The organism is Oscillatoria sp. FACHB-1406 (assembly GCF_014698145.1).
Lineage (GTDB): Bacteria > Cyanobacteriota > Cyanobacteriia > Cyanobacteriales > Spirulinaceae > FACHB-1406.
Map to the genome: position 1 here is coordinate 57,155 of NZ_JACJSM010000007.1, position 115,343 is coordinate 172,497.

The following is a 115,343-nucleotide window of genomic DNA, read 5'->3' on the forward strand; positions in this document are numbered from 1 at the left end:
CGCTCGTCCTTGCTGGCGCGAATCCGCAGGCAGCCCTACGCGCGTCGATCCTTTGCTGTTGGATTTCGACTTTACCGGAACCTGCGAGCGCGGAATTGACGGTAACTACTACTCGATTCGCATCGGGAACGAAGACTATGGCGGGCGCTACCTCCTCAGCATCGTTCCGCGCGACAACGACTTGGTACTGATGGGGACTTCCCTCACCGAACCCAACCTTCCGCCCATCGAAATCGGACGCACCAACGGGATTGCCGACGGTTACTTAAAAATCAACCTCAACCCCGGTTGGCGCTTCACCAAACGCACCTATCAGGGCAAAGTTCTCAGCCATATCTACTTTACCGGCGATCCGACCGCGATCGCACAACAGCCGCCCAGCGCGCCCCTACCCCGTCCTCCCGTTTCTACTCCCTCCTCCCCACCGCGTCTCCCCCTTCCCCCTCCCGCTTCTTCCACCGCGCCCCTACCGGGCGTTACCCTTCCCCCTCCCCTGCGAGAAGTCATTTTCACCAAACCTTGATAAACTGTTTCCTCTGTCGCGCCTTCACAGATTTGCTATGTTGATTGGTTAAAGCAGTAAGGAACGAGCAGAGTTGTGAGTGCGAAGCGTCTACCGGAAACAACAGCCTATGTAAGAATCGTGCGTCAGTCTTGGCAGCAGGGCAAGATTGAAGGCGAAGTGAGAGCAGCCTCTTACGAGTGGCAGTTTCAATGGAGTTTTCGCAAGGGAGAACTCCGAGTGCAGCCATCTTTGGGACGTGCGTTGATTTCGGAACCGTTGAGCCGTTTTTTGGAACGGTGGGACTATCAACTCGAGGCGGGGGGCGATTACGAGTTTACCTTGCGGGCGGAACTTTAAGATGCTCGCGATCGCGCCCAATGCGAGTCAAATTCAAGCAGAGGTGAAACAGACAATGATAGCAATTCCGGCTGGATTCAACCCCCAAGATTACCTCGCGCTCGAACGCCAGCAGACCATGCGGCACGAGTATCGTTATGGTTTAGTTTATGCAATGGCAGGGGGCAGCGACGACCACAATGAAATTACTCTCAATCTTATTGAATGCTTGCGCCCGACTGCGCGCGATCGCAACTGTCAATTATTTGCCAGCGATGTAAAAGTCAGTCATGCCGATCGCTTTTTTTACTATCCTGATGTTTTTATAACCTGTGCCGTACAGGATCGCGACGATCGCTACATCAAACGCCATCCCAAACTCATTGCTGAAGTTCTCTCGCCTTCCACTGAAAAATTCGATCGCGCCCAAAAATTTGAGGATTACCAACAGTTGGTCTCTTTAGAAGAATATCTTTTAATTTCGACCGATGAAATCCGTGTCGAATTGCGTCAGCGACAGTCAGATGGAACTTGGAAAACCACAATTTATAGAAGCGGCGATCGCGTTTTTTTAGCGAGCATTCAGCTAGAAGTCGATCTTTCCCAAATCTATCGCGGTGTCAGTTGGAATCGTTAAGGATTGATTTGTAAAGTTGAGTAGTTTTCTAGTCTCCGGTTCAATGAATTTGGAAGTGACGCTGCGAGTCGATCGCTTCCCTCGATGATGACTACAACCGCGATTTTCTCGCCAGTGCAGAGATTCTCTTTTTAAGCGACGAGCGACTGCCCTGCGCGCCGGAAACTTGGGTTAAGCAATGTTGCGATCGCTACGGCACTGAAATTATTGTCGTCGGTTTGGGCGAAAAAGGCGCGTTGCTTTGGGTGAAACGAGATAATTTTCTCGAACGCTTTCCCGCAGCACAGATTCGCCCCGTTGTCAATACTATCGGCGCGGGCGATGCGCTCTTTGCCTGTTTCCTCCATGCTTATCAGCGTTCTGGCGATCCCTACGAAGCGATCCAAAAAGCCATCCTCTTTGCGGCTTACAAAATTGGCGAAACGCGCGCAGCAGAAGGATTTTTAACGCCAGAGGCTCTCGAAGCGCTGGTTCTGAACCTTACGAGCTTTAAGCTAAATCAACCTCGCCCGTTACGAACTGAGTAGGGACAACCGCTCTGTATGCGCCCCTACTGTTGGCTCTATCCTTACTACGCTGAGGGGTTAACGTCGCTGGAATTAACCTCTGCATTCGCGAGATCTGCGATCGCATCTTGTTTTCTACCCTCGGTATAAGCCTTAATGCGTTCCAATACCTGATTGTCGATCGCGTCTTTTGCCAAGCGAATCGCATTGAAAATCGAGGGCGCTTGCGAACTGCCGTGACTGATAATACAAATCCCATCCACGCCCAACAATAAACCGCCGCCGTGTTCGGCGTGATCGATCCGCTGCTTGATGCGGCGCAGGTTGGGTTTTAAGATCGCGCTGCCGACTTTTCCGCGCACGCCGCGAGGTAATTCTTCGCGCAAAATTTGCAACAGAATATCGCCCACTGCCTCAGCAAATTTCAGCAAAACGTTACCCACGAAGCCATCGCAAACAATCACATCGAAGTTCCCCGAAAGCACGTCTCGCCCTTCGGCATTGCCACGAAACGGAATTTCGGGGTTTTGTTCGAGCAGTTCGTGAGCGCGCAGGGCTGCATCGTTGCCTTTAGTCGATTCTTCGCCAATATTGAGCAGTCCGACTTGGGGCTTTTCAACCCCCATCACGTACTGACTGTAAATGGTTCCCATTAGCGCGAACTGTTCCAAATATTTGGGACGGCAGTCTACATTCGCGCCCACATCGAGAACGATGACGGATTTCCCAGCAATTAAGGTGGGAAAAACAGCGCCAATTGCGGGGCGATCGATGCCTTTAATGCGCCCCAGGCGGAGGGTTGCTGCTGCCATTGCCGCCCCCGAATGTCCGGCAGACACCACCGCATCCGCTTGACCCTTTTTCACCAGTTCCATCGCCACGTTAATCGAAGATTTAGGCTTGCGCCGCAGGGCAATGAGGGGTTCTTCGTGCATCGTAATGACATCTTCTGCCGCTACGATTTTGACCTTGTTGGAGCCAGATTGGGTTTTGAGGAGGGGTTCGATCTGCTGGGGATCGCCGACGAGTAACACCTCGATATCTAACTCTTCAGAAGCTCTAATCGCTCCCGTAACGATTTCACCAGGGGCGCGATCGCCGCCCATAGCGTCAACTGCAATCCTTTCGCGCGTCGCTCTCATCGTACCGATAGTGATAGAAACCTTCAAAATTTTAACAGAAGCCTTGGTCGCAATTTTAACCTGTGGACTGCGAAATTGGGAAATTCTACGGGGAATTTTTTATGGGAGGGGGTGAGGGGGGGGATGAATTATGAATGATGAGTGGTGAATTATGAATGGTGAGGGGTGAGTGATGAATGGTGAGGGGTGACGGGGGAATGGTGAATGATGAATGATGAATGATGAATTATGAATGGTGAGTGATGAGTGGTGAGTAATGAGGGGGGATGGGGAGATGGGGTGACGGGGGAATGGTGAATGATGAATGATGAGTGGTGAATAATGAGGGGTGACGGGGTGACGGGGGAATGGTGAATGATGAATGATGAGTGATGAATTATGAATGGTGAGTGATGAGTGGTGAATAATGAGGGGTGACGGGGTGACGAGGGGACGGGGGGATGAATTACGAATTACGAATTACGAATTACGAATTACAAGTTTGGCGCTGAGTTCTTGTTTGATACGGCTGAGGATGGAGGCTTCGTCTAAGGAGTCGAGGATGCGCGCGATCGCGGCTTTGGGGCCGTCAGGTCCCCAGGATGCGCCGTTGGCGAGGTAGAATTGGGCGGCTTTGGCGATCGCGTAACTGGAGGTTCCGGCAACTCCGGCTTGGGTGGTAGCAACGGCGAGGTAGGGCGCGATCGCGCCGCCGCCGGTTACGGGGACAGAAAGCCCCAGCAAACTTTTCAGCCCGCTTAATCCCAAATTAGCAAGCAATTCGCTCGCGCCCAAACCGCCCATCCCTAACGCGATTTTTTGCAGCAAGTTCCAGCTACTGCGATCGGTCATGGGCAAGCCGTAGAGCTTGGAAAGCGATAGGATTAAGGCTGCATCGACGATCGCCCCAGTTAGGAGGTCGATCGCGGTGACGGGGTTGAGCGCGATCGCAGTTGCCTTGAGAATTACGCCGCGCCAAATCAATTGTTCGGCGGCTGCCTCGCGAATGCTAAATTTGCGCGCGAGAACTCGTTCGTTGACTTCATCAGCAAATAGCAAGCTATTGAGCGCGACTAAAGATTTCCCTTCCCGGTGCAGAATTTCGAGAATTTTTAACTTTAAGTCCTGGATTTGCGGCGCTCCGGGCTGTCGCTGTACCTTAAGGCTACCGTCTTTTTGGCGAACCGCGATCGCAACCAGGGGAGACGCTGCTACCATCACGATTTCGTCGGGGGTGAGTAACTCGCGTACTCGTTCGTCTCGTATTTTTTCGTAGATCGAAAGGCGATCGGCTTCGGGATATTGGTCGATTTTGTTGAAAATTAAAATCATCGGCTTGCCGACTTCTCGCAAGCGCGACAACGCATCAAACTCAACTTTTGTCAAGTCTCCGGCAACGATGAATAAAAGTAAGTCGGCGCGTTGGGCGACTTCTCGGGCGAGGGCTTCGCGGGTTTCGCCGTCTACTTCATCAATTCCGGGCGTGTCGATCAATTGAATTTGCGAGTTTCCCGCACCCGGAAGTGCGACGCGGAGGATATCGCCCTCGCCACCCGGAATGGATTCGCGATCGAGATGCCAATCGGCACAGTCTGCCGTGCGAGTTACGCCGTGCAGCGGCCCGACGGTGAAGACTTCCTGCCCCAAGAGGGCATTTAATATCGAAGATTTGCCGCGTCCGACCATCCCAAAGGCAGCAATTTGGACGATCGCGCGATCCAGTTTATCGAGGAAGTTTGCGAGGCGATCGAGATCGGGTTCTAAGCCGGATCGTTCCCGGGCGTTGAGATCGAGATTGCCGATTAAGCTGCGGAGGGAGTCTTGGGCTTGTTTGTAGTGAATTTCGGCTTGAATCTCGCTAAAGCTAAAGATAGCGCGATCGAGGTCTTCGAGATGCGTCATAGCGCGGGTTGCGGTTTTTTAGGGAACGACAGAAGGTTAAAAGGCGATTTGCTCCATGCTAGCGAATTTTCAAGCAGTCAAGAATTTGCCTGCATAATGAATGATGTTATTTGTTGCGTTTGAGACAATTGGGGAGGTGAGACCAACCCGAAAATTGTAAGTTTGTGTAAGAAATACTCGCAATGCCATTTGCCCATTGAATGGGACTCGGATTTTTACTCGCTTGGTAAGATAATGTAGCGGAATGGCAAAGGGCAGTTAAAAGCAGAGAAATTTCAGCTAAACTATGAGATTTAGGGTTAATCGGCACCCGAAATTTTGTGGTTTCTGTAAGTATTCCTGGCTGAGGTGCCAGACAAGGATATAGGGTGGCAAGAGCGGACGCTTCGGGTAAAATCGCCGTACCGGGTTCTGGTTCTCTAGCACGGTCGTGAATCAGGGGAGAACCCGATTTAGCGTATTCAATGAGAGTAAATTCGCGATTAGGTAATGCCGTGCGATAAAATTCTAAGGATTCGCGATGAGGTCTAAGTCCATCTCGGATTAAATATAGATCGCGATCCGGGGAAAGAGACTCAGCGCGATCGACAATCCAGGATAAACCGTCTGCTATTAATTCTGGAGAGAGGGTTTCATCTTCATTTTTAAGAGAACGCCAATGAGCGCATAAATTTCCTGTGGGACTTGTTAAAACAATAGCGACAACTTTTCCTTTCTTAAACCCCCCTGTCCCAATATCTATACCAACAAACCAACTGTTATAAAAATTGGGGAACTCTAGCGGCTCCGCAACGAAAAGACTGCCTCCTGCTTTTGCCAGGATCGCAATTGCTAATCCATGTCTAGAATAGACAGGATTAGATGCAGTCGAACAGAGTTGAAAGGCTGCATTCTCGAAATCTAAATACTTCAATCGCTTCATTTCTGCATCCGGAGGTCTATCGCCTCGTTTACCTTGTAGGGGAAAAAGAATAATTGGCCTTTCCAACGATTCACTTGCGAGAAAGTTTTTCATTTCTTCATCTTTCTTAAGCTCAACTAAAGAGACTTCACAACCCCAGTCTTTAAGAACGCCCACAATTTCTCTAGCGCAAGATTTTGCTTTTTCAGGAAATCGCACATTTTCCAATGATATGCCAAGTTGAATTGCAGCGGGACGTACTGCTTGCATAGTTTTAACTGAAGAAAGTAAATTTTTAGAAAAATTACCCTTCTGGAGAAGCTCGACTAAACTTTGGGAACCATTACCAAAACGGTAAATGATTCGCTCAGCTGCTCGAAAAACTTCATAATTGCTATAATGTCGAAGCTGTTTTGTCACTAAAGCTTGATTCAAGAAATGAATGAGCGCTTCAATCCCTGGAAGTGACTGTTCGTGTCGCAAGGCTGGAGGGTACTGACCTCGCGCAAATAATTCGGATGCAGAAAAGGGCAATGGTAGCGTCGATCCCGGTTCAAATACCAGTCTCGCTAAAGTGATTCCGATTAACGTTTCCTGTTTTAATCCTCCAAAATTGACTCGAGTAACTCGATAGGCATTGCGACAGGTCAAATTAGATGATGGAACTTTAATTTCGGGGTCATCAGGATGCCAAATTCGGATAGTAGTATGACGAATGTCATAATGGTAAGGACAATCTCTGCGTTCGAGGCATTCTTCGATTGCGCTTCGCCATTCATCCGCGCCAAAAATTCCCGGTAATTGATAACATTCCCAAATCGGATTATATTTTATCATCAGGTTACTCATCAATGACGATTGTTGACCAAACAAAGGGAAGATGGAGCAAATAAAGAATCGAACGTTTCCATGCTTCCGTTCGGATTCCATCAGGATGTCCAAAATAGTTACGGTGAAAATTTAAACATTTTAAAATTAAAATCGGTTCTTCTTGCGGTCGGGATGGATCGGAATAAATAAATTTTCCCCGATTTGCTTTGTCTATCAATTTGCTAAAATTAGTTTGTTTATTTTCATCGCCAACAATTTTCCCTAGTTGCCCTTTAAGAAATTCATGAGTTTGAGTGACAAAAGCAGACGGTTCGCGAAGAGGCTTATGTTTCGCAAACCATTCTTGAAGCGATTTTTGATTCGCGGACGACTGAATAACGAGGGAGACTAGAGCTTTTTCTATGAGTTCAAGTTGCTTGGGATCTGTAAAGTTGAGTTGTGCGGGTAGAACTTCAATCGGTTCGGGAGATAAATTTTCTCGATCGATCGATTCTAGCTTGGAAAGTTTCCCTGCGGTTTCATTTTGTAGATTGTATAATTGAGTAAGCTGGTCGTTTTGATTTTCAGTAAGATTTAATAAGGAACTTAGCATGACTTGAACTTGTTCGAGTTCAAGACTTACAATGCTTTCAGAAGAGGACGCATCTTCCATTGAACCGAGTTCTTCAAGCGGATCGATGTTAACGTGGTGTTCGGGCGGTGTGCTTCCAGGATATCGCTGGGTTATAGGTTTGCGGATATCAAAAACATCAGCATCTGGACAAAATTCCCGAGCAAGCGCTTCGTAAACTTCAGGCGTTTTTGGATAAACCCAGGCTTTGCGGTTTCCGTCCCATTGCCTTCCTAAAATTTTTTTTGCGCGATCGCGATTTTCGGGATGGATGCGAACTAAAAAATTTCTTCCATCCTCAGATTCAGAAACTTCAATTCTTCCGAGCTTTCCAGGGTTGACTTCAAAAGGCATCGTCATATTGAATTAAGATGTACCCAAATTAATGTCACTCAATAGAGTTCCCAATCCTTCACACAAAATTACTACTGATACAGCCTACAATATTTCCGCATTCTAGAGTTCTTAAAAAAAGTTTGTAATTCGCTGCTCGCATCTCGTCGATCGCGTTTCAAAATTCTCTCCCTAAAAATTTATGCGCGTTATTTTGCAACGAGTTCTATCTTCTAGAGTCATCGTAGACAGTACGATTATCGGTCAAATCGATCGCGGCCTCAACTTATTGGTTGGTATTGCGCCGACGGATACCGAAGTCGAACTAGCTTGGATGGCGCGCAAATGCTTAGAATTGCGTCTTTTTCCGGCGGATGGGAGTGAGGGACGCTGGGAAAAGTCAGTGCAAGAGATTGGGGGCGAACTGCTAGTAGTAAGTCAATTTACCTTATACGGCGATTGTCGTAAAGGTCGTCGCCCCTCCTTTAGCGGTTCTGCTGCGCCGGAACGAGCCGAGCAATTGTACGATATTTTTGTGGAGAAATTGCGCGCCAGTGGTTTGCGGGTGGAGACAGGAAAATTTGGGGCAATGATGCAAGTAGAAATCGAAAATGACGGCCCGGTGACGTTAATTTTAGAGCGGGAAGCTGGAGGCGAAGTGTAGTAGATGATGTCAGATAATACCGTAAACTTATCCTCGCTCGAACGAGAAGCAAGCAGCGAAAATACGCCCGCACCTCGCTTAACTGAACTCGCCGGACAAAGCTTAGAATTGGCGAGAATTGTGGCTAAAAATATCACTACGCCCCCCACTTTGCTTGCAGAACTCAGTACGAGTGAAGATCGATTAACGCGCCAGAATGTCACCCAAAATCCGAATACTTCCTTAGAAGTTCTATTTGAATTGGGAGCGGAATTCCCCGATGAATTTTTCGATAATCCCGTTTGCCCTCTGCTTCCGCTGGAAAACCCCAACTGGGTTGAAATGCTTCCCGAAGATACAATACAAACTTTTCTATCTCATCATCGCGCCCAGCAAGCATTGCTCGAAGGTTTCCGAAATCATCCCCACCCCTATCAGTTATTTTCTTGTTGGAAGCTAGAGATTCACGATTTACCGACTCATTGGTTAGAAGAGTTTTCTCGAAGTATTGATGAAGATGTTCGTTACAGTGCTGCTGGAAATCCCAAAACTCCAGTTTCCCTCCTCAAACAATTGTCGCAGGATACGAGCGATAGAGTTCGCCACGGTGTTGCTAACAATCCGAAAACTCCCGTTCCCCTTCTCAAACAATTGTCGCAGGATACTAGCTATACGGTTCGTCGGAGTGTTGCTAACAATCCAAAAACTTCCGTTCCCCTCCTCAAACAATTGTCGCAGGATACGAGTGATAGGGTTCGCCACGGTGTTGCTAAAAATCTGAAAACTCCAGTTTCCATTCTCAAACAATTGTCGCAGGATACGAGCGATAGGGTTCGCTACGGTATTGCTGAAAATCTGAAAACTCCTGTTTCCATTCTCAAACAATTGTTGCAGGATACGAGCGAGGCGGTTCGCGAGAGTGTTGCTAACAATCCGAAAACTCCAGTTTCCCTCCTCAAACAATTGTCGCAGGATACGAGCGATAGGGTTCGCGACGATATTGCTATAAATCCGAAAACTCCCATTTCCTATCTCGAGACATTAGCCACCGATTTATCGCTTTCCGTCAGGAACACTGCTTACGAAAAATCAAAGGGAAGAATGGGGGAGTATTTGCAAATACTCTGGAGATAAAACCGAGTACGCTATTAAGCTAAATTCTTGATTAACATTAATTTTGCAGCGGGAAGCTGGAAGGGAGGTGTAGTAAATGATGTCATATAATACCGTAAACTTCTCCTCACTCGAACGAGAAGCGAGCAGCGAAACTACGCCCGCACCTCGCTTAACCGAACTCGCCGGACAAAGCTTAGAATTGGCGAGAATTGTGGCTAAAAATATCACTGCGCCCCCCACGTTGCTTGCAGAACTCAGTACGAGCGAAGATCGATTGACGCGCCAGAATGTCACCCAAAATCCGAATACATCTCCCGAAGTTTTATGTAAATTGGGAGCAGAATTCCCCGATGATTTTCTCGATAATCCCGTTTTTCCCCTGCTTCCACTGGAAAACCCCAACTGGGTTGAAATGCTTCCCGAAGATACCGTACAGGCTTTTCTATCTCATCATCGCGCGCAGCAAGTATGGCTCGAAGGTTGCCGAAATCATCCCGACTTATATGAGTTATTTTTTCGCTGGAATCTAGAGATTCACGATTTCCCGACTCATTGGTTAGAAGAGTTTTCTAGAAGTATTGATGAAGATGTTCGCGAGGGTGTTGCTAAAAATCCGAAAACTCCAGTTTCCTGCCTCAAACAATTGTCGCAGGATACGAGCGATAGGGTTCGCCACGGTGTTGCTAACCATCCGAAAACTCCTGTTTCCCTCCTCAAACAATTGTTGCGCGATACTAGCGAGGCGGTTCGCCGGGTTGTTGCTAACCATCCGAATACACCTCCCGAAGTTTTATATAAGTTGGGAGCGGAATTTCCGGATGAATTTCTCGATAATCCCGTTTTTCCCCTGCTTTCACTAGAGAACCCCGACTGGGTTGCAATGCTTCGCGAAGATATCGCACTTACTTTTCTATATCATCCTCGCGCGCAGCAAGCAATGCTCGAAAGTTTCCGAAATTATACTCACCAATATTGGTTATTTGTTCGTTGGCAGCTACAAGTTGACGACGATTTCCCGACTCATTGGTTAGAAGAGTTTTCTAGAAGTATTGATGAAGATGTTCGCGAGGGTGTTGCTAAAAATCCGAAAACTCCCGTTTCCCTCCTCAAACAATTGTCGCAGGACACTAGCGATAGGGTTCGCGGGAGTGTTGCTAGAAATCCGCAAACTCCTGTTTCCCTCCTCGAACAATTGTCGCAGGACACTAGTGATAGGGTTCGCAAGGCTGTTGCTGAAAATCTGAAAACTCCCGTTTCCTACCTCGAGACGTTAGCCACCGATTCATCGCTTTCCGTCAGTCTCACTGCTGACGGAAAATCAAAGGGAAGAATGGGGGAGTAATTCGCAAATACTCTGGAGATAAAACCGAGTACGCTATTAAGCTAAATTCTTGATTAACATTAATTTTGCAGCGGGAAGCTGGAAGGGAGGTGTAGTAAATGATGTCAGATAATACCGTAAACTTATCCTCACTCGAACGAGAAGCGAGCAGCGAAACTACGCCCGCACCTCGCTTAACCGAACTCTCACAGCAAAGCTTAGAACTGGCAAGAATTGTGGCTAAAAATATCACTGCGCCCCCCACTTTGCTCGCAGAACTCAGTACGAGCGAAGATCGATTAACGCGCCAGAACGTCACCCTAAATCCGAATACTCCCTTAGAAGTTTTATTTAAATTGGGAGCGGAATTCCCCGATGAATTTTGCGATAATCCCGTTTTCCCCCTGCTTTCCCTGGAAAACCCCAACTGGGTTGAAATGATTCCCGAAGATACAATACAAACTTTTCTATCTCATCATCGCACGCAGCAAGCATTGCTCGAAGGTTGTCGAAATCATCCCAACTTACATGATTTATTATTTTATGATTGGAATCTAAATATTAGCGCTTTATCGACTCATTGGTTAGAAGAGTTTTCTAGAAGTATTCATGAAAATGTTCGCGTGTTGGTTGCTGACAATCTGAAAGCTCCCGTTTCCCTCTTCAAACAATTGTCGCAGGATACGAGTGATAGGGTTCGCTGGAGTATTGCTAACAATAGCAAAACTCCCGTTTCCTGCCTCGAACAATTGTCGCAGGATACGAGCTATAAGGTTCGCCACGGTGTTGCTCAAAATCCAAAAACTCCCGTTTCCTGCCTCGATACATTAGCCACCGATTCAAACCTTTCCGTCAGTGATACTGCTGGCAGAGCATTAAAGGGAAAGAGGCGAGAGTAATTCGCAAATACTCTGGAGATAAAACCGAGTACGCTATTAAGCTAAATTCTTGATTAACGTTAATTTTAGAGCGGGAAGCTGGAAGGGAGGTGCAGTAGATGATGCCAGATAATACCGTAAACTTATTCTCACTTGAACGAGAAGCGAACAGCGAAACTACGCCCGCACCTCGCTTAACCGAACTCGCAGGACAAAGCTTAGAATTAGCGAGAATTGTAGCTAAAAATATCACTGCGCCCCCCACTTTGCTCGCAGAACTCAGTACGAGCGAAGATCGATTAACGCGCCAGAACGTCACCCTAAATCCGAATACTCCCTTAGAAGTTTTATTTAAATTGGGAGCGGAATTCCCCGATGAATTTTGCGATAATCCCGTTTTCCCCCTGCTTTCCCTGGAAAACCCCAACTGGGTTGAAATGCTTCCCGAAGTTACAATAGAGACTCTTCTATTTCATCCTCGCACGCAGCAAGCATTGCTCGAAGGTTTCCGAATTCCTCCCGGCTCATTTCAGTCCGGCTCAGGCTCAGTTCAGTTATTCGATCGTTTGACGCGAAAGATTCACGATTTACCAACTCATCGGTTAGAAGAGTTTTCTAGAAGTCTTAATGAAGGTATTCGCAGAATGGTTGCTAACAATCCGAAAACTCCCGTTTCCTGCCTCAAACAATTGTCGCGGGATACTGACGAGTGGGTTCGCGAGGGTGTTGCTAAAAATCCGAAAACTCCCGTTACCCTCCTCAAACAATTGTCGCGGGATACTGACAAGTTGGTTCGCGACGGTGTTGCTATGAATCCGAAAACTCCCGTTTCCCTCCTCGAAAAATTGTCGCGGGATACCAGCGAGGCGGTTCGCGGGGGTGTTGCTAACAATCCGAAAACTTCCGTTTCCCTCCTCAAACAATTGTCGCAGGATACTAGCGAGTGGGTTCGCTGGAGGGTTGCTGAAAATCCGAAAACTCCCGTTTCCTGCCTCGAGACATTAGCCACCGATTCAAGCCTTTTCGTCAGTGATACTGCTCGTGAAGAATTAAAGAGAAGGAGGTGAGAGTACGATCGCATACTCTACAGATTGTAGTCCCCGCTTCAAACCCTCACGTCACTGAAACCACCCGCGAAAAATTCAAGCAAAGAGGGAGTGAGGGCGCGCACCGCAAAGCGGAACGCTCCGGGATGGCGTAAAATCCTAACTGAGTACGCGGCTCGATACCGAACCAACTCACGATAGAACGCACTGCCTGATTGACATGATCGAACATATTGTCTTATTCAAATGGAAAGAAGGAACCGCCCCCAGCGAGATTGCCGCCGTGATGAGTGGATTGAAAGCGCTCAAGAACAAAATTCCTGAAATTGTCGATTTAACCTGCGGGGAGAATTTTAGCGATCGCTCCCAAGGATTCCAACACGCGCTTATCGTCCGCTTTCGCAATCGCAAGGATTTAGAACTCTATCAACCGCACCCCGCCCATACCGAAGTGGTGCAAAACTTAATCCAACCGATCCTCGCCAATATTTTAGCGGTCGATTACGAAGTTTAAAGGGTTGCGATCGCGTTGGGGAGAGATTTTGCCTCCCAAGGCAGTTGGAATTCCGTAGAAGCCGGTACTAGACTTGAAGAGATTTAAAATACCGCCCGAGCAGGAGCCTCAACTTCATGAAAGTCAGTTTGCAACCGATCTTAAGCGATTCTCATCTGGATGCCACTCAAAACAACAGCCAGCGACAGTTATCGATTTCGCTTGCGGCGGTATCCGAGGGTAACGAACGCTTGCCCTTAAATCTCTGTCTCGTTCTCGACCATAGCGGTTCGATGGAGGGCGAACCATTAAGAACCGTTAAGAGTGCGGCGATCGCGCTGTTAGAAAAATTAAATCCGAGCGATCGCATTTCTCTGGTAGCCTTCGACCATCGCGCTAAAACTATCGTTCCCAACCAAGAACCCTCGGACATCGGACAGATCGAACGGCAAATCGAAAAGTTGAGGGCGGATGGCGGTACGGCGATCGATGAAGGGATTAAACTAGGACTCGAAGAAGTCTCTAAAGGCAAGCAGGACAATAACTCGCAAATCTTTCTGCTGACGGATGGCGAAAACGAACACGGCGACAACAAACGCTGCGTAAAACTCGCAGAAATCGCCTCGGAAAATAGCATTACCTTAAATGCCCTCGGATTTGGCAAGCATTGGAACCAAGACGTTTTAGAACGGATTGCCGATACCGCAGGCGGCGCGCTTTCTTATATCGAAACCCCAGAACAGGCGACTAATGAATTCGGACGTTTATTCCAGCGCGCTCAATCGGTGGGTTTAACCAACGCTCATTTAGTCTTTGAATTGATGCCGAACGTTCGCCTCGCCGAACTCAAACCCATCGCCCAAGTTGCCCCCGAAACGATTGAATTGCCCGTCCTCAATGAAGGTACGCAAATTGCCGTGCGATTGGGCGATTTAATGAAGGAAGAGCGCGTGGTGTTGGCGAATCTTTATATCGGTAGACTCGCCCCGGGCAGACAGGTGATTGCGAACGTGCAAGTTCGCTACGACGATCCGGTGGCGGGACAATCGGGGATAGTATCGGAAAAAGTGCCGGTTTTCGCCGAAGTGCAAGCAGCTTACGTCCCTTCGCCCAATCCCGAAGTGCAGAATGCGATTTTAGCGCTGGCGAAGTACCGACAAACGCAAATTGCTGAAGCGAAGTTGCAACAAGGCGATCGCGTGGGAGCCGCAACGATGCTGCAAACGGCTGCAAAAACGGCTTTGCAACTGGGCGATAACAGCGCCGCAACGGTTTTACAACGCAGCGCAACCCAACTGCAATCCGGCGAAGACTTATCGGAGAGCGATCGCAAGAAAACCCGCATCGTCTCCAAAACCATTTTGCAAGAATAACCGAACAAGGCGCGATCGGTTATTTCTCAAAGCCCTCAGAAATAACCCGTCGCTACAATTGAACATAAAGACTTGAGAAACCTAGCCCCGATAACTTGAGGAGGGCGAACGATAAATATGAACCAAACAAAAACTGTTGCTTTACTTGCCCTACTGAGCGGTTTGCTAATCTCCGTCAGTTACTTTCTCATTGGCGGTTGGACGGGGGCAATCACTGGGGTTGTCCTCGCAGCCGTGACTAACCTCGGTTCTTGGTACTATTCCGATCGCATCGCCTTAGCCGCTTACGGCGCGCAAGCCGTCAGTTACAACCAAGCCCCCGAATTGTACCAAATGGTGCAGAAATTGAGCGATCGCGCTGGACTGCCCATGCCCGCCGTTTATATCGTTCCCACCCAGTCTGCTAACGCCTTCGCCACCGGACGCGATCCCGAACACGCTGCCGTCGCCGTTACCGAAGGACTCTTAAACATCCTTCCCCCCGACGAAGTTGAAGGCGTTCTCGCCCACGAACTCAGCCACGTCGCCAACCGCGACACCTTAACCCAAGCCGTCACCGCCACCATCGCCGGAGCGATTTCTTTCCTCGCGCAAATGGTAAGCTACGGGATGTGGTTTTCTGGCGGTTCGCGCGACAATGACAATGGCCCAAACCCCTTGGGAATGCTGCTGACGGTCATGTTTGCACCCTTAGCCGCTACGATTATTCAGATGGGAATCTCCCGCACCCGCGAATTTTCTGCCGATGCCGGTGCTGCCCAATTAACGGGCAACCCTCGCGCCCTTGCCAATGCGCTACAACGCCTCTCTAACAGCGCTAAACGGCTGCCGATTGATGGCAACCCTGCGTTTGAACCTTTATTGATTATGAACGGCTTCTCCGGTCAATTTTTAGGTAACTTATTCTCGACGCACCCATCCACCGAAGCCCGAATTGAAAACTTGATGCGTTTGGAACAAGAATTAGGTTCTCAATCTCGTCCTTTTGTTTCGTAAAGTTCGGGTTTAAATCAATGCGCTCCTACTCATTGGGGTGGGGGCGTTTTTATTGGAATTGAGAGGCGATATTGACTTGAATTCAGCGAAAGCTGTCTTAAAAATAACCAACTTTATAGCGCCACTTGCTTGTGAATATACGTTTCTTAACGTACAAAAGTCTTAGCTGGTGGGCGCTGCCCACCCTACTAGACCTTTTATAGCGCCACTTGCTTGTGAATATACGTTTCTTAACGCATAAAAGTCTTAGCTGGTGGGCGCTGCCCACCCTACTAGACCTCTCTATAATATAAAGTAGGGTGCGTTAGCGAAGCGTAACGCACCATTATCTTGAAAAAGGAATTGATAAAAATACAATCTATACAACGTTACACTAAACTGGTATTAACAGAATCATGAAATTCTCTTGATTCATGAGACTCATACCAATTTAAGATTGCGTTGCCTAGAATCAACTCTCCTAAATTCTCAGTATAACGGTGCGTTACGCTTCGCTAACACACCCTACTTTTCATTCTATGCAGCGACCCATCAATCTGGTATTAATCAGAATTATAGCCGAATTTTCTCGATTATTGTTCTTGAACTATTGCTGGACAACGCGCCCGTAATCGAGTTGAATAATCCGATCGCCGCAGTGAAAATAGCGGTCGTCGTGACCGATCGCGAGAACAATTTTACCGCGATCGCGCAGTTGCGGTAACAGTTGCAAATAGAAAATTTCCTTAAACGCCGGATCCTGATCCGCCGCCCATTCATCAAATAGATAAATCGGGCGATCTTCGAGGTACGCCGTCAACAGGGCTAAGCGTTTGCGCTGTCCGAGGGATAGCGCCGTCGTCGAAAACTTCCCGCCTTCAATTTTCACTTTCCCTTCAAGGTGAAGTTGTTTGAGATAATGGCGAGCAATTTCATCCAGATGTTCGACCTCAAATCCTAACAAGCGATCGAATAAGTAAAAATCAGAGAAAATTGCCGATATATGCTGGCGATACCATTCTCGATTCTCTGCGGTAATCAACTCTCCGTTCAAACGAATTTCGCCGCGATCGGGAATATAAAGCCCCGTAATTAATTTAGCGAGGGTCGATTTTCCGCTTCCATTCCCCCCAACAATCGTAACTAATTCCCCCGGTTTAAAAGTGAGGTCTATCGGCCCCAAGCTGAATTGCGTATCGTCATCGCTGGGATAAGTGAGGGTAACATCTTTGAGTTCGAGAACTGGAGTTTTGAGAATCGGAAATAGAGGCTTGCGATTGCTCGATTCTGCCCGTTCTTGGAGCGATAAACCGAGCGCTTGTATTTTTTCTAAGGCAATATTGGCTTTACTAATTTGGGGTAGCTTATTGACGATATTTTCCATCGGCCCCATTAAATAAGTAAAGGTGAGAACGTACCCCGCTAGGGTTTGCGGTGCGATATTCAACCAATGGGGCAGGATGAATAACACCAAACCGATCGCAAAGAAAAAGATCAGTTTTCCCCAACTATCCGTCGTTGCAAAGATACTCAAGCCGCGCACGTTATGGCGGCGAAAGCGTTCGGCGGTGGGTTGCAAGTCTTCTTTAAGAAAGTCTTGACGGCGGAAGGCGTGCAGTTTGAGTTCTTTAATGCCTTCGGTGAGGGTGCGAAAGTTTTGGTAGAGTGAATCTTGGTCGTTGCGAGCGTGGCGGAGATAGCGACGACCGGAACGCAGCAGGACGCGAGAACTCAGCAGCGCTACGGCGGTAATGCTCATAACAATGATAAAAACTTGTCCGGACAGCCAGGTAATGTAGAGTAGGCCGCCCGCGACGATCGCGAGATTAATACAAAGAAAGGGCAAAATGTAGACTGCATTAGAGATGGTTTGCACGTCTTCGGTGAGGGTGGCAAGCAAGCGCGGCGAACCCAAGCGTTCTAAGGTGGTAAACTCTGAGGCGAGAATTTGTTGGCAGAGGCGAATTTGCAGTTGAAAGACTGCATCTTGGGAGAGGCGAATTAGAACGATGCGGGTGAGAATGCTGGAGGTGAGGGCGATGAGGGCGAGGGCGAGGAATCCCCAAGCGAGGGATGCGGGGGGGGAGGAGTTGCCGATCGCGCGACTAACTAAGGCGATTAAACCAGCGCTACTGCCTCCACTGAGAATGCCTAACGCGATCGCGATCGCTAACATTTTCCCCGAAGAACCCATTAAAAATGAAAAGAGATTCATTCACATTCAGTAGTCGTTGTTTTAGCGTTGAGACTCTAATCACTCGACGGCGCAAGCTTTGCGCTTAGTTCGTCGAGCGCGCCTTCAGTTTAACGTTAAAGCGCCTCTCCCGAAGGACGCAAGGCTTACACTCCTTAATCAATACCATTCAAGCGCGCCTAATTCAGGCAATCCCTAAGCGCTAAAACTGAAGTTTAGCGCTTGGGGAGAAGTTTTAGGACGATCGCTCTTGCCAACTCGTACTCATTACGAGTATGATTAAGAAAATAAAACCATAACGAGTTTGATTTAAACAAGGAGCAAAATTCGATGTTATCTAACCGCGAAGGCCAAAAAGTCCCCAACGTCACTTTCCACACGCGAGTCAACGATGAATGGGTTGATAAGACCACCGACGAACTATTCGGCGGCAAAACCGTCGTTGTCTTCTCGCTTCCCGGTGCTTTCACGCCTACCTGTTCTTCGACGCACCTTCCCGGCTACAATGACCTCGCTCCGGTTTTCAAAGCCAACGGCGTAGACGAAATTGTCTGCATTTCGGTCAACGATACCTTCGTGATGAACGAGTGGGCAAAAAGCCAGCACTCTGACAACGTGACGCTGATCCCTGACGGTAACGGCGAATTCACCGAAGGAATGGGAATGTTAGTCGATAAAAAAGACCTCGGTTTCGGCCCGCGTTCTTGGCGCTACTCGATGTTGGTGAAAGATGGCACTATCGACAAAATGTTCATCGAACCGGAAGTTCCCGGCGATCCGTTTGAGGTGTCGGATGCGGAAACGATGTTGAAATACATCAATCCCGATGCGAAGAAAGCGTCCTTTGTTTCCTTATTTACCAAACCCGGTTGCCCTTACTGCGCCAAAGCTAAGAAAATGTTAAGCGATCGCGGCATGGGTTACGAAGAAATCGTGCTGGGCGATGGTATCACCACCAAAACCTTACGAGCGGTTTCCGGCGAAGCGACGACTCCGCAAGTCTTCATCGATGGCAAACTGATTGGCGGTTCTGACGACCTCGAAGCTTACCTTGCTACGCTTTAAGGGGGTCGAACTCGCAAGCTATCCTCGCTTGGGATAAAGTTCGCAGCAAAAGGGCGCAAGTCAAGAATTTTGCGCCCCAACCCACTCGCTCTAAACTCAATTTCAGCCTTCCGACTGTCCCCCTCAGTTGGGAAGCACTATAAACTGAAATTAAATCTTGTAACTGGAGTTCTCTAAAGATGTCTGCTGAAGCACTGACTCATGAAAAAGTCAAAACGAAGCGAAATTTCTTTCCGACGCGCCACGACCTCCCGGCAGACGTTCGTCAGCAAGTAGTAGAGCTTTTGAGCAAAACCCTCGCCGCCAGCAGCGATTTGAAATCGCAAATCAAACAAGCGCACTGGAACGTTAAGGGATCTGATTTTTTCCAACTCCATGAATTGTTTGACACCCTCGCGGGTGAAGTGGAAGGCTACGTTGATATGGTGGCAGAACGCATTACAACCCTAGGCGGTGTTGCTTTAGGGACTGTGCGCGTTGCAGCCAGCGAGTCGATTTTGTCGGAATATCCTGCCGATGCGGTGGACGGAATCGAACATATTACGGCGCTTGCGGATCGCTATGCAGCTTTTGCAAAACATTTACGCGATGCGATCGATGAAACGGCAGATTTAGGCGATCTCGATACTTCGGATTTGTACACCGAAGTTTCTCGCACGATTGATATGCGTTTGTGGTTCCTAGAAGCCCACTTGCATAAGAAAGAAGATTTGGGTTAATTGATAATTGACAATTGATAATGGATAATGGAGCGTTGATAGTTGCTAACGATTGAAAATTAGCACTGCATTCTTCTCCATTCACTCTTCATTATTAATGTTAGAAGCCGATCTGTCGAAAACTCGTCAAGAAACCGATAGTATGGGCGCGATCGCGGTTCCGTGCGATCGCTATTGGGGAGCGCAAACTCAGCGCTCCCTTGCTTATTTTTCCATTGGCGACGATATAATGCCGACGGAAGTGGTGCATAGTTTTGGGATTCTTAAAAAAGCTGCCGCGATCGCGAACCAGGAACTCGGCAAACTCTCTCCAGAAACGGCGGAACTCATCGTTAAAGCTGCCGAAGAGGTTATCGAGGGCAAATTAGCTGCTCATTTCCCCCTGCGCGTTTGGATGACGGGAAGCGGCACGCAGATGAATATGAACGCGAACGAGGTTATCGCCAACCGCGCGATCGAGCTTGCGGGTGGAGTGATGGGCAGCAAAACGCCCATTCATCCCAACGACCATGTAAATATGTCTCAGTCGTCCAACGATACTTTTCCCACGGCGATGCACATTGCAGGAGTTTTGTCAATCCAAGAACGACTGCTGCCCTCCGTCCGAAAAATGCGCGATCGCTTGCAGCAAAAAGCTGAAGATTTCGCCGATATTATCAAAATCGGTCGCACTCACCTGCAAGATGCCGTCCCTCTCACCCTCGGACAAGAATTTTCCGGTTATGCTGCGCAGTTGGATGCAGATATCCGGCGTATTGAAGCAACATTACCCGATTTGTACGAACTCGCGATCGGTGGAACGGCAGTCGGAACCGGGCTGAACGCACCGCCGGGATTTGCCGAAAAAACCGCGCATCTAATTGCCGAACTGACGGGCTATCCCTTCGTTTCCGCCCCCAACAAATTCGCCGCCCTCGCCGCCCACGATGCAATGGTAATGGCAAGCGGCGCGCTTAAAACGCTGGCTTGTTCCCTGATGAAGATTGCCAACGATATTCGCTGGCTGGGAAGCGGCCCCCGCTGCGGTTTCGGGGAATTATTGCTACCGGAAAACGAACCCGGTTCTTCGATTATGCCGGGGAAGGTGAACCCGACGCAATGCGAAGCAATGACGATGGTGGCGGCGCAGGTTATCGGTTATGATACCGCGATCGCGGTTGCCGGTTCTCAGGGACATTTTGAGTTGAATACCTTCAAACCGATGATGATTTTCAACCTGCTGCAATCGGCGAAAATTTTGGGGGATAGTTGCAATAACTTTACCGACTTCCTGCTGGATGGCTTGCAGCCTAATCGCAAAAAAATCGAGTATTACCTCGAACAATCCCTGATGTTAGTCACGGCATTGAGTCCCGCGATCGGCTACGATAAAGCCGCAAAAGTCGCTCATTTTGCTTCAGAAAAAGATTTAACTTTGAAAGAAGCTTGTTTGGAATTAGGGTATATTTCCGCCGAAGAATTCGATCGCATTGTCGATCCCGCAAAGATGATTTAATGACTCGTTACTAATAAAAGATTACGATCCGAGCGGGTTTTATGACTCAGTTTTCGCAGCTTTCACTCTTTAGTACAAACTCCGACTTGTACGAGACTTCTCACTCGCAAATCGTTTCGGAGAGGGCGGGAACTTTCACAGATAACATGAAATTGCCCGTTCATCGATGGTTTCGTTACTCAGCCGGATTCTCTGCCATTTGGGTCGAAAACGCGATCGCAGAGTTGAAACCTGAAACAATTCTCGATCCGTTTGCAGGATCCGGGACGGTTTGTATAGCTGCGGATCGCCTAGGGATAAATTCTTTCGGGATTGAAGCTCATCCTTTTGTTTACAAACTAGCTCAAGGGAAACTGGCGTGGGAAACAGACATTCAGGAATTTTTAGATGCTGTTGCAGAACTTAAAAGCATGGCACTCAAACTAAAGCTTGATTTACCACCCAATACATCAACTTTACTCCGAAAATGCTATCTAGATAAAATATTAATCGATCTTTTTAAAATCAAACAATCTTATTTTGAACTTGCTCCATTATTATCTGATCCGCTTCAGAGTCTTGTCTTTCTAACAATATCTGCTATCTTAAGATCGTCCAGTCATGTTGGGACTGCCCAATGGCAATATATTCTTCCCAATAAGCAGAAGACGAGATTTCTCGAGCCATTTGAAGCACTTGAAAAGCAAGCTCAGATAATGGGACAAGACTTGAAATTCTTTCAATCGATTGCCCCGTCGAGTCGAGCGATTTTGATTCGAGAAGATGCGCGAAGTTTAAAAAGTATTCCCGATCGCGCTGTGGATTTAGTCATCTCTTCTCCCCCTTATGCTAATAATTATGATTATGCTGACGCTACGCGCCTTGAAATGACGTTTTGGGGCGAAGTTAATACTTGGGGAGATTTACACGAAGCAGCCCGTAAATTCCTCATTCGCTCGAGTTCGCAACACGCTTCTAAAGAGAGACTGAAGTTAGATGACTTAATCAACTCATCGATTGTTGAGCCAATTCGAGATGAAATGATTCCTGTCTGTCAAGCGCTAGAGCAAGTTCGAGGAACAAAAGGTGGTAATAAAGCATACCATACCATGATTGCTGCCTATTTTAACGATTTAGGATTAGTTTTTCAGTCATTGCGGCGCGTTACCGTTCCGAAGGGAAAAATTTGCTTTGTGATTGGAGATTCTGCCCCTTATGGAATATACGTTCCTGTCGAGCAATGGATCGGGAAACTCGCGATCGCATCAGGATTTAAATCTTGGGAATTTGAGCAGATTCGACAGCGTAATATTAAGTGGAAAAATCGAAAACATAACGTTCCACTTCAGGAAGGACGACTTTGGATAGAAGGCTAAGGTAAGGTATGGCACAATCTCCCTCTCATAAGTTTGGTCAGAATCTTGGTAAGCTCCTTGAAGACATTGTACTTTACGATTTATTAAAGCCTCGATTGCAAGAGTTTACAGATAGCAAAGAATACTATCTTGACTGGCAAAGAACTCGGCTAGCTCGAACCGGCAAAAAAGTTACTTGGGAGGACAAGTATGGAAACAAGCACGACTTAGACTTTGTAATTGAGATAGGCGGCACAGAGACTCAAAGAGGTAAACCAGTAGCATTTATTGAGTCTGCATGGCGTAGATATACTAAACACTCAAAAAATAAAGCACAAGAAATTCAAGGTGCTATTTTACCGATTATCGAACTTCATCATTTATCAGCCCCATTTTATGGAGCAGTATTAGCTGGAGATTTTACAAATTCGGCATTAGCTCAACTTGAAAATAACGGGTTTTCACTGATCTATATTCCTTATCAAGATGTGGTTAGAGCTTTTGCACAGATTGATTTTGATATTGCTTTTGATGAAGAAACTCTAGACGAGATTTATTCGAGCGCTTCAAAAAGATTAGCAACGATAAAGAAATCTGATAAAGATAAATTGAGGCAGGCATTACTGGAAGCTGCTAGTTCCGAAATCGAGCGCTTTATGAGCGTTCTGAAAAACTGTTTAGAGCGTTATATTACGCAAATTATTATTATTCCTATATTTGGAATCAAATATAAATTTGATGATTTAGATGATGCTCTAAACCAGATCGATACACTTGACCTCGATACTCCTCGAGGAGAATTTAAAGGGATTGAGGTTATTGTTGATTACAGTAATAATGATACAATCCGTGCAATTTTTAACGAGCGAGTTGTACTTATAGATTTTTTAAAAAAGTTATAAAACATTAAGACTTTAAGCGATTGCTGTAATATTAATTGAATATAACGTTGCACAGAATCGAATCTGCTCTGCTCAATCTTGGGTTAATATAATGGTGCTAATTGCGTATAAATATCGTAGTCAAACTCGATCCAGTAGATAATAATTGGATTGACTTGCGTCTATTGTATTTTTAATTGAGGGGAGTAATATGGAAATTTGTAGTTTTCCGGGTTGTAATAAGTTGGTTTCCAAAGCCGGTCACAAGCTATGTTACGGACATTGGAAAGCAACTCAACAGCAACAAACATCGGTTGCACCTATTAACCCTCCTCCTAAACCGATTATTCGCCCTCCAGTTTCTTCCTCACTCCTCTCAGCTACTAAAATTAGCGAACACTTAGGATTGCCAATTAATAAAGTAAATCCTCTCCTAGCCGAACTCGGCTTAATCAATAAAGTTTTTAATGGCTGGGAGGCGACGCGCTTGGGCTTGAATTTCGGTGCAGTGCAAAAACACGACGAGCAGAATGGCAATAAATATGTTGTTTGGGATCGAGAAATTCTCGACAATAAAATCTTTATTGAGGAAATTGTTAAAGGAAATAAAACTGAAAGCGAACCGTCAATAATCTCAGAAAATTTGTAAGAAGCGGGATTTCGTCAAAAATTTAAAGCTGGAGAATATCGAACGACCGATGGGCATTGGGTGCGTTCTAGAGCAGAAGTAATCGTTGATAATTACCTCTATATAGCCGGTATTGCTCATGCTTACGAGCGAAAACTTCCGATTGATGAAGAAGTTTACTGCGATTTTTATATTCCCAAGGAAAAAGTTTATATTGAGTATTGGGGCTACGACCAAAATCCGGATTACTTAGCGCGCAAGCAAGAAAAATTGCGCATTTATAATCAAAACAATTTTAATTTAATCGAACTGTCGGATGAGGATATTAAGAACTTGGACGACTGCTTACCGCAAAAGTTACGGACTTTTGGGATTATTGTTGACTAGCTCGCTCTCGCATCTGAATTGGAAGATTGGAGATTTGAGCCGATTCGACAGCGTAATATTAAGGGTAAAAATCGAAAATATAATTTTCCATTTCAGAAAGGATAACTTTTGGATAGAAGGGACTAATGTTTAACGCTAAAGATTTAGAGAAAAGCACAATCGCGATAGCGAGTGGTGCGGCAATTGGGGCTAACCTTTCGACTACAGTGGGCGGAATGGGACTCATTGGCAGCTTCGGCGGTATGAGTCTGGGAATGGGGATTATGACGGGGGCAGGCGCAATGGTTGGCGCGGCTACGTTCGGAGGATTGGAAGCGTTAAAAACGGGAGATGCAACGGCATTAGGCGCGATCGGAATTGGAGCGTTAGGCGGTGTGAGTGTTTCAGCGACGATAGGCGGGATGGGGCTTAGCGTCGGCGGTGCGGCAATGGGAATCGGGATGGGAACAATGGCGGTAGTGGGTGGGGTTTTTGGGTTGGGAATTTACGGGCTGCATAAAGCTATTGTCGGGAGCGATCGCTCATACAATTTTTATGAAAATTGGTTGGCTCTTGAAGTAATATGCAGGGAGCATGAAGACGAGCAACGTTGGCGCTCTCTAGAAGTGGAAAGAGAGCTAGAAATTCTCAAACAAACAATCAATACTCGCGATACCTATTTGAAAATACTATACCAAGTTGAGCCGGTATTATCTGAAAGGCGATGGGAGCAAAGAATGGTGGATTTAGAGGAGCAAGAAGAATTAGAAGCCCTCAAGCAACAGATCGAAGATTTAGGTGATTCTTAAAGCACGATTTAACCAAAGATGAATGGCACTGACTTAAGGCGGGTGGGCGCTGCCCACCCTACGAAATATCAATAACGACGTTGTATACAACGTCTCTACGGCGATTTTTCAATTCTTATTTCAGTGCCATTCAACCCAAGATTATCGATCGATTCTCAATCGCCTCTGGAAGTTTGCACGCGCTGCGAAGCGTCTCCTACAAAAGGGTAGCAAAAAAGTAGGGGCGCAAGCTTTGCACCCGTTGGGTGTATCTCATCCAATCGAAAACCGCTGTACACCCCTAACGATCGCTGCAACTATGGGACAACCATTTGCTGTCGCGATCGCAACTTTCTTAATGAAGAAAATCTAAAGTTTTGTCATAAAAATTAATATCAGATTGCACCTCAATCTGAAGATTACCTAAAGGACTGGCAAAATCGCGGAAAAAAAGCCCATATTGTAAGGAAGTTAAAACGGCTGCGATGCAACCCCCGCGAGTAAATTCCCAAAAGCGCGTACTCGCATTTCGATAAACTTCAGCAAAGTTAACAAACGATTTATGACCGAATCCATCCTTCAAAAAAATCTAGCGCCTCAGCGGGCAGATTCCCGCCCCGCCGATTGGATTCGCCGCTTCGTCTGGAAAATCGCCGTAGCAACTTGGCTGTTAATGGCGGTGGGCAGCGCCACGCGGGTGATGAATGCAGGACTCGCTTGCCCCGATTGGCCGTTATGTTACGGGCAGTTAATCCCCAGCGCGCAGATGAATCTACAGGTATTCCTAGAATGGTTTCACCGCTTGGATGCCGCTCTCATTGGCTTAAGCGCGATCGCGTTGGTGGGACTCTCATTCTGGTTTCGTCGCGAACTCCCCGCTTGGCTGCCTTGGGCTTCCTTATTTGCCCTCGGCACTGTCCTGTTTCAAGGGGTTCTCGGCGGTTTAACCGTCACGCAACTGCTGCGCTTCGATATCGTTACCGCCCACCTCGGCACTGCCCTCCTTTTCTTCTGTACCTTGCTGGTTATCGGCACAATGCTGCTGCCCTATCGCGGTACTGGCGTTTCCGGGCGACTTCCCTGGATGGGGATCGTTGCTGCAACTTTAATCTATTTACAAAGTTTGCTCGGAGCCTTAGTCGGTTCTCGTTGGGCGCTACACCAATGCCTGAGCGGTTCGCAACTCTGTGCGGTGATGAATAGTCATTTGTGGGGTGTTGTTCCCGCGACGCTAGCAACGCTCCTCGTCACCCTTGTCGCTTGGCGAAGACCTGCTTTACACCCGATGCTGCGATCGCTCGCTAAAATCGCAGGCGGCTTAGTCTTAGTGCAAATCCTCCTCGGCGTTGCCACCTTTTACCTACACTTGCAAGTCGAACCTCTCACCGTCAGCCATCAAGCTGTCGGTGCGGCTCTCCTGGGCGTTTTAGTCACCTTCTCCGTCCTCGCCCTTCGGGATGTCGTGCCTCGAGCCCTTCGGGATCGCCAACAGCTTACTGCTTAAACCCTTTCAAAAAACTAAATCGGAATAATGACTGGGACAACAACACTCTCTCCCCTCAACGAGAACTTCCGCGAAGTTCTCAAAAGTTACTACCAACTCACCAAACCTCGGATTATTCCGCTGCTGCTGATTACCACCGCAGCCGCCATGTCGATCGCATCGCAGGGACAAGTCGATCCCGTCCTCGCCCTCATCACCCTCGCAGGCGGAACCCTCGCCGCTGCTTCCGCTCAAACTTTTAACTGCATTTACGATCGCGACATCGACTACGAAATGCTACGCACGCGATCGCGTCCCATCCCTTCCGGGCGAGTGCAACCGCGCCACGCCCTGCTGTTTGGGATTGCGCTCGGCGTACTCTCCTTCTCACTCCTCGCGCTGTTCGTCAACCTACTGGCGGCCTTCCTCGCCATGTCCGGTATTGTCTTTTATATGCTCATCTACACCCACGCCCTCAAACGCCACACGACGCAAAATATCGTCATTGGCGGCGCGGCGGGCGCGATTCCGCCCCTCGTCGGCTGGGCAGCGGTAACGGGTGACGTTAGCTGGGCGGCGTGGTTGCTGTTCCTGATTATCTTTTTGTGGACACCGCCGCATTTTTGGTCGCTAGCCTTGATGATTAAAGATGACTACGCCCAAGTCAACGTACCGATGTTACCCGTAGTCGAAGGGGAAACCGAAACGGCGCGACAAATTTGGCCTTATACCTTAGTAACGATCGCGGCGACCTTTTTGTTAATTTATCCCTTGGGCGTTTGTGGTGCGGTTTACGGGGTATTTGCTGCCCTACTCGGGGCTATGTTCCTGAAAAAAGCTTGGCAGTTAAAGCAAGCGCCCGAGGATAAAGATATCGCCAAATCTGCGTTCAAGTATTCGATTTTGTATATGATGCTGCTGTGCGCGGGAATGGTGGTGGATAGTTGGCCTGTGACGCATCAGTTAACCGACGCGATCGCAACCAATATGCAAGCGATCGCTAGTGCCATTGTTGCGATTGCCCATTAAAAAAAGGCATTGCAGGGGTTTTCTTATAATTCACAGTGCAATCGCTGCATTTCCCAGAAATACGAATCGGGAGTCATGATGACTCCCTTTTTCAATGCGCGATCGCGCCCTTAAAATTTCCCCACCCAAAAGTATAGCCATCGCCAAGGTAGTGATACCAGTTTTGGGTAGGAGCGAATAGCATTCGCCCGTTTTTCGACTGATTGGATTGTCCTCACCGATGTGTCTGTTGCTATAAACTCGAAAAGACTTAACGGGACTTTGACAAAAATCTAAGTCAAAAAGGGCTGAAAGCCTTATATATCAATAAAATTAGGTCGAAAACACCTGAACCCTGACTACAACTACGTTTGAGCCGATTTTACGCCTTCGACGTAAAATCGGCGTGGAACAAGGCTTTCAGCCCTTTTTGTGCCGCAAAGTTGTCAAAGTCCCGTTAAAATGAAGAGGAATTGGCAGAGAAGGTAGGGAGAGACGATGAGTCAAGCACCAATCGATGCTCGAAAACTATATCAATTCGCTAGCGCCTATAACAGCTTTGGCTTTCAATTACTCTCGCAACTGACCGAAAATAATCCCAATACCAACATCTCGCTCTCTCCATTTAGTATCACGATCGCGTTGGTCATGCTTTATAACGGCGCGCGAGGAGACACCAAACAGAAAATCGAGCAAGTTTTAGGGCTAGAAGGACTCAGTTTAGAAGATATTAATACAGCCAATCAATCGCTCCTCTCAAAACTTAAAGAGATTGTTCGAGAAGTGGACTGGGAGTATTGGGTCGATTCGACACAGATTGAGGCAGAACCCGATAAATTAACCTCTGCTAATTCAGTGTGGGTAAAACCCGGAATTTCCCTAGATAAGGAATTTGTCCGAGGCTTAAAAACGTTCTATGAAAGCGAGGTTGCTCATCTGGATTTTGATTCTCCCGAAGCCGCAACAATCATTAATCGTTGGGTTGCAGAGAAGACCAAAAATAAAATTACTAAATTGGTTTCCGAAGAAACGCTTAGGGATTCTGTTCTCATTCTCCTCAATGCCCTTTATTTTATGGGGATTTGGAGCTATCCCTTTGATGAAAGCAAAACGGAAAATAGAACCTTTACTTTGTCAGATGAAAGTGCAATTTTGCACCCCACAATGGCTAAATACATGGTAGACTTGGATTACCTTAAAACTGAGAATTTTCAAGCAGTTCAGCTACCTTACGAAGATGAATCGAGTGGGTTGTATATCTTTCTTCCCAATGCCTCCTCATCTTTTGAAGAATTTCAAACGCTCCTGACTTTTAATAATTGGCAAAACTGGATGTCCCAGTTTTGCAGATGTAGTGTCAATATTTTTCTGCCCAAATTAAAACTCGAGTGCCGACAACTATTAAACGATTCTTTCAGCAATCTCGGACTAGAAGACCTTTTTACGAACAATGCTAACTTGAGTGGAATCGGTGCGGGAAGCTTGAAGGTGAGTCAGTTAGTTCATAAAGTCGCAATTGAGGTGAATGAAAAAGGAACGGAAGCTGCCGCAGTCACAGAGTTTGAGATGATAGCATTTGGAGTCGTTGAGTCAATCGATCTAATTATCGATCGCCCGTTTTTCTACGCTATTTACGATCGTCGAGCGCAGACGATATTATTTATGGGATACGTCCTCAATCCTGCATCTCACTAAATCATGAATCTCTCAATTCGCCCTCTCCAAGCCAACGAACTAGAAACAGCAGACAAAATCTTTAGAATCGCCTTCGGGACTTTCATGGGGCTGCCAAATCCTGCCGATTTTTTAGGCGATGTTGACTACTTAAAAACTCGCTTCAGTGCAAATCCCACCGCAGCATTGGCTGCTGAAATGGATGGGGAAGTTGTTGGCTCTAATATTGCTTATTCTTGGGGAAGTGTCGGTATATTCGGCCCCCTCAGCGTTCGCCCTGACTTGTGGAATCGGGGGATCGGTCAACATTTGGTTGAGGCAGCGATCGCGCGATTAGCAGAAGCAGGAACGCAACAGGTGGGATTATTTACCTTCGCCAACAGTCCAAAGCATCTCGCGCTCTATCAAAAGTTTGGGCTTTACCCGCGCTTTTTAACTTTTCTTTTAACAAAACCGATCCAGTCTATTGCAAAATTTCTACCGGGCTATAAATACTCAGAACTGACTCAAAAGCGCCAAGAAGTATGCCTTAAAGACTGCTTTGAACTGACCGATTCGCTTTATCCTGGATTGGATTTATCGCGAGAGATTGTCGCTGTGAGCGAGCAAAATTTAGGCGATACGGTTCTGCTGGAAGATGAAACAAGCTTAGCTGGATTTGCTGTCTGTCATTGCGGGGCGGGAAGCGAAGCGGGGAGCGAGGTTTGTTACATTAAGTTTGGAGCGGTGCGATCGGGACAAGGGGCGGGAGAACGGTTTGAACGGTTGCTCAAACTGTGCGAAGTTTATGGGGAAACTCAAAAAATGTCACGGTTGAGCGCGGGTGTTAATAGCAGTCACAATGAAGCGTACACTCGACTGCTCGATCGCGGTTTTCGAGCGGAAGTTATCGGAGTCGCCATGCACAAAAATAACGAGCCACTTTATCATCGACCGGATGTTTTTGTGTTAGATGATTGGCGCTAATTTAGCAGTTCTCCATTAGATGAAGTACAAAAAAAATTTCCTAAACTTCCGTTTAACAAACAGCAAATTATTCTCTATCTTCTCCCTTAATAAGACAGATTGATGTGAAGCTGTATAGAATCAAAAGTAGGTGCGTTAGCGCAGTGTAACGCACCATTATCTTAACCTAAAATTGAGTGGAGTCGATTCTATGTAACGTCATATTCAATTGGAATATAGCACGAATTGAAACGTGAAAGCACGTTTCTAAACGCACCAAAGTCCTGGCTGGTGGGCGCTGCCCACCCTACTACATTGACAAGCTTGATTTTACGGAGAAAGAGATCGCTGAAATAAAGGAGTGGCAAAGGTTTTAGGAATTGCGTTACCCACGATTGTAAGCTTGTCGATATACTAGGACAATTCCAGTAACTGTAACGAGTAATGATGTCATGAATCTCAATAATATTCCTTAATCTATTATCAATTATTCCCTTAGATATCTTGCGTTGATGGCTGAAGGGTGCAAAAATCAAACAACGTTCTCGTCACTGCATCGATCGCGCCTTCTTATGCTCGGACAAATTCTGCGCCAACGCTACAAAATCCTTCGCCAACTCGGAGAAGGAGGATTCGGGAAAACCTTCCTAGCTGAGGATTTGGATATGCCCGTCAATCCGAAGCCGAAGTGCGTGGTGAAGCAACTTCACCCGCAAATGCTCGATCCGGCGATGGTGCGGCGCTTCGAGAAGGAAGGAGAAATTCTCTATAGATTGGGACAGCAGAACCCGCAAATTCCCGATGTTTACGCTTATTTTCAGGAAAATGGCGAATTTTACCTGATTCAAGAATTTATTGAAGGCCACAACTTAGAAGAGGAAATCGGTACGGGAAAGCGCTGGACGGAGGCGCAAACGCGAACCTTTTTGCAAGAAGTTTTAGAGATTTTGGCATTTGTCCACAAAAATCAGGTGATTCATCGCGATATTAAACCGTCGAATATTATGCGACGAGATCGCGACGGCAAACTGGTCTTAATCGACTTCGGAATCGTCAAAGAAATCGTCCAAGGCGGGGCAGATCCAGAGCGCACTTCCGGACAAACCCTCGCCATCGGTACGCCGGGATATATGCCTGCCGAACAAAGCACGGGGCAACCGCGCTTCAGCAGCGATATTTATGCGTTGGGAATGACCGCAATTCATGCCCTCACCGGCGTTTCGCCCGATCGCTTGCAAACAGACGAGCGAGGCGAGGTAATTTGGCAGCATTTAGCTTCAGTGAGTCCGGGTTTTGCCGCTATTCTCTCGAAAATGACCGCCTATTATTTTGGCGATCGCTATGCGAATGCTCCAGAAGCCCTACAAGCCCTTACCACTACCAGCCCCCCCACCCCAGCAGCAGCCCCAGTTAATCCCCCCAGCGTCGTAGCAGCAACCGTTGCTGTCGGCGGACATTCCCCCGCTGCGCCGCGTTCTCCCGCAGGAGGTTCGGGATCGATTCCCGATCCCAATTCCTCGTCGCGCTGGCCAGTTATTGCTGGAGTTGCGATCGCGGGAATTGCCGCCCTCGCCCTCTTGATTGGCTTGCTTCCGCCGCTGTTTCGCCGCGCTTCTACCCCCTCCGAACGTCGGGAAGTCTCCTCTCAACCGTCGGCTAGTCCCTCACAAAATGCCCCGCGAGCGAGCGATTCTCCCTCTTCTACCTCATCAGGAAGCGATCGCGTTCCAGCTTCTTCCACCCCTTCAGGAAGCAATCGCGCTCCAGCTAACCCCACCGATTCAGGAAGCGATCGCGCTCCAGCTTCCCCCTCCGATTCAGGAAGCGATCGCGTTCCAGCTAACCCCACCTCATCAGGAAGCGATCGCGTCCCGGCTTCCTCTCCCCCTCTCCCCGTCCCCCCCTCTCCCCGTCCCCCCGTCCCCCCCTCTCCCCGTCCCCAAACCCAGGGCGTTCCTGCCTTCCCCCTCGATACGGCGCGCCGAGATGTCGAAGCGACGCTCGGACAACCTACGAGAGACTTGCGCGGCGCATACGGCAATACGCGCGCCGTGGTCTACAACGGCGTTCGCGATGGCGTAGATCTCGGCTATCTGTTCGATCGCAACTCCGGGCGCATTCGTCAAACTGAGGCATCTTTCCGTCAATCTGTCAACCTCCCGACGGCCCAGCAAACCTTAAACGATCTCTTAGACGGTCAAGCACCCGATGCAGTCAGACAGGGACTCGATCGCGTTTATCGGCGACAACTCGACAACTATCGCTATCAAGTTGGTGGGGCAAAAGTTCAAATCGTGCGCCAAGATTGCGGCGATATCTATGTCAGTATTTGGGACGAGCGACTGCACGATTTCGTTGAATTCCAACAGGTCAGACAGTGTTAAAATTTCCCGACCATTTTACGCGAGCAGCGATTTGCGGTAATCTGTTAAGCTTGAAACTTCCGATCGCAGGACGGAATTAGAAAGTAAAAAATTTAAGCGAACTGCTGACCCCTGTTACTCGCATCTTACCCAGTATGGCTGCACTGATTTCTCCAACTGTCGATTTATTGCTATACGATTTGCGTCATGAATCGGGGCAAAGTTTGGAAGATATTCAAGAAAATCGCAATCTTTTTATCAAAAAGTTTCCGGCGAATTTTACCTCAATTGACTGGGAAAAAGATAATCGTTCTGAGGCAGAATTTGTCGAATTACTCGATGAGAGAACGCAGATTGAAAATCTACAGATTGCTTCGCCGGAATTTCAAGGTTATTGCTATCCCGTGCGCATCCAAGAGGCTTATGGATTGCTCCTCAGTTGTGGCGTTCGAGACAAATACTTACCGTATTCAGTCGCTTATTCTTCCAAAATCAAGCATATTTTAGAGCAAGCTTTACAAGGACAGTCAGGAAGCTTGGGACAAACTTGGATGATTTCGGCTTATATAGAACCCTTTACTTATACCCAAGCAACGGCTTTAGCGAAAGAGTGCTACAAAAGCTTTATGGAAGGGGGAAGTTGGGAAGAAAATTTAACCAGTACGAGTAATTTTTTAGGGGGGAAATTATTTGAACTGTGGAGCTTCGATCCTTCGTTAGAATCGCTCACTGAAGAGATGGAAGTCCCTAAAGAGGTAGAAAAAGTTAATCGAAGCCATCACGTTATTATTGCGATTTATCCGAGTCTAGAGATAGCATCATCAGCAACCTATTTTATTGCCGAATGGTTGCGTTTATTTTGCTACCGGCATCAAGTGCTTTGGCACTACCGTCAGAGTCGGTTATTAAAAGAATTATTAGTCGCCGATCGCGTCGATATTCAACGTTACTTTGAAAATGTCGGGAAAGGAAAGGCGAATTCGAGTTCTCTCGAGCAAATCGAAGAAAAACTCGAATTTATCCGCGCGATGTTTGTTGATTACAGCCTCGATCTCAACGAACTGCAACATAAAATTGCAGCGATGGACTTGAGTTTGGAGCTATACAACCAACATAGCAGCGCCCTAGCGACCAGTGTGGCAGCCGAAAATTTATCGGGAGATTTGGCGTTTTTGGGACAATTTGCGACTTTGGCGCGCGATCGCTATTTGCGGTTTTTACAAAAAGATTTTGAAACGGCGAAGGGCGGTTTAGAATTGCTCGAACTGGCGATTCAACTCCTGCGCGCGGAAGTTTCCGTCAGTCAAGCAAAAGGCGATCGCGAAACGGCGCGGCAAAATCGTACCTTCCAAAATACCGCTTTGATTTTAGGAACGGGAATCGGTAGCGGTATCGCGACGGCAACCCTCGCAGCGCGCGGTCCTGCGATCGAGCAAAAACAAATTCAAGCTACCCTCGCTACGCCTGCGGGACAATTTATGTCTAAAAATCTTGCCATCCCGCCGTCCTGGATCGTTCTCAGTTCTGCGGCTCTGTTGAGTTTAATCGTAGCCGCGATCGCGTCGCTCGTCATGGGAACCATTGTGGCGATACGGGAGTAGAGAACAGAAGGTTAGAGGCGATCGATCCACGGGGTAGAAAAGAAAAAATATAACGGTATAGCAAAGGTTTCGGACGCTAAGGATCGTTAGCGTAATTTGCAATTTTCAACTACCCCATTCCCGATTACGGTTTACCCCACTGCGTAAAATTATCCTGAATGACTACAGTGGAAAGAGAAAAATAATTAAGAAGCGTAAATCCACGTAATCACCTTATTCTATCGCTACTATGTTTGAACATTTTCTTGACGTTGCGATTAAGTCAGTCATTATTGCCCAGGAAGAAGCTCGACGGACGGGGCATAACTTGGTCGGCACGGAACAATTATTATTAGGGTTGATTGCGGAAGGAACGGGAATCGCTGCAAAACTTCTGTCTCAGCAGGGCGTAACCCTCCAAGCAGCCCGCGTTCAGGTCGATGAGTTAATCGGTCGCGGCCCGGGTTATGTCCCGGCGAATCTTCCCTTTACGCCGAAAGCGAGGGCAGTGTTTGAGGAGGCGCTGGCAGAAGCGCGCCGTCTCGGACAAAACGCGATCGCGACCGAACACATTTTACTCGCTCTCCTCAAAGATACCGATACAGTTGCCATTCGGGTGTTACAAAATCTCGGAGTCAATCTCGAGACCTTGCGCACGGCTATCATTCGCGCGATCGGCGAAACGGCAGCGGCAAAACCCGTTCGCAACAATCGCAAAGGCAATCCGTTCTCGGGCGAACCGCAAAGCCAACATTTCAATTTAGCGGAATTTAGCACGAATTTAACCCAACAAGCGCGGGAAGGAAAACTCGATCCCGTTGTCGGACGCGATGCTGAAGTTGCCCGCGCCATCCAAATTTTGGGCCGTCGTACCAAAAATAATCCCGTTCTCGTCGGCGAACCCGGAGTCGGAAAAACTGCGATCGCTGCTGGAATCGCCCAGCGTATTGTCAATGGCGACGCACCAGAACTGCTGCACGACAAACAGGTTATTAGTGTCGATATGGGCGCAATGGTGGCGGGAACCCGCTTTAGGGGAGAATTTGAGGAACGCCTCAAGGGAATGGTCGATGAAGTCCAGCGCGCGGGGAATATCATCCTGTTTATCGACGAAATCCATACTCTCGTCGGTGCGGGGTCGATTGAAGGCGCGATGGATGCGGCGAACCTCCTCAAACCGGCGCTGGCGCGCGGTGAGTTGCAGTGCGTCGGCGCAACGACCTTAGATGAGTATCGCCAGCATATCGAGTCCGATGCGGCTTTGGAACGTCGCTTCCAAAAGGTGATGGTCGGCGAACCGTCGGTTGAAGATGCGATCGCGATCTTACAAGGTTTGCGTTCTACTTATGCCGATTTCCACAACGTCCAGTTTACCGATTCTGCCTTGGAAGCAGCGGCGAAGCTCTCAGATCGTTATATTCGCGATCGCTTCCTCCCGGATAAAGCCATCGACTTAATCGACGAAGCTGGTTCTCGCGCTCGCTTGCAGCATTCCGCCGCCCTCAAATCCACCCTCGAGGAACCCACCGTTCCCGTTGTCGATAGCGAAACAATTGCCCAAATTGTCGCCGCTTGGACGGGGATTCCGGCGAATAAATTAACCGCCGCCGAATCGGAAATGTTGCTGCATTTAGAAGCCAACTTACACGAGCGCGTTATCGGACAAAACGAAGCCGTAACTGCCGTCGCACGCGCTATCCGCCGTTCTCGTGCGGGGATCGGCGATCCCAACCGCCCGATCGCGAGTTTCGTCTTCTGCGGGCCTACCGGAGTCGGGAAAACCGAACTTGCTAAAGCCCTCGCTGCTTACCTTTTCGGTTCCGATGACGCGATGATTCGCCTCGATATGTCGGAATTGATGGAATCGCATACGGTATCGAAACTCATCGGTTCGCCGCCGGGATATGTCGGACATGAGGAAGGCGGACAGCTTACCGAAGCAGTACGTCGCAAACCTTATTCGGTTGTCCTGTTCGACGAAATCGAGAAAGCGCACCCGGATGTGTTTAACCTCCTGTTGCAATTGCTCGATGACGGTCGCCTCACGGATGCGCGCGGTCGCGTCGTAGACTTCAAGAATACGATCGTGATTATGACCTCGAATATTGGCTCGAAGGCGATCGAAAAAGGCGGTAGCGGGATTGGTTTTGAGTTTGCTGATAACCTCGCGCAAGTGCAACAACAACGCATTCGCGGTAGCGTCACCGATAACCTCAAGCAATTCTTCCGTCCTGAGTTTCTCAACCGCCTCGACGAAATCATCGTTTTCGAGCCGTTGCAGAAAGCCCAAGTGCAGCAGATTGCCGAGATAATGGTGAAGGAAGTGCGCGATCGCGTTTGGGAAATCCACGGTTTGAATTTGGAAGTGCGCGATCGCTTCCAAGACTACGCCGTTAAAATCGGTTACGATCCTGCCTACGGCGCGCGTCCCCTCCGTCGTGCGTTAACCAACCTTCTCGAAGATAACCTCGCTGAAGCTATCCTCGAAGGACGAGTTAATGAAGGCGATACGGTTATTGTCGATCTCGACGATGATGGGCGGGTGCAAGTTTTCCCCCTCGTCCCGCAATCCGTCCTGCAAGCTGTATAAATCTCAAGGCTTAACCCCGTTTGAACGGGTTAAGAGGATGAAACCCTTGCTGTAGGGACGTTAAATCTTGCTGTAGGGACGTTAAATTTAACGTCCCTACTTTAACGTTGCGGAGCGATCGCGCCTACAATTAAAAATGAGAAAGAACCGCAGATATCGAGCAAGCAACATGGAGATTAAAGACGGTTTCGTCGGCACAGTCGGCAATACCCCCCTGATTCGCTTAAACAGTTTCAGCCAGCAAACCGGCTGCGAAATTCTCGGCAAAGCTGAATTTCTCAATCCCGGCGGTTCGGTCAAAGATCGCGCCGCTTTATTCATCATTGAGGATGCCGAAAAGCAAGGTCTTCTCAATCCCGGCGGTACGGTTGTCGAAGGGACGGCGGGTAATACCGGCATTGGTTTAGCCCATATTTGTAATGCCAAAGGCTATAAATGCCTCATCGTCATTCCCGAAACTCAATCGCCAGAAAAAATCGAACTGCTGAGAACATTAGGTGCAGAAGTTCGCACCGTTCCCGCTGTTCCCTATAAAGATCCCAATAATTATGTCAAACTCTCCGGTCGCCTTGCCGCAGAAATGGACAACGCGATTTGGGCCAATCAATTTGATAACTTAGCCAATCGCCGCGCCCACTACGAAACCACCGGGCCGGAAATTTGGGAACAAACCGACGGTAAAATCGATGGTTGGGTCGCCGCGACGGGAACGGGAGGAACTTATGCGGGCGTAGCTTTATTCCTGAAAGAAAAAAATCCCGATATTCAATGCGTTGTTGCCGACCCGATGGGCAGCGCGCTGTATAGTTACGTTAAAACCGGAGAACTGACAACAGAAGGCAGTTCGATTACCGAAGGGATTGGCAACAGTCGCGTTACGGCGAATATGGAAGGCGTACCGACCGACGATGCCATTCAAATCGGCGATCGCGAGTGCATTCAAACCATCTATCAATTGTTGCGCGAAGATGGGTTATTTATGGGCGGTTCGGTCGGAATTAACGTCGCCGCTACCTGCGCTTTAGCCCGAAAACTCGGCCCCGGACATACAATTGTTACGGTACTGTGCGATGGCGGTTCGCGCTATCAATCGAAACTGTTTAATCGCGACTGGCTGAAGGAAAAGGGATTACTTTAGTGCATAGTGGGGTTTAAATTCCAATTGCATACTTTTTCCACTCGGGATTGCGACCGCTTTTCACGTAGCGGGCAACTTCAAAGTGGAGGCTGCTATAAGGTCGGCGGGGCTGCGTTCTCAGCGGCATCGAAGCTTCAGCGGGCGTGCGGTTGCCCTTGTTGACATTGCAGCGAACGCAAGCCGAAACGAGATTTTCCCATATATCCTGACCGCCGCGCGATCGCGGAATCACATGATCCAAGGTCAGGCTATCCCCTTTATAGCTACAGTATTGACAAGTATGGTCGTCGCGTTCTAAGATGTTTCGCCGAGTCAGCGGAATTTCTCGGTAAGGCACTCGAACGTAGTAGCGAAGCCGAATCACGGTGGGAACCGGAAATTCTGAATAGACGTAGTGTTGTTGGTACTCTAGCTGTTCTGCCTTACCCTTCAGCAAAAGTACGACCGCTCGTCGCCACGTTGTGATGTTGAGCGGTTCGTAGGAAGCGTTCAAAACGAGAACCTTGCTCATTTGTTTTTAACAGTTGCCAAAACCTACCAAAGATGGTAGCACACTAGAAGTGTAAAACTGCTTTCCCTGCTCTGCGGTAGCCTTGCAAGCCGAGAGAATCGCAAATTAGGCAGAACAGATAAACAGACTCAATGGCACGGATTTCAGGAGAGTTGGGAGCGTCCAAACTCCCCTTTATCAAGGTTTGTGGTATTAGTCCCTACCGCTTTAAGTGCCATTCAATCCAACGGATAATGATTAATTATTAATTTTTAATTAAACATCGATTCCGCCATCAAGCCGCTTTAAGGAATGAGTCGCTGCTGCACGAACGCCAGCATTGGTATCTTTTGTTAAGAAAATGAGAGCGGAGCGACTTTTGGGAGTGGGCAAATTCCCCAGCGCTTCGGCAAGGCGCTGCCGTATCAGCCAATCTTCAGATGCAGCAAAGCGAAGGATTGCCTCGACAGCATCGATAGCTCCTATTTCCCCAATAGCAGAGATAGCTGCTTGCTGCAACAAAATTTCTTTGCTCTCGAGAGCTTGAAGCAAAAGTTGTTTGGCGCGGGAATCTTGGAGGTTGCCGAGAGAAACTGCCGCACTAAACCGGACGAGCCATTGGGTATCTTCGTAAAAAGCGCGCGCCAGCGGTTCAAAAGCGCGAATATCGCCGAGATATCCGAGCGCTCCGGCGGCCTCAGCGCGAATGCCATAATCGGGATCGGTTTCGAGCAATTTAATCAGGAGCGGATAGCATTCTTCGGTGTGCTTTACGCCGAGGGCAAAAATTGCCATCGATCGCACCGGCAGCATTTCATCGTACAAAACTTTCTGAATCAGGGGAACCGCATCTCGAGCGGGAACGGTTTGCAACGCCGCCAGAGCCAATAAGCGATCGCGAGAATCGCTACTCTCGAGTTGGCGGGCGATCTCTTCTAATCCAATTTGAGTCATGGCGACCTCCGGAATAAATATCAACAATTGTAACGAATTTCTAAGGATTGGCGGCGCTCGGAAATCCGCCCTCAGTTGTTCGTCACCCGTTCGGTTGGCTTTGCCGCAGGTCTGAGTGCGCCCTCTCCCAAAGTTGGGTTAACCGGCTTAAAGCAGGAATTTTTGTGAAGCTTTTGGCACGATCCCCGATTCGTATATGAGAATGGCCTAACAGGCCTTTATTGCTTTCACGCCCTTAGCGCTTATGCAACTGTTTCACCGACGACCCGCTGATGAAATACCAACGGAGGAAGATACGCGCACTCGCATTTTGAACGCTGCCTTAAAGTTGTTTGCCCGCCAAGGCTACGATGCAACCACAACTAAAGATTTAGCAGCAGCGGCGGGCGTGGCAGAAGGAACCCTGTTTCGACATTTTGTCAATAAGAAAGCAATTTTGGTGGAAGTCGCAACGAAGGGATGGGTAGATATCCTCACCGATTTGCTGACGGAGTTGAGCGAGATGGGGAGTTACAAAGCAGTGGCGCAGGTGATGCGTCGGCGAATGTTGCGAATGTGGGAAAGCAGCGATTTGATGCGGGTCTGCTTTATGGAAGCGCAATTTCATCCCGAATTGCGCGATCGCATCCAGTTAGAAGTCATCACCAAAATGACCGACGTGGCGGAAGCCTTTTTCCAAACCGCAATGGATCGCGGGATTTATCGACGCACTAACCCAAAAATTGTCGCTCAAGTCTTTTTAGGGATGTTCGCGATCGCGGGCTTCTCCGATCGCACCATCATCAACCCCAACGCCTCCCCCCGAGAAATGCAAGAAATGGCTGAAGGCATTGCCGATATTTTTCTGCACGGAGTCCTCGCCAACGACGCTTAGCGTTCCTTAATAGCCCAGCGGCGCATTATTATTGGCCGGAGTTTCCTGCTTTTGCTCTTCGGGAGTCGGCTTCTGTTGCGATTGCACCGAAGCCGGATAAAGATAAATCGTTTGGCTGGGCGAGGGAAACACTAAACCCGTTTCCTTATTCTGGGCTTGTTTGGCTAGCTGATGCTTAAAAGTTTCATCAGCTGCTGTTAGGCTGCGCGTCTCTCGTTGCAACCGTTCCAGCGTTTGATACGCTTCGCTCCACTGCTGTTGGAGATAGACTGTTGCCGCGTAGAGTGCTAGCGCCGCACCAATTAAAGAAAACGCCACAACCGAAGAACCCCGCTGCAACAACACCAGTATTTCTAGCAAAGGGGGTAGAGAACGCGCCGAAGTCGTTCGCGAAGGTTGGGAAGCCCCAGAAGCCGCTCGGGAACGATGCGCGCGCAAACCTTCTCTCACTCGAGCCGTTTTGACAGGAGGCGACTTTTTGACTCTCGGTCGCCTTAAACCTCTCGGATCGCGGGGTGAAACAGACATAAGCAGTTAAACATACAGCCAATTGCGATACAATCCTAACATTCAATGCTCGCTAGCCACTTTTGACCCGAACTAAATGGACGGATTTCACCCAAGCCATCCTTCAATTTTTGTGCTAATGTTGCAAAAGTAAATACAACCTAACAGTTCTTTACAGGAGCAATTAAATGACTAAGAAATTTTTAACTTTAGCTTGCCTTTTTGCTTTAGCTCTGCCTTTAGTCGCTTGCGGCGGTGGGGATAAGGCTCCTAGTGAATCGCCGGCTTCTCCGACTGAATCGCCCTCGTAATAACTAGGAATTGCCAAGCGTTTTTCTAGCCATTCTCTAAAATATTAAATTGGGCTTTGCTCCATGCAAGCAAAGCCCGACTACTTGCCAATCTTAAATTTGAAATTTGGCAGAAAAAAGGGGTTAACCTTACCAGGTCAACCCGCAAGCTTGGGAACGCGCATCGATCGCTACTGCTGCACAACCAGCTTAACGTTAGCATTTTGCAAACCGCGTTGCTTCACTTCTGCCAGGGTTTTATTAACAGCGTATTTTTGGTTGATCGAATTGATCAATTCGGTTTGATTGTGCTTCTTGGCAACGCCCCAGAGATCGGCGATTAAATCGTAAGTGCCGTCGCTGTTGCAGGACCAGCCGAGATCGTATTCGCCATCGAGAACGGCAACCAAATCGGCACGGACGCGCTGACCGTTGTAGCCGCGCACATCAGCGCTGGACTTGGTGGAGATGCCGAGGTCTTGCAAAGAAGCCTTGAGGATTTCGACATCGGTGATTTTGGTACGGAGGGTGCTAAAGTGAGACATTATTGGATTTCCTCTTAACTCTAAAACGACAGTTGTTGGTTTGGGTTTGCCGCTAACTTGGGGAAAAGCGGCGTTTTGGGTTGTGCTGCTAGCAATCGATTTGCTAGCCTTAGCCCCCGTATCGCTACGGGAGAAAGCCTGTTTTACGATTCCAATTGCAGGTATTCTGCAATGGCGGCGGCGGCAGGTCGGGCGCGTTGCCTTGCCCAATCTCTCAGGGCAGTGACCTGTTCCATCATCGTGCGGGACAGAGGGAGTGTGGCTTTGAGAGCGGCGATGATGTCTAGCTGCGTGAATTCGCGTTCTTGCGCGAAAGCTTCGTACATGGCAGCGACAATCGCTTGCTCTATCTCTGCACCGGAAAATCCGTCGGACATATTGGCAAGCTGATGTAAATCGAAGCGAGATATTTCATTGCGTCGCTTGCCAAGGTGAATTTGGAAAATCTGTTGGCGTTCTTCAGTGGTCGGTAAATCAACGAAGAAGATTTCGTCGAAACGTCCTTTGCGTAAAAACTCTCCAGGAAGCCGCTCGATGCGGTTTGCGGTTGCCATGACGAACACGGGAGAGGTTTTTTCTTGCATCCAAGTCAGGAAGGAACCGAAGATGCGGCTACTCGTACCGCCGTCGGAATCAGCAGAACCCGTACCGCCTGCAAAGGCTTTGTCGAGTTCGTCGATGAAGAGGATAACGGGGGAGATCGATTCGGCTGTTTTGAGCGCGTTCCGCAGGTTGGCTTCCGATCGCCCGACCATCGAACCATCGTAGACTCGACCCATATCTAAACGCAGGAGGGGCAATCCCCACAGACGCGCTGTAGTTTTGGCGATTAAGGATTTACCGCAACCCGGTACGCCGAGGATTAACATCCCCTTGGGCTGGGGCAAGCCATATTCTCTGGCGCGCTCGGTGAAGGCGTTTGAGCGCTGCTTCAACCAGCGTTTTAATTCTTCTAAGCCGCCGACGGAAGCAAGGGTTTCGTCTTCTTCGATATATTCGAGGATGCCGTTGCGACGAATGAGTTGCTTTTTCTCGGAGAGGACGATTTCAACTTCTTCTTCAGTGAGACGACCCGTCTTGACGCAAGCTTTTCGATAAACTTTTTCGGCTTCGTCTTTGGTTAAGCCGAGGGCAGCTTTAAGGAGTTTTTCCCGCGTGTCGGTGGTCGTGCGCTGCTTGTTTCTGACGCGATCGAGTTGTTTGGATAGCACCCGGTCTAATTCGTTGAGATTGGGAAGGGCAAAGTCTAAGACGACCACTTCTTTTTCCAATTCAATCGGGATTTGCTGAACCGGCGACATCAGAATAATAATTTTTTCGGTTCCTTTAAAGCTCGCGATCGCATCTCTTAACCAACGAGTGGTTGCAGGCGCGTCGATAAAGGGGTGCAAATCTTTAAAGATAAATATACCCGGTTCTCGATGCTGCACGACCCATTGGATGGCAGCTTCGGGCGAAACAGTGTTGTGCTGGGTAACGCTGCGGGGTTGGCCGTGTTCGACTAAACCGTGAGTGACAGTCCAGACGAAGACTCGACGTTGTTGGGTTTTGGCTTTGGCAATCTCGTCGGCGATCGCCTGTTCCGCTCTTTCCTCTTCAGACGTGACGAGGTAAATCAGGGGATATTGAGCTTGAATGAGAATACTTAGCTCTTCTTTCATGACTATCGACCTAGCGTTGAATACGGCACAATCCCTAACCTCGTTGCTAGATTTCGGCCTTCGATTTAGCTGGTTAACAAGGGAACCAATTCTTCCGAAGCATCCGAGCTAGCACTGACTGTTTCTTCTCGAACTTTGGGGGGTTGGACTTCCTCAGACAAGACACCCGGTTGATTTTTGAGGGAAATCAATTCGCCATCCCGCTCGATTATGGGGCTATGGCATTCCGGACAGGCATATACCCGATGCGTCCTCCCGTGGGCGGGTTCTGCTTCTTCGACCACTTCAGGATTTTGGAGGTAGAACTGGATAGCTCTCTCGACCATTGACGACATCGATTCGGCATCTACTGCTGCTCGAATTTTTAGCTGTCGATGAATTCCTGGTGGAAGATAAACTGTGACCTTCTGCTTGTCTTGCATTTCTCTTACTAAGTGTTCTACCCGGGTATGCTATGCAAGCTTACTGGGTTTACTAGGGGCTGTCAAGACAGTAAGCTGCTATGACGGCAATATTGTTACATTAGTTAATAATTGGACTGCCAAAGGGCGATCGCGCCGTCGGCAGAACTGCTGGTAAGGCGCTTACCATCAGGGCTAAAGGTAATAGCAAGAACCCGCTGGCGATGACCCGATAGCGTACAAAGTTCTCGCTCGCTCGGAAGCTGCCATAGTTTTACGGTATTATCCCAACTGCCCGTTGCCAGGAGAGTGCCATCGTTATTAAATGTAATGGTGGAAACGCGATCGCGATGTCCGGTTAGCACGTGCGGTTCTGGACGCTCGAGATTCCACAACTGAATCGCGCGATCGAGTCCCCCCGTCGCAATGGTTTTTCCGTCTGGGGAGTAGGCAATGCTTAAAATTCCGGAATTCCCCCGCAGAGAACGAATCAGCTTTCCCGTTTCGAGATCGCGAATTCTCAGCGACTTTTCCCAACCGCCACTCGCAAAGCTTTTTCCGTCCGGACTTATGGCGATCGCGCAAACCTCCGCCCCATAGCCCTTGAGATCGGCTCGAATCCTTCCCGTTGCGACCTCCCAGAGCTTAACAGTTTTATCGGCACTACCGCTGATTAAGGCGCGATTGTCCGGAGTCAAAGCGATCGCCGTAACCTTATCGGTATGTCCGCTAGAACGCCCGCCAAAAGAACGAATGGGCGATCGCGACTTTAAATCCCAAAGCTTAATCATTCCATCCGCGCTTCCACTCACCAAAAATTGCCCGTTGGCACTGAAAGCAAGGCTATAGAGGGGTTTTCCAGTATCTCGAAACGTACAAAGATTTTGTCCAGTCTTTACCTGACAGAGCTTTATCGTGCCATCACTACTGGCGATCGCGAAAATATGCCCTCGAGGGTGAATGGCGATCGCGTCAACCGTTCCCCGATGGGTGCAGAAAAGGCGCACCTGCCTCCAAAGTGACGGATTTGCCTGAGACGAGGGTTCGGGGGCAGAAGTTGAGGAAGATTGACACTGGAGTTTTAATTCGGCAGCTTTGCAAAAATCAGCTTCTGCCCGGTTTTGATAGCCCAGCTTTTCGTTGAGAAAGCCGCGATATTGGTAAGCTTGAATGTATTGCGGGTTGAGGTGAAGGGCGGCAGTGAAATCAGCGATCGCCTCTAATAGGTTTCCCGCTTCTGCATTAGCAACGCCCCAGTTATAACATTCCTCCGGTGAAGTTGGGCGGGTTGAAGCTCTGGTGGACTTCCCACTCGTTTCGTTGCCAGCACTCCGCGCGGAGAAGTTCCCCTCCAAACCGCTTCTAAGATATTCATACGCCTCGGCAATCTGCTTGAACTTCTCCTCTGCTTGTTGCTTCAATACTTCGTCACCAACAAAAAGATCCGGATGCCAAGTACGGGCGAGTTGGCGATACGCTTGCTTAATCGCTTCGGGCGATGCGCCCGCTTTAAGTCCTAAAATCGCATAATAACGGTCGAGAGACTTCATCTTAATTGTTGTGCTGTCCGGTTCCTACTCAATGTACCCAAACAAGCAATGTCGCGAATTCATCCTAACCGCAGCCCTCATTTAGTCCTCATCGGAGGCGGACACAGCCACGCGATCGCGCTAAAATTACTCGCAACTCATCCCATCCCCAACCTGCGCCTTACTCTCATTAGCGATGTCACCCACACGCCTTATTCCGGGATGCTACCCGGTTATATCGCTGGGTTTTACAGCTACGAGGAAACCCATATCGATTTGCCCCCTTTGGCTGAGTTGGCGGGAGCGGAATTTATACACGATCGCGCCGTTGGTTTAGACTTAGAACGAAAATGCGTTATCTGTGACGAAAGCAGCCCTATTCCCTTCGACTACTTATCAATTGATATTGGCAGCACGCCCGCCCGCAATACCGTCCCTGGTGCAGCAGAATATACAACCCCCATTAAACCCGTCCCCGAGTTTTTACAAGTTTGGCAGCAAATCGAAGCAACAGTAACGCAACATCCCGATTCTCCCCTAACCTTGGCGATTGTTGGCGGTGGGGCGGGCGGCGTAGAACTCGCGCTTAACGTACAAGCGAACTTACAACGACGTTACCAAGCCGCAGGACAACCCAAGGAAAATTTGACTCTACATTTATTTCATCGCGACGAACGACTGTTAAGCGGTCATAATGCTTGGGTGAGTCGAAGGTTAGAAAAAATTTTGCGCGATCGCGGCGCGATTGTTCATTTGGGCGAAAATGTCAAGGAAGTTTTGCCCGATTGCCTCATCTGCGAATCGGGATTGAAGGTAAAATGCGATCGCGTCGGAACAAGCATCTTTTGGGTAACGCAAGCTTCCGCACCGCCTTGGATTGCCGCTTCCGGACTCGCCACCGACGAACGCGGGTTCATTTTAATCAGCGAAACGCTTCAATCGGTTTCTCATCCCTTTATTTTTGCAACCGGAGATATTGCGACGATGCGCGAACATCCGCGTCCGAAAGCGGGAGTTTTCGCCGTGCGTCAGGGGAAACCATTATATAAGAATGTTCAACGGTTAGCTGCGGGAAAATCGCTTTTAAAATATGTGCCGCAACGGAATTATTTAGCTTTAATTGGAACGGGGGATAAAAGTGCGATCGCGTCTTGGGGAAGATTGGGCTGGCAATCTCCCTTACTGTGGCGTTGGAAAGACGCGATCGACCGTAAATTCATGCAACAATTTCACGAAGAATAGAAATGCCCAAAGCCTATCCCCCTCTAAACCTGCCCCCGATTGTCTTTTACTTGCCAAAAGAAGCCGACTTACATGAAGAGTTGCCAACCCATAGCGAAACTTTTTGGCAAGGGTTTAATCGTGGCATTTATTGCTGGACATTAAAAACTTATCTCTACCTAAAAGAGCGAGATTTTCCCTGCCAACTCAGTGCAGCATTCCCTTCTGAAGGGATTGTTTTAGCCCATCGAGACTGTTTGCCCGATACTTTGCCCTCTCCCTCTCCAAATTTGCTTCTCATTTGCTTAAAAGCCGAGCGAGATCCGCACCCTGCCGCTCGAATTCATATCGTCCAGAATCCTCAAGAATGCCGTACTTTAAGCTCGATTTGGAATCCTCACTTTATTCCCCTTTGGCACCAACAAGGTTTATTGCCTCGAGATCCAGAACGGGGCGATCGCTTTGAAAATATTGCTTTCTTCGGCAATCCCCGAAATTTATCCGCAGAGTTTCACCAACAAGCTTGGATTGAAGATCTCAAAAATTTAGGGTTGAACTGGTTTGTTAAATCCTCCGATTGTTGGCATGATTATCGAGACATTGATGCAACTTTTTCCGTCAGAAGCTTAAAAAACAAGAAATTCTCGAGTAAACCGGCAACCAAGCTATACAATAGCTGGTTAGCCGGAGTTCCTGCAATATTGGGGCGAGAATCGGCGTTTCGTGCCGAGAGAAAAAGCGAGTTAGATTATGTAGAAATAAAGTCCTATTCCGAAGCGATCGCTGCCCTAACACACTTGCGAGAGAATCCAGAATTGCGACGTGCAATGATCGAGCGGGGGAAGTTACGATCTCAAGAATTTCTCCCCGAAAACATTGTGCATCGCTGGGAAAGCTTTCTGTTGGAAACTGCCGTTCCCGCATATCAGCACTGGCAAACTTTAAGTTCTTTTCAGCGCAAAAAATTGTATAGAGAATCTTTTGTGCGCCTTAAAGCAATGCGCCTGCGAGCGCGCTTCACGGAGGAATAAAGCTTCCAGCTTAGGATAAGCTAAGAACTTCAGGCTCCGTCGAACTCACGTTAACATAGTAAGAGTCAATGCGCGATCGCACCTCCTGCCTTGAACCCTACGCCCTCCCCCTCAGAAACCCACTTCAACCAAGCTAAAGCTAGCTTGCAACAATCGCTGTCTTGGTACTCGAGTTTTCGCCGCCACGGAAAGCGCGCCCCCAGTCCAGAACTGCAATCCGCCGTGCGCGGCGAACTACAAGCGATTAAATCCGCCCTCGACAAACTCGAGCGCAACGCCATCTGCATCGCTGCCTTCGGACTCGTCAGTCGGGGCAAATCTGCGGTGGTTAACGCCTTAGTCGGGCAAAAACTGCTGCCTACAGGGCCTTTGCACGGCGTAACGCGCTATCCCAAGTCTGTGCGTTGGGTTCCGACGGGTGGAAAGGTGCAGGTAGAACTCATCGATACGCCGGGATTGGATGAAATTGAAGGCGAAGCGCGGGCGCAAATGGCACGGGAGGTGGCACAGCAAGCCGATTTGATCTTATTTGTGGTGGCGGGCGATATGACGCGCACGGAATACGAGGCTTTGTGCGAGTTGCGCCGTAACTCTAAGCCGATTATTTTGGTATTTAATAAAACAGATTTGTATCCCGATCGCGATCGCGAAGCCATCTACAACCAACTCTGCCAACTTCGCCAACCCGGAAACACGCCCGCATCTGTTCTGCTTTCGAGTGGAGAAATCGTGCGCGTCGCCGCCGAACCTTCCCCCGTACAAGTGCGCGTAGAATGGCCCGATGGGCGTGTTAGTTATGAATGGGAAAGTCCGCCGCCACAAATCGACGAACTGCGTCAAAAAATATTGGAAATTTTAAATCGGGAAGGGCGTTCTCTTCTGGCACTCAATGCCCTTTTTCAAGCCAAACAAGCCTCGGAAGTTTTAGCGAAAAAAACATTAGAATTGCGATCCACCGAAGCTGAAGAAATTGTTTGGAATTATGCGAAATATAAAGCCCTCGCTGTATCGCTCAATCCGATCGCGCTTTTGGATGTTGCGGGGGGAGTTGTCGCCGATCTCGCCTTAATTCGCTCTCTCGCGCGCTTGTATGGTTTGCCGATGACCAGTTTTGAAGCCGGGAAACTTTGGCAAAAAATCATTTTTAGTTCCGGGGGTTTGTTGCTCGGAGAAATGGGAAGTAGTGTTGTGATGGGATTGGGAAAAAGTGCCGCTGCTGCCCAAAGTGTGTTTGAAAGTCCCGGCGCGATCGCTTCCTATGCTACCACGGCTGCGGCTCAAGGCGCGATCGCGGGTTATGGCGCTTATGCCGTTGGACAAGCCGCGCGAGAATACCTCCAACAAGGCTGTTCTTGGGGATCTTTGGGGCCGAGTACCGTCATTGAAAATATTCTCAAAAGCGTTAGTTCCGATACGATTCTTTATCGCTTGCGAGACGAATTAAAGGCTGGGTAAATCAAGCTTTAACATTGCAAATTTCTAGAGCAAGTTGAGCCTGTCTGCCAGATGCTATGCTAGGTATAGCAACGCGATTGGGGTAAAGCTTACCCGCAATCGAGCGCGATCGATAAAAAGATTAATAATTGTGGCAATATGAGTCAGCCTCGCCTCCTCTCTTTTACCCTTGACAATTGGACTGCTTTAGGCGGTCGAGTGTCTGTATCTCTCGTCGATCGCGTTGCTGTATTAGTTGGCAGAAATGGGGCAGGAAAATCAGCGATTCTTGAAGGCTTTGAAGCGATTTCCTCATGCGCGATTGGGAGAACTAACCGGCGCTTGTCACGAGACAACGATAGCATTCCTCGAATGTTGGAGATTGAGATATTAACACCAAGCGAGCGTCATCTTAGATATCAATACGAACTTATAATTTCGCCAACTTTTATTGAAGACAGCGATTTCACAGAACTGGATGAATCCGATAACGATAATGTAGAGGAAAATTCGTTTTCTTGGAATGAATGCTGTCAGTATCTTGATGGAAAGCAAGAATTTCTCTGGGAAACTCAGGCGGGAATAACGACCTTACACAATAGTGAAAATCCCATCATTACTATACTGGGAAATATGACCTCGCTTCGACAATCGAATCTCCCAGAAAACTCACAACTCAAGCTACCTGTAGAGATGCAATGGGTCTATGCTGTTTTAAAGGGAGTTCGTATTCTGGGTAAAGCTTCTATCCGTCAAACCTTAAGAAGGCGACCCTCTTTCTTAAAAGTTTCCAGCAAAGGAATTTCTTCAGGGATTTCGGGATTAGCAGATAGCCTCACTCGTAAAGTTATTCGCCGTATTGAAAAAAATAAAGAGGATCTCGACGAACTAGAAAACGTTTGTCAACGAGTTGGGCTGGGAAACAAAATAACAGTTCAAAAATTTGTCCTTAGCGAAGAAAGCTTAGATAAGAAGACCTTTGTTGATGAAGAGTATGTCTCTTCCGTATTGCTCGATGGAGTCAATTTTGGCTTGCTTTCTGAAGGTACATTACGAGTTTTATCTATTATCATAGAAATAATTTCGCCTTATCCTAATGCAACGACTATTCTTGAAGAGCCAGAGACACAAATTCATCCCTTAATGTTAGAAAAGTTACTCAACGAACTGGAAACCTATACGTTTGAGGATAACTTAATTCTTTCAACTCATTCACCTCAAGTCGTCGCCTGGACGATCCCCGAAAGAATTCATTTAGTTTACCGAAAAACCGGACGTACCACTGTTCGCAAACTACAAGAGGAAGAAATTGAAAAAGTTGTTGCTTACCTCAGCGAAGAGGGAGATTTAGGCGACTGGCTATATAGTGGTATTCTCGATGAGTAGCTCCATCATTGGCATCATTGCTGAAGATCGTACTGACTGCGATGCAATTCGTAAGATCGTGCAGCGCGTACTCGGTACAAATATCGGAACAAAACTGTGGGCATCTAAAGGATGCAGTACCTTAAAGAGAAAGCTATCAGCAAAGCTTGATGTTTTATCTAGGGAGGGATGTAACGCTTTTATTATTATTCACGATCTAGATCGCAATCCGCAAAATAATTCGCTTAATGATGAAGGAACGCTGCGCAAAAAGCTGGAAGATGCCTCCTCGGCAATCAAGAATACAAAAAAACATATCTGCATTCCCATTGAAGAATTAGAAGCTTGGTTTTGGGCTGACCCAGAGGTTATTAAATATGTGGGTAGAGGAAAGGGAGAAGCTAGTAACAATCCTCATTTAATTGTTAAACCGAAAGAACAATTGATAAAGTTATCAGGAGATGAAAAGCGAAAACCTCGTTATAGCACCAATATGAATGTAGAGTTGGCAGAACGGCTAGATTTGCAGCTATGCTCGCAGCGCTGTGTTTCGTTTGAAAAATTTCTTGACTTTCTCCACTCTTTATGAAAGTGTTTTGAAGAGAAAACAATTCTCTGTCTGAGACTGCAACAATTTTACTAAAGCTGGGTTGCGAAAAACATTCTCTCGATCGCGCCGCCAATATTGATGGGCGAGTTCGTCCTTCCTCATTCAAACTTGACTTTATACAAGTCAAATAACTCACCCGGTTTCCGCTTGAGAATCTTTGCCCCAGCCGCCGAGATCGCCTTTTCCCATTCGGCGAGCGGTTCGAGAAACACTTCCGCCCCTAAATAAGTTTCCAAAACTGCCCAATCTTCCGATGAAGGTTGTTCCGGATTGAGGAGATCGAACACAAAAATACCCTCGGGTTTGAGAACTTTTTTAACCGCTTCCATTACGGTTTTCCAATAGCTCGGCGGATAATAACAACTCCATCCCGTCGCGATCGCAACGTCAAAGAAATTAGCCTCATAATTCAACTGGTGCGCGGGCGCTAAAACCGTCCCCTTAAACAGTTTAGAATTGAGTTGCGAGCCTCGCGATTTCAACATCTCCACCGCCGTCGCGCTCACATCTTGTCCGTAAAAATACGCCTGCCAGTCCCGCCAGGGATAAATTAAAAAACTCGCACCGCAGCCCAAATCCAAGCAGCGTTGATTTTTCTTCGGTTGGGCGAGTTCCCAAAACGGCGAAGCTAACTTTGCATCCAGCAAACCGCCCGCCCATTCTTCATAAATCGGCATTGCCTGTACTTCCTCGGGTAGAGTAAGGGGTTGGTTGCGATACTGGCGCTCGAAGCGTGCGGCGACGGCAGTTAGGCGCGCGCCTTCATCAGCAGTAGCAGATTGGGGCAGGCGCATTTCATCGGGCTTGGACATTGGCTTTGGGGCAGGATTGCTAGGGTTGTGTTCCGTTCGGCGCGCGTTGCTGCTGCGTCCCGAGCGCGCGTATCGAGGAATGGACATTGAGGGGCTGCAAAGTTTAACATCGAAGAAGTACCTATTCAGCCTTCACAAGATTTTACTCGTTCTTTGCATAATCTTACAGATAGGTAAAGTTCCATCTTGAAATAAGTTTGAAAAACCTCATCAGCGCGATCGCGCTCGAAGTCTCGCTAAATCTTCCCCTATTGCCCTCATGTCGCTCGAATTAGCTCGGCGTTCCGTTAGTACGATTCTCGGCAGGGTTCCCTTGCGCGTCCTCCTCGTCCTTCCTTTTGTGGTTCAAATTTTTGGGGCGGTGGGACTGGTGGGATATCTCTCGTTTAAAAGCGGTCAGAAAGCTGTAAACGATGTAGCGATGCAGTTGCGCGGCGAAGCCACAAGCCGCGTCCAACAGCACCTCCAAAGTTACCTCGACGCGCCTCGCCTGCTGGCCCAACACAATGCCCGAGTTGCCAAACTCGGGGATTTAAATTTTGAGAAGATACGCGCCTCAGAACTCTATTTGTGGCAGCAACTTCAACTGTACAATTCGATTTATGCAACCTATCTAGGGAATTCGCAAGGACAATTTATTTATGTGAAGCGGGAAGAAGACGGACGCTATACGGCGAAATCCGTCGAACAAGCGCCGGAGCGAAAAATCTACCCGCTCGATGAGAAAGGTCAACGCATAGAATGGCGCGGCAGCGAAAAATACGATCCCAGAACCCGGCCTTGGTATATCAAGACGGTAGAAACCAAGCGTACCAATTGGAGCGATATTTATACGTTTGCGGGGGGAGAGTTGGGAATAACGGCTTCGGAGCCGTTCTACGATGCGAGCGGAGAGTTTCGCGGCGCGCTGGGGGTCGATTTGATTCTAACTTCAATCGGGGATTTTTTAAAAACGATCGCGATTAGCCCCCACGCTCAATTGCTGATTGTGGAACGATCTGGGGGACTGGTAGCGACTTCTACGGGCGAACATCCGTTCGTGCAAGAGCCAGGAAGTAAGGACGCGAAACGGATTAACGCGACCGACAGTCAAAATCCGCTGACGCGAGCGACGGCTCGGTACTTACAGGAAGAATACGGCGGGTTTAGCAAGCTTTCAAGCCGGGTGCAACTCGACTTCCCTTTTGAAGGCGAGCGACAATACGTGCAGGTGATGCCCTATCGAGATAAATACGGACTCGACTGGTTGATTGTGGTGGTTGTACCGGAACGGGATTTCATGGGGCAGATTTACGCCAATACGCGCGCGACGATCGCGTTGTGCTTGGTGGCGCTGGCAATTGCAACGGCGGTGGGCTTGCTGACGGCACATTGGTTGGTGACTCCGATCGCGCGCTTGGTGGAAGCAACGCGATCGCTGGCTAACGGCGATCTCGACAAAACCGTCGAAGAGGGAAACGCGCGAGAAATTAAACTCTTAGCGAGTTCCTTCAACAGCATGGCCGCTCAGTTACAAGAGTCCTTTTATGCCCTAGAAATGGCAAATGCCGAACTCGAAGAACGAGTGCGGGAACGAACTTCTGCCCTAGCTGTCGAACAAGAAAAGTCCGAGCGATTGTTGCTCAATATTTTGCCAGCGACGATCGTCGAGCGACTCAAACAGAGTCAGAGCGCGCACTCCAAAGGGTCTACCGCGCGGATTGCGGAACATTTTGAAGAAGTCACCATCTTATTCGCCGATATCGTCGGCTTTACACCTCTATCTGCTCGCTTAAAACCCATCGAACTGGTTAATTTACTCAACGATATGTTTTCAATTTTCGATGCCTTAGCCGAACACTACGGTCTAGAAAAAATCAAAACGATTGGCGATGCTTATATGGTAGCGGCAGGACTTCCCGTTCCTGTACCCGATCGCGTCGAAGCGATCGCGGATATGGCCCTCGATATGCTCGTTGCCGTCGCTCGCTTCAACCGCGAGCGCAATGAAAACTTTCAAATTCGCATCGGCATTAACACCGGCTCGGTTGTCGCCGGAGTCATCGGCACGAAAAAATTCATCTACGACCTTTGGGGCGATGCCGTCAACGTGGCTTCGCGCATGGAATCTTCAGGCGAACCGGGAGCGATTCAAGTCACCGCAGCAACCCGCGATCGGCTCGAAGGTCGCTTCGTTCTCGAAGAACGCGGTATTGTCAATGTCAAAGGTAAAGGAGCAATGAAAACCTATTGGCTGCGGGAGCGAAGGTTGCCGCCCCACAAGTCCGCACTCTCCTCGCTCTCGAGTGCCAGTCTGCGGACCGAAGTCGATCTGCATCACAAGTAAAATGCTCTGCTTGCGCTATCTTGGAGTGACAAGTATTTTTGCACGGGGCGCGTTCAAACGCATTATCTCCTCCCTTACAATCTACCCAAGTGCGAGAGCCGACTTCGGACTCGCAAGCGATTCCCTCCGCTGCAAATCCACTCGATTCAAAATCGTTGCAATGTACTCCAGTCAAGCGTTGCGAACTTTGAAGAGTCAGCTTTTACACTTTGCTTTCTGCTAAAGCCGTACCAGGGTGTGCCTACCATCTCGAGTCATTTTTTTGGGAACTGTAAGCCGATAATTAGGCAGGCACTACATACATTATGGTGGCAACATTGACCCGACCCTTTCAGCGCGCGCTCGCTAAAGTGCTTGGAAAGACTAATCTTCCTACTATTTTAACCGTTCTCCCGATCTTGCAACTCGTCGGTGCAACCGGTATCGTGAGCTATCTTTTTTGGCAGCACCGTCAGGCGCTCGTGCGCGAAGTCGCCATCCATTGGGCAGATGAAGCGAGCGAGCGAATAGAGTTTCGCCTCAAAACTTATCTGAGGGAGCCTCACCTGCTCAATCAAAGCAGCAAGAACGCGATCGCACAAGGGGTTTTTGACTCGAACGATTCGGCTCGCCTCAAACGCTTTCTACAGCAACAACTACTCGCGTTTGAGTCGATCGGTTCTACAGGCTGGTGTAGCGCGCGAGGTGGCGCTTTGTACGTTAGCAAGGACGAGGCAGCAGGGAAGACAGATCCGCTCGATTCCGCTCAATTTTGCAATTCCTACAAAACAACCCAGACGGCGAATAAACCGATGTGGGGACCGGTGCATTTCGAGAGAGAGCGGCAGCAACTTGCGATCGATGCGATTTTGCCCGTTTACGACGCGCGAGGGACTTTGTTGGGGGTACTGAATACGCCTTTGTATCTTTCGCACTTGGGGACATGGCTTTCTGACGTACAGAGCGACCATTCGTCGCGGAGTTTTCTTGTCGATCGCGACGGACGGACGATCGCGAGTTCGGATAGCTCTAATTCTGCCAATTCACAACTGAGTTTAGCAATTGAGAGCGACGACCGCTTAGTCCGAGAAGCATCGTTACAACTGATCCGACATTTTTCCGAGATCGCCGGACTCCAGGAGGCTCGCCAATTAGAAGTTGACATCGACGGGCAGCACTATTTCGTGCGCGTGTCTCCCTTCCACGAAGAACGCGGCCTCGATTGGTCGATTGTTACTCTCATTCCTATATCCGATTTTGCGAATATGACGGGCAGTCGGGCCATCAATGCGATCGCGTTATGTCTTTTGGGCATCGGCATCGCCACAGTCAGCGGCATCCTCACGGCTCGCTGGATAGTACGACCGATCCGCCGCCTCAATACTTCTGCCCGAAACTTAGCGCGGGGAAAATGGAACGAATCGGTAAGCGTCGAAGGTCTTAATGAGGTGGGACAACTGGCGCGATCGTTCAACTTGATGGCGAAAAAGTTACAAAGTTCCTTTACCGCCCTCGAACGACAAAATAAGGACTTGCATCGCCTCAGTGACGAACGGCAGAGCGTTAACGACGAGTTGCAGCGCGTCAATGCCGAATTACAGCGCCTCGACCGCCTCAAAGATGAGTTTCTCGCGACCATTTCCCACGAATTGCGCACCCCTCTCAATGGCATGGTAGGGTTAGCCGAATCGACCATCGACAGCGCCGCCGGAGAACTATCTGCGCTCCAGCGCCAAAATCTTCACGCCATTGTCAGCAGCGGCCACCGCCTCAGCAAGTTGGTTAATGAAATTCTCGATTTCTCGAAGCTCAAACATCACAAAGTCGAACTTCAACTCAAGCCCGTCGAAGTTTGCTCGATTGTCGAAGTCGTCTTAACGATTTGCAAAACCTTGGTAGGAGACAAACCGATACTGTTAACAAATGTCGTTCCCGAGGATATTCCCCTCGCTTATGCGGACGAAAATCGCCTGCAACAAATTCTCTACAATCTGGTGGGGAATGCGATTAAGTTTACGGAGGCGGGAACGGTTCGGGTAGGAGCCGCTGTAGAGGAGGACGAATCGGAACGGGGCTACCGGATGTTGGCGATTGAGGTGAGCGATACTGGCATTGGTATTCCTGCCGAAAGTCGCGATCGCATCTTTAGTCCTTTCGAGCAAGCCGACGGTTCCACCGCACGTCCCTACGACGGAACGGGACTGGGGCTGACGATTACTCAGCAATTGGTAGAATTGCACGGGGGAAGAGTTTGGGTCGAGTCGGAAGTGGGCTGCGGCTCTTGTTTTAAGTTTACGCTGCCGTTATTTGAATCGTGCGTTAGCTCGGAATTAAGTAATTTTCCCTTGCCAATGCTCGCCCACGACCTCAATTTTTATCAGGCGGCGCGCAGCGTTGAGTTTGACCTCGAGCAGCCTAGCTCGAAGCGAGAACTTCTCGCCTCGGAACCGCCGGAAAACGGTAAGTTTCATATTCTTATCGTCGATGACGAACCGATTAATTTGCAAGTTCTCAACAGTCATCTTTCGCTGGCGAATTATACGGTGACGCAAGCGCTGAACGGGGAACAAGCTTTAAAGGCGATCGCTAACGGACAGAGCTTCGATCTGATTATTCTCGATGTGATGATGCCTCGAATGTCGGGTTACGAAGTCTGCGCCAAAATTCGGGAACAATATCCCGCCCAGCAATTGCCGGTGGTAATGCTGACAGCGAAAGATCGCGTTTCCGATATTGTTATGGGCTTTGGGTTTGGGGCGAACGATTATATTAGCAAGCCTTTTTCTAAGGATGAGTTATTGGCGCGAGTGAAATCGCATCTGGAATTGTCGCATATTAGTAAGGCTTACGGTCGTTTCGTTCCTCATGCGTTTATCGAGTTTTTACAGAAAGAAAGCATCGTTGATATTCAATTAGGCGATCGCGTCAGTAAAGAAATGGCGGTCATGTTTAGCGATATTCGCTCCTTTACCGCACTTTCAGAAAAAATGACCCCCCAAGAAAACTTCGATTTTGTCAATGCTTATTTGCGGAAAGTTTCGCCAAAAATTAGAGAGCATCGGGGCTTTATTGTCAAGTATTTAGGCGATGGAATGATGGCGGTTTTTCCGACGGGCGTAGATGATGCGATCGCGGCGGCGATTGACAAGCTGCATGAAGTCAATTCTTACAACGAAAAACGCAATCAACGCGGCGATAATGCCATTCAAGTCGGGATCGGCATTCACGTTGGTTTTATGATGGTGGGAATGGTTGGGGAATACGAACGAATGCAGTGCGATGCCTTTTCTGACTGCGTGAATTTAGCCGCGCGCCTCGAAAGTTTGACCAAACTTTACGGCGTATCGCTGTTAATTTCTGAAGATACTTTAAATCGCTCCCAAGATGCCAGTCAATATCAATTACGTTTTCTCGATCGCGTCATCGTTCAAGGACGCACCAAAACGACAGCAATTTACGAAGTTTTAGACGGCGAATCGGGGGAAAGTCGCCAGCTGAAATTAAAAACGCAGCTAGACTTTGAACGCGCGATCGATTGCTACCAAAAACGCCAACTCACCGAAGCCCAAACTCATTTTTATCGCGTCTTAGAAGTCAATCCAGAAGATCGCGTCGCAGCCCTCTATCTCGAACGCATTTATCAATTCCTCGAACACGGCGTTCCCCTCGATTGGAACGGCGTTTGGAACTTACCGCAAAAATAATTCGTAATTCGTAATTCGTAATTCGTAATTTGAGGTCACAAGCCTCTAATTTTAAAAGTACTGGCGATACACCTCCATTGCCGCGCGATGCAGGATAGAATGGCGATAAATTAAACCCTGAATATTTTTATCGTAGCCGCCCCCAATCACGCAAGCAACCGGATAGCCCGCCGCAGCGCAACTGCTTAATACCATCATCTCGCGTCGGTAGAGTCCGCGATCGCTCATTGCCAATTTTCCCAAGCGATCGCTAACATGAGTATCAACTCCCGCATCGTACAAAACTAAATCAGGGCGGACTTGCGATAACAAATCGGGCAAAGATCGCGCCAAAATTTGTAAGTATCCGTCATCATCAAGTCCTTGCGGTAAAGGAATATCGAGATCGCTTTGCTGTTTTTTGGCGGGAAAATTAATCTCGCAGTGCATCGAAAAAGTAAAAACGCGATCGTCATTTTGAAAAATATAAGCCGTACCGTCGCCTTGATGCACGTCCAAATCGATAATCAAGATTTTTTGGGCTAAATTGAATTGTTGCAGAACGCGAGAAGCAATGGCGAGATCGTTGAAAATACAAAACCCAGAACCGTAACTCGGAAACGCATGATGGGTTCCGCCCGCCGTATTGCAAGCCAAACCGCACTCTAACGCCCGTTTCGCCGCTAACACCGTTCCCCCCACCGCCGTTAGCGTTCGCTTCACCAGCGCCGTACTCCAAGGCAAACCGATGCGCCGCTGCGCCTTTGCATCCAAGGTTCCCTCGCAGTAAGCGCGGGCGTATTCGGGCGTATGCACGAGTTCCAGCCATTCTAAAGGAGGAACCTCCGGGCGTTGGATTTGTTCGGGTTGAATGATGCCATCCGCGAGCAACAGTTCGCACAAGAGTTTAAACTTGGGCATGGGGAAACGATGGCCTTCCGGAAGCGGCGCAACGTAATCGGGGTGGTAGATAATGGGGAGATTCAATCTCTTTCCGCTCCTTGGTTCTAGGCGCGCTCGGTTATCTATTGCGAATGGCACTGAATCCATCGAGAACGCTCCCGAGATCCAATGCCATTCATTCCTTAAATTAATTAACTAACTCATTAATTAACGCCGTCTGCGTCCGCCGCCAGAATAACTGCGACGAGGACTCGATTGGCGACCGCTTCCAAAGCTGCCACCGCTTGGACGGCGGTCGGTGGGACGAGTTTGATTCGACCGACGCAAGGTACTCGAACCATACCCAGAACCCGTGCTGCGAGAACGATTCGTTTGCGAAGGCGGGGGCGCAGTGCGGCGCGTTGTCGTTGTGGGCGGCGCAGTTCTCAAGCTGCCGGAGGTGCGGAAGGTTTCACGGTTGCGAACGGCGGCAGGCGGTGCGTTGTAGCGGGTTTGGTACTGTCGCACTGCGGTATCGTAACTGCTACCGTAACCGCCGTATCCTCGCAAAATGCCACCGGATTGATAGACGGGGGGAACGTAGTATTGCGGTCTAAATAATAGACTGCCGATCGCTTGTCCGGCTAAAGCACCGGCAAACGGAGTCCAAAAGCTGGATTCTTGACGGACGATGACGGTTTCCCGCTGTCCGGTTTGCGGGTTGGTTTGGGTTTCGGTGACGTTGTGGACGTATTCGATTTTGAAGTCTTCGCTGAGATACATCGCGGGTTGACCGTTCTCAACGTTCAGATAAGTTTTTTCTCCAGCTTTAACTTGTTCGTCGGTAAGCCGCGCCATCTGCAAGTTTTGGGTGCGGAAGGCGGGGGGAACGCCTGCTGGGGTGTTCAGCAGCATGAGGTTATAGGTTCCATCTACGTCGTTGTAGGTGGCTTGTTGGACGGGATATTTACCGTCGTTGAGGGGAGGAGAGTTAACTTGAGTGCGGTTGGCGCTAGAATTTTGCGGAATTTGCGTCGATGAGGAACCGCCACAAGCAACTGTTGTGAAACATAAGACGAGGGACATAGCGAGTGGAAGCAGTCTTCGCAGCATTTTTGAGATGAGTGGCATATCGAATCTTTTAGTTAGATCTTAAACTTGCGGACAGAAAGCCTGTAGCACGGCTTTCCGTACCTGACTACTACCATTGTACGCGCTGTCGCTAGAGAGTACGTTCTCTAAATCGTTGCACTGGCTTACGCTGCTGCGAAGGAACGGTTAAAATAATGGTGCGTTACGCTGCGCTAACGTACCCTACTTTCTTTTGTGAGATCGGGTATAGGGACGTTAAGTTTAACGTCCCTAGGATTGAAAAGGGTTATGATGCGATCGCGTTTTCCATCCATCCTTTCAGCGTTGCTACCACATCTTCAATCGCAATTTCTTGCGCTTCTTTCGTGGCGCGCTGCACGACTTCGACTTTTCCTTGTTTGAGCGATCGCCCGGTTACAATTCGATAGGGGATGCCGATTAAATCTGCATCTTTAAATTTAAACCCGGCGCGCGCGTCGCGATCGTCGAGCAGGGTTTCAATTCCCGCTTGATTCATCTCTGCATACAGTTTCTCTGCCGCTGCCATTGCTTCGCTGTCGCTGATGTTGGGAACGACGATAATGGCATGGTAAGGCGCGATCGCAACCGGCCAAATGATACCATCCTTATCGTGAGACTGTTCCACTGCCGCTTGCGCCAACCGCGATACGCCCACGCCGTAACATCCCATCACTAACGGCAATTCTTCCCCTTGTTCGTTGGTAAACGTTGCTTCCATCGCTGCGGAATATTTAGTTCCCAACTGGAAAATATGCCCGACTTCAATGCCGCGCGCCGATTTTAAAACTTGCTGGGAATCGTGCAGGGCGCGATCGCCCGCTACTGATTTTTGCAGGTTTACCACGCGGGAAGGGAGGGTAAATTCTTTGCCCCAATTCGCCCCAAAAACGTGATATCCCGGCTCGTTTGCCCCGGTAACGAAGTTTTTCATCTCCGCAACGGTTTCATCGGCAAAACGCACGAATTTCGGATGAATATCCTTCGATTTTTGCAGGTAATCGTCGCTTAAATCGGGGGAGATATAGCCCGTCGGTAGCTGTTGTGCCGCCCATTTTTGCATCGCTTCGGCTTCAGGAACCGTGAGGGAAAGGAGCGTTTTTGCGCCAAACTCCGAAGCCATTTTACTCAACTCATTTTGGAGTTTAACTTCATTAACATCGCGATCGCCCCGAATGCTAACCAACACTAAAATGAGCTTACCGTTATCGCCAACCGCCTCGTACAGGACGTTTTTCACGATATTCGTCGGCGAACACTTGGCAAATTCTGCCAAAGATGCGATCGTCGGCGTATTCGGCGTTTCCCGTTTCTCGAACTTCTCAAACGGCGACTCTACCGCATCCGGCGGCAGCGAAGTCGCTTTCTCTACATTTGCCGCATACTTGCCATCTTCGGTGTAGAGAACCTCATCTTCTCCCGCATCCGCCAGCACCATAAATTCCTGCGATCCCGAACCCCCAATCGCGCCCGAATCCGCTTCCACTGCCACAAAATCCAAGCCGCAACGCCGAAACATATTGCGATAAGCCACATCCATATCGGCGTAAGTTTTCTTCAAACTTTCCTCATCCGCATGGAAAGAATAGCCATCTTTCATAATAAATTCCCGTCCGCGCATCAACCCAAAACGCGGACGAATTTCATCGCGAAATTTACTTTGAATTTGATACAAATGCTGCGGTAATTGGCGATAGGAACGAATGCTTTCTTTCGCAACTGTCGTAATCACTTCCTCGTGAGTCGGCCCGAGGGCAACTTCTCGCCCCTGACGATCCTCAAAAGCGAACATAATCCCTTCCGCCTTTGTATAAGTATCCCAGCGGCCCGACTCCTTCCACAACTCCGACGGTTGCAACTGCGGAAGCAAACATTCTTGCGCCCCCGTCGCGTTCATCTCCTCGCGCACGATTTGGGACACTTTTTGCAGCACGCGCCACATCAGGGGGAGATAGCTATAAATCCCGCTGCCGATGCGTCGGATATAGCCCGCCCGCAGCAGCAGTTGGTGGCTGGGAATGACAGCTTCGGCTGGGCTTTCCTTAAGCGTGACAAAAAGCATCTGAGACAGTCGCATCGGTCGTTTTCCCCTTGTGGTGGTGTCGGATGACTATTATCGCACTGGTTGCGCGTTGATGGGTCTTGTCTCATTCTCAATCTCGGGCGCGGGCGGAATCTTCAAACGGTTCAACCCGTCTTTCCCTTCTAAATTTAAGATAACTTTCCCCTTTCGGCGTGATGTAAAAATGTTCCTTAACTTCTCTACTTTTCCCATCGTTTATTAGCAAGGTTGCTCTTCCCTTTCCCTGGGGGTTTGCAATTAAACCCAGTCTTCTAAGTCTATCTAGTTCATTAGAGAAAAAGTGGGAAGTATTGTCTACCTTGACTAAAAAGGGTTCTGAAGACATGAGCTTCTTTAAAATATTCAGTTCACTCTCAGTTACAAAGCTTTCAATAAGAAATTGAAGTTGTTCGATTTCATACTTTTGCTTAGTTTGCTCTTCTTCGATCCGTTGGATGAATTCTAATTTCCATCCTCCCGGCAATTCTGCTTTCGATAAAAATTCTGTAAATCAGGGTAGGATAGAGATAAAGATCGAGATTAATCCCTCGTTATCAAAACTGAGGAGCTTTGCGGAATGCAAAATGGCAAGTGCTACACCAACTACCGATATAGCAATTTTCACGAAATTTAAAGGTTTAGTGCGATTTCCAAGCATCACTAAAATTCAGGGTAACGAATTAGTTTATTGCGTTTTTCTTTCGAGTGAGGGACGAATGCCAAAATCAAAAAGATTGCACAATCCTGAAATACTGGTCAAAATAATGGTGCGTTACGCTCCGCTAACGCACCCTACTTTCGATCGCGATCCTTTTAGAGTTTAATTATGAAAGTCGATCCGCCGCCCGATTTAGCGATCGAAATCGATATGACTTCTCGCACTCAGTTAGATAATTATCGAGTTAGTCGATCGCTACGTTCGGCAAAGTCAAGTTTCGGGCAGAACCAAAGCGATTGGAGAATTTAGAATTTGGTTACAAGAAAATCTTTAATTTACTGCCTCGAATCCAAAGTAGGGTGTGTTAGCGAAGCGTAACGCACCATCATCTTAACTCCATTTGCCCAAAGCATTGCCTGTAGAGACGTTGTATACAACGTCTCTACAGTTTTTAAGAAAGATCATATGAATCGTATTTAAGAGGTTTTTTTCTCGGCAATAATGCAATAAACTTAATCTCTAAGCGCTATAGGAATCGAATAGCGGAAGGCGGTTAATTTGAGAGGGTTGAACTTGCGGGCTAGATTGTTTGGGAGCGATCGCGGGAGGACGAGTCAGAGCGAAGCAAATCCCTCCAAAACACAACAGAATAAAGATGACAAAACATCTTTGTTGAAATTGAATTTTTTGCTTGGCGGCTATCAGTTGTTGCTGCAATCGATCCAACCGCCGCGCGAGGCGATCTTCAACATTATCAATCGCGCCGTAAAGCGATCGCATCTCGCTCGAAATCTCAGCGTTTCTGCCTCGATGCGCCGCCTCCGGTTCAATGGGTTCAATTTTACGAAGGTAACTCGCAACTGCCGACGGTTGCGCCACAACCGGCAACATTTTCGCAGGTTTCTTCTCGAAGGGCAGTTCTAAGGGACGATTGGGAGAGGGGCGACTCGACTCTAAATCGATGGAGGGCTTGCGTTTGTTCATGGAAGGGGATGCTATGTTGGGGGGACAGGTCAAGCACATGGTACAATCGTATCGCATCAGCGGCGATTTTAATACTGACGTACTGAATTGAAGCGAGTAATGTTTCTATTTGTTTCTAAACTGCTGCCGCTGTTGATTTATCCCGTCGGCTTAACCTTCTTGTTGCTGGCGGTGGCGGGGGCGCTATCCTGGTACAAATCGCGCTGGACATTCGCACCCATCGCCTTAGCGCTGGCGGTGTTATGGCTGGCGAGTGCGGGCGGGATTAATGGGGCGTTGGTGCGATCGCTAGAATTGCAGAATCTTCCGCGCGGCGAAATGCCAACCGCCGATGCGATCGTGGTTTTGGGCGGCTGTACGAAACCCGCTACTCCTCCGCGTGCCTTCCCCGAACTCACCGAAGCGGGCGATCGCGTCCTCTATGCCGCTAAACTTTACAAAGATAAAAAAGCCCCTCTCATCGTTGCTGTCGGCGGGCGCATTCCTTGGCTGGGTGGCGGCAAACCCGAAGCAGGCGATATCGCCCAACTGCTGGAATTCATGGGCGTTCCCCCCAGCGCTATCCTCCAGGAATCTAACTCGCTCAACACATATCAAAATGCCGCAAATGTCAAGCCCATTCTCCAACAGCGCGGGATTCGGCGGGTATTACTTGTAACCTCAGCGCTACATATGCCGCGATCGCTCCTCGTCTTCCAACGTCAAGGAATCGAGGCAATCGCCGCCCCCACCGACTTTTTAACAACCCTCGCCTCTAATAACCCCCAGCAAGCCAGCATCGCCGGTGTCGTGTTCGATCTCGTTCCCGATGTCGCCCGCATCGCCACGACTACGCAAGCGCTGAAAGAATACATCGGTTTGTGGGTTTATCGCTTGCGGGGATGGGCGTGATGAGGGGTGAAGAGGGGATAGCGCTTCGACACTTCGACAAGCTCAGTGCAGCGCTTCGCGGCAGTCGAGGTAAGTCGAGACTCAGCGCACGCTCGAGCAGTTCAACAGACTCCCTTCGGCAAACTTCCTCACCCCCCCCAGCTTAGGACTCTCTTTGTCCATTCAGGTAAAATTATGGTACATATAAAAATTAGAGATATTTAAGAAACTTCGTAAAGCGCGACTAAGGAGAGAAGGCGATGACCATTTTAAAAGTGCTGTTGTTCTTGTTGCCCCTAGCATTTGCTCTTGGCTGGGTTGCCTATCAAATTGGCGGTCCCGCCCTCAAACAAGGCCAAGATTTTTTAAATAAGCCGTAATGTCGCGATCGCTTGCAAGTTAAAGCGTCGTTTACATTCTGGTTTAATGACAATAGGCTGCTTTCTTTGAGGAGGAAGCAGCTTTTTTAGTTGGAGAGACGAACGTGCCGACTTATCTGTTTTGGGGCGAAGACGATTTCGCGCTGCATCGAGAAATCGAAAAGTTACGCGAAGAAGTTCTCGATCCGGCCTGGATTCAGTTTAATTATGAGAAGATTGCAGGAGAACGAGCCGAAAGCGCGATCGCTGCCCTCAACCAAGCGATGACACCCCCATTCGGGACGGGCGGGCGCTGCGTCTGGCTAGCCGATACAACGCTAACCCAGCAATGTTCGGATGCGCTACTGACAGAATTGCAGCGCACCCTGCCCGCGATCCCCGAAACTTCAACGTTCATCCTTTCAAGCGTGAAAAAACCCGACGGGCGCAATAAAGCGACGAAATTGTTGCAAAAACACGCCAGTATCCGCGAGTTTTCCTTAATTCCGCCTTGGAAAACCGATGAATTGGTGCGAAAGGTAGAAGAGGCGGCGCGGACGACGGGAGTGAAGTTGACGCGGGGCGCGATCGCGTTGTTGGCAGAATCGGTTGGCAGCAATACGCGCCAGTTGTGGAACGAACTGGAAAAATTAGCGTTGTGGGGCAAAAATACGCGATCGCCCCTTGATGAAGCGATCGTCTCGCGTTTAGTCGCCGCTAATGCCCACAACGCCTACAAACTCGCCGATGTTATTCGCAGTGGCAATACCCCCCAAGCGCTGAGTTTAGCAGCAGATTTGCTCGCCAATAACGAACACCCGTTGAGTCTTGTCGCCCTTTTAACGGGGCGATTTCGGACTTGGTTGCTGTTGCGTCTGGCGATCGACTCGGGCGAAAAGGATGAGAGTAAGATCGCCGCGATCGCAGAAATCCCCAATCCCAAGCGCATCTATTACCTGCGCCAAGAAATTCGTTCCCTCTCCGCCCAACAACTCCTCGCCGTTCCGCCCCTTCTGTTACAACTCGAAGTTAGCCTCAAACGCGGCGCAGAACCTTCCGCCGCCCTCCAAACTCACATCATTCAACTCTGCCAAATTTGTCGGGGAGAAGCGAAATTAGAATAGCCCACCTAATAGAATGGCAAACAACGTTAATTGTTGCTCGGTACGATTGACGGCTTCTTTAGATTCCATTTCGAGGGTTCCTTCAAAATCAATACCGTAACCGCTGGGAACCTCGCACTGCATTTCATCGACAGGAATATAGTAAAGCAGTGGGGTTGTGTGGGCATTGCAAGGGACAACATCGTTCAACTCTTCGGCAGAGGAATGAGTCGAAGACAAAACCTCTTCGTTTTCCGGTAATGGACTGGCCAGACTTGGAAAACAGAATAATAAAAGGCTGCTAATGGCAATCAAAACGATCGAATACTTTTTCATAAGATTTACTTTATTTTTTGAAGAAGCGGTCAATCCCCTAACCTTAAGTTTTTCTCATCTGAGGGTAGCCCTAGAGATGGCTGACTGCTGCTAGAGAGCTTTCTTTAAGCACGCTGAAGATCGCCCCAGCAGCCTCCCTTCAGGATTGACCCGATCCGCAAAGCGGAAGCACGAGCTTTTTGAGAATTAAATCGGTATTCAACGAGACCTTCCAAGAAAATCTTAATCAATACAGGGCAAACCCGACAGGTTGTGTTACAGTTCTTAGCGTTTAGCGCAAACCCTTGCCAAGGGAGAGTTTCAATCCGCTCGGTTTTTGCCGCTAAGAGGGTTACAATCGGGGTTACAAGTTTGGAAATGTTTTAACTCGAACCCTCCAAATTTAAGTCGGCCTTATGCGTTCGATTCTTAAATAATTTAATGGTTCGCCAGCGACCCAGGACGCTTTGTGCCACGATAACAGAGAGAAGTATTGAAAGGCGCGATCCCACAGGGATCCGCATAGCGGCACGCACTCATGTTAGAACACGACGTTATCATTGTCGGCGGCGGCCTTGCCGGTTGCCAAGCAGCCTTAGAAATCAAGCGCGTTAGCCCCAACCTCGACGTTGCTATCGTTGCGAAAACCCATCCCATTCGTTCCCACTCCGTCGCCGCCCAAGGGGGGATCGCCGCTACGCTCAAAAATGTCGATCCCGAAGATGCCTGGGAAGCGCACGCCTTCGATACCGTCAAAGGTTCCGACTACCTCGCCGACCAAGATGCGGTCGAATTACTGGTGCGAGAAGCGCCCCAAGTTATCATCGATTTAGAACATCTCGGCGTTCTGTTTTCTCGCCTTCCCGACGGACGCATCGCCCAACGCGCTTTCGGCGGACATTCTCACAACCGCACCTGCTACGCTGCCGATAAAACCGGCCACGCGATCCTACACGAGTTGGTCAACAACTTGCGGCGCTGCGGCGTGAAGATTTACGACGAGTGGTACGTCATGCAACCCATCCTCGAAGACGAGGAAGTTAAAGGCGTTGTCATGCTGCGAATTCTCGACTCAACGCTAGAAGTCGTTCGCGCTAAAGCGGTTATGTTTGCAACCGGCGGTTACGGACGCGCTTACAATACCACCTCTAACGATTATGCCTCCACGGGCGACGGTTTGGCGATGTGTGCGGCGGCGGGTTTGCCCTTGGAAGATTTGGAGTTCGTGCAGTTTCACCCGACGGGATTGTATCCGGTGGGAGTCCTGATTTCTGAAGCGGTGCGCGGCGAGGGCGCATACCTCAGAAATAGCGAAGGGCGGCGCTTTATGGAAGATTATGCCGCCAGTCGCATGGAACTTGCCCCCCGCGATATTACCTCCCGCGCCATTACCCTAGAAATTCGCGCCGGACGGGGGATTCATCTCGATGGCAGTGCGGGCGGTTCGTTCGTCCATTTGGATTTAAGCCATCTGGGGCGCAAGAAAATTATGGAACGCATTCCTTTTGCTTGGGAAGAAGCGCACCGCCATTTGGGGATCGATGCGGCGGAAGTCCCGATGCCAGTACGTCCGACGGTACATTATTCAATGGGCGGAATTCCGGTGAATACGGACGGGCGGGTGCGAGGATCTGCCAGTCGTTTGTTAGAGGGCTTTTTTGCGGCGGGGGAGGCGGCTTGCGTTTCGGTTCACGGGGCAAATCGGTTGGGGAGTAATTCGCTGCTGGAATGCGTGGTGTATGGGAGACGGACGGGAAACGCGATCGCGCGCTACGTGCAAAATCGTAAAATGCCCGGTTTCGATCCCCAACCTTACCTTAAAGCAGCCGCAGAACGCATCGACAGTTTATTGCATCAGCAGGGAACGCTACGAATCGACCAACTGCGGCAACAATTCCAAGATTGCATGACGGAGTATTGCGGCGTATTTCGTAACGAAGCGACGATGAAGGCCGGTTTGGAAAAGTTACGCCAACTTCAGCAGCAATATAGCCAAATTTATCTCGATGATAAAGGCTCTTGTTGGAATACGGAGTTAATTGAGGCGCTGGAGTTGAAGAATTTAACTTTGGTGGGGGAATTGATCCTCTCTTCGGCGATTAATCGTCAGGAAAGTCGCGGCGCGCACTCGCGGGAAGATTTTCCCGATCGCAATGACGAACGATACCTGAAACATACTCTTGCTTATTATTCACCCGCCGGTGTTGAAATTGAGTATATGCCGGTAACGATTAATCGCTTCGAGCCGCAGGAAAGGAAGTATTAAATTATGAATTATGAATTATGAAGGGTGAATGATGAATAATGAATAATGAATAATGAATAATGAATAATGAATGGTGGTCATTAAGCACTTCGGCAAGCTCGGGGTGGCACTTGCCGAAATGGTGAATTTTTAATTTTTAATTTTTAATTTTTAATTCATTTCAGCCGCCAATTTGCGACATAGTACGGCGATAGGTACTGCCCGCCGTGCCGGGATCGCGTTGTTTGAAGTTCGTTTCGGGTTTAATGGCGAGTAATTCCCGCACTTGTTCTCGGAGTTGGGCGGTGGAAGTGCCGTTGCGTAGGGCAGTTTTGAGGTCGATTTGTCCGCTTTCGTTGAGAAGACAGGGACGCAGCCACCCGTCGGCAGAGAGGCGCATTCGGTTGCAGCGATCGCAAAAACATTCGGACATCTGGCTGATAAATCCTAGCGTTCCCTTCGCGCCGGGAATTTGGAAAACATCGGCGGGGCCGTTACCGCGCACGGTGGATTCGACTAAACCCCAGCGATCCCGGATGGCCGCGCGCAGTTCTTCTGAGGGAATCCAGGCGCGTTCTTGAAACAGTTCTGGGTTGCCGATGGGCATGAATTCAATGAAGCGGACGTGCCAATGGCGATCGCGCGTTAGGGCAGCTAAATCGAGAACTTCGCGATCGTTCAACCCCGGTACGACCACAACATTCAGTTTTAGGGGGTCGAACCCCACTCGATAAGCTTCCTGAATGCCCTCCCATGTCTGCTTCCACCGGCTTAGACCGCGATTTCCGATTATTTTGTCAAAAACTTGGGGATCGAGGGAATCCAGGCTGATATTAATTCGTCGCAATCCGGCATCGTAGAGCGGTTTAGCCAGATGCGAAAGTAAAAAGCCGTTCGTCGTCATCGCTAAATCCTGCGTTTGCGGTAACGCCGCGATCGCGCCGACAATCTCCACGACATCGGGACGCAGTAGGGGTTCTCCTCCGGTGAGGCGAAACTTGCGAAAGCCGAGGGGAATAAACACTTCCTCCAGCAAAATTATCATTTCCTGGCGGCTGAGGAGTTCCGGGTTCAGAACGTAGTCGAGTTCCGCGCCTTCCGGCATACAGTATTGACAGCGGAAGTTACAGCGATCGAGCAAACTGATGCGGAGATAATCGACGGGGTTCATGGGGTTCGGGCAGTGAAACAATTGCTTCTTCTTAGGATACAAACAAGGAAGTCTGCCCGTGGGGTAAATTAGCGATCGAGGGGGCTGATACCGAGAGAATGCAGAGGATTTGTCGGTTTCAGGTCGTTCTCAAATTCTTCTCCAGTGGGGTAAACCCTAGGAAATCTGCCCTTGGGAAGATTTATCATTCAGCAGACTCCTACAGGGATAACCGACGAGATTTATGGGTTTGGAGGCTATGGAAAAATTCTTCCCCTGTAGGATAGAAATGGATGAAGTCTGCCTGTGGGAAGATTTACGGAGACGGGTTGAAGCCTATCATCTTAGACGTAATAGCAATCGTACCAACACCCAGCCAAGCATCTAGCTGCGCTCGTTGGTTGGAAGTCGAAGGTATTGCAGGAGTCAATTCTAGCCCATCTCCGCATACATAGGGACGTTACCTTCTAACCGTCTTTATTGACTTCCCAATCCCTGCCCGAACTGTTTTTGAACGTGGAGTCTGAAGGACTGCATATTTTTCAAAACTGCTTCATATTAGAGATTGGTAAGCCGGAATACAAAGTGTTTGGCAACATTTTGCGACGATATAGAGTCGTGTGTGTTTATCTTTAAAAACCAGAGTGTAGGAAAAGGATTGTATATTATGTGTATCAGCGATATTGTCGAACAAGCCTTAACGACCAGTTACTTGAGTTTGGAAGCCGAAGAAAGTCTGCGCCAATTACTTAGACGCAAGTATGGCAAGGAAGACCTGCAAGCGTTTATGACCTTACAGAAAGCCGTGATGAACTGCTGCGTCGTCCAAGAGTCTCGCCAATTGCAACAGATGGCAGGGTAGTCGCGAACGATTCTATCGCGCTCAATGCGCAGTCGTTCGCATAGCTCTGGTAATCTATCCTAGGGCAGGGCCTCAACCCTGCGTGGGAACGAGTGAGACGACAAGGATAGCAGTGGATCTTTGAGAAGCAGTCCTTCGGTGAGTTACATTCAGCAAACTCCAGAAGTCAGGCGCGATCGCTCCAATCCTCATTTCAAGAACTTTAGGCTCTTTGGGTCTTTGTAGTTCTCAATCCTCATGAAGAACTACAACAGACAGTCCTGCTTTATCCATATAACTTTGCGACATACTCCCCATAACCGTTGTAAGGTAAAGTTTCCTTCCAGTCCCAACTCAAATCCGGTCCGGTACTGATGAATTTTTCTCGTGCTTGCGACCAACGGGGATGCGGTTTTTTGGGATTGACATTGGCAATATAATCGTATTCGTTCGCGACTAAAGTATGCCAATAAGTAGCAGGTTGCTCCGCCACAAATTCCACTTTAACAATGGATTTTGCGCCCTTAAAACCATACTTCCAAGGCAGTACCGCTCGAATCGGCGCGCCGTGTTGTTTGGGCAGTTCGCGCCCATAAATGCCTACCGCAAAAAAGGCAAGTTCGTTTGCCATTTCATCGAGGCGCAAACTTTCGGTATAAGGCCAAGGTAACGCGCCGAGATGGAAGCCGGGGCCGGGAGTAATTGCCGGGTCGTAAAAAGAGGTAAAACGCACGAACTTCGCGGCGCTCGTGGGTTCTACGGCTTCGATTAAAGCGCGCATGGGAAAGCCAATCCAAGGCAATACCATCGACCAAGCTTCGACGCAGCGGAAGCGATAGATGCGTTCTTCGAGGGGGAATTTTTTGAGGTCGTCGAGGTCGTAAGTTTTGGGATTTTTTACCAATCCGCTAACTTCAACTTTCCAATTTTCTGTCGGTAAAGCTTGGGCTGCGGGCCAAATCGATTTACTGCCGCCGTACTCGTAGAAATTATTGTAACTGCTCGCGATCGCTTGGTCGGCAATGGGGCGATCGACTTTAGCAAATGCCGGATTGGTTGGCAATCGCTTTAAACTCGGCAAATTTTTATACGTCGCTTCCAAAGCCGTTAGCTGTTTATCTGACTTATTGCAGCCCGTCAGCGGTATTAAACTCGCACCAATTCCCACCGTTACCAAGCTTTTGAGGAAATGACGGCGATTCCAGTAGGCACTTTCGGAAGTGACTCCAGATTCTTTGAGTTGCCAGGGCGGGAGGATAGTGTACGGCACGATGTGTAGAATTCCAAAATTTTCCGACAGCTTCATTAATTATGGGGGATAAAAGCACTGTCTTGCTGCGCTCTTCCCTCAATTTTGTCGCCCCCTCCCCTCAAAGTCGCTCGATATTGTCTACACTCGGATTGTAGGATCGGTAAGGTTTCAGTGAGAGCGGTATGGATGCAGAAAAGACAGAAGCCCATATTTCCGCCTTGCTGGGTGGGGAGAGTGTCGAGGGCGATCGCGCGCTTGCCGCCAATTCCACGACACCGGCTGATATCCTAGAAGCACTCAGTAAGAGCAGAGATGCCAGTGTGCGCCAGCAGGTTGCAGCAAACCCCAATACTCCCATAGCAGTTTTGTGGAAGTTAGGCGCAGAATTCCCGGAGTATTTCTTAAAAAATCCGATTGTACCGCTCCTCTGCTTGGAATTTGGCGATGTAATCGCTGCCATTCCCGAAGACACTTTATTTGAGCTTTGTAGCTGCGAGATTCCCGATTGCTTGTACCAGCCGTTACTCAATCCCAAACATCAACACTTGATTGGAGAGATTGCTAGGTGTTCTGGCATTCATAAAAGCCTTTTGGAGCGATTGCTGCAAGATTTCAGCGATTATCTCGATCTGCGGATTAACCTAGCGCGCAATCCTAGCACGCCCGCATTCATTCTCGCTCGACTCGCCGCCGATCGCGCCCCCGTCGTGCGCGATGCCGTTGCTTCCAATAGCAGCAATCCAATTGAGATTCTACAAAAATTGGCAGAAAATGGCGATAGTTTAACCCGCGATGCGATCGCGAGTAACGAGAGTACGCCGATCGCGCTCCTTCACCAATTAGCTAACGATAGCACTTCCCTAGTTCGTCGCGCCGTTGCCCGCCATTACCAAGCCCCCCGTGAAGTTCTCCATCACCTCGCCGCCGATAGCTGCTATTCAGTACGTTTGACCGTCGCTAAAAATTTGCACGCACACCCAAAAACGCTGCGACAATTAGGCGAGGAGACGGGGATCGAAATGCGCCGCGCCGTAGCCAAACATCCTCATACTCCCGCCGATACGATTCGAGCCTTGGGTCGGGAACGCGATGCTGAAGTCCGTTTTTCGCTGGCAAGACACCGATATACGACTGCGGCGATGCTCCAGCAGCTAGCTTGGGAGAGCAATGCAGCGCTGCTGCAAGATTTTGCCCGCATTACGGCACGAGAACCGCGAAAAAATAATTATTCTGTCCCTGTAACAGAAAATCGAGACATTACTGCCCTTGTCATCCATTGCAATAATTCAGAGAGCGATCGCAATATTCGGGGTGCTGTGGCGCAAAATCGCAACACTAGCCCTTTGACTTTGGAACAGTTGGCGGGGGATAATGACGATCGCGTCAGATGGGCAGTTGCGAGCCGTGAAGCTGAAGTTGTTAGTAGCCCTCAAACATTCCTCGAGATTTTAAAACAATTGTCGCGCGATCGCGATCTTAGCGTGCGCGAAGCCGTCGCCAAACATCCATACGCGCCCGTCGAAGCCTTAGAATGCCTTGCTCGTGACGAATCTTCTAATATTCGCGCTCATGTCGCTCAACATAAGAATACGCCCGTCGAAGTCCTGCGGCAACTGGCGCGCGATCGCAGTTCCCTGGAATTCTACCAATCCTTTTGGTCTCCAGGACTTTCGCCCGCTGTCGAACTCGGTATAGCAAGCGATGAATACGTTCGCGGCGCTGTCGCCAAAAACCCTAACACCCCCACCGACGCGATCGCAGAACTCGCCGCCGACAGTATGGACTGTATCCGCTATGCCATACTGTATAACCAAAGCATAACTGAGGACATTTTGCAATACCTTACGCGGGATTCTCATTCTGCAATTGCGGCAGCCGCAGTCAAACGAATTCGTAATTCGTAATTCGTAATTCGTAATTCGTAATTCGTAATTCGTAATTCGTAATTTAGCACTTACCATTCATTATTCATTAAACCGACGGTAGCCCCGCCAGTGCCATCGCCACTTCCTCGCTGCTGCACTCCGTATCCTTCAACATCCCCGCTTGATAGTCGATATACGCCTGCATATCGAAATGTCCGTGACCGCACAAATTAAATAAAATCACCTTCCCTTCGCCCGACTCCTTACACTTCAGCGCCTCATCAATCGCCCCTTTTACTGCATGGTTGGCTTCCGGTGCGGGCAAAATCCCTTCTGCTTTGGCAAACGTCACCCCCGCCGCAAAACAGCCCAATTGATACTCAGCGCGCGGTTCTGCCAGCCCCAACTCGACCACGTGACTCACCAAGGGCCCCATCCCGTGATAGCGCAAACCGCCCGCATGAACCCCTTCCGGGACGAAGGTACTGCCGAGGGTGTGCATCTTCACTAAAGGTGTAAGGTGGGCTGTATCGCCAAAGTCGTAAGCGTACCGACCCCGAGTTAGCGTCGGACAAGCGGCCGGTTCTACTGCAATAATCTCAACATCGCGATCGCCGCGCAACTTCGCCCCCAAAAAAGGAAAGGCAATGCCCGCAAAGTTACTGCCGCCGCCCGTACAGCCGACAATAATATCGGGATAATCGCCCGCCATTTCCAATTGCGCCAGCGCTTCCTGTCCGATAACCGTTTGATGCAACAAAACGTGATTGAGAACGCTACCGAGGGCATATTTCGTTTCCTCGTCTTGCGCCGCAACTTCCACCGCTTCGCTAATCGCAATACCCAAGCTGCCCGTACTATCGGGATATTCTGCTAAAATTGCGCGTCCGGCGTGAGTTTCTTCGCTGGGACTGGCGACAACGCGCGCGCCGTAAGTTTCCATCAAAGCGCGGCGATAGGGCTTTTGGTTGTAGCTAACTTTCACCATATACACCAGCACTTCCAGCCCGAAAAGCGCCCCCGCAAAGGCAAGGGAAGAACCCCACTGTCCCGCGCCCGTTTCCGTCGTCAAGCGCTTCACGCCCGCTTGTTTGTTGTAGTAAGCTTGGGCGACGGCAGTATTCGGTTTATGGCTGCCTGCGGGACTCACGCCTTCGTATTTGTAGTAAATTTTGGCGGGCGTATCGAGGGCTTTTTCGAGGCGACGAGCGCGGTAAAGTGGAGTAGGTCGCCATTGACGATAAATATCGCGCACTTCCTCGGGAATTTCAATCCAACGTTCGAGGCTGACTTCTTGTTCGATGAGCGCTGGGGGAAAAAGGGGAGTCAAGTCAGGCGGCGAAATGGGTTTGCCGGTACCGGGATGCAGAACGGGCGGTAAGGGGGCGGGTAAGTCGGCTTGGATGTTGTACCAAGCCGTCGGTATTTGTTGTTCTGAAAGCAGGTATTTAACGGTATCCATAAGCTATAAGGTTAGTTCAAACGCAAATTTTTAAGATAGCTTGACTCAGATTTGATAGTGATTCCTTAATAAACTTAAAATAATCGAGTTCCTAGCCTCACTTTATTGCTAAAAGCGAGAACTAAACCCGGTTCTCGAACTGAGGCTTTGGTATTAGCCCCTCGCGGCGATAGATTGGAGGTTATGAAGAGAAAGCCAATGGAACTCATCGAACTCGAAACAGAGCGCTTGTATCTGCGACAATGGCAAGATAGCGATCGCGCGCCTTTTGCTCAACTCAATGCAGACTACCGAGTGATGGAGTGTTTTCCCGCTACTCTCGACCCTGCCGCCAGCGATGCGCTAGTTGAACGATTGCAAGCTTTCATCCTACAACACGGCTGGGGATTTTGGGCGGCAGAATTGAAAGAAACCGGAGCTTTTATTGGTTTTATCGGGCTGAATATTCCCGGTTACGATTTGCCCTTTTCGCCCTGCGTTGAAATTGGCTGGCGATTGGCTTTTTCTTATTGGGGGAAAGGATTAGCAACGGAAGGGGCAAAAGCAGCGCTTCGTTGCGGATTTGAAAGCTTAAATCTCTTGGAAATTGTCTCTTTTACCGCAGAGCAAAATACTCGTTCTCGCAATGTAATGAAACGATTGGGGATGACGGAAGCTGGAACGTTTTATCATCCCCTCGTACCGGCAGAAAGTCCGCTACGCCTTCATTATTGGTATCGTCTCGATCGCGAAATGTACGGCACGTGAAAGAAAACCACTCTATACTGCAATACGATGTTGATGATCTACATGAGGATGTAAAAAACTTACAAGCGCTTGGTTTGTTGTGATTATTGTCAGCGATACTTCATCGATTGCAAACTTAGTTGTTGTCGATCCCAATTCTCATTGATTTTGCACGAATCCCCAAGAGGGCATAACAGTGTTATGCCCCTACAACGAAAAATTTATTGTATTGCGACTAAGAAGTCCTAGAAAATAAGAAAATAAGCGCTACTTGGAACGTGAATGTACGTTTCTAAACGCTGAAAGTCTTGGCTGGTGGGCGCTGCCCACCCTACTAGGTTTAATTGCAATCGCGATCGGCGATACTGTAGAGACGTTGTATATAACGTCTCTACGGAGGCAAATCTAAATTGTAATCGCGGGTTTTTAATCCTTGCCAAGCGTTGAGGGGACAAAAGTTTTATTCGGCTTGCCCCTACTCTTTTCTATCAACTATTCACGGCTTGCTGCAATCGCACTTTATCGACTCCGCGCTGATGCAACAATACCCAAGATTGCATCAAATCCGGGCCTTGTAATTCTCCGGTTAAACCGGCGCGTAAGGATTTCATCACTAAGCCTTTTTTGACATTTTTCTCGCTGGTCACGCGATCGACAATTGCCTTAGCTTCTTCTACTGTTAAGTTAGGATAATTATTCAATTCTTCCAGGACGGCTTGCAAAATTTCTTTAGCGCCTTCCTGCTGCATTTGAGCGCTTCCCTTGTCGTCAAAAGTTAAGTTTTCGCCGAACAAAAGGCGACTTTCTTTAACCGCATCGCTGAGGCGTTTGAGGCTGGGCGAAATCATTTCGGTTAATTGCAGCAGCCACGCTTTATCGGCTTCTGCGTCGAATGCGTAGCCCGCGCTTTGCCAGTGGGGAATGAGGACGTTAACCAGTTCTTCGTTGGGGATTTGATGCAGGTATTGGCTATTAATCCAATCGAGTTTATCCCAGTCAAATTTTGCCCCAGCTTTGTTAACGCGATCGAGATCGAATTCTTTGGCAGCTTCAGGAAGGGTGAAAATTTCTTGGGTGGAGTCGGGGGGAGTCCAGCCGAGAAGCGTCATATAATTGGCGATCGCATCGGCTAAAAAGCCCATTTCTTTAAAGTCCCAAATCGAGGTTACGCCATCTCGTTTGGACAGTTTTTGCCCTTTTTGGTTCAAAATTAGGGGGGTATGGGCGAATTCGGGGACGGTTGCGCCTAATGCTTCATACAGCAAGATTTGTTTGGCAGTATTAGCGATATGATCTTCGCCGCGTATGACGTGGGTAATGTTCATATCGATGTCATCGACGACGACAGCGAGGTTATAGAGGGGCTGTCCGAAGGGTTCGTCGCCTTGGGCGGCGCGGGCGACTACCATATCGCCGCCGAGATCTCGACCTTTCCACGTTACCGTGTCGCGCACGCGATCGCGCCAGACAATTTCGCGATCGTCGTCTATCTTCAACCGAATCACGGGTTTGCGCCCTTCCGCCTCAAATTGCGCTTGTTGTTCGGGGGTTAAGTTGCGGTGGCGGTTATCGTAGCGCGGCGCTTCTTTTCTCGCTTTTTGCGCTTCCCGCATTTTTTCCAATTCTTCGGGCGTACAATAGCAGCGATAGGCTAAATCCTTATCGAGTAGCGTTTGCACGGCTTGGCGGTACAAATCCAGCCGTTCGGATTGAAAAAACGGCCCTTCGTCCCAGTTCAATCCCAACCAGGTTAAGCCATCGAGAATATTTTGGGTATATTCGGGGCGCGATCGCGCGGTATCCGTATCTTCAATGCGTAAAATAAACTGACCGCCGTGGTGACGGGCAAACAACCAATTAAATACAGCCGTTCTAGCCGTGCCGATATGCAGGTTTCCGGTGGGACTGGGTGCAATGCGAACTCTAACCGTCATTTTTCAGTTATCAGTGATTAGTTATCCGTTAGCCGTTGTCAAAACTTCCGCCTTCCATCGCGAGAACGGAAGCAGAAGCCTTATATCGTTGAGTTTACGGGACTGACGGGGCTCGAACCCGCAACTTCCGCCGTGACAGGGCGGTGCTCTAACCAATTGAACTACAGTCCCAATTTTCAAGCGATTTAAATCGTACCGCGATTTTCAGGCTTTGTCAATAGCTAGAGGTAAAAAATCTTTCCGGGGGGAACGGAAGGCTCAATTGTCTCAATCTTTATCAATAAGATTGCGTCCGAAATCGGAATTGATAGGATTGTAGAAGGCTCTAACAGAGGTGGCGAGGTACTGTAATGCTGCATATCGGAGAAATTCTACGCGATCGCTATCAACTCGAAGAACAACTCAGCGAAAACGAGATTCACTCGATCTGGCGGGCGAAAGATTTAGCTGTCGAGGATCCCGCCCGCGAGTCCGTCCTCGTTAAGCTGCTTGCCCTAGGTGGTAACGTTCAATGGGATCGCCTCAAACTCTTCGAGCGCGAAGCCCAAATTTTGCAAGGCATCGATCATCCCCAAATCCCCAAATATCGAGATTACTTTTCCATTGACGATCGCGCCTTGTGGTTCGGCCTCGTCGAAGATTATATCCCCGGTCTGTCCCTGAAAGAATGGCTGTCGCGCAGTAAAACCTTTACCCAGCCCGAAGTTCGTCAACTCGCGATCGCACTCCTCAAAATTCTCATCTATCTCCACGAACTCAGTCCGCCCGTCCTCCATCGCGACATCAAACCCAGCAACATCATCATCGGCGAAGACAAACGCCCCTACCTCGTCGATTTCGGTGCAGTACAAAATCAATCTAGCGTTGAAGGTGCAACCTTTACCGTCGTCGGCAGTTACGGTTACACGCCAATGGAACAGTTTGGCGGACGCGCCGTTCCCGCCTCCGATTTATATGCCCTCGGCGCAACGCTCATTCACCTGCTGACGGGAACCTCTCCCGCCGATCTCCCCGTTGAAAACTTCCGCCTGCAATTTTCCCATCGCGCCAGTCTCAGTCCCGATTTTGCTCGCTGGTTGGAAAAACTCATCGAACCCGATCTCAAGCAGCGTTTTTCCAGCGCGCGCGAAGCCTTAGATACCCTGAAAGCGGGTTTGAAACCGAGTGTAGAAGAAGACTCGCGCCTGACTGGAGTTGCATTTAAAAACAATTCCGGTTGCGGTATCAAAGCCGATATCGAAGTTCCAGAAGCGATTAAAGGCTGGAACTGGGGCGCATTTTTCTTACCCTACTTTTGGCCGCTTAGCAATCGCGTCTGGATTGGACTACTCGCCTGCATTCCTAACATTGGTTGGATAATGGCATTTTTCTTAGGTTCCAAGGGAAATGAATGGGCTTGGAAAAGTCGGCGCTGGCGCAGTATCGAACAGTTTAAAGCGCATCAACGCGGCTGGGCGATCGCGGGGATGTTTATTGGCATTCCAATGGCTTGGATGTATATGTACTTCATCGTCACACTCCTCCATTGGAGGAAATAGTGAAGAATTAAGTGTTAATCGTTAGTAAAGCATTCACAATTCCTGTTCCCTGATGTCTGTTCCCTCTACCTTATCCGCTCTCTCCCCCACGACTTGGCCGTTCAGCCTCGATTTGCTACCGCAACCCGTCCATCTCGTTGGGGGTGCGGTGCGGGATGCCTTGCTAGAACGCCGTGCCGACTATTTGGATCTCGATTTTATTATTCCGACTGATGCGGTAGCAACGGCGAGTTCGATTGCCAAGCGCTACCAAGCGGGGTTTGTGATTCTCGATGCCGAACGGCAAATCGCGCGGGTGGTGTTTGAGGGGGCAACCGCAGACTTTGCCCAACAGGAGGGGAATAGCTTAGAAGCAGACTTGCGACGGCGCGACTATACCATCAATGCGATCGCTTACGACCCCCGCGATCGCGCCTGGATCGATCCGCTCAACGGCATGAAAGATGTGCGCAAGCGCTTGATTCGTATGGTGTCGAAGGCAAACTTGCAAGACGATCCCTTGCGCTTGCTGCGCGCCTACCGCCAAGCCGCGCAACTCGACTTTTCTATTCACTCTCGGACGCGCGCCGCCCTGCGCCAACTCGCACCCCAACTCCAAACCGTCGCCGCCGAACGAGTGCGGGTTGAGTTGGGGTATTTGTTAGGCTGTGCGGAGGGGGGAAAATGGTTAAAAGAAGCTTGGGAAGACGGGTTGTTCGATTTTTGGTTGGAAGGGACGCAGCAAGAAAACTTCGAGCAAATTAAACAAGTCGAACAATGTGCTTGGCTGCTGGGAAGAATTTGGCAAGAATTAGACCGATTGTTGGATGAAAAGTTGACTTTGCAGGCGCTGTCTTGGGAGTCTCTGGCGAAGTTGGCTTGTTTAGTTTCTTCCGATCCTGCGATCGCTCAAGCGCAGTTGGAAAAGTTAAAGTATTCTCGATCGGAAATTCGCGCGGTTACGGTTGCGATTAAACACCTACCGCGCTTGTTGAGATCGCGAGACGTTCCTCTGAACTTACGAGAGCAATATCACCTGTTTCAAGAAGTCGATCGCGCTTTTCCGATGCTGGGATTGTTAACCGTTGCTGTCGCCGCCCAAAAAGGCATTCTTCAAGAAACCACCGCCGTCGGAACGATCGCGCCTTTAATTAACCGCTATCTCGATCCTCACGATCTTGTCGCCCACCCTCAACCTTTAATATCGGGAACGGAATTGATGGCAGCTTTGCAACTTTCTCCTTCTCCGGCGATCGGAAAATTGCTGCTAGAAATTCAAATTGCCGCGATCGAAGGGCGCATTTCTACCCCCAAAGAAGCGTTAGACTTTGCAGCGACCTTACTCAATTGATAATTTTTTAATGCTATTTGTTGAGTCATTTTGAGCCGATTATCGCCGCCTCGGTTCGCAATCATCAATTGATATCCGATATCCCCTTACTTGCATAGCCTCCAATAAATCTGAGTCATAGATAAAAGTGAATTACCATAAGTGAGGCTTGACTAAATGATAAGTTGAACTTGCATAGAGAATAATAAATCCATCTAGCTTTAATCTTTTCTTTATGCCCAAACTGCGGTTTACTTGAAATACAGAGAAAATCGCAAAAAAATTCGACTTTATATAAGCCTGCTAACTGTTGAGGGACAGCGATCGCTGCGCCCGAATCCGTGCTGCTTTTTTGAATGCAACAGGAGTGTTGTGGATGACTCACGTTTTTAGCCAGAGTGTCTGGCTAGTCCCTTGCTATTCCCTTTTGGGTATTATTCTTTCCCTATTCTGGTCGCCGGGAGTCATTAAGCGAACCGGACCGAGACCGGCGGGCTATGTGAATGCCGTGTTAACATTTATCGGCTTGATTCACAGTACCTTCGCCCTGCGAGAAGTTTGGAATCAGCCCCCTCGGTACGAAACCTTCCATTGGTTTCAAGCCGCAGATTTAAGCCTTAACTTAGATATTGAAATCTCCTCCGTTACGGTTGGGGCGTTGGTTCTGATTATGGGCTTGAATATCGCGGCGATAATTTATGCGATCGGCTACATGGAAATGGATTGGGGCTGGGGTAGATTTTTCGCCCTTCTCGCCTTCTTTGAAGCCGGGATGTGTTCGCTGGTGCTGTGCAACTCCCTGTTTTTCAGCTATGTCGTGCTGGAAATCTTAACCCTCGGCACTTATATGCTTATCGGGCTGTGGTTTAACCAGTCGTTGGTGGTAACGGGGGCGCGAGATGCCTTTTTAACCAAACGGGTGGGAGACTTGATTCTGCTGATGGGAGTTGTTGCCCTTCTCCCGGTAGCAGGAACTTGGAACTACGAGAAGTTAGGCGAGTGGGCGAAAACGGCAACTGTAGATCCGACCGTATTGACCTTAATCACCTTAGCTTTAATCGCCGGACCGCTGGGGAAATGCGCCCAATTCCCGCTGCACCTGTGGCTGGATGAAGCAATGGAGGGACCCCTCCCGGCAACGATTTTGCGGAATACGGTAGTCGTGTCTACGGGGGCGTGGGTGCTAATTAAGCTGCAACCCGTGTTTGCAATTTCGCCCGTGGCTTTGAACGCAATGATTTGGATTGGTTCGGTGACGGCAGTCGGAGCGGCGCTAGTGGCGATCGCACAAATCGATATCAAGCGATCGCTATCCTACTCCGTTAGTGCCTATATGGGCCTCATCTTTATTGCCGTAGGAACCGAGCAAGATAATATCGCCCTGGTATTACTCTTAACTTACAGCGTTGCAATGGCGATTTTGGTGATGAGTATCGGCGGTATCGTCTGGAACAATATCACCCAAGATTTAACGAAATACGGCGGTTTGTGGTCGCGCCGCCCGATTTCCGGACTGTGTTACCTCGTTGGTGCAGCTTCCATCGTTTCCTTACCCCCCTTCGGCTGTTTCTGGGCGTTTTCCCAACTCGCGAATAACCTTTGGAATCAGGGACACCCCGTGCTAGTGGGAGTGATGGTATTGGTTAATGCGCTAACAGCCTTCAGTACTGGGCGCGAATTTTGTACCGTTTTTGGCGGAAAACCCACCGCGATGACACTCCGTTCGCCAGAAGGATTGTGGCCTTTGGTGCTACCGATGACCGTGATGGCGGGATTTGCTCTGCATCTGCCCTTGATTTTGCAGCAATTCAACCTGTTGCCGAGCCTCGAGACGATTTTAACCCCAGTCACGGCAGTTTTGGTGGCAGCCGCGATCGCGGGAGCCGGTTTGGCTGCTTTCATCTACCTCAACGACAGTATCCCCAAACCCATTGAACTGCCGTTTAAAGCCGTTCAAGACTTCTTTGCCTACGACCTTTACACGGCAGAATTCTACCGCCTCACCGTTGTCTCAGCAGTTGGACTCATCTCCACGCTCATTTACTGGGTGGATCGCTTCATCGTCGATGGTATCGTTAACCTGGTCGGTTTAGCGACTAACTTTAGCGGTCAAACCCTCAAATATAACGTCTCCGGGCAAACCCAGTTCTATGTCCTTTCGATTTTGCTGGGCGTTGCCGTATTGGGCGTTGTTGTCTGCTATCCGCTTTTGTCCGGGATTAGTTTGGTCTTCGCTCATTAGTTAGACCTACACTCGTGCATTGGCACATTGCAACTCTTTACTCCTATCAATAGGAAATTCCCTATGAAAAACATCATTAGCAATCGCGTCTCTCGCCGAAATATCCTCAAAGTCGGGGCAGGATTTTTAGGCACTAGCTCGTTAGCCGCCGCGATCGGCATCAATCTCAAACCTCAACCCGCAGCCGCCCAAAATAAACCCCTATTACTCGCCAAAACTGACATCACTCCCGACCAAGCATTGCAGGAATTAATGGATGGCAATCGACGTTTTGTTGAAAATCAACGTCGAAATCCCAACCAAACTCCAGCCCGCATAACCGAAGTTGCAATGAGCCAATCGCCCTTCGCCGCAATTTTGGGGTGTGCCGACTCTCGCTTCCCATCTGAAATGGTTTTCGACCAAGGCATTGGCGATTTATTTGTCTGTCGCGTTGCCGGAAATTTAGCAACTGATGAGGAAATTGGTAGCTTGGAATTCGGCACGCAAGTGTTAGGCGCAAAGGTGATTATGGTCGTTGGCCATAAGCGCTGCGGTGCAGTCAAAGCAGCTATTGAAGGCGGGCGCTATCCGGGACGGATTAGTACCTTAACCGATAGCATTCAATTGGCGGTCGAACGTTCGATGCGGATGGAAGGTGGCGACGACAAATTAGAAAAAGCCGCGAAAGCGAACGTTGTTTATCAAGTCGAAAAGTTGCTGAAATCGCCGATTATTGGCGAACTGGTTGACAGCGGACAATTGAAAATTGTTGGCGGTTACTACGATTTAGACTCTGGAGAAGTCAGTTTGGTTTCTTAACAGATTTGAGAACAAGGGCGGGTTTGATGGGATGCCATAGCAAAAATTCACAGCACTCGCCCTCACCTCTTAAAAAAAAGAAAAAATTACTTGACAATTGAGCTATTGATATGCTGAGTACGCTCCTCTGGTTGCCCTTAATCGGCGCTTTAACGATCGCCTTATTACCCGAAAAATTTGATACCCAACAACTCAGGCGAGTTACTGCCTCATTTGTTGCCATTATTTTGGTTATTACCGTTTATCTTTTGCTGCAATTTAACCTGCAAGATTCGGGAATGCAGTTTAGCGAATATCATCGCTGGATCGAACCGATTGGCTTAAATTATAGCGTTGGGGTCGATGGTTTATCCCTGCCCTTAATCGGTCTGAATGTATTACTAACGGGTTTAGCGATTTACACCAAAGACGAACAAGAAGTCAAGCGACCTAAGATGTATTATGCCCTTGTCTTGCTGGTCAATGCGGGCGTAACTGGGGCATTAATCGCCCAAAACTTACTGCTGTTCGTCATCTTTTATGAAGTCGAACTGATCCCGTTCTATCTCCTGATTAGTATCTGGGGTGGCGAAAAACGCGGTTATGCAGCGATGAAGTTTTTGCTCTACACGGCAGTTTCAGGACTGTTGATTTTAGCCGCTTTCTTGGGAATCGGATTTTTAAATCCCGCTCAAAGTTTTGAATACTCAGCAATTTCAACCCTAGATTTAAGTTGGACGGCGCAATTAGTTTTATTAGGCTTGCTTCTCGTCGGTTTCGGCATCAAAATTCCGCTGGTTCCCCTGCATACTTGGATGCCCGATGCTTACGTGGAATCTTCGCCCGGAACGGCAATTTTGTTAGGCGGTATTTTGGCAAAGTTGGGAACCTATGGTTTAGTGCGCTACGGTTTGGGCTTATTTCCCGAAACTTGGGAAGTCGTCGCTCCGATTTTAGCGACGATTGGGACGGTGAGCGTATTGTACGGAGCCTTGGCTGCGATCGCGCAACGAGATCTAAAACGCATGGTTGCCTACAGTTCCATCGGACACATGGGGTATATCCTCGTAGCGACTGCCGCCGGGACTAAATTAAGCATTCTCGGTGCTGTCTCGCAAATGATCAGCCACGGCTTAATTTTGGCGTTATTATTCTACTTAGTTGGGATCGTCGAACGCAAAGCGGGAACGCGCGATTTGGATATTCTTAACGGGTTGATGAATCCCATACGCGGTTTACCCCTCACCAGCGCCTTATTAATCGCGGCGGGTATGGCAAGCGCTGGAATTCCCGGATTAGTCGGTTTCCCCGCAGAATTCATGGTTTTCCAAGGAAGTTTTGCGAGCTTCCCCATTCCCACCTTGATTTGTATCATTTCTTCCGGTTTAACGGCTGTTTACTTTGTTATTCTCCTCAACCGCACTTGTTTCGGCAAGCTCGATAACCTACGTGCTTATTACCCGAGAACAATTGCAGTCGAACGCATCCCCGCTTTGGTTTTAACGGCTATCGTGCTGTTTTTGGGCGTACAGCCCGCTTGGTTAGTCCGTTGGATTCAACCCTACAGTAACGCGATCGCGGCAGATCTGAATGCCTTTTCTCAACCGGCTCTCGTGCAATCCGCCGTCAAGAAAATTCCTCCAAAAGGCGAGCAGCCCATTCTGAAAGTGCCGCAAAACGGGCTATTGAAATTGCCGAAACCGAATCTTAAATAGGAGCGGACTCAATCCGAACTGTTATACCCATCGCAATCTGGAGAAATCATGGTACAAGCGATCGATAAACCCAACGCACCCGAAGCAAAAATCCCCTTATCGAACCACCCTCACGCCGATATTATTCATCGCCTCGAAGCAGGCGGTTCGATGCTGCCGGATACGCCGGAAAATTTAATGCAAATTATCGGCATTTATAAAGCTTATGCCGTGCCAATGGACTTTTATTGGCGGGATTTACTTTACATCGCCGAACGGGAGTTTTTAAACCCCTTGCAGTTCTTTAAATACTTCCTGCCGCAGGAATATTTAGATTTACACAATCACTATGCGGGCGAGGATGCCGACTATCGGGTTTGGCGCGGCGAAGCAACCGCCCATCCAGAACTTTTGGAGTTCATGGAAAAGGGAGAATTAAAGAAAAAATTGCCGCGCATCTTCCATCATTTATGGCACGATCGCGTCAATATGGAATTTGCTGAAGCCTGTATGCGAGCGATGCTCTGGCATCAGGGGATGGGCGGGCAGTTTTACGATTACATCGAAAGCGAGGAATACGTCGCAAATTGCGATCGCGCCATTAAAGCCTATTTTAAAGGCAACCCGTTAATGTTGGGATTGTACAAACTGTTTCCTAATATGTTCTACGAGCAAGTGCGGCAGTTGTCGTACTACGCCAACTTAGGACTATTTTGGGAAGTGATGGCTCCGGTTTTCTTTGAAATGAGCGATATTTATGACGAAGGGGGATTTAAATCCGTCCCCGATGCCATGAACTTCCTTGTTAATGGTATCTTTATCGCCGCCGGTCGTCCGATTTACCATAATGTTTATATTCGGGGAGAATGTTACGAAATTATCCCCAAATCGAAAGGTTTTATGTGGCTGTATGAAGCGGCTTTACCTTACGTCGAAGCCGTCTTCTATCGCACGGCTCCCTTCCGAGGCACAAAATCTTATAACGCCCAAGCCAAACAAGTTCCCGAAGAACAAAAAGATTTCCATTACGGCATTCTTTACGCCGATGTTTTCCCGGTGGGAACGGCTGGAATTCCGCCGACATTATTAATGCAAGATATGCTGCATTTCTTGCCGCCCTATTTAGTGGATTACTACAAACAACACTGTCGCGGCGAAGACGATGTGTTGATTCAGTTGGGGATTACCTTCCAGCGATCGATGTATAACGTAACCTCTGCCGTTATTCAAGCCTTGCGGGTTGCCTTATTGTATCCGTTAGACGACCCCAACCCGAAACATTTAATGGCAAATCGTAAGTTTTTTGAAGCGCAAATGGATCGATTTTTGCGCCCGGAAGCGCGGTTAAGAGATATTCAGAATCAAGACTATCGGTAACGGTGTGGGGCAAGGGTAGAGGAATCCGCTACGATGCCCCTACATCGGGCGATAAGAAAGTCTGTTAGCTGCGAAGGGGAACTGGCGCGGTAAGATTGGGTGTAACTGTTTTTTCGCGCTCGGGGTTCGACCTGTAACCGAATCTGACTTTAGTATTTTATTGAACGTTATGGATTTTTCGAGCAATATTGCCGCTCAGCTTAATGCTGGGACGATTCTACCGGAGGGGATAGTTATCCTAACCCTGATGGTAGTTCTCATCGGGGATTTAATTTTGGGACGCAATTCTTGGCGCTGGCTTCCCTACGCCGCGATCGCCGGACTGCTCCTCGCCCTCGTTGCCCTATACTTGCAGTGGGATGCCCCGAATACGATTGGTTTTCTGGGCAGTTTCAACGCCGATAAACTCAGTATTGCCTTTCGCGGAATCGTCGCTCTCTCCACTGCTGTCACGATTTTGATGTCGCTGCGCTACGTGGAACAGTCAGGAACCTCCTTAGCCGAATTCATCGGCATTCTCTTAACCGCAACATTAGGCGGGATGTTCCTTTCCGGCGCAAACGAATTAGTAACGATCTTTGTTTCCCTAGAAACGCTCAGTATTTCCTCGTACTTAATGACGGGATATACCAAACGCGATCCGCGTTCTAACGAAGCAGCCCTGAAGTATTTACTGATTGGTGCATCGAGTTCTGCCATTTTCCTTTACGGTATTTCCTTACTGTACGGTTTGTCGGGAGGAGAAACGCGCTTAGAAGCCATTGCAACAGCCCTTCAAACTTCCAGCAACGCAGAATCCCTCGGGATTGCCGTTGCGCTAGTTTTCGCGATCGCCGGAATTGCCTTTAAAATCTCCGCAGTCCCCTTCCACCAATGGACTCCCGACGTTTACGAAGGTTCGCCCACTCCCGTTGTCGCCTTCCTTTCCGTCGGTTCTAAAGCCGCTGGATTTGCCCTCGCCATTCGCCTCCTCGTCACTGCTTTCGGAGTCGTTACCGAAGAATGGCGCTTCATCTTTACCGCCCTCGCGATTCTCAGCATGGTTCTCGGTAACGTCGTCGCCCTCGCCCAAAGCGGTATGAAGCGGATGCTTGCCTATTCCTCCATCGGACAAGCGGGTTTTGTCACCATTGGTTTAATTGCCGGTACAGATGCGGGCTACTCCAGCACGATTTTTTACCTACTCGTTTACCTGTTCATGAACTTAGGCGCATTCGCCTGCGTGATCCTCTTCTCCTTGAACACCGGAACCGACCAAATTAGCGAGTATTCGGGCTTATACCAAAAAGATCCCCTGCTGACCCTCGCTTTGAGCGTTTGTCTACTCTCCTTGGGCGGAATTCCCCCCCTCGCGGGATTTTTTGGCAAAATTTATCTGTTCTGGGCAGGCTGGCAGGCTGGACTTTACGGCTTAGTTCTCCTCGGTTTAGTCACGAGCGTTGTCTCGATTTACTACTACATTCGCGTTGTTAAGATGATGGTGGTAAAAGAACCGCAGGAAATGTCGGAAGCTGTAAAAAACTACCCGAATTTACCTTGGAGTTTGTCCGGAATGCGCCCCTTACAAGTGGGCATCGTCTTGTCATTAATTGCGACTTCTTTAGCTGGGATTTTATCGAATCCGCTGTTTGCGTTGGCGAACGATTCTGTTGTTAAATCGCCGCTCTTACAATCAGCCATTCAACAGCATCAACGGGCGGAGCGCGTGCTTCCCGTAGCGACGACGAGCCAAATTGTGGTCGATTAGACAGGTCTTTTAGGTGGGTTGCCTGTTCCCGATTAGCGCTCGACTTAACTGAGGGAACTTAGCCCAGCCAAGCACTCACGTAGGGACGTTCAATTGAACGTCCCTACTGTTTAATTGAATGTTCCGATCCCGATTCTCCTCAGAGGGCATAACAATGTTATGCCTCTACCAGGAAGGATTTAAGATTTGCCCTTTTCGATAGTCTCTGACTGTTGAAAAGGGTTATTGCTCGCTGATAATTCTTAGGCGCACTAAGCGATCGCCCTCTTCATCCAAATGCAACTCAATGGTTTCGCTGGTGAGCGGATCCAGACAGGTTAACATCGATCGCAAGTTAGGCGTACTCGCGCCCGTATCCACATACAAGCGATCGGCTAAACTGCCCAAGCGCTTCCAAGTGGTAAACAATTTGCCCACCGTTTGTTCTAACGCCGTTGCCTGTTTGACTAACTCCGCCGCCGTACTCAAACAATCGAGGCGCAACGCTTCTTCTAACGCCATTCCTAAGTCCGTAGCGCCGCGTTTGAGGGTTTGCACTTGGGCGGCAGCATCGAGATATTTTGAGAGGCTGCGCGCTTCGGAAGTGAGCAGTTTGACGGTATCGATATCGGGATTTTCGGCGACTTCTTGTTGAATGTGTTTTAAGTGCAAATCCGGCAGTTTTTCTAACTCCCGGACTAGGGGCGCTAAATGGCGAGGGGGAAGTCCGCCTTCGGAAGCTTTTTCCTTTACTTCATCGGGCAAAAGTTCGGAGTTCATCGCCGTCCACTCGTCGGAGAGTTGCTTGACTTCGCGGCGAGTGATGCGATCGCCTTGTTGCGCTGCTTCGCTAACTAAACGCTGCACTTCCGGTACCGATTTTGCCGTTTCCACGAAGGCGCGCTTGCTGAAATTATTAATCGTATCGGGATCGAGTTGTCCTTCGGCGAGGAGAGTATCGGCGCTGTTAGCGAGTTGAATGAGGGCGTAGGCTTGACTTTTGGTGATTTCGCGATTTTTGAGCCAATTGAGAAAGCCCGCCCCGCGTCCGTCGCCGCCTTTCTTTTCGCGATCGCGCACCGCCCGCAAAATCCGCCCGCGCCAAATATCGGTTTGCAAATCGAAGCGCTCGCAAACCTTCCAAACGACATCCAATCGTTCCTCAAACTCCGCCTCTTGTATCTCCTCATCTTCGGGATCGGGCAGTTCAAAGTTAAAATCGACCGGCGTTTGCAGGGCGGCAGCCAGTTCGTCAGTCGGGATGGAAGTTGAAACCATAACGGCGCGATCGCTGAGTTCGGGTAGACAGATAGGTGCTTATTATCGCACGAGTTATCGCGAACGGGGAGTTGGGGATGGGGGGATGAATGATGAATAATGGAGACGGGGAGACGGGGAGACGGGGTGAGAGAGAAATTCTAATAGTCGTTGAAGTGTTTATTATTCACCATTCCCCATTCATTATTCATTAGTAAGACTGTCTAGTGTAGCGAGTACCGAAAGAAGGGAACAGGGTTTAATGGGTTCGATAATCAAGCGATCTCCTTCCTTACGGAGTAAAACATCCCGACCTGGAAGGGAAAATTCAGAGGGAATCGTGAGGACTTGGTGAAGTCCGTCATCAAACAGAGAAATACGGTAGGAATTTGGCATTTTGACAATTAGCGCTTCAGTATGGCACTACTCGATTGTACTCAATTGGCTCGATCGCATCTGCTGCCGAATTCGCTCGATTTGGCTAAAAATTCCCAAGAACTGGCTGCGCTTCTCCTGGCGTTCGATCGCTTCTGCTTTAATTGCCTTCAAGTCGGTAATTTTTTCCGGCAATAAAATAATTGCCGTTCTTCCTTGGAAGGGAATAAAGTGTAAATACCTGACCTTGCTGCCATTTTTGGGTTTGACGGCATAAATGGTCATATCCGTACCGTCGAGTTCCATTTTTAGGGGTTCAAATAGTTCTTTAGGCAGTTCCTTTTCGTAAAACGCGATCGCGGTTTGAATTTCCTCGCGAGTATTAAAAGCGTAGGTATCGCGATCGCGCTCCGGCGACTGTAAATCCAAAGAACCGATTAATGAGCGGCTAAATGGGTAAAAAGGGAATTTTGTAAAGGGGTCTGCGGGAATTGTTGCAGGAACGATAGCCACGATTTGCGGTGCGGGTGCAGGATTGGCAGCAGGACTCGGTTGCGGCGCGGGTGCAGGACTGACGACGGGACTCGGTAATGATGCCGGACTCGCAGCCGGACTTGGTTGCAGCGTAGCTCTCGAGATAGAAAATGGTGCAGGACGGGAGAAAGTCGGTACTGTTTTCGGCACGGGGAAATTCGTGCGACTCGAATTTACAGGCTTTGGAGTTGGGCTAACGAGGCGACTCGCAGCGGTTTGCGTCACCGCGTTTCTAACAGGAGGTTTAGCAACGTTCGTCTTCTGGGTTTGAGAAGAGCCGAGTGCGAACGTTCCGGCAGTTTTGGGGACAGCTAGCGGTTTTTTTGCCGACGCGGATAGGGTAGAAGTCGGGGTGGTAGGAGAAGCAGTCGTTGTCGCTTCTGTCGGACTAGAAGCTGCATCGGAGGCTGCCTCGCCTTCCGTTTTAGCAGCAGTTTCAGACGTTGTTTCCTCTGCTTTCGATGCTTCAGATTTGGAGTTACTGGAGAGGGGGAACCAGAGTACAATAGCGTGCAGCGCGATCGCGACAAGCAACGCCGGATGAAAAAATTGATTCCTAGATAAAGGACGAGGTGGAGACACAGAAGACGAGTTCATCAGCATGAAAAAAAATAAATATTGAGAACAGTTCGAGCCTAAAATCGTTTAGCTGGGATAAGTTTCCGATACAATCAAACCCGTTCTCCCATCAGTCCCAGGAGCCAGAATCACATATTTGGTAAAATCTTCTTTAGTGACCTTGTAAACTTGTGCGCCGCCAAATTCTCCCACGGGCTGCCAACTGTATTGTTGTGCCGTAAAAGTTTCCGCAAAAAAACGCTCCATGACTTCTGGAGTGGGTACATTTTGAGCAGCAGGTACGGTCATATATTTAAATTCAAAGTTTGAACTCAAAAACCGTTCTTTGTTTAGCAGCAAATCTTCATGGAATTGATAATCTAAACCTTTATTTTCCTCAGCTTTCCACTCGGTTTTACCTTGAGCGATGATGGCATTAAAAAATGCTGCCGGTGATGCCCATACCGCACCTCGTCCTCCCGCACCAGGTGGTGTGGGTTGTGTGGGTTGTGTGGGTTGCGTCGGCTGTGTGGGTTGTGTGGGTTGCGTCGGCTGTGTGGGTTGCGTGGGCTGCGTGGGTTGTGTCGGCTGCGTGGGCTGCGTGGGTTGTGTCGGCTGCGTGGGTTGCGTGGGTTGTGTCGGCTGTGTGGGTTGCGTCGGCTGTGTGGGCTGCGTCGGCTGCGTCGGCTGCGTGGGTTGCGTCGGCTGCGTGGGCTGCGTCGGCTGCGTGGGCTGTGTGGGCTGCGTGGGTTGCGTGGGTTGTGTCGGCTGCGTGGGAACGACAGCAACAGGAGTGGGTTCGTCGCGCAGGGTTGGGACGGTTTGAGGGCGGAAGGTTTGGGCGCGAGGATAGAAGATTTGGGGCTGTCGGGTTGGCTGTTGGGGTTGATAAGACTTCGCTGCTGGCGCGGGTTGCAACACTTGAGACGGAGGCGAGGGCAAAGCAGCATCGCCAGAGATTTCGCCCGGGAATAGAGAAGTTTCCGGAGAAGGCGGCAAACGAGTCACCTTAACCGCATCTAATGGGGGCGGTTCTTCGGCAACTTCTGGATGAAGTTTCCAATTTGTTGGTAAAGTTAGCGCGATCGCGTGTAACCCTAGCGCTAGATAAAACCAGGGGCGAATCAGCACGAATCGCACCGGAGCCGGTAAATTTTGTACAAAAGGAAGTTTTTTCATCGCCTTTTCCGCCCAACAATTCAGCAAAAGCAGCTTGAATCCGATTTTACTGGGATTGCCTGTAAATTGGTCAACCGTTGTTGCAAGCACGTTCTCTTGCTCCTAACTTCACGACAAGGACGAAAAAAACGGGAAAATGGATGCCGAATCTTCCCTCAAGGATTTGTCGGCGCATCGAGCGGTAGTTCGGGCGAAGCTAAAATGAGCGATCGCGGACTGCCATCCGCAATTCGCCGCGTTGTTGGCACAAACAGTAAATAAATCTGAAAATTCCCCTTACGAGCGCGATAAACCCCCTCATTCTGGTAATGCCCGATCGCGCCAAACTCAAAATTCGCGTTCTCCAACCGTTGCTGAAAAAAACTCAGAATTTCTTTACAGGAAGGCGAATAAAGGCGGCTGCCGTCAACCTTCACCCTTTTCGCTCGCACTGGATTTAAGGACAACTGGCTGATAAAATAACTGCCGTTCCAGCACTGCCATCTCCCGTAGGAATATTAGTCGGGGCAAAAATAACGCAACGACTTAACTTTCCGCGTGTGACTTGATAAGATGGGCCGCCGCCATAGCTTCCGGCTGGGCTAAAAGCAAAACCATCGGCCCCGAGTTTTTGGGCAAAATAATTAATAATTTCACTTTGAGCAGGCGGCGATAAGAATGCTGCCGCCGTCATCGATCGCACGTCAAAACGATTGAGATCGGCAAACGAACCGGCTTGGACTAACTGACCGGGATCTGGCGATCGCAATCTTTCCCCGTACTCGCTGCCGAACTGCCGCGTTATCGTTTCAAAAGCAGTTGTATCCGGATCCATCTCATCAGTTTGAGCCGTTTTCAGTTGTTCCAAACTATAGGAATTCGGCAGAATCACCATCGCTGTTTTACCGCTCCCACCGATTAAATGCAGGTATTGAGTAATCGGCCCCAGCGTCACCGAATAAACTTTAAAATCTGCTGCTGCTGTCCCCGGAACAACTTTAAATTGAGCCGCCGCTAACAATTGCTCGAACTTCGTCCCGACTCCATCGACTCCTTCTCCCACGTTATAAATGTAGCCGGATTGGTCGAACTCCGATCGCAAAATTTCTCCCGAACCCGCACTCGCACCGGGATACTGGGGAAACTTCCGAAAGAACTCTTCCAAGGTTGGGGGGGGCGGTGCTGCGGGAGGAGGAGAATCGGGGCTGGACGTAGAAGGTTTATCGGGTGAATTGCTAGCCGTCGATTCTGCCGGTTTTTGTTCCGATTGTTTTTGTTCGGCGACTGAGGGTGAAATCGCTGGAGAAGGCTGAGCGGGGTTGGCTTTGGGCAGGACTGGGGCAGCCGTTGGGACTTGCGGGCGAGGGGCTGCGGTAGGGGCGGGCGTTTTCGGGGTGGGCTGCTTAGGTGCTGCTGTTGGGGCGTTTTTTTGAGGAGGCGGCAACCGCATAATCTTGACAGTTTCCGGGGTGGGGGAAGGTTCGGGTTGGGGTTCGGCGGGTTTGCTTTCCTGGGGCAGAGGCGAAAATAGGAGGGCGAGATGCAAGCCCAAGGCGAGATAAAACATCGGTCGCAGGCAGAAACGCACATTCGCAGGGAGGCTATCGTAGGCCTCGGCAATTCCATCCGCGATCGCATTGTATTGCAAGAAGAACTGGGAGGGTCGGAGTTTTTGGAAGTAGACGAACATAATGCGATTAATGTGCGGTTGATTGAGGTTCGGAGCGTGGGGCAGATTAATCGGTGCGATTTTAGTCAGTTTTATTTTACAAGTAATTGGCAATTTAAAAAGTTTTAATTTAAAGCATTTCTAGTCGTTTATTCGGTCGGAATTCAACTTAACCTTAACAATTAATTAATTTGGTTTTATTCTCGGTTTGCATTGAGCCAAGCATCGAGATCGACTGTCATTTTTAATCAACTCTTAATTCGTTCTTATCCATTCAGCCGTAACCTCATAACCGGGCATTTAAAAAAATCAAATTCACCTCCAAATTCGCTCGCATCCGCTTGATGTCGATAGTGCGAAGTTTTCCATTGCCCTGTTTTGTATCTGCACCTTTACCGAGCGTATCCAGCTTCCCGAGTGAAAGCTTTAATGCTCTCGCCTCGGTCGGTTTCAACTGACTCAACCTGTTGTTTTCCTACTTTCTTTTCTAAGTTATTATGCTTTTCTCAACAGCGACGCTGCGCCGCATGGCAGCCATCTCAGTGACAACCTTGGCGCTCTCTGCCAGTGCATTCAGCGCGATCGCACAAGCAATAACCCTTAACGGTGCGGGTGCATCCTTTCCCAAACCCCTCTACGATCGCTACTTCGCCGAAATCAAGAGCAAAAAAGATATCCAAGTTAACTACGAAGCGATCGGAAGCGGTGGCGGTATCCGTCAATTCATTGCCGACACCGTTGACTTCGCTGGGAGCGATGCCGTTCCGAAAAGCACAGAAAAAGACCAAATGAAAAAGGGAGTCCTTATGGTTCCCACCGCAGGTGGGGCTGTTGCCGTTATCTACAACCTGCCGGGAGTTAACAACCTGCAAATCTCCCGCGATATCCTCCCCAAAATTTTCCTCGGCGAAATCACCAACTGGAAGCAGGTTGCGCCCAACCTTCCCGACAAACCGATTCGCGTCGTCGTTCGTTCCGACGGAAGCGGAACCACAGAAATTTTCACCGGCCACTTAGCAGCAATTAGCCCGACTTTTAACCAAAAAGTTGGCGAAAACAAAGCCCCGACTTGGCCGGGACAAACCCTCGGCGGCGAGAAAAACGCGGGTGTTGCGGCTGTCGTCCAGCGTACCGAAGGCGCGATCGGTTACGTTCAAGCCGACTACGCTTTTGAAAACAGTTTGAGAATGGCAAAGGTTCAAAATAAAGTCGGTCAATACCTCGATCCGAGCATCGCCAACGCTAATAAAGCATTTGATGGCGTTCGCTTCAATCCCGACTTTACTACCGCTAACGCCAACGATCCTGAAAGCGGCTATCCGATTATCGGCGTAACTTGGTTGTTACTCAAACTCAACTACGACGATCCCGAAAAAGCCCAAGCCGTTAAAGATATGGTTCAGTGGATTTTGACCGACGGTCAAAATATCAACAACTCGCTGCAATATACTAAGATTCCGAGCGCAGTTGCCCAGCAAGCGATCGAAGAAGTTAACAGTAAAGTTAAGGCTAATCCTTAATCCCCCAAATCTCGCCACCTCGTAGGGGCATAGCATTGCTATGCCCTTATTATCGGCGGCTTTCCTATCCTTCGCGCTTCGACTTGAGTAATGCGAGCGAGCCTGTTAGAAAATGAGCAATATAACGACCTCCGAGCTCAATATTGGCAATCGCCGAGGCGAGCAGAATTGGATTGAAAATGCCTTAACAATTTGTGTTTGGGGTTTAGCTTTCGCTGCTACAACAGGGATTTTATTATGGATGAGCGCTATTGTCTTTAAGGACGCTCTACCTGCCATTAAAGCCTTTGGATTGAGTTTTTTGTGGAGTCAAACGTGGAATATCGGTCGAGAAGAATTTGGAGCGTTACCCTTTATTTACGGCACGCTAGTTACTTCTTTATGCGCCCTCGTACTCGCTCTTGCATTCGGGATTGCGGTTGCGATTGTTACCAGTGAAAATTTTCTCCCGGTTTGGGTGCGATATCCCTTAGCGTTTCTTGTCGAACTGATTGCCAGCATTCCCAGCGTTATCGTCGGACTGTGGGGAATTTTCGTCCTCGTCCCCACCATCCAACCCATTCAGCAAGGGTTGTACGCTCACTTTAAATGGTTGCCTCCGTTCAGTACCGAACCGTTAGGGTTTGGATTGCTTGCGGCTATTATCATTCTAGCGGTGATGATTCTGCCGACTATCGCTGCCATCTCGCGAGATGTTCTGCTCGCCCTCCCTCAAGAAATGCGGAGCGCTTCAATGTCTTTGGGAGCAACGCGTTGGGAAACGATCTGGCGTATTCTGCTGCCTGCGGGATGTTCGGGAATTGTCGGCGCGGCCATTCTCGCGCTCGGGCGGGCGTTAGGCGAAACAATGGCTGTAACAATGGTGATTGGAAATTCGATTCAAATTAGTCCTTCTCTCCTCGCCCCCGGATATACGATTCCTTCTGTTCTTGCGACTCAATTTCCCGAAGCGTTGGAACCTTTGCACGTTGGCTCGCTAATGTATCTGGCTTCAATTCTGTTTGCGATTACGCTGGGTATGAATTTAATTGCCGTTTCCTTGGTGCAAGCGATCGCTCGTCGGGCTTCCCGTTAAGTCAGGAGCAAAAATTTAGCTTTAATTTCTCTATCGGTTTAAGAATGTCCCCTTCCTTTGAAAAATCAGGAAACGAACTTTACGAACCACTTTCTTTGCAGCGGAGTTTCTTTACCCAAAGCTTAACGGTGGTAGCGTTTTTATTGAGCGCGATCGCGTTATTGCCGCTTTTATCCTTACTCTCTGAAATTATTACCCAAGGGATCGGTCAATTGCGGTGGGAAGTTCTGGTTTCACTTCCCGCACCCTTGGGAATGAAGGATGTATCAAACGGTTTTGCTAATGCTATCCTTGGTACTCTCTTGATGGTGTTCCTTGCCTGTTTGTTCGCCGTTCCCCTCGGTATCATCGCCGGGATTTGCTTGGCTGAATTAGGGAAAAATTCGATCGCTGCCAATATCTTGCGCTTTAGTACCGTCATCCTCAGCAGCGTCCCCTCGATTATTGTCGGCGTTTTTGCCTATGGGATTTTAGTGCTGACGACGCGAAAATTTTCGGCGCTGGCAGGCGGTTTTGCTTTGGGTGTGATTATGCTGCCCATCATTGCACTGACAACGGAAGAAGCGCTTAAACTGATTCCTAAAGAATATCGCCTCGCTTCTTCTGCTCTCGGTGCGAGCCGCTTTTACACGATTTTTCGCACCGTACTGCCCGCAGCACTACCTGCGGTTGTTACTGGAATTTTACTCGCGATCGCGCGCGCTGCTGGCGAAACTGCTCCTTTGCTGTTTACGGCGCTTTCCAGTCAATTTTGGCCGCCAATGTTGGAGAAATTAGGAAAACTCTTGCAGGCTTCTGAAAGCGAAGCATTCTTCAAAACGCTTCAGCAACTTCCAGCAACGTTAGTCACCCCCACACCTTCGATGTCTGTTCTCATTTACAGCTACGCCCAATCCGCTTTTAAAGAGCAAAATGCTCTCGCTTGGACTGCTGCCTTAGTTTTAATTGGGTTAGTGCTTATTACTAATATTTTATCTCGTCTGGTAACGAACGTTCATTTGAAAAATCGTTAAATTTAATTCCAGCGAACCTAATCTTACATTGCCATTTTGACAGCCTCAATACATCACATGGAAATTGAAACCAACTACTCTTCGCTCGAAAATTCTACAGCACTCCTTCCTGCTTTATGCGTTCGCGATTTGAGCTTTTATTACGGAAGCCATCAAGTTCTCGATCTCGTTTCGATAGATATCCTCCAAAATCGAGTAACGGCTTTAATTGGACCTTCTGGCTGCGGAAAATCGACGTTTCTTAAGGCTTTAAATCGCATTGGCGAACTCGAAGGAGCAGTACAAGTTAAGGGTAGAGTCGAATTTTTCGGACAAAACATTTACGGGCGGCGCGTCAACGTCAATCGCTTGCGCCGTCGGATTGGTATGGTTTTCCAGAAGCCCAATCCTTTCCCGATTAGTATCTACGAAAATATTGCCTATGGCGTGCGAATTTTTGAGCGCAAACGACGCAATGAATTGAATGAAATTGTCGAGTCGTCTTTACGCGGTGCAGCGCTGTGGGATGAGGTAAAGGATAATTTAAATAAGTCGGCTTTAGGGCTTTCTGGCGGGCAACAGCAACGCCTCTGCATCGCGCGCGCGCTGGCAGTGCAGCCCAAAGTTTTGTTGATGGACGAACCTTGTTCGGCGCTGGATCCGGTGTCTACGTTAAAGATTGAGGAGTTGATTCAGTCGTTGAAGGAAAAGCTGACGATCGCGATCGTCACTCATAATATGCAACAAGCTTCCAGAATTTCCGATTATACCGCTTTTTTTAATACCGACGAGAGTCGCATCGGTCGCTTAGTCGAGTTTGGTTCGACACTGAATCTCTTTACGGCGGCTCGGCAAGAAAGCACCCGAGATTACATACAAGGACGTTTTGGTTGAGGAGCGAAGCCTAAAAATTCCCATTCTAACCGTTCTTTTGGGGATCGGTTTTCCTCTTGTTTCGAGTTTCGCGATTGTCGTTCGACTCGGCTAAAGCAGCCGTTGCCGTTACGATCGCTAGCAGACTCAAGACAATTCGACGTTTCGATCTAGATTTTAATCGATTTGAAGCCATAATCTTACGTCCTTAACTTACAATCTGCGTTTGGTGATGAGTTACACAGGACAGGATAAGAGGACTTGATTAAAATTACGCGATCGAGCGTTAATCTTTGATTAATCTTTGATTAATTTTAGGTTAATTCAAAATGCGAGCCGCCCCGCAACCCCATCAACATCCCACGGAAATATCCGCTCGAACTCGATTAACTCGAAGCGCTCGTATAAAACCGCAACGCAAACTTCCACAGCGCATTAGACAACATCAGCAGCACAACCGAAAGAACTGCCGCCCCCACCACCCAAACGATTTGAGTGCGTCCTAGCATGGCTTCTGCGGGAATTGTTGTTAAAAATGCTACCGGAATAATAAAGGTAAAAAAGACGCGATAGCCCGCCGGATAAGCAGCCATTGGGAAGCGTCCGGCTTCAAGAAAACCGCGCAATACTTCAGTGACATTATAAATTTTTACGAACCAAATACTCGTCGCACCGAGCATGAACCAAAGGCTATAAAGAATGACAAATCCTAACATTAAAGGAATGATACTCGCGAGATAATTTCCAAGCGTTAAATTTAGGCGCGAACCCGCATAAAGGGCAATAATTACCCCAAAGGTGAGATCGGGCAGTCCCCAAGGCGAAATCGTGCGACAGGAAAGCCAAAATTGACTGCTAATCGGTTTGAGGAGGACAAAATCGAGGGTTCCGTTTTGGACGTGGCTGACAATGCGATTGAGATTGGGAGCGAGGAAGGTAGTTGAAAATCCTTGGAGTAAAGTGAAGATACTGAGAACAATCAGGGCTTCTTCCCACCGCCAACCGCGAAAACTGTAACCGTTGCGGTAAAAGAGAAAAAGTCCGAAAAGATTTCCTGCAAGTCCCGTAAAACTACTGAGGGCGGCAATGATAAAGTTGAGGCGATATTCTAACTCGGCCGCGATCGCGGTACTCCAAAAAAGACCTAAAACGTGCCAATATCTATTCATGGAGATTTGCAAGAGGTTGTTATGAGTGGAATGGGCGATCGCTTCAATCAGTTTATCGGCAAAACGCGCTTCATGGTTTGCCGCATTCTCGTGCATCTAAGCGGTGCAGATGCCGCCCCCTTATTGGGCGTTCTCAATCAGTCGGCGCGGAACGCTGTCGATGCAGACGGGAGTATGAGAGAGTTGGGCGAAGGGTTGGTGGATGTGTGTCAGGGGTTGTTAGAACGCAGTTCTTCCTGGCAGTCGGCGGCGAACGAGGGCGATGTTATTTGGGATGAAGGCGAGGCGGGCGATTACGTCACCGAACTGTTCACCGACTCCGCCCAACGTTACCTCAGTTCCGGGGATTTGGGCGAGGGCGATCCGCAAGCACCCTTAACTTTACCCGTAACGCGCAATTTAATCGTGATGATTGTCATCGCTTGCGAAGGGGAAGTTCCGGAATTGGAAACGGATTTAGCCGAAATTAATGCCTTAGAAACGGCGTTAAAAACGTTAATTAATCTCCACTATCAAGATCGTTATCGCGCGATTCAAGTTCATTTTTCTCCAGCGCAATTGGGCGATGAGTTGACGGACGAGCAAGTGTTGTTGAATTTTCCGGAGTTAATTCCGTTATAAAATTTGGGTTGGTGCGATTGAGGAGAATCGGTTGATTATCTGATTATCGAGTGTGATGGTGCGTTACGCTTCGCGCTTCGTACCGGACAAAATGACTTCTATCGGAGTGGAAGAAATATAACTTTTCCTTCCCACTCTCCCTCAAAACTACACTCGAAAATCAAAAGTATTTCCTCAATTGCTAGCCCAACTGGAACGCGACGACTAATTTCAAATAGTCCCGGCATAGGTAATCCTGCTTGAATGCGATCGTAGGCAAAACTGACCATTGTAGCAACATCGTTTGTTAGAACAATTCGTCCTTCTTGGGCTGCCCAAGATAAAACAGTAGGGTCGTCTACACCCGATAAACCCACATCTTGAAGCCGTACAATATCAATGTTTGGATTTTGGCGAAGAATACCGCGAACAATTTGATTATTAAAATTTTCATCAGCCAGAAACCGAATCATCGTCAATTTCCCCTATTAATTCTTTCTGGCTAATAGGCGATCGCGAAGTCCAATTGGGTTAAAACGTTTTTCTACTTCCTGCCTAACGATTTCCGAACGATGCTGTCTCTGTGCAATATAAGCATCAATCTCAATCTTATGTCTGAGATAATAGCCTAAAACAAAATAAATATCTGAGAGTTGCAAGGATGGGTATTGCTCTCCGATTTCCTCGGCTGTAGCACCTTCAAGAAAAGCCGTCACGACAGTATCTAGCGTGACTCGAGTTTTGGCGATTCTGACAACACCGCTAGCATCAGTTTCCATCGGTATGGGTTCTATTGTAATTGCGATTGTCATGAGATTTATTCGACAGGAATTGAAAATTTCGACCCAATAGCAGTCTTCAACCAAAAGGGAAAAATCCCAAATGTTTGTAAGCTGCTTCCGTGACAACGCGCCCGCGAGGAGTGCGGTTAATGAAGCCAATTTGCAGCAAATAGGGTTCGTATACATCTTCGATGGTACGAGAGTCTTCGCCGGTTGCTGCCGCGATCGCTTCCAATCCAACGGGCCCTCCTTTAAACTGTTCGATCGCGGTACTTAATACCAATCGATCTGTCCAATCTAATCCCATTGCATCGACATTAAATAAATCGAGCGCTGTCCCGGCTAATTCGCGATCGATCGAGGCGATACTTTTCACTTGAGCGTAATCGCGAACCCGCCGCAGCAAACGATTGGCAATACGCGGCGTTCCCCGCGCGCGTCGTGCAATTTCTTCTGCGCCTTCTTGGGTAACTTCTACTTTGAGTAAGTTAGCCGTTCGCTGTACGATAAGGGTTAATTCGTCGAGTTCGTAAAAGCGCAAGCGCTGAATTAAACCAAAGCGATCGCGCAATGGCGAAGTCAGCGATCCCACCTTCGTTGTCGCCCCAACTAAGGTAAAGGGCGGTAGGGGAATACTTCTCGTTTTCGCGCTTTGTCCCTTACCGACGGTAATATCCAAGCGGCTATCTTCCATCGCCGGATATAACAATTCTTCCGTCATGCGATTGAGACGGTGAATCTCGTCAATAAAGAGAATATCGCCCGGTTTCAAGCCGATTAAAATCCCGGTAATATCCCTCGGACGCTCTAAAGCGGGCGCGGCGGTAATTTTGCAATTCACTCCCATTTCTGTCGCTAAAATCAGCGACATCGTGGTTTTCCCCAATCCCGGCGGGCCGTACAATAAGAGGTGATCGAGGGATTCTTTGCGAGTTTTAGCCGCCGCGATCGCAATATTTAAAACTTCCTTTAAATCCTTCTGCCCGATATAATCTGCCAAGCGCTGCGGGCGCAAGCGATCTTCGTTTTCAACACTCTCGACTTCATCCATTCCCGCCGTCGCCAGCAGCAAATTTTCCTCTTCTGTCAGTTGCGGCGTGGGTTTGCGCCGTCCTTTTTGCTTGCCAGAACCCGACGCTCTTTGAATGGCCATGCTCTAATTGATTCCTGTTGCATCTCGAATTTTACTTTAACGGTTTTTCGGTTAATATTGCACTAGAATTCAGCCGCGAAAACCGCGCAAAAACCAGCCAAAAAGTTTAATATCGCCGCGCATCGATCGCAATTCTTTTTGATGGCGTTCGGCGGTTTCAGCGTACCACTCGCAATAGTCCTGGAACTGTTGGCGCGCTTCGATTTCATGCCGGAACTCGCGGGCTAAATGGTGCGTGGCGAACCATTCGGCGGGCGGCGGCGGTGCGGGGAGGATGAAACGGAATTCTTGGGACATCGGCAGATTGGAAGCGGGTTATCTCTATTTAAGCGAAAACCCATCTAAATTTGTAATTCACGTCTGATGGGAATGACCAAAATCCGTTGCCTTCCCCGCATGAACGAGGGCTAACTTTTCGTAACGTTCGGCGTGTTCGATGAGTCCTTCGACTTCTTCTTCCGACAATTCCCGCAAACGCTTAGCCGGAATCCCCATCATCAAAGAACGCGGCGGTACGTCCTTCGTGACCACGCAGCCTGCTGCAATAATACTCCCCGCCCCCACGCGCACGCCATCAAGAACGATCGCGCCAATGCCAATCAAGCATCCCCGTTCGATATGCGCTGAATGCACCGTCGCCCGATGTCCCACCGTTACGAAATCTTCTAAAATCGTCGGTTCCCCCGGATCGCCGTGCAAAACTGCCCCGTCTTGGACGTTCGTCGATGCGCCGATTTCAATGCGTTCGAGATCGCCGCGCGCGATCGCACCATACCAAAGACTCGCGCCCTTCCCAAGCGTCACGCGACCGATAAGCGTCGCATTGGGTGCAATAAAGGCAGCAGCAGAAATATCTGGGGGCGAACCGAAGACATCGAGATGATGGAAGTTCATCGAAAATTTTGGGCGTTGAAACCCCGTTGTATGTACGCAGGGTATGAGACTGAGCGATCGCTAAAAATAAGCCCTACAGTTACCGATTTTACCCGACACTCGCACTCAGGATTGCTTTTGCGCCGCCCTTGTCGGGAAAGTTTTGCTTTGAGAGCGGTGGATTCGGTCGATCGAGCCACATTTAACGCTACTCTATAGAGCGTTGGGGATGTCGAGGGTTAAACAGATAACAGAATGAGAATTAAGGTTCTCAGACTTCAGAATTGAGAAGCGGTTCTTTATCCTTAGCCTATGTCATCATAGAGAGAAGAAGACTCGAGGGTTTGAATGAATCTACTTTTAGGGGAGGGACATAAAAATGAGGACAGCGCGGCTACTCAATATACAAATTATGCAATATTTCTGAGAAGTCTATCTAGGTCTTAAATAACTCATGACGCTCAATCCTGGTTTGCAGTATCCTATTTTTGGAGCAGAGATCGAATGTCCTCACTGCCGTCAAGCAATTCCCGCCTTAACCTTAACCGACACCTATCTCTGTCCCCGTCACGGTGCTTTTGAAGCCGATCCAAAGACGGAAGAATTAGTACACTTGCAGTCCGGTCGTCACTGGCGGTTGTGGAATGGTGAATGGTATCGACAGCACACGCATCCGGACGGCATTCGTTTTGAAATTCACGAAGCCCTCGATCGCCTCTATACTCAAGGCTATCGTGCCACCAAAGTCATTATCGCTCGCCGCTACAAAGATTTAGTCAGCGCCTACTTAGAGCGCAGCGCGCCTTGGCGAGGAAATCCTACCGAACTTCAAGCGCCGAAATTGTACGGCTTGCCGGTCGATTTTAGTCCCGAACCGTGCGACGATCCCTGCTGGGAAACGATCAATTTCGAGTTAGAAAAAGAACCGGGCGTTCCCGTGCGCTATCCCTATTTTCGCTTATTTGAGTGAGCCGATGTTTCATCACGCTTCGATTCGCACGGCCGATATTCACCGCGCGATCGCGTTTTACGAACAGTTGGGATTTACCGTTTGCGATCGCTTTACCACCGGCTACACGCTTGCTTGTTGGATGGAAGGACTCAATGGGCGAATCGAACTCATTCAAATTCCCGAACCTGCCCCCGCACCCGATGCCTTCAACGACGAACATTATGTCGGCTTCTATCATCTTTCTTTCGATCTAACCGATTCTTGCCCCGATTTATCGAGTTGGTTGCAAGATTTGCAAGTTCGGATTTTGCAGGTTTCGCAAACGGAAGCCTCGGCTTTGCAACCACTAAAGATTTTGCTCGCACCGCAACAACAAGCGATCGGCGATCGCGTCTATGAAGTCACTTTTATTGCCGATGCCGACGGCCTACCTTTAGAATTTATTCGACAATTGAACAAATAATATTAATTCGTAATTCGTAATTCGTAATTCGTAATTTAATGACTCCTTTTTATCGTTAAATTTAAATCGGTTCGTTATCCATTATCCATTGTCAATTAACCTATGTCTGTTTTTAACAGCGAACGCCTACTTTTTTCGCCTGCAACACCGGAATTCGATGCAATTCCGGTTATTTTTGCTTTTCCGAATGAATACAACGTCGGAATTTCTAGTTTAGGGTATCAAGTCGTTTGGGCGACTTTAGCCGTGCGATCGGATCTCGAAGTTTCTCGTTTATTTACCGACGCGCGCGAACCCCTCCCCCACCATCCCGAATTATTAGGATTTTCGGTTTCTTGGGAATTAGACTACATCAATATCTTGAATTTACTCGAATCGCTTCAAGTTCCCCTACGCGCCGAACAACGCAGCGAAAATACGCCCCTCATTTTTGGTGGCGGTGCGGTATTAACAGCCAATCCCGAACCCTTTTCTGCCTTTTTCGATATTATTTTATTGGGCGATGGCGAAGAATTACTCGATCGCTTCATCGATGCTTATCAAGAAGTCAGAACGCAACCCCGCACCACTCAATTGCGCCATCTCGCAACAGTTCCCGGCGTTTATGTCCCCAGTTTATACGAAATTACCTATACCAGTCCCGACGGCGAAATTGAGTCGATTCAACCGATAGATAGCGACATTCCCGCCATTATCCAAAAACAAACCTATCGCGGCAATACTCTATCCGCCTCGGTTGTCGTGACGGAAAAGGCAGCTTGGGAAAATATTTATATGGTAGAAGTGGTGCGAAGCTGTCCGGAAATGTGCCGTTTTTGCCTTGCGAGTTATTTAACTTTACCCTTTCGGACAGCGAGTTTAGAAGATGCTTTAATTCCCGCGATCGAACGCGGATTGCAGTATACTCATCGCCTTGGTTTGTTGGGCGCATCGGTAACGCAACATCCAGAGTTTGAAAATTTACTCGATTTTATTGCTCAGCCTAAATTCGATGACGTTCGCTTGAGTATTGCTTCAGTACGGACGAATACAGTAACGGAAAAGTTGGCAAGAACGCTGACTAAACGGGATACGCATTCGATTACGATTGCCGTAGAAAGTGGTTCGGAAAAGTTGCGCCGTATTGTTAATAAAAAGCTGAGTAATGAGGAGATTATCGAAGCAGCGAAAAACGCGATCGCGGGCGGCTTAAAAGCGATGAAACTTTATGGTATGGTGGGCATACCAGGTGAAGAGCAAAGCGACCTCGAAGCAACCGTCGCGATGTTGCAAGCCGTGAAAAAAGTTGCGCCGGGATTGCGTTTAACCTTTGGGTGCAGCACCTTCGTTCCCAAATCCCATACGCCGTTTCAATGGTTCGGAGTCAACCCCGACGCGCAAAAACGCTTGCAATGGCTGCAAAAACAATTGCGTTCTAAAGGGATAGACTTGCGACCGGAGAGTTATAATTGGTCGGTCATACAAGCGCTGATTTCGCGCGGAGATCGCCGTCTTGCACCTTTGCTAGAACTGACGCGGCATTATGGCGATTCTCTCGGCAGTTACAAGCGCGCTTTTAAGGAATTAAAAGGAAAGTTACCGCCGCTTGACTTTTACGTTCATTCGTGCTGGGAAAGAGAACGAGTTTTGCCGTGGGAACATTTGCAAGGCCCTTTGCCGCGATCGACTTTATTAAAGCATTTAGATAATTCGTAATTCGTAATTCGTAGTTCGTAATTCGTAATTCGTAATTCGTAATTCATCACTCAGAATTCCCAATTCCCCATTCATAACTCATAATTCATCATTCATAATTCCCTAAATGTCTCTCGATATCTTGCTCCTTTGGACGGTGTGCCTCTCCTGCTTTTCAATCTTAATTCGAGCGATTCGTTCGCCTTACTATCGAGGTTGGAGCGTTGTATCGAGTTGTATTTTAGCACTGACAATTGCTTTAGCTTTTTTGGCTCCCAAAGTAGCGATCGCGATTGGCGGGAGTTTGTGGGGTATGTTAATTTTACTGCCCTTGCTCGGTTCGGCTCGAGTTAACAAACTCGTTTTCCAACAGCGCTATCGAACGGCACGCAGATTGGCGATGCAATTGCGCTGGCTGCACCCCGCTGATGGTTGGCTGGAACACCCCCAACTGTTACTCGCGCTGGAGATGGGACAACAGGGCGCAATGAACGACGCGATCGCTATTTTAGACAAATATCGCAGCGAACAAACGCCTTTTGGCCGTCAAGCCACCACCTTACTCTACTCAATAGGAGCCTATTGGGAAGAACTGCGTACTTGGGTAGAATGCCACATTCCCGATAGCCTCCTACGTCAAGAAACCCATCTCCTGCCTCATTATTTGCGCGCCTTGGGCGAAGTGGGAGAACTTGATGTTCTCGCAGTGCAAGCCGAACGTTACTTACCTTTGCTCGAACAAAATCGTAACGCGATCGCGGCTAATTGGGTCCGAATGTTAACCCTTGCCTTCTGCGGTTATCCCCAGCAAGTCGCACAACTCTTCGACAGTTCCTTAAAAAGCTATAGCCCGAAAATCAAAGAATTTTGGCTCTTAACCGCTCACATCGCCGCCCAACCTCAAGAACTCTCCTACCGCGAAAAACTCGCCGCCCTATCCACCTCCGAAGATGCCCTACTCAGCAATTCCATTGCTTGGCGTTTGGCGCAAGAAAACCGGTTAAACTCGCTGCCGCTAGCCGATCGTTCTCGTGCTATTGTCTCTAATTTTTGCCGAGAAGTGAAAGAGCCTATCTCTTACGCTCGCGCCCTTACTTTTATTCCTAAAGCCGCTTATGCAACTTACACTTTAATTGCGATTAATTGCGTTTTCTTTCTGCTAGAAATAAAACTGGGCGGCAGTGAAAATGAAGAAGTATTATATCAACTCGGTGCTGTCGTTCCTACAGAAATTCAAAGCGGTCAATGGTGGCGATTAGTTAATGCTAACTTTCTCCATTTTGGGGCGGCCCATCTGATTACCAATATGATCGGGCTATATCTACTCGGCCCTTTTGTCGAGTTGCGCTTACAATTTTTCCGCTATTTACTGATTTATTTTCTCTCCGGAATTGGTTCGATGTATGCGTTTGCTCAAATCGCCCTTCGTGTCAACTCCCCCGAACAATTATTATTAGTTGGTGCTTCGGCTTCAATTATGGGCTTAATCGGCAGCACGACGGCAATTTTACTCAAAGGTTGGCTGTTTGAAAAGAGCCGAATAGCCGCTCAACGCTTGCGATTAGTGGCTCTCATTATTATCGTGCAAATTATCTTTGATTATGCCATGCCGCAGGTGAGCTTTTTAGCTCATGCCTTGGGATATACGATTGGCTTCATCGCTGGTGTTTTGTTAATTATCAAGTAATTCTTTAAAATTGATTGAAACTCTTATTCTTCATTACGCGGTCTGCCCAAAGTGGTAATGTAAACGATCGCTTCATCAGCAGGAATCCCTAAAACTTCATTAGCGCGATCGTCAAAGAAACCGCCGATTCCGCTAACCCCTAAGCCGAGATGAATCGCTATGAGATTGAGGCGTTGTCCGAGGTGTCCGGCATCCATATGCAAGTAACGGTAAGCGCGATCGCCGTATTTCGCGATCGCGCGTTGCAAGTCAGCCGTATGAAACACGACGACTCCTGCATCTCTTCCTAACTCTTGCCCCAAACAGAGGTAATGCACCTCCTGTTGAAAGTTTTTAAAACGAATTTGCCGTAATTCTTGTGCTTGAGGGGCAAAATAATAGCAGCCGACATCGAGATCTTCGACATTTAAAACCACAATAAAAGTTTGCAGCAAACCGAGATCGAAATAGTCCGGCGCAGCATCCAGTCCGCGAGCGCTATAATCTTGGGGCTGGTAGGTGAACCCCAAAATTGCTTTCAACTCGGCTAAATTTAAACTTCCTCCAGAATAGGTGCGCGTCGAACGCCGCCGCAATATCGTCTGTTCCAATCCTTTCAACCTTTCCCCAAAGTCAATCGGGGGAGTTGCCATCGGAACTTTCAAACAGAACGGAAAATTATACTTATCTTCTAAGCTCGCTTCTTGCAGGGGTTCTGCGGTTGATTGCAGGGTTTTAATTTTTGTAGCGCGGTGCAAATAACCGAGAAGTTCGCCATCGGATAGTTCGGGATAGTCTCTCTCAATCGTCGAAGGAAGAACCGTTCGGCTCAATCGCGAAGTCGGTTCGCCTGCTTCCACGTCAGCGAGGGGTAAAACTGCGATCGCGCCTTCGCGTTCCGCATCAAAATAAAGTAAATTGTCGATTGCCTCGTCATTAAAACCGCCAATTAAATGAGGGCGATAACCATTAATTGCGCCTGCCAGTTCGAGATTGCCCAACAGATGTCCCGTATCGAGAAAAATGCGACGATAGGCGCGATCTTCGTAGCGCCAAGCCGAACGATAAAAAATCGCCGAAACGATAAGAGTTAAGGGAATTTGCGCGATCGCAGGATGATTGAAACAAGCCCCTTGCAACTCCAGGCTGACCTCTTTTTCCCAAAAACGAACTAAGGAATGAGTTTGGCCTTGATAATTATAAAGACCGGGGGGCAAAATTTCCGTCCCGCGCGAAATCAGGTAGAGTTCGGCGGGATATAACCCCCCCGCCGAAGGGGCGGCGCGCAAATAAACAGGCGGACCGAACAATGTCGCCATTTTCGCCGTAATCCCGTAGCTGCACAGCAAAAAGCGAGACAGTCGCCGCCATTGTCGCGCCGCCCGCGAACCGCTATCGCCGTCGGATAATACGGCTTTCAGGTCAAAAACCTGCCCAATTTTGTACTCCTTAAAAGGATAAGGCTGCTGGGATGGGTCGAGCGTTTTTCCTTTAGAGGCAATCGTTTCGGGATCGTACTTGGTGCGCTGGTGGTAGTATTGGGCGATCGAATTGTGAAAGGTTGACATCGGGTCAGTAGTATTAGCAACGATCGATACGTTAGTTCGAGGGAAGAAAAATTGTTGTTACCGAGACAGGACAATACTTTCAGCCCAATAATTTCCAAAATCCTCAACCACGATAATTATTTATTATATCTCGTCTTGACTTCCCTCAAATCTTCTGTAATGTGGATGATTTTTGCCTCGATTCCTTCGTTCATCAAGCGCGATCGTGTTGATGGCTGGCTTCAAAAAAATTGCTAATCCAAGTCCGATTCGACTTCGACAAGCAAACGGCGAAAGTCCTGACCCCGTAAGCTCGGGGGCTAGAGGGGCAGGTGTATGCAAAATTCGCTCCCCTGACCCAATTGCGATCGCGCTTCCAGTTTACCGCCGTGTTTTTCAACAATAATTTGCCGCGCGATCGCCAGTCCCAATCCCGTTCCTTTTCCCACCATTTTAGTGGTGAACAGATGATCGAAGATGCGATGTCTGATTTCGCTCGCCATTCCCGAACCGTTATCGGCGATCGCGATCTTAACCCATCCTTCTTCGAGGCGCGTCTGAATCGTAATCCGATTGGGCTTAGCTTGAATCTCAGCAAAACTGCGTCCCGCATTAGACTCTTCTAACGCATCGATCGCGTTAGCAATAATATTCATAAATACCTGATTGACCTGTCCGGCGAAACAAGTGACTTCGGGGAGATTACCGTAATCGGTAAAAACTTCAATTTCCGGACGAACTTCGTTCGCTTTAAGGCGATGCCGCAGAATCAGGAGGGTACTATCAATTCCTTCGTGCAGATTAAACGGTTGCTTGAGTTGACTCTCGGCTCGAGAAAAGATGCGGAGACTCTTACTAATTGCTTTAATGCGAGCGCTTCCATCTTTCATCGCAGCGATGATTTTCGGCAAATCTCGCCGCAGGTAATCGAGATCGATCTCCTCGAGTAAGTCTTCAATTTCCGCACTGACATGAGGATAGCTCTCGGTGTAGCGATCGAGCAGATGCAACAAATCCATAATATAAGTTTCAATCGCGCTGACATTGCCGACAATCGACCCAATCGGATTGTTAATTTCGTGAGCGACTCCGGCGACTAAATTCCCCAAAGCCGACATCTTTTCGCTCTGAATTAATTGCAGTTGAGACTGGGAAAGTTTCTTTAATACAGCCTTCAGTGCAAGGGTTCGTTCCTCAACCTGCTCTTCTAGATGTTGTTTGAGTTGCTGGAGTTGGAGGTGAGTCTTAATTCTAGCCAGCACTTCTTGCTCTTGAAAGGGTTTAGCAATATAGTCCACTGCACCGACAGCGAACCCCTTGACTTTGCTGTCAGTATCCGATAGGGCGGTAATAAAGATAATAGGGATATCTGCTGTCTTCGGATCGGCTTTCAGTCGCCGACAGGTTTCAAAGCCATCGATTCCCGGCATTTGTACGTCCAACAAAATCAATTCCGGAGGGTGGGTTTGCACGCGCTTGAGGGCGCGCTCTCCATCAATCGCGGTCGCTATTGTGTAGCCCACTTCAGCCAGCATTTCACCAATAACTTCTAAATTAGCTGGCGTATCATCAACAACTAAAATCCGTCCCTGACTCGACATTAAACCTTATCCTCAACCCGATAATTTTGCAGTAATTCTTCGATTTCTTCAGCCTGAAATTTTTTGGCCAACTTAAGGATGGGCGCTGCAAACCCAGAATAGCGCTCGTCCGATGCCACTAAGCTTTGGATACGCTCGCGCAACGCTTTTAAATTAGCTTCCCGTGCCAATTCCAGCAAGACAGCCACTTCTTCCGAGGGGGGGTAGAGGATGCCTGATGAAGATTCTCCCTCAGAAGGTGCATCGATCGCTACAGATTCATAAACCCAGTCTAGCTCGATATAGGTCCGGATTAGGTCAAATAATTCATTGGCATCAACGGGTTTGTTCAGAAAATCATCGCCCCCGGCGTTGAGAGACTTCTGGCGATCGATTTCCGACACGGAGGCAGAAGATACCAGCACCTTTAAAGACTCGAGATCCGGGTCTTGGCGAACCCGCTCGAGCAATTCAAACCCGTTCATGACGGGCATGACGATATCGGTGATAACCAAATCGGGGCGTTCTTGGCGCATTTTCTCCCATCCTTCGCGCCCATTGAGGGCAGTCCTGACGATAAAACCGAGGGGTTCTAATAAGTTGACCAAAACGGTAGTATTTTCCCAGCGATCGTCGATGACGAGAATGTAACGGCGCGGCCCTGTGTAACCGACGATCGTTTGACCCCGATGGATGGAATTTTGTCGAACCCAATCGGTACCGATCGGCAGTTCGACTTCAAAGAAAAATTGACTGCCAATTCCAAGTTGACTTTCGACCTGGATGCGTCCTCCCATCAACCCGACAATCTGCTGGCAGATCGCCAATCCCAAGCCCGTTCCTTCCGCTTGGCGCGTCTTATCGCCGACTTGTTCAAACGCTTGGAAAAGGCGATCGCGGTCTTCCGGTGCAATCCCCACGCCGGTATCGGCGATCAGAAATTTCAAGCGAACGTCGGTAGGAGAAGAGCGATCGCTTGCTGCTACCGTCAGCGAAACCGAGCCGCAATCGGTAAATTTAATCGCATTGCCGAGCAAATTAATTAAAACTTGACGCAGGCGTTTTTCATCAACTTCAACACTTTCCGGCAGATTGGGATCGAATTGTGTGATAAAATCGACTCCTTTTTGCTCGGCTCGAATCCGACAAATTTCGACAACACTTTGCAGGAAAGAACAGACATGAATCGCTTTGGGAGCGAGTTCGAGCTTGCGGGCTTCAATTTTGGAGAGGTCGAGAATGTCGTTAATTAAGGTGAGCAGATGGGAACCGCATTGATAGATAATATCGATGCCGTTACGCTCTTTTTCAGGAAGAACTTTAGAGCGACTGAGGATTTGAGCGTAACCGAGAATGCCGTTGAGCGGAGTTCGCAGTTCGTGACTCATATTGGCGAGGAATTCACTTTTGGCTTGGTTGGCGCTGTCGGCTGCATCCTTCGCGATCGCGAGGGCAAGCGTTTGATTGCGGGCTTGTTCGAGTAACACCAGGTTTTGGCTAAAAATATCGCTAAAGGTCGCAGCAAGGAAACCAATTTCATTGGCGGGCATTGCGGGGGGTGTCGTAAAATGCTCGGTTTCGCGACTGTGAAGGATGGCTTGCTGCAAGCGATAAATCGGATTGACAACGCTGCGACGAATCAGGAAGGCGGTTAGCCCCAAGATGACGGCAATGCCCGCGATCAGGGTAATGGTGGAGGTGAGAAAGGTTTGCTGAACGTTTTCCTGCATTTGTTCGGCATCCAACATCACGATCGCGAGTCCCCGTTTGCCGCCCGCACTGAATAAGGCACTACTGAAAGGGAGTAAACCCACTAACACCGTTTTGCCTTGTAGAAGCAGGCGATCGCTCGTTTCTACCCCCGTACTGGCAGTTTGTTCCATCCGGGCTGCCAGTTGAGGATAAACGTCCTTATAAGGACGAGTTTGGGTAAACCCGGAACTATGCGCGATAACCCGTCCGTCGGGGCGGACGATCGCAATTTCCTTCACAGCGGGTAGGGTCGCGTAGTTCTGGACAACGCGCTGTAAAACGCTGGTGTTGTCGAGTTCGAGCAATCCTTCGGTAGCAAATTGCAATCCTTGATTGATGGAAGAGGCGCGTTGTTGGACTTGTTGCTCTAAATTGCGGCGGGTTAAGTGATAGTTGAGGCCGAGGGTGGTGAGTCCGACCGCAATGAGGGAAAGCCCCAAGCTGCCGAGTAGTTGTTGGGAGAGACTGCGCCGTTTGGGGGAGGAGGTGTGGGTTATGGTTTTTTCCATTCCTTCATGGCGGTTTTAACCGCGCGATCGTCGATTTGGATATCTTCGCGGATGACTTGGCGATGGCGAGTATCGTTTTTGAGGAGTTGGATGATTTCTTGTTTGGCTTGCTGGAGGCGATTGTCAAACATCCGTTGATTGAGGGCGATATCGCCTTGTTTGAGTCCGGAATAGTCTTTGGTAAAAGATTCTTTGGTTTGGTTTAATTGTTGAGCGATATTTTCAAAGACTTTATCGGGTTGAGTTTCTACTGCATGGATAGTATCGAACCAAGCGAGGATGAATTGAACGAGTTCGGCTTGGTGTTCGTTGGCGTAACTGGCGCGCGTTGCCAAACCGTCAATCACAAGACTATCCACGTCTTTGGTGGTAAAAATGATTTTGCCTCCGATTTCTCGGGCGGTTTGCCCGAGTAAGGGTTCCCAAACGACGGCAGCATCGACTTGACCTTGTTTTAACAGTTGTACTGCGGTGTCGTTGGAGACATCTTTGATTTCAATATCGTTGGGTTGGAGTTTGCTGGCTTTTAAGGCTTCTAAGAGGATGAGGTGACTGACGGTTCCGAGTTTGGCGGCGACGGTTTTTCCGCGCAGTTCGGCGACGGAGTTGAGGTTGGGGCGTGCAACGATGCCGTCGGAACCGTAGGAAATATCGACGGCCATGATGTAGGCGGGGCGATCGTCTCCGGGATCGACTTGCATCGCTTCCCAGAGTGGGACGAAACTGGCATCGAGGGAACCGCGAATTGTGGCTCGGATGTTGTCTTGCTGGTTGTTGAATCGTACCAGTTCGACGTTGAGGCCGCGTTTTTTAAATAACCCTGCATCTTTGGCGTAAAGCGCGATCGCGTATCCGGGCCAGTTATTCATCCCCACGCGCAGGGGTTTGGGGGACGAATCGAGTTTGGCGACGCATCCCTGAACGCTTGTCGTGACGACGAGCGCGATCGCAAACAGGAACAAAAAGATGGGTTTAAGTTTGACGAGCATTTTGAACGGGGGTCGCGAGTAGCAATCAGTGGCGACATCTTCTCAAGTTAGTATGCCCTTTATCGAACTTCGGTCAACCATTTTTTCTTCTCCCAAATTGTAAAAGTAGATTACTCGCGCCGATCGGTCGTGGCGGCGTTAATACAGGGGGAGTGTTAAGATAAATTCCGTTCCTCTACCCGGTTCGGAGTTGACCGCGATCGCGCCGCCGTGTTTTTCAACGATAATTTGCCGTGCGATCGCCAATCCCAGCCCCGTTCCTTTCCCTACCGCTTTTGTGGTGAAAAGGTGGTCGAAAATACGTGCTTTCACTTCGGGCGACATTCCCTTGCCGTTATCCGCGATCGCAATTTTAACGAACTCTCCTTCAAACCGAGTCTGAATGGTCACGCGATTTTGCTGGGCTTCAATCTCGTCAAAACTGCGCCCGGAATTCGCCTCCTCTAACGCATCGATCGCATTAGCAATAATATTCAAAAACACCTGATTGAGTTGTCCGGGAAAACAATCCACTTCCGGCAGAACGCCGTAATCGGTTGCGACTTCAATCGCCGGACGTTCCTTTGTCGCTTTGAGGCGATGTTTGAGAATCAAAAGCGTACTGTCAAGACCTTCATGAAGGTTGAAAGGAACTTTCTCATCTCGATCCGCCCGGGAGAACGTCCGCAAACTGGTACTAATACTAGCAATTCGCTCGCATCCAACCTGCATCGATTCCAACATTTTGGGCAAATCTTCTAACAGATATTCCAAGTCAATTTCTTTGGCTTTTTTAGCAACTTCCTCGCTAGTAAAGGGACACTTTTCTCGATAGAGTTCTAGGTATTCTGTTAAATCCCGAACGGCAATACTGACTTCGGTAATATTCCCAGCAATAAACCCCACTGGATTGTTAATTTCGTGAGCGACACCGGCAACTAAATTGCCCAACGCCGACATTTTTTCGCTTTGTACCAATTGCAATTGCGATTGCTCCAGTTTTTGGGTATAGTCTCGGGCTTGCTGGTAGAGCCTTGCATTTTCAAGAGAAATCGCTGCTTGAGTGCAGAGAAAGTTGAGAACCAGAAGGCGCTCTCGAGTGAAAACTCCCCGCGCTTCCTGATTTTCGAGATATAAAACTCCAACTAAATTGTTTTGCTGGGCTACTTGGCTCCTCATGGGGGCGATTATCGGCAAACACAGTACGCTTTTGGGTCGATGCTCCTCTAAATAGCGATCGATAACGGGTAGCTCGGTTTGGAGATGGTCGATAATAACGGTTTTTAAGGTATTTTTGACATACTGGATGGCTCGAACGGGAAGGGTTGGATTGTTTTCTAAGGGAACGGCTTGTAAAGTGATGTCTTTTAAATTTGCCATCACTCGAACCTGCCCTTCACCTTGGCGATATAGAATCAATGCACATTTATCCGCGCCCGAATTTTCGAGCATCGTGCTAACGAGAATTTCTAGTAATTCATCGAGTTGAATCGCGCTCGATATCGTCTGGGAAACCTTCAACAGCGCAGCAAAATCAAAGGTATTATTAAGCGTCGTACTCGAAGAAGTCTGGCTGTGGGTTGGGTAGGCCGAAGCGTTCTGATTGGCTAGGGTTTCTAAAATCGCTAGTGAGGATGTGGCTTTTTGTAGGATCGGTTCCAACAGACAGG

The 115,343-nt window shown here is 48.8% G+C and carries 102 protein-coding genes and 1 tRNA gene (2 of these 103 running past the window's edge); 61 read left to right on the forward strand and 42 right to left on the reverse strand.

Annotation, left to right across the window (positions count from 1 at the left end; translation table 11 throughout):
• The 4 genes from H6G50_RS09655 to H6G50_RS09670 form a co-directional block, all read left to right on the forward strand.
• On the forward strand, window positions 1–523 hold the 3' portion of the coding sequence (locus H6G50_RS09655) for a DUF3747 domain-containing protein (RefSeq protein WP_190715618.1). 185 nt of this gene lie to the left of the window's left edge; 523 of the gene's 708 nt are visible here — the last part of the coding sequence; the start codon falls outside the window, past its left edge; its stop codon occupies window positions 521–523.
• Between the two features lie 75 nt (window positions 524–598).
• Window positions 599–862 carry a DUF3146 family protein gene (locus H6G50_RS09660; protein ID WP_190715620.1) on the forward strand — a complete coding sequence of 88 codons (264 nt, stop codon included), beginning with the start codon at window positions 599–601 and terminating at the stop codon, window positions 860–862.
• Window position 863: 1 nt separating this feature from the next.
• Window positions 864–1,478, forward strand: coding sequence for a Uma2 family endonuclease (locus tag H6G50_RS09665; protein WP_242032771.1), 615 nt, complete (start codon window positions 864–866; stop codon window positions 1,476–1,478).
• A 146-nt stretch (window positions 1,479–1,624) separates the two neighbouring features.
• Entirely contained in the window at window positions 1,625–2,005 is a 381-nt protein-coding gene (locus H6G50_RS09670) for a carbohydrate kinase family protein (protein WP_199302790.1), read from the forward strand.
• 44 nt (window positions 2,006–2,049) lie between these two features.
• Here H6G50_RS09670 and plsX read toward each other — a convergent pair whose 3' ends face one another.
• The 4 genes from plsX to H6G50_RS09690 form a co-directional block, all read right to left on the reverse strand.
• On the reverse strand, window positions 2,050–3,126 hold the full coding sequence (plsX, locus tag H6G50_RS09675) for a phosphate acyltransferase PlsX (protein WP_190715863.1): 1,077 nt from the start codon (window positions 3,124–3,126) through the stop codon (window positions 2,050–2,052).
• Window positions 3,127–3,585: 459 nt separating this feature from the next.
• On the reverse strand, window positions 3,586–5,007 hold the full coding sequence (locus tag H6G50_RS09680; RefSeq protein WP_190715622.1) for a GTP-binding protein: 1,422 nt from the start codon (window positions 5,005–5,007) through the stop codon (window positions 3,586–3,588).
• Between the two features lie 106 nt (window positions 5,008–5,113).
• Window positions 5,114–6,745 carry a hypothetical protein gene (locus tag H6G50_RS09685; protein WP_190715624.1) on the reverse strand — a complete coding sequence of 544 codons (1,632 nt, stop codon included), beginning with the start codon at window positions 6,743–6,745 and terminating at the stop codon, window positions 5,114–5,116.
• A 4-nt stretch (window positions 6,746–6,749) separates the two neighbouring features.
• Window positions 6,750–7,703: a hypothetical protein gene (locus tag H6G50_RS09690; RefSeq protein ID WP_206756565.1), complete on the reverse strand. Its 954-nt coding sequence runs from the start codon at window positions 7,701–7,703 to the stop codon at window positions 6,750–6,752.
• A 181-nt stretch (window positions 7,704–7,884) separates the two neighbouring features.
• Between H6G50_RS09690 and dtd the strand changes: the two genes are divergently transcribed.
• The 8 genes from dtd (at window position 7,885) to H6G50_RS09730 (ending at window position 15,548) form a co-directional block, all read left to right on the forward strand.
• Entirely contained in the window at window positions 7,885–8,346 is a 462-nt protein-coding gene (gene dtd / locus H6G50_RS09695; RefSeq protein ID WP_190715628.1) for a D-aminoacyl-tRNA deacylase, read from the forward strand.
• A gap of 3 nt (window positions 8,347–8,349) precedes the next feature.
• On the forward strand, window positions 8,350–9,459 hold the full coding sequence (locus H6G50_RS09700) for a HEAT repeat domain-containing protein (RefSeq protein WP_190715630.1): 1,110 nt from the start codon (window positions 8,350–8,352) through the stop codon (window positions 9,457–9,459).
• A gap of 76 nt (window positions 9,460–9,535) precedes the next feature.
• Window positions 9,536–10,783, forward strand: a complete 1,248-nt coding sequence (locus tag H6G50_RS09705; RefSeq protein ID WP_190715632.1) for a HEAT repeat domain-containing protein — start codon at window positions 9,536–9,538, stop codon at window positions 10,781–10,783.
• Window positions 10,784–10,881: 98 nt separating this feature from the next.
• A complete protein-coding gene (locus H6G50_RS09710) occupies window positions 10,882–11,661 on the forward strand; it encodes a hypothetical protein (RefSeq protein ID WP_190715634.1) in 780 nt (259 codons plus the stop codon).
• Window positions 11,662–11,759: 98 nt separating this feature from the next.
• Entirely contained in the window at window positions 11,760–12,707 is a 948-nt protein-coding gene (locus H6G50_RS09715; protein WP_190715636.1) for a HEAT repeat domain-containing protein, read from the forward strand.
• A gap of 199 nt (window positions 12,708–12,906) precedes the next feature.
• Window positions 12,907–13,200, forward strand: a complete 294-nt coding sequence (locus tag H6G50_RS09720; RefSeq protein WP_190715638.1) for a Dabb family protein — start codon at window positions 12,907–12,909, stop codon at window positions 13,198–13,200.
• 116 nt (window positions 13,201–13,316) lie between these two features.
• Entirely contained in the window at window positions 13,317–14,552 is a 1,236-nt protein-coding gene (locus H6G50_RS09725) for a VWA domain-containing protein (RefSeq protein ID WP_190715639.1), read from the forward strand.
• A gap of 117 nt (window positions 14,553–14,669) precedes the next feature.
• A complete protein-coding gene (locus tag H6G50_RS09730) occupies window positions 14,670–15,548 on the forward strand; it encodes a zinc metalloprotease HtpX (RefSeq protein ID WP_190715641.1) in 879 nt (292 codons plus the stop codon).
• Between the two features lie 586 nt (window positions 15,549–16,134).
• Here the strand turns inward: H6G50_RS09730 and H6G50_RS09735 are convergent.
• Complete coding sequence (locus tag H6G50_RS09735; protein WP_190715643.1) at window positions 16,135–17,742, reverse strand: cyclic peptide export ABC transporter; 1,608 nt, start codon at window positions 17,740–17,742, stop codon at window positions 16,135–16,137.
• 309 nt (window positions 17,743–18,051) lie between these two features.
• On the opposite strand from H6G50_RS09735, the gene H6G50_RS09740 reads away from it, so the two are divergent.
• The 16 genes from H6G50_RS09740 to H6G50_RS09810 all read left to right on the forward strand — a co-directional run bounded on the left by H6G50_RS09740 (window position 18,052) and on the right by H6G50_RS09810 (window position 37,778).
• Window positions 18,052–18,786 carry a glutathione peroxidase gene (locus H6G50_RS09740; protein WP_190715645.1) on the forward strand — a complete coding sequence of 245 codons (735 nt, stop codon included), beginning with the start codon at window positions 18,052–18,054 and terminating at the stop codon, window positions 18,784–18,786.
• 179 nt (window positions 18,787–18,965) lie between these two features.
• Window positions 18,966–19,505, forward strand: coding sequence for a DNA starvation/stationary phase protection protein Dps (gene dps, locus H6G50_RS09745; protein WP_190715648.1), 540 nt, complete (start codon window positions 18,966–18,968; stop codon window positions 19,503–19,505).
• 97 nt (window positions 19,506–19,602) lie between these two features.
• Window positions 19,603–21,000 carry a class II fumarate hydratase gene (fumC, locus tag H6G50_RS09750; protein WP_190715650.1) on the forward strand — a complete coding sequence of 466 codons (1,398 nt, stop codon included), beginning with the start codon at window positions 19,603–19,605 and terminating at the stop codon, window positions 20,998–21,000.
• A 41-nt stretch (window positions 21,001–21,041) separates the two neighbouring features.
• Window positions 21,042–22,355, forward strand: a complete 1,314-nt coding sequence (locus H6G50_RS09755) for a DNA methyltransferase (protein ID WP_190715651.1) — start codon at window positions 21,042–21,044, stop codon at window positions 22,353–22,355.
• An 8-nt stretch (window positions 22,356–22,363) separates the two neighbouring features.
• Window positions 22,364–23,236: a hypothetical protein gene (locus tag H6G50_RS09760; protein ID WP_190715653.1), complete on the forward strand. Its 873-nt coding sequence runs from the start codon at window positions 22,364–22,366 to the stop codon at window positions 23,234–23,236.
• A gap of 190 nt (window positions 23,237–23,426) precedes the next feature.
• The gene (locus tag H6G50_RS23845; protein WP_199302786.1) at window positions 23,427–23,864 is read left to right on the forward strand and encodes a hypothetical protein; all 438 of its coding nucleotides are present in this window, start codon (window positions 23,427–23,429) and stop codon (window positions 23,862–23,864) included.
• Window positions 23,865–23,924: 60 nt separating this feature from the next.
• Complete coding sequence (locus H6G50_RS23850; protein WP_199302787.1) at window positions 23,925–24,230, forward strand: hypothetical protein; 306 nt, start codon at window positions 23,925–23,927, stop codon at window positions 24,228–24,230.
• 125 nt (window positions 24,231–24,355) lie between these two features.
• Window positions 24,356–25,018: a hypothetical protein gene (locus tag H6G50_RS09770; RefSeq protein ID WP_190715654.1), complete on the forward strand. Its 663-nt coding sequence runs from the start codon at window positions 24,356–24,358 to the stop codon at window positions 25,016–25,018.
• A 541-nt stretch (window positions 25,019–25,559) separates the two neighbouring features.
• Complete coding sequence (locus H6G50_RS09775) at window positions 25,560–26,501, forward strand: heme A synthase (protein ID WP_190715655.1); 942 nt, start codon at window positions 25,560–25,562, stop codon at window positions 26,499–26,501.
• Between the two features lie 27 nt (window positions 26,502–26,528).
• Window positions 26,529–27,509 carry a heme o synthase gene (locus H6G50_RS09780; RefSeq protein WP_190715656.1) on the forward strand — a complete coding sequence of 327 codons (981 nt, stop codon included), beginning with the start codon at window positions 26,529–26,531 and terminating at the stop codon, window positions 27,507–27,509.
• Window positions 27,510–27,986: 477 nt separating this feature from the next.
• Complete coding sequence (locus tag H6G50_RS09785; protein WP_190715657.1) at window positions 27,987–29,183, forward strand: serpin family protein; 1,197 nt, start codon at window positions 27,987–27,989, stop codon at window positions 29,181–29,183.
• 3 nt (window positions 29,184–29,186) lie between these two features.
• Entirely contained in the window at window positions 29,187–30,128 is a 942-nt protein-coding gene (locus H6G50_RS09790; RefSeq protein ID WP_190715659.1) for a GNAT family N-acetyltransferase, read from the forward strand.
• 551 nt (window positions 30,129–30,679) lie between these two features.
• Window positions 30,680–32,491 carry a serine/threonine-protein kinase gene (locus H6G50_RS09795; RefSeq protein ID WP_190715660.1) on the forward strand — a complete coding sequence of 604 codons (1,812 nt, stop codon included), beginning with the start codon at window positions 30,680–30,682 and terminating at the stop codon, window positions 32,489–32,491.
• Between the two features lie 134 nt (window positions 32,492–32,625).
• Window positions 32,626–34,071 carry a hypothetical protein gene (locus H6G50_RS09800; RefSeq protein ID WP_190715662.1) on the forward strand — a complete coding sequence of 482 codons (1,446 nt, stop codon included), beginning with the start codon at window positions 32,626–32,628 and terminating at the stop codon, window positions 34,069–34,071.
• Window positions 34,072–34,300: 229 nt separating this feature from the next.
• A complete protein-coding gene (locus H6G50_RS09805) occupies window positions 34,301–36,640 on the forward strand; it encodes an ATP-dependent Clp protease ATP-binding subunit (RefSeq protein ID WP_190715664.1) in 2,340 nt (779 codons plus the stop codon).
• 169 nt (window positions 36,641–36,809) lie between these two features.
• Window positions 36,810–37,778: a cysteine synthase A gene (locus H6G50_RS09810; RefSeq protein ID WP_190715666.1), complete on the forward strand. Its 969-nt coding sequence runs from the start codon at window positions 36,810–36,812 to the stop codon at window positions 37,776–37,778.
• Window positions 37,779–37,791: 13 nt separating this feature from the next.
• On the opposite strand, the gene H6G50_RS09815 is transcribed toward H6G50_RS09810, so the two are convergent.
• Together H6G50_RS09815 and H6G50_RS09820 are read right to left on the reverse strand one after the other, a co-directional pair.
• Complete coding sequence (locus H6G50_RS09815) at window positions 37,792–38,289, reverse strand: HNH endonuclease (RefSeq protein WP_190715668.1); 498 nt, start codon at window positions 38,287–38,289, stop codon at window positions 37,792–37,794.
• 255 nt (window positions 38,290–38,544) lie between these two features.
• Window positions 38,545–39,222: a HEAT repeat domain-containing protein gene (locus H6G50_RS09820; protein ID WP_190715670.1), complete on the reverse strand. Its 678-nt coding sequence runs from the start codon at window positions 39,220–39,222 to the stop codon at window positions 38,545–38,547.
• 244 nt (window positions 39,223–39,466) lie between these two features.
• Between H6G50_RS09820 and H6G50_RS09825 the strand changes: the two genes are divergently transcribed.
• Window positions 39,467–40,096 carry a TetR/AcrR family transcriptional regulator gene (locus H6G50_RS09825; protein ID WP_190715672.1) on the forward strand — a complete coding sequence of 210 codons (630 nt, stop codon included), beginning with the start codon at window positions 39,467–39,469 and terminating at the stop codon, window positions 40,094–40,096.
• A gap of 6 nt (window positions 40,097–40,102) precedes the next feature.
• On the opposite strand, the gene H6G50_RS09830 is transcribed toward H6G50_RS09825, so the two are convergent.
• Window positions 40,103–40,624 carry a hypothetical protein gene (locus tag H6G50_RS09830; RefSeq protein WP_190715673.1) on the reverse strand — a complete coding sequence of 174 codons (522 nt, stop codon included), beginning with the start codon at window positions 40,622–40,624 and terminating at the stop codon, window positions 40,103–40,105.
• Between the two features lie 167 nt (window positions 40,625–40,791).
• Between H6G50_RS09830 and H6G50_RS24385 the strand changes: the two genes are divergently transcribed.
• Window positions 40,792–40,914, forward strand: a complete 123-nt coding sequence (locus tag H6G50_RS24385) for a hypothetical protein (protein WP_277882678.1) — start codon at window positions 40,792–40,794, stop codon at window positions 40,912–40,914.
• Window positions 40,915–41,084: 170 nt separating this feature from the next.
• Here the strand turns inward: H6G50_RS24385 and H6G50_RS09835 are convergent, their stop codons facing one another.
• From H6G50_RS09835 to H6G50_RS09850, 4 genes are all read right to left on the reverse strand, one after another.
• Window positions 41,085–41,438 carry a DUF1257 domain-containing protein gene (locus H6G50_RS09835; RefSeq protein WP_190715675.1) on the reverse strand — a complete coding sequence of 118 codons (354 nt, stop codon included), beginning with the start codon at window positions 41,436–41,438 and terminating at the stop codon, window positions 41,085–41,087.
• 143 nt (window positions 41,439–41,581) lie between these two features.
• Window positions 41,582–43,099 (reverse strand): AAA family ATPase, encoded by a 1,518-nt coding sequence (locus H6G50_RS09840; RefSeq protein WP_190715677.1) that lies wholly within the window; start codon window positions 43,097–43,099, stop codon window positions 41,582–41,584.
• A 65-nt stretch (window positions 43,100–43,164) separates the two neighbouring features.
• A complete protein-coding gene (locus H6G50_RS09845; RefSeq protein WP_190715679.1) occupies window positions 43,165–43,521 on the reverse strand; it encodes a hypothetical protein in 357 nt (118 codons plus the stop codon).
• A gap of 104 nt (window positions 43,522–43,625) precedes the next feature.
• Window positions 43,626–45,050, reverse strand: a complete 1,425-nt coding sequence (locus H6G50_RS09850; protein ID WP_190715681.1) for a DnaJ domain-containing protein — start codon at window positions 45,048–45,050, stop codon at window positions 43,626–43,628.
• Window positions 45,051–45,098: 48 nt separating this feature from the next.
• Between H6G50_RS09850 and H6G50_RS09855 the strand changes: the two genes are divergently transcribed.
• The 5 genes from H6G50_RS09855 (at window position 45,099) to H6G50_RS09875 (ending at window position 50,669) form a co-directional block, all read left to right on the forward strand.
• Window positions 45,099–46,271 (forward strand): FAD-dependent oxidoreductase, encoded by a 1,173-nt coding sequence (locus H6G50_RS09855; protein WP_190715684.1) that lies wholly within the window; start codon window positions 45,099–45,101, stop codon window positions 46,269–46,271.
• 2 nt (window positions 46,272–46,273) lie between these two features.
• A complete protein-coding gene (locus H6G50_RS09860; RefSeq protein WP_190715686.1) occupies window positions 46,274–47,281 on the forward strand; it encodes a hypothetical protein in 1,008 nt (335 codons plus the stop codon).
• Window positions 47,282–47,371: 90 nt separating this feature from the next.
• Window positions 47,372–48,736, forward strand: a complete 1,365-nt coding sequence (locus tag H6G50_RS09865; RefSeq protein WP_190715687.1) for a GTP-binding protein — start codon at window positions 47,372–47,374, stop codon at window positions 48,734–48,736.
• Between the two features lie 138 nt (window positions 48,737–48,874).
• Window positions 48,875–50,101 carry an ATP-binding protein gene (locus H6G50_RS09870; protein WP_190715689.1) on the forward strand — a complete coding sequence of 409 codons (1,227 nt, stop codon included), beginning with the start codon at window positions 48,875–48,877 and terminating at the stop codon, window positions 50,099–50,101.
• Entirely contained in the window at window positions 50,094–50,669 is a 576-nt protein-coding gene (locus H6G50_RS09875; RefSeq protein ID WP_190715691.1) for a DUF4276 family protein, read from the forward strand. The genes H6G50_RS09870 and H6G50_RS09875 overlap by 8 nt, the downstream gene beginning before the upstream one ends.
• A gap of 119 nt (window positions 50,670–50,788) precedes the next feature.
• Here the strand turns inward: H6G50_RS09875 and H6G50_RS09880 are convergent, their stop codons facing one another.
• Window positions 50,789–51,484 carry a class I SAM-dependent methyltransferase gene (locus tag H6G50_RS09880; protein ID WP_242032780.1) on the reverse strand — a complete coding sequence of 232 codons (696 nt, stop codon included), beginning with the start codon at window positions 51,482–51,484 and terminating at the stop codon, window positions 50,789–50,791.
• 277 nt (window positions 51,485–51,761) lie between these two features.
• On the opposite strand from H6G50_RS09880, the gene H6G50_RS09885 reads away from it, so the two are divergent.
• Together H6G50_RS09885 and H6G50_RS09890 are read left to right on the forward strand one after the other, a co-directional pair.
• The gene (locus H6G50_RS09885) at window positions 51,762–53,828 is read left to right on the forward strand and encodes an adenylate/guanylate cyclase domain-containing protein (RefSeq protein WP_190715693.1); all 2,067 of its coding nucleotides are present in this window, start codon (window positions 51,762–51,764) and stop codon (window positions 53,826–53,828) included.
• A 317-nt stretch (window positions 53,829–54,145) separates the two neighbouring features.
• Window positions 54,146–57,511: an ATP-binding protein gene (locus H6G50_RS09890; protein WP_190715695.1), complete on the forward strand. Its 3,366-nt coding sequence runs from the start codon at window positions 54,146–54,148 to the stop codon at window positions 57,509–57,511.
• A gap of 51 nt (window positions 57,512–57,562) precedes the next feature.
• On the opposite strand, the gene H6G50_RS09895 is transcribed toward H6G50_RS09890, so the two are convergent.
• The 4 genes from H6G50_RS09895 to H6G50_RS09910 form a co-directional block, all read right to left on the reverse strand.
• Window positions 57,563–58,477, reverse strand: coding sequence for a histone deacetylase (locus H6G50_RS09895; RefSeq protein ID WP_190715697.1), 915 nt, complete (start codon window positions 58,475–58,477; stop codon window positions 57,563–57,565).
• A gap of 123 nt (window positions 58,478–58,600) precedes the next feature.
• The gene (locus H6G50_RS09900) at window positions 58,601–59,458 is read right to left on the reverse strand and encodes a hypothetical protein (protein WP_347239912.1); all 858 of its coding nucleotides are present in this window, start codon (window positions 59,456–59,458) and stop codon (window positions 58,601–58,603) included.
• A 292-nt stretch (window positions 59,459–59,750) separates the two neighbouring features.
• Window positions 59,751–61,559 (reverse strand): proline--tRNA ligase, encoded by a 1,809-nt coding sequence (locus H6G50_RS09905; RefSeq protein WP_190715699.1) that lies wholly within the window; start codon window positions 61,557–61,559, stop codon window positions 59,751–59,753.
• 76 nt (window positions 61,560–61,635) lie between these two features.
• The gene (locus H6G50_RS09910) at window positions 61,636–62,028 is read right to left on the reverse strand and encodes a hypothetical protein (RefSeq protein WP_190715702.1); all 393 of its coding nucleotides are present in this window, start codon (window positions 62,026–62,028) and stop codon (window positions 61,636–61,638) included.
• 342 nt (window positions 62,029–62,370) lie between these two features.
• Here H6G50_RS09910 and H6G50_RS09915 point away from each other — a divergent pair, with 342 nt between their 5' ends.
• Window positions 62,371–62,511, forward strand: coding sequence for a hypothetical protein (locus H6G50_RS09915; protein ID WP_242032773.1), 141 nt, complete (start codon window positions 62,371–62,373; stop codon window positions 62,509–62,511).
• Window positions 62,512–62,721: 210 nt separating this feature from the next.
• Here the strand turns inward: H6G50_RS09915 and H6G50_RS09920 are convergent, their stop codons facing one another.
• Window positions 62,722–63,186 carry a hypothetical protein gene (locus H6G50_RS09920; RefSeq protein WP_190715704.1) on the reverse strand — a complete coding sequence of 155 codons (465 nt, stop codon included), beginning with the start codon at window positions 63,184–63,186 and terminating at the stop codon, window positions 62,722–62,724.
• Window positions 63,187–63,285: 99 nt separating this feature from the next.
• Here H6G50_RS09920 and H6G50_RS09925 point away from each other — a divergent pair, with 99 nt between their 5' ends.
• The 3 genes from H6G50_RS09925 to holA all read left to right on the forward strand — a co-directional run bounded on the left by H6G50_RS09925 (window position 63,286) and on the right by holA (window position 65,539).
• Window positions 63,286–64,077 carry a YdcF family protein gene (locus H6G50_RS09925; RefSeq protein ID WP_190715706.1) on the forward strand — a complete coding sequence of 264 codons (792 nt, stop codon included), beginning with the start codon at window positions 63,286–63,288 and terminating at the stop codon, window positions 64,075–64,077.
• Between the two features lie 239 nt (window positions 64,078–64,316).
• On the forward strand, window positions 64,317–64,436 hold the full coding sequence (locus H6G50_RS09930) for a photosystem II protein Y (protein ID WP_190715708.1): 120 nt from the start codon (window positions 64,317–64,319) through the stop codon (window positions 64,434–64,436).
• A gap of 104 nt (window positions 64,437–64,540) precedes the next feature.
• Window positions 64,541–65,539 carry a DNA polymerase III subunit delta gene (holA, locus tag H6G50_RS09935; protein WP_190715710.1) on the forward strand — a complete coding sequence of 333 codons (999 nt, stop codon included), beginning with the start codon at window positions 64,541–64,543 and terminating at the stop codon, window positions 65,537–65,539.
• Here the strand turns inward: holA and H6G50_RS09940 are convergent.
• Window positions 65,531–65,854 carry a hypothetical protein gene (locus tag H6G50_RS09940; protein WP_190715712.1) on the reverse strand — a complete coding sequence of 108 codons (324 nt, stop codon included), beginning with the start codon at window positions 65,852–65,854 and terminating at the stop codon, window positions 65,531–65,533. The genes holA and H6G50_RS09940 overlap by 9 nt on opposite strands.
• 517 nt (window positions 65,855–66,371) lie before the next feature.
• On the opposite strand from H6G50_RS09940, the gene H6G50_RS09945 reads away from it, so the two are divergent.
• Window positions 66,372–68,099, forward strand: coding sequence for a succinate dehydrogenase/fumarate reductase flavoprotein subunit (locus H6G50_RS09945; RefSeq protein ID WP_190715714.1), 1,728 nt, complete (start codon window positions 66,372–66,374; stop codon window positions 68,097–68,099).
• A gap of 160 nt (window positions 68,100–68,259) precedes the next feature.
• Here H6G50_RS09945 and moaA read toward each other — a convergent pair whose 3' ends face one another.
• Window positions 68,260–69,249, reverse strand: coding sequence for a GTP 3',8-cyclase MoaA (gene moaA, locus H6G50_RS09950; RefSeq protein ID WP_190715716.1), 990 nt, complete (start codon window positions 69,247–69,249; stop codon window positions 68,260–68,262).
• Between the two features lie 646 nt (window positions 69,250–69,895).
• Between moaA and H6G50_RS09955 the strand changes: the two genes are divergently transcribed.
• Window positions 69,896–70,090, forward strand: coding sequence for a hypothetical protein (locus H6G50_RS09955; RefSeq protein WP_199302788.1), 195 nt, complete (start codon window positions 69,896–69,898; stop codon window positions 70,088–70,090).
• A 265-nt stretch (window positions 70,091–70,355) separates the two neighbouring features.
• On the opposite strand, the gene msrP is transcribed toward H6G50_RS09955, so the two are convergent.
• The gene (msrP, locus tag H6G50_RS09960; RefSeq protein WP_190715718.1) at window positions 70,356–71,375 is read right to left on the reverse strand and encodes a protein-methionine-sulfoxide reductase catalytic subunit MsrP; all 1,020 of its coding nucleotides are present in this window, start codon (window positions 71,373–71,375) and stop codon (window positions 70,356–70,358) included.
• A gap of 128 nt (window positions 71,376–71,503) precedes the next feature.
• On the opposite strand from msrP, the gene H6G50_RS09965 reads away from it, so the two are divergent.
• Window positions 71,504–73,225, forward strand: coding sequence for a hypothetical protein (locus H6G50_RS09965; protein WP_190715719.1), 1,722 nt, complete (start codon window positions 71,504–71,506; stop codon window positions 73,223–73,225).
• Window positions 73,226–73,292: 67 nt separating this feature from the next.
• On the opposite strand, the gene H6G50_RS09970 is transcribed toward H6G50_RS09965, so the two are convergent.
• The gene (locus H6G50_RS09970) at window positions 73,293–74,648 is read right to left on the reverse strand and encodes a TrpB-like pyridoxal phosphate-dependent enzyme (RefSeq protein ID WP_190715721.1); all 1,356 of its coding nucleotides are present in this window, start codon (window positions 74,646–74,648) and stop codon (window positions 73,293–73,295) included.
• Window positions 74,649–74,831: 183 nt separating this feature from the next.
• On the opposite strand from H6G50_RS09970, the gene H6G50_RS09975 reads away from it, so the two are divergent.
• Complete coding sequence (locus H6G50_RS09975; RefSeq protein ID WP_242032774.1) at window positions 74,832–75,395, forward strand: GNAT family N-acetyltransferase; 564 nt, start codon at window positions 74,832–74,834, stop codon at window positions 75,393–75,395.
• A gap of 467 nt (window positions 75,396–75,862) precedes the next feature.
• Here the strand turns inward: H6G50_RS09975 and gltX are convergent, their stop codons facing one another.
• A complete protein-coding gene (gltX, locus tag H6G50_RS09980; RefSeq protein WP_190715724.1) occupies window positions 75,863–77,308 on the reverse strand; it encodes a glutamate--tRNA ligase in 1,446 nt (481 codons plus the stop codon).
• Between the two features lie 97 nt (window positions 77,309–77,405).
• Window positions 77,406–77,479: transfer RNA gene (locus H6G50_RS09985), tRNA-Asp, on the reverse strand.
• Between the two features lie 179 nt (window positions 77,480–77,658).
• Between H6G50_RS09985 and H6G50_RS09990 the strand changes: the two genes are divergently transcribed.
• The 7 genes from H6G50_RS09990 (at window position 77,659) to H6G50_RS10020 (ending at window position 87,995) form a co-directional block, all read left to right on the forward strand.
• On the forward strand, window positions 77,659–78,846 hold the full coding sequence (locus H6G50_RS09990; protein ID WP_190715726.1) for a serine/threonine-protein kinase: 1,188 nt from the start codon (window positions 77,659–77,661) through the stop codon (window positions 78,844–78,846).
• Between the two features lie 52 nt (window positions 78,847–78,898).
• Window positions 78,899–80,176 (forward strand): CCA tRNA nucleotidyltransferase, encoded by a 1,278-nt coding sequence (locus tag H6G50_RS09995; protein ID WP_190715728.1) that lies wholly within the window; start codon window positions 78,899–78,901, stop codon window positions 80,174–80,176.
• 355 nt (window positions 80,177–80,531) lie between these two features.
• The gene (locus H6G50_RS10000) at window positions 80,532–82,397 is read left to right on the forward strand and encodes an NAD(P)H-quinone oxidoreductase subunit F (RefSeq protein WP_190715730.1); all 1,866 of its coding nucleotides are present in this window, start codon (window positions 80,532–80,534) and stop codon (window positions 82,395–82,397) included.
• A gap of 63 nt (window positions 82,398–82,460) precedes the next feature.
• Window positions 82,461–83,198, forward strand: coding sequence for a carbonic anhydrase (locus H6G50_RS10005; protein ID WP_190715732.1), 738 nt, complete (start codon window positions 82,461–82,463; stop codon window positions 83,196–83,198).
• Between the two features lie 110 nt (window positions 83,199–83,308).
• Complete coding sequence (locus H6G50_RS10010) at window positions 83,309–84,892, forward strand: NADH-quinone oxidoreductase subunit M (RefSeq protein WP_190715735.1); 1,584 nt, start codon at window positions 83,309–83,311, stop codon at window positions 84,890–84,892.
• Window positions 84,893–84,940: 48 nt separating this feature from the next.
• Window positions 84,941–86,248, forward strand: coding sequence for a CO2 hydration protein (locus tag H6G50_RS10015; protein ID WP_190715737.1), 1,308 nt, complete (start codon window positions 84,941–84,943; stop codon window positions 86,246–86,248).
• Between the two features lie 169 nt (window positions 86,249–86,417).
• Complete coding sequence (locus tag H6G50_RS10020; RefSeq protein WP_190715738.1) at window positions 86,418–87,995, forward strand: NAD(P)H-quinone oxidoreductase subunit N; 1,578 nt, start codon at window positions 86,418–86,420, stop codon at window positions 87,993–87,995.
• Window positions 87,996–88,217: 222 nt separating this feature from the next.
• Here the strand turns inward: H6G50_RS10020 and H6G50_RS10025 are convergent, their stop codons facing one another.
• From H6G50_RS10025 to H6G50_RS10050, 6 genes are all read right to left on the reverse strand, one after another.
• Window positions 88,218–89,252: a hypothetical protein gene (locus H6G50_RS10025; protein ID WP_190715739.1), complete on the reverse strand. Its 1,035-nt coding sequence runs from the start codon at window positions 89,250–89,252 to the stop codon at window positions 88,218–88,220.
• Window positions 89,253–89,435: 183 nt separating this feature from the next.
• Window positions 89,436–89,627 (reverse strand): AbrB/MazE/SpoVT family DNA-binding domain-containing protein, encoded by a 192-nt coding sequence (locus tag H6G50_RS10030; protein WP_190715741.1) that lies wholly within the window; start codon window positions 89,625–89,627, stop codon window positions 89,436–89,438.
• Window positions 89,628–89,654: 27 nt separating this feature from the next.
• Window positions 89,655–90,737 carry a hypothetical protein gene (locus H6G50_RS10035; RefSeq protein ID WP_190715743.1) on the reverse strand — a complete coding sequence of 361 codons (1,083 nt, stop codon included), beginning with the start codon at window positions 90,735–90,737 and terminating at the stop codon, window positions 89,655–89,657.
• 48 nt (window positions 90,738–90,785) lie between these two features.
• Window positions 90,786–91,877, reverse strand: a complete 1,092-nt coding sequence (locus tag H6G50_RS10040) for a hypothetical protein (RefSeq protein WP_190715745.1) — start codon at window positions 91,875–91,877, stop codon at window positions 90,786–90,788.
• 155 nt (window positions 91,878–92,032) lie between these two features.
• Window positions 92,033–92,308, reverse strand: coding sequence for a hypothetical protein (locus H6G50_RS10045; protein ID WP_190715747.1), 276 nt, complete (start codon window positions 92,306–92,308; stop codon window positions 92,033–92,035).
• Window positions 92,309–92,313: 5 nt separating this feature from the next.
• Window positions 92,314–93,639 carry a hypothetical protein gene (locus tag H6G50_RS10050; RefSeq protein WP_190715749.1) on the reverse strand — a complete coding sequence of 442 codons (1,326 nt, stop codon included), beginning with the start codon at window positions 93,637–93,639 and terminating at the stop codon, window positions 92,314–92,316.
• 383 nt (window positions 93,640–94,022) lie between these two features.
• Between H6G50_RS10050 and pstS the strand changes: the two genes are divergently transcribed.
• From pstS to pstB, 4 genes are all read left to right on the forward strand, one after another.
• A complete protein-coding gene (pstS, locus tag H6G50_RS10055) occupies window positions 94,023–95,045 on the forward strand; it encodes a phosphate ABC transporter substrate-binding protein PstS (protein WP_190715751.1) in 1,023 nt (340 codons plus the stop codon).
• Between the two features lie 112 nt (window positions 95,046–95,157).
• The gene (gene pstC, locus H6G50_RS10060) at window positions 95,158–96,120 is read left to right on the forward strand and encodes a phosphate ABC transporter permease subunit PstC (protein ID WP_190715753.1); all 963 of its coding nucleotides are present in this window, start codon (window positions 95,158–95,160) and stop codon (window positions 96,118–96,120) included.
• A 44-nt stretch (window positions 96,121–96,164) separates the two neighbouring features.
• A complete protein-coding gene (gene pstA, locus H6G50_RS10065) occupies window positions 96,165–97,133 on the forward strand; it encodes a phosphate ABC transporter permease PstA (protein WP_190715755.1) in 969 nt (322 codons plus the stop codon).
• Window positions 97,134–97,190: 57 nt separating this feature from the next.
• Window positions 97,191–98,006, forward strand: a complete 816-nt coding sequence (gene pstB, locus H6G50_RS10070) for a phosphate ABC transporter ATP-binding protein PstB (protein ID WP_190715757.1) — start codon at window positions 97,191–97,193, stop codon at window positions 98,004–98,006.
• A 25-nt stretch (window positions 98,007–98,031) separates the two neighbouring features.
• On the opposite strand, the gene H6G50_RS23965 is transcribed toward pstB, so the two are convergent.
• Window positions 98,032–98,181: a hypothetical protein gene (locus H6G50_RS23965; RefSeq protein ID WP_206756566.1), complete on the reverse strand. Its 150-nt coding sequence runs from the start codon at window positions 98,179–98,181 to the stop codon at window positions 98,032–98,034.
• A gap of 190 nt (window positions 98,182–98,371) precedes the next feature.
• A complete protein-coding gene (locus H6G50_RS10075) occupies window positions 98,372–99,154 on the reverse strand; it encodes an ABC transporter permease (RefSeq protein ID WP_190715759.1) in 783 nt (260 codons plus the stop codon).
• Window positions 99,155–99,175: 21 nt separating this feature from the next.
• On the opposite strand from H6G50_RS10075, the gene H6G50_RS10080 reads away from it, so the two are divergent.
• Window positions 99,176–99,775, forward strand: a complete 600-nt coding sequence (locus H6G50_RS10080; RefSeq protein WP_190715873.1) for a DUF1517 domain-containing protein — start codon at window positions 99,176–99,178, stop codon at window positions 99,773–99,775.
• 98 nt (window positions 99,776–99,873) lie between these two features.
• Here H6G50_RS10080 and H6G50_RS10085 read toward each other — a convergent pair whose 3' ends face one another.
• The 5 genes from H6G50_RS10085 to H6G50_RS10105 all read right to left on the reverse strand — a co-directional run bounded on the left by H6G50_RS10085 (window position 99,874) and on the right by H6G50_RS10105 (window position 102,583).
• Window positions 99,874–100,227, reverse strand: a complete 354-nt coding sequence (locus H6G50_RS10085; RefSeq protein WP_190715761.1) for a DUF5615 family PIN-like protein — start codon at window positions 100,225–100,227, stop codon at window positions 99,874–99,876.
• Window positions 100,228–100,242: 15 nt separating this feature from the next.
• On the reverse strand, window positions 100,243–100,566 hold the full coding sequence (locus tag H6G50_RS10090) for a DUF433 domain-containing protein (RefSeq protein ID WP_190715763.1): 324 nt from the start codon (window positions 100,564–100,566) through the stop codon (window positions 100,243–100,245).
• Between the two features lie 46 nt (window positions 100,567–100,612).
• A complete protein-coding gene (ruvB, locus tag H6G50_RS10095; protein ID WP_347239915.1) occupies window positions 100,613–101,587 on the reverse strand; it encodes a Holliday junction branch migration DNA helicase RuvB in 975 nt (324 codons plus the stop codon).
• A 171-nt stretch (window positions 101,588–101,758) separates the two neighbouring features.
• Window positions 101,759–101,986: a hypothetical protein gene (locus H6G50_RS10100; RefSeq protein ID WP_190715766.1), complete on the reverse strand. Its 228-nt coding sequence runs from the start codon at window positions 101,984–101,986 to the stop codon at window positions 101,759–101,761.
• A 57-nt stretch (window positions 101,987–102,043) separates the two neighbouring features.
• Entirely contained in the window at window positions 102,044–102,583 is a 540-nt protein-coding gene (locus H6G50_RS10105; RefSeq protein ID WP_190715767.1) for a gamma carbonic anhydrase family protein, read from the reverse strand.
• A 433-nt stretch (window positions 102,584–103,016) separates the two neighbouring features.
• Here H6G50_RS10105 and H6G50_RS10110 point away from each other — a divergent pair, with 433 nt between their 5' ends.
• From H6G50_RS10110 to H6G50_RS10125, 4 genes are all read left to right on the forward strand, one after another.
• Complete coding sequence (locus tag H6G50_RS10110) at window positions 103,017–103,532, forward strand: TIGR02652 family protein (protein WP_190715768.1); 516 nt, start codon at window positions 103,017–103,019, stop codon at window positions 103,530–103,532.
• Between the two features lie 4 nt (window positions 103,533–103,536).
• Window positions 103,537–103,977, forward strand: a complete 441-nt coding sequence (locus tag H6G50_RS10115; protein ID WP_190715769.1) for a VOC family protein — start codon at window positions 103,537–103,539, stop codon at window positions 103,975–103,977.
• Window positions 103,978–104,079: 102 nt separating this feature from the next.
• Window positions 104,080–105,672 carry a radical SAM protein gene (locus tag H6G50_RS10120; protein ID WP_190715770.1) on the forward strand — a complete coding sequence of 531 codons (1,593 nt, stop codon included), beginning with the start codon at window positions 104,080–104,082 and terminating at the stop codon, window positions 105,670–105,672.
• 106 nt (window positions 105,673–105,778) lie between these two features.
• Window positions 105,779–107,338 carry a rhomboid family intramembrane serine protease gene (locus tag H6G50_RS10125; RefSeq protein ID WP_190715771.1) on the forward strand — a complete coding sequence of 520 codons (1,560 nt, stop codon included), beginning with the start codon at window positions 105,779–105,781 and terminating at the stop codon, window positions 107,336–107,338.
• A gap of 23 nt (window positions 107,339–107,361) precedes the next feature.
• Here the strand turns inward: H6G50_RS10125 and H6G50_RS10130 are convergent, their stop codons facing one another.
• The 5 genes from H6G50_RS10130 to H6G50_RS10150 all read right to left on the reverse strand — a co-directional run.
• Window positions 107,362–108,885, reverse strand: coding sequence for a SagB/ThcOx family dehydrogenase (locus tag H6G50_RS10130; protein ID WP_190715772.1), 1,524 nt, complete (start codon window positions 108,883–108,885; stop codon window positions 107,362–107,364).
• Between the two features lie 299 nt (window positions 108,886–109,184).
• The gene (locus H6G50_RS10135) at window positions 109,185–110,465 is read right to left on the reverse strand and encodes a response regulator (RefSeq protein ID WP_190715773.1); all 1,281 of its coding nucleotides are present in this window, start codon (window positions 110,463–110,465) and stop codon (window positions 109,185–109,187) included.
• Window positions 110,465–112,705 (reverse strand): ATP-binding protein, encoded by a 2,241-nt coding sequence (locus H6G50_RS10140; RefSeq protein WP_190715774.1) that lies wholly within the window; start codon window positions 112,703–112,705, stop codon window positions 110,465–110,467. The genes H6G50_RS10135 and H6G50_RS10140 overlap by 1 nt, the downstream gene beginning before the upstream one ends.
• Window positions 112,690–113,694, reverse strand: a complete 1,005-nt coding sequence (locus H6G50_RS10145; protein WP_190715776.1) for an ABC transporter substrate-binding protein — start codon at window positions 113,692–113,694, stop codon at window positions 112,690–112,692. Before H6G50_RS10145 ends, H6G50_RS10140 begins: the two co-directional genes overlap by 16 nt.
• 138 nt (window positions 113,695–113,832) lie before the next feature.
• A protein-coding gene (locus tag H6G50_RS10150) for an ATP-binding sensor histidine kinase (RefSeq protein ID WP_190715778.1) crosses the window boundary here: on the reverse strand, window positions 113,833–115,343 show its end. Its footprint extends 3,925 nt past the window's final position; the window shows 1,511 of its 5,436 coding nt (coding positions 3,926–5,436); its start codon lies off the right edge, out of view — the gene reads right to left on this strand; the stop codon is at window positions 113,833–113,835.

Excerpts from the sequence above, each read along its gene's own strand:
- H6G50_RS09725 (WP_190715639.1), top strand. The coding sequence starts at position 13,317 with ATGAAAGTCAGTTTGCAACCGATCTTAAGCGATTCTCATCTGGATGCC.
- H6G50_RS09820 (WP_190715670.1), bottom strand. The coding sequence starts at position 39,222 with ATGACTCAAATTGGATTAGAAGAGATCGCCCGCCAACTCGAGAGTAGC.
- H6G50_RS09990 (WP_190715726.1), top strand. The coding sequence starts at position 77,659 with ATGCTGCATATCGGAGAAATTCTACGCGATCGCTATCAACTCGAAGAA.
- H6G50_RS09795 (WP_190715660.1), top strand. The coding sequence starts at position 30,680 with ATGCTCGGACAAATTCTGCGCCAACGCTACAAAATCCTTCGCCAACTC.
- H6G50_RS09775 (WP_190715655.1), top strand. The coding sequence starts at position 25,560 with ATGACCGAATCCATCCTTCAAAAAAATCTAGCGCCTCAGCGGGCAGAT.
- H6G50_RS10120 (WP_190715770.1), top strand. The coding sequence starts at position 104,080 with ATGTCTGTTTTTAACAGCGAACGCCTACTTTTTTCGCCTGCAACACCG.
- dps (WP_190715648.1), top strand. The coding sequence starts at position 18,966 with ATGTCTGCTGAAGCACTGACTCATGAAAAAGTCAAAACGAAGCGAAAT.
- H6G50_RS10040 (WP_190715745.1), bottom strand. The coding sequence starts at position 91,877 with ATGAAAAAACTTCCTTTTGTACAAAATTTACCGGCTCCGGTGCGATTC.
- H6G50_RS09785 (WP_190715657.1), top strand. The coding sequence starts at position 27,987 with ATGAGTCAAGCACCAATCGATGCTCGAAAACTATATCAATTCGCTAGC.
- moaA (WP_190715716.1), bottom strand. The coding sequence starts at position 69,249 with ATGAACCCCGTCGATTATCTCCGCATCAGTTTGCTCGATCGCTGTAAC.
- H6G50_RS09875 (WP_190715691.1), top strand. The coding sequence starts at position 50,094 with ATGAGTAGCTCCATCATTGGCATCATTGCTGAAGATCGTACTGACTGC.
- H6G50_RS09715 (WP_190715636.1), top strand. The coding sequence starts at position 11,760 with ATGATGCCAGATAATACCGTAAACTTATTCTCACTTGAACGAGAAGCG.
- H6G50_RS09855 (WP_190715684.1), top strand. The coding sequence starts at position 45,099 with ATGTCGCGAATTCATCCTAACCGCAGCCCTCATTTAGTCCTCATCGGA.
- H6G50_RS09920 (WP_190715704.1), bottom strand. The coding sequence starts at position 63,186 with ATGAACAAACGCAAGCCCTCCATCGATTTAGAGTCGAGTCGCCCCTCT.
- dtd (WP_190715628.1), top strand. The coding sequence starts at position 7,885 with ATGCGCGTTATTTTGCAACGAGTTCTATCTTCTAGAGTCATCGTAGAC.
- H6G50_RS10110 (WP_190715768.1), top strand. The coding sequence starts at position 103,017 with ATGACGCTCAATCCTGGTTTGCAGTATCCTATTTTTGGAGCAGAGATC.
- H6G50_RS09930 (WP_190715708.1), top strand. The coding sequence starts at position 64,317 with ATGACCATTTTAAAAGTGCTGTTGTTCTTGTTGCCCCTAGCATTTGCT.
- H6G50_RS09710 (WP_190715634.1), top strand. The coding sequence starts at position 10,882 with ATGATGTCAGATAATACCGTAAACTTATCCTCACTCGAACGAGAAGCG.
- H6G50_RS09665 (WP_242032771.1), top strand. The coding sequence starts at position 864 with ATGCTCGCGATCGCGCCCAATGCGAGTCAAATTCAAGCAGAGGTGAAA.
- H6G50_RS10100 (WP_190715766.1), bottom strand. The coding sequence starts at position 101,986 with ATGTCCCAAGAATTCCGTTTCATCCTCCCCGCACCGCCGCCGCCCGCC.
- H6G50_RS09940 (WP_190715712.1), bottom strand. The coding sequence starts at position 65,854 with ATGAAAAAGTATTCGATCGTTTTGATTGCCATTAGCAGCCTTTTATTA.
- H6G50_RS09685 (WP_190715624.1), bottom strand. The coding sequence starts at position 6,745 with ATGATAAAATATAATCCGATTTGGGAATGTTATCAATTACCGGGAATT.
- H6G50_RS09810 (WP_190715666.1), top strand. The coding sequence starts at position 36,810 with ATGGAGATTAAAGACGGTTTCGTCGGCACAGTCGGCAATACCCCCCTG.
- plsX (WP_190715863.1), bottom strand. The coding sequence starts at position 3,126 with ATGAGAGCGACGCGCGAAAGGATTGCAGTTGACGCTATGGGCGGCGAT.
- H6G50_RS09720 (WP_190715638.1), top strand. The coding sequence starts at position 12,907 with ATGATCGAACATATTGTCTTATTCAAATGGAAAGAAGGAACCGCCCCC.
- H6G50_RS09770 (WP_190715654.1), top strand. The coding sequence starts at position 24,356 with ATGTTTAACGCTAAAGATTTAGAGAAAAGCACAATCGCGATAGCGAGT.
- H6G50_RS10125 (WP_190715771.1), top strand. The coding sequence starts at position 105,779 with ATGTCTCTCGATATCTTGCTCCTTTGGACGGTGTGCCTCTCCTGCTTT.
- H6G50_RS09815 (WP_190715668.1), bottom strand. The coding sequence starts at position 38,289 with ATGAGCAAGGTTCTCGTTTTGAACGCTTCCTACGAACCGCTCAACATC.
- H6G50_RS10085 (WP_190715761.1), bottom strand. The coding sequence starts at position 100,227 with ATGATTCGGTTTCTGGCTGATGAAAATTTTAATAATCAAATTGTTCGC.
- H6G50_RS09705 (WP_190715632.1), top strand. The coding sequence starts at position 9,536 with ATGATGTCATATAATACCGTAAACTTCTCCTCACTCGAACGAGAAGCG.
- H6G50_RS10015 (WP_190715737.1), top strand. The coding sequence starts at position 84,941 with ATGGTACAAGCGATCGATAAACCCAACGCACCCGAAGCAAAAATCCCC.
- H6G50_RS09825 (WP_190715672.1), top strand. The coding sequence starts at position 39,467 with ATGCAACTGTTTCACCGACGACCCGCTGATGAAATACCAACGGAGGAA.
- H6G50_RS09780 (WP_190715656.1), top strand. The coding sequence starts at position 26,529 with ATGACTGGGACAACAACACTCTCTCCCCTCAACGAGAACTTCCGCGAA.
- H6G50_RS09730 (WP_190715641.1), top strand. The coding sequence starts at position 14,670 with ATGAACCAAACAAAAACTGTTGCTTTACTTGCCCTACTGAGCGGTTTG.
- pstS (WP_190715751.1), top strand. The coding sequence starts at position 94,023 with ATGCTTTTCTCAACAGCGACGCTGCGCCGCATGGCAGCCATCTCAGTG.
- H6G50_RS09760 (WP_190715653.1), top strand. The coding sequence starts at position 22,364 with ATGGCACAATCTCCCTCTCATAAGTTTGGTCAGAATCTTGGTAAGCTC.
- H6G50_RS10105 (WP_190715767.1), bottom strand. The coding sequence starts at position 102,583 with ATGAACTTCCATCATCTCGATGTCTTCGGTTCGCCCCCAGATATTTCT.
- H6G50_RS23845 (WP_199302786.1), top strand. The coding sequence starts at position 23,427 with ATGGAAATTTGTAGTTTTCCGGGTTGTAATAAGTTGGTTTCCAAAGCC.
- H6G50_RS09860 (WP_190715686.1), top strand. The coding sequence starts at position 46,274 with ATGCCCAAAGCCTATCCCCCTCTAAACCTGCCCCCGATTGTCTTTTAC.
- H6G50_RS09845 (WP_190715679.1), bottom strand. The coding sequence starts at position 43,521 with ATGCAAGACAAGCAGAAGGTCACAGTTTATCTTCCACCAGGAATTCAT.
- H6G50_RS10115 (WP_190715769.1), top strand. The coding sequence starts at position 103,537 with ATGTTTCATCACGCTTCGATTCGCACGGCCGATATTCACCGCGCGATC.
- H6G50_RS10080 (WP_190715873.1), top strand. The coding sequence starts at position 99,176 with ATGAGTGGAATGGGCGATCGCTTCAATCAGTTTATCGGCAAAACGCGC.
- pstB (WP_190715757.1), top strand. The coding sequence starts at position 97,191 with ATGGAAATTGAAACCAACTACTCTTCGCTCGAAAATTCTACAGCACTC.
- H6G50_RS09740 (WP_190715645.1), top strand. The coding sequence starts at position 18,052 with ATGTTATCTAACCGCGAAGGCCAAAAAGTCCCCAACGTCACTTTCCAC.
- H6G50_RS10035 (WP_190715743.1), bottom strand. The coding sequence starts at position 90,737 with ATGAACTCGTCTTCTGTGTCTCCACCTCGTCCTTTATCTAGGAATCAA.
- H6G50_RS09830 (WP_190715673.1), bottom strand. The coding sequence starts at position 40,624 with ATGTCTGTTTCACCCCGCGATCCGAGAGGTTTAAGGCGACCGAGAGTC.
- H6G50_RS09905 (WP_190715699.1), bottom strand. The coding sequence starts at position 61,559 with ATGCGACTGTCTCAGATGCTTTTTGTCACGCTTAAGGAAAGCCCAGCC.
- msrP (WP_190715718.1), bottom strand. The coding sequence starts at position 71,375 with ATGAAGCTGTCGGAAAATTTTGGAATTCTACACATCGTGCCGTACACT.
- H6G50_RS10140 (WP_190715774.1), bottom strand. The coding sequence starts at position 112,705 with ATGGAAAAAACCATAACCCACACCTCCTCCCCCAAACGGCGCAGTCTC.
- H6G50_RS09870 (WP_190715689.1), top strand. The coding sequence starts at position 48,875 with ATGAGTCAGCCTCGCCTCCTCTCTTTTACCCTTGACAATTGGACTGCT.
- H6G50_RS09840 (WP_190715677.1), bottom strand. The coding sequence starts at position 43,099 with ATGAAAGAAGAGCTAAGTATTCTCATTCAAGCTCAATATCCCCTGATT.
- H6G50_RS10145 (WP_190715776.1), bottom strand. The coding sequence starts at position 113,694 with ATGCTCGTCAAACTTAAACCCATCTTTTTGTTCCTGTTTGCGATCGCG.
- H6G50_RS09700 (WP_190715630.1), top strand. The coding sequence starts at position 8,350 with ATGATGTCAGATAATACCGTAAACTTATCCTCGCTCGAACGAGAAGCA.
- H6G50_RS09680 (WP_190715622.1), bottom strand. The coding sequence starts at position 5,007 with ATGACGCATCTCGAAGACCTCGATCGCGCTATCTTTAGCTTTAGCGAG.
- H6G50_RS10135 (WP_190715773.1), bottom strand. The coding sequence starts at position 110,465 with ATGTCGAGTCAGGGACGGATTTTAGTTGTTGATGATACGCCAGCTAAT.
- H6G50_RS09955 (WP_199302788.1), top strand. The coding sequence starts at position 69,896 with ATGTGTATCAGCGATATTGTCGAACAAGCCTTAACGACCAGTTACTTG.
- H6G50_RS10000 (WP_190715730.1), top strand. The coding sequence starts at position 80,532 with ATGACTCACGTTTTTAGCCAGAGTGTCTGGCTAGTCCCTTGCTATTCC.
- fumC (WP_190715650.1), top strand. The coding sequence starts at position 19,603 with ATGTTAGAAGCCGATCTGTCGAAAACTCGTCAAGAAACCGATAGTATG.
- H6G50_RS10005 (WP_190715732.1), top strand. The coding sequence starts at position 82,461 with ATGAAAAACATCATTAGCAATCGCGTCTCTCGCCGAAATATCCTCAAA.
- H6G50_RS09735 (WP_190715643.1), bottom strand. The coding sequence starts at position 17,742 with ATGAATCTCTTTTCATTTTTAATGGGTTCTTCGGGGAAAATGTTAGCG.
- H6G50_RS09915 (WP_242032773.1), top strand. The coding sequence starts at position 62,371 with ATGAAAGTCGATCCGCCGCCCGATTTAGCGATCGAAATCGATATGACT.
- H6G50_RS09885 (WP_190715693.1), top strand. The coding sequence starts at position 51,762 with ATGTCGCTCGAATTAGCTCGGCGTTCCGTTAGTACGATTCTCGGCAGG.
- H6G50_RS09995 (WP_190715728.1), top strand. The coding sequence starts at position 78,899 with ATGTCTGTTCCCTCTACCTTATCCGCTCTCTCCCCCACGACTTGGCCG.
- H6G50_RS09790 (WP_190715659.1), top strand. The coding sequence starts at position 29,187 with ATGAATCTCTCAATTCGCCCTCTCCAAGCCAACGAACTAGAAACAGCA.
- gltX (WP_190715724.1), bottom strand. The coding sequence starts at position 77,308 with ATGACGGTTAGAGTTCGCATTGCACCCAGTCCCACCGGAAACCTGCAT.
- H6G50_RS10010 (WP_190715735.1), top strand. The coding sequence starts at position 83,309 with ATGCTGAGTACGCTCCTCTGGTTGCCCTTAATCGGCGCTTTAACGATC.
- H6G50_RS09925 (WP_190715706.1), top strand. The coding sequence starts at position 63,286 with ATGTTTCTATTTGTTTCTAAACTGCTGCCGCTGTTGATTTATCCCGTC.
- H6G50_RS09800 (WP_190715662.1), top strand. The coding sequence starts at position 32,626 with ATGGCTGCACTGATTTCTCCAACTGTCGATTTATTGCTATACGATTTG.
- H6G50_RS09945 (WP_190715714.1), top strand. The coding sequence starts at position 66,372 with ATGTTAGAACACGACGTTATCATTGTCGGCGGCGGCCTTGCCGGTTGC.
- H6G50_RS10090 (WP_190715763.1), bottom strand. The coding sequence starts at position 100,566 with ATGACAATCGCAATTACAATAGAACCCATACCGATGGAAACTGATGCT.
- H6G50_RS09965 (WP_190715719.1), top strand. The coding sequence starts at position 71,504 with ATGGATGCAGAAAAGACAGAAGCCCATATTTCCGCCTTGCTGGGTGGG.
- H6G50_RS09755 (WP_190715651.1), top strand. The coding sequence starts at position 21,042 with ATGACTCAGTTTTCGCAGCTTTCACTCTTTAGTACAAACTCCGACTTG.
- H6G50_RS09850 (WP_190715681.1), bottom strand. The coding sequence starts at position 45,050 with ATGAAGTCTCTCGACCGTTATTATGCGATTTTAGGACTTAAAGCGGGC.
- H6G50_RS09975 (WP_242032774.1), top strand. The coding sequence starts at position 74,832 with ATGAAGAGAAAGCCAATGGAACTCATCGAACTCGAAACAGAGCGCTTG.
- H6G50_RS10030 (WP_190715741.1), bottom strand. The coding sequence starts at position 89,627 with ATGCCAAATTCCTACCGTATTTCTCTGTTTGATGACGGACTTCACCAA.
- H6G50_RS09880 (WP_242032780.1), bottom strand. The coding sequence starts at position 51,484 with ATGCGCCTGCCCCAATCTGCTACTGCTGATGAAGGCGCGCGCCTAACT.
- H6G50_RS23965 (WP_206756566.1), bottom strand. The coding sequence starts at position 98,181 with ATGGCTTCAAATCGATTAAAATCTAGATCGAAACGTCGAATTGTCTTG.
- H6G50_RS24385 (WP_277882678.1), top strand. The coding sequence starts at position 40,792 with ATGACTAAGAAATTTTTAACTTTAGCTTGCCTTTTTGCTTTAGCTCTG.
- H6G50_RS09805 (WP_190715664.1), top strand. The coding sequence starts at position 34,301 with ATGTTTGAACATTTTCTTGACGTTGCGATTAAGTCAGTCATTATTGCC.
- H6G50_RS10020 (WP_190715738.1), top strand. The coding sequence starts at position 86,418 with ATGGATTTTTCGAGCAATATTGCCGCTCAGCTTAATGCTGGGACGATT.
- H6G50_RS10130 (WP_190715772.1), bottom strand. The coding sequence starts at position 108,885 with ATGTCAACCTTTCACAATTCGATCGCCCAATACTACCACCAGCGCACC.
- H6G50_RS10075 (WP_190715759.1), bottom strand. The coding sequence starts at position 99,154 with ATGAATAGATATTGGCACGTTTTAGGTCTTTTTTGGAGTACCGCGATC.
- pstA (WP_190715755.1), top strand. The coding sequence starts at position 96,165 with ATGTCCCCTTCCTTTGAAAAATCAGGAAACGAACTTTACGAACCACTT.
- H6G50_RS09690 (WP_206756565.1), bottom strand. The coding sequence starts at position 7,703 with ATGCCTTTTGAAGTCAACCCTGGAAAGCTCGGAAGAATTGAAGTTTCT.
- H6G50_RS09900 (WP_347239912.1), bottom strand. The coding sequence starts at position 59,458 with ATGTCCCTCGTCTTATGTTTCACAACAGTTGCTTGTGGCGGTTCCTCA.
- ruvB (WP_347239915.1), bottom strand. The coding sequence starts at position 101,587 with ATGGATGAAGTCGAGAGTGTTGAAAACGAAGATCGCTTGCGCCCGCAG.
- H6G50_RS10025 (WP_190715739.1), bottom strand. The coding sequence starts at position 89,252 with ATGGTTTCAACTTCCATCCCGACTGACGAACTGGCTGCCGCCCTGCAA.
- pstC (WP_190715753.1), top strand. The coding sequence starts at position 95,158 with ATGAGCAATATAACGACCTCCGAGCTCAATATTGGCAATCGCCGAGGC.
- H6G50_RS09970 (WP_190715721.1), bottom strand. The coding sequence starts at position 74,648 with ATGGATACCGTTAAATACCTGCTTTCAGAACAACAAATACCGACGGCT.
- H6G50_RS09835 (WP_190715675.1), bottom strand. The coding sequence starts at position 41,438 with ATGTCTCACTTTAGCACCCTCCGTACCAAAATCACCGATGTCGAAATC.